Origin of the sequence: Leucobacter sp. wl10, assembly GCF_003569785.1 — a bacterium.
Lineage (GTDB): Bacteria > Actinomycetota > Actinomycetes > Actinomycetales > Microbacteriaceae > Leucobacter.
Genome location: NZ_KZ983991.1, coordinates 1 through 112,799, shown reverse-complemented (window position 1 = coordinate 112,799; position 112,799 = coordinate 1). Strand labels below are relative to the sequence as shown.

Genomic DNA, 112,799 nt, shown 5'->3' with positions numbered 1-112,799 from the left:
GCATCAGCCCGATGGGGATGTTGAGCATCACGTCGCGAAGCACGCCGCCCCCGACCGCGGCGACGGTGCCGATGAAGATCGCCGGGACGACGGGGATGCCCATGGCGAGCGCCTTGGTCGCGCCGATCGCGCCGAACATGCCTATGCTCAGGGCGTCGAGCAGCGTGATCACGGGATCCACCTTCTGCAGCAGGCGCGGCAGCAGCATGCCGATGAAGGCCGCGCCCGTGGCGACGATGAGGTAGTGGTTCACGGTCAGGGTGGCGGGCGCGATGCCGAGCAGGATGTCCCGGAGGAATCCACCGCCGATGCCCGACGCGATGCCGATGATCGCGACGCCCAGCAGGTCGATGCGCTTGAACCCCGCCGCGAAGAGCGCGCCCTGCAGGCTCCCCACGCCGACCGCGACGAGGTCGACCGCGAGCGGGATGTGAAAGGTCTCTGCGGGCACGCGACCATTCTCCCGCATGCGGGATAATCGTGGTGTGCCCCTGTACCGCGAACAAGGCGTCGTGCTCCGCACGCGCAAGCTGGGCGAGGCGGACCGCATCGTCACCCTGCTGACCCGCGGCCGGGGGCTGCTGCGCGCCGTGGCGAAGGGGGTCAGGCGCACCTCGTCGAAGTTCGGGGCCCGGCTCGAGCCGTTCATGGTCGCCGACCTCCAGTGCTTCGAGGGCCGCACCCTCGACACGATCACCCAGGCCGAGACGCTCGGCGCGTACGGCCCGAGCATCAGCGCCGACTACGACCGGTACCGCGCGGGCAGCGTCATCGTGGAGACCGCCGAGCGCCTGGCCGAGGGCGAGGCCTCGCGGGAGCTCTACGCGCTGCTCGTGGGCGCGCTGCGCACCCTCGCGGCGGGCAGGATTCCTCCGGATCTCGTGCGCGACGGCTATCTGCTGCGCGCCATGTCGCTCGCGGGCTGGACCCCCGGCTTCGATGCGTGCGTGCGCTGCGGCGCCCCAGGGCCGCACTCGGCCGTGGTCGTGCAACTCGGGGGCGTCGTCTGCGAGGCGTGCCGTGCGCCGGGCTCACCGCGACTCGACGCGGGCAGCGTCGCACTGCTCGCCGCACTGCTGGCGGGGGACTGGGACGCGGCGCTCGGCGCCTCCGAGCGCGAGCGCGGCCAGGCCGCCGGCATCGCGGCGGCGTATACGCAGTGGCACCTCGAGCGCGGCCTGCGCTCCTTCAGCGCTCCGCGGGCATAAACTTTCACGCATGCCCAAAGCTCCCGACGCTCTCGTCCCGGTCGACTGGACCGGTGAGCGGCCGCCCCGGTTCGCGGGTCCCGCTCCGAAGCACGTCGCCATCGTCATGGACGGCAACGGGCGCTGGGCCAATCGGCGCGGGCTGCCCCGGGTCGAGGGGCATCGCATGGGGGAGCAGGCGCTGCTCGACGTGGTGGCCGGAGCCATCCAAGCTGGAGTGAGGCACCTGAGCGTCTACGCCTTCTCCACCGAGAACTGGCGGAGGTCGCCCGACGAGGTGCGCTTCCTCATGGGCTTCAACCGCGACGTGCTGCGCCGCCGCCGCACGCAGCTCGACGCCTGGAACGTGCGCATGCGCTGGGCGGGGAGACGGCCGCGCCTGTGGGGGTCGGTGATCACCGAGCTGCAGGCCGCCGAGCGGGTCACCGCCCGCAACACGGGCCTCACGCTGACGATGTGCGTCAACTACGGCGGGCGCAACGAGCTGACGGATGCCGTGCGGGAGATCGCCGTCGAGGTCAGGGCGGGGAGGCTGTCGCCGAGCGGGATCACCGAGCGGACGATCGAGCGGCACCTCTACGTGCCCGAGCTGCCCGACGTCGACCTCTTCCTGCGCAGCTCGGGGGAGCAGCGCACGAGCAACTTCATGCTGTGGCAGTCGGCCTACGCCGAGATGGTGTTCCTCGACACGCTGTGGCCCGACTTCGGGCGCGCGCAGCTGTGGCGCGCGATCCAGATCTACCACTCGCGCGACCGGCGCTTCGGCGGAGCGGTGGACCAGCCCTCCGGGTGATGGTTCTGCTCGTCGTCGGCGAGGAGTGCTTCGAGGCTTTTGAGCGCTCTGGCATAGCGCGACCGCACCGTGGTCTGCGGCAAAGACTCGAACCGGGCGATTTCCGCAATGGTGAATCCGTCCCAGTTCACCAGACGTACCAGCTCAGCATCCATCGGGTCGAGTGTCGCGAGGGCGAGGGCGACGGTGTGGCGCAGTTCGCTCTGCTCGAGATCGGCCTCTCGGCCGCCGTTGGTCTCATCGACGATCATGCTGCGGAGCCGGTCCACGGCATCCCGTCGTCGACCGATCGAGCGGCGGTGATTGCGGAGCGTGTTCCGGGCGACGACGAACAGCCACATTCTGGCCTCGGTCGGATCAGCAGGCATAGCGGCGGCCTTCTTCCAGGCCGTCACCATCGTGTCGCCGAGCACATCGGCCGCCTCCGCCCGAGGGTCGATCCGCCGTTCGAGATAGGCGAGCAGATCGGCCGCATTCGCTTCGAACACCGCGTGCAGACGTTCTCCTGCGACGGCCCTGCGACTCACTGATCCACCTCGAATACGCCGGCCGTGAAATCAACGACGATCAGTGCCGGATCGACGCCTTGCCCGGCGAGATACTCCCGCAGCCGTGACTCGACTTCATCGCCACGAGCCTTGACGTCGGCCACGATGACCTCGCTGGTCGCCCGAGTCGCCTTCATCCTGAGCAGTTCGGAGTTCGGCATCACCGCTGCTGTCCATTGCTCGCGGTCGGCCTCCGTAATGGTCTGCGACTCTGCCGGCACCGGCGCGGTGAAGGGGCGTTCCAGCAACCACTGCTGCGCGAGCCGGAAGGCCCGCTGCGCTTCCTCCGAGTCGTCGTCGACCCCATTCGCGTAGCTCGCCGAGGGGATGAACCTGACGGTGGAGAACGGTTCGGTGCTGTCGGTCGCCGGGTTGCCTTCGGAGTTCACCTCATACGGGGCAGTCCACCACAGCGACTGCGTCGCCGCGACGGCGACGGCGCCGCCCGAGAGCACGAGCACACCGGTGAGCACCGCACCGACCGCCAAGCCCTTCCGGCGGCGCACGGGGCGGGCGACCTTCGCGGCTTCGTCACTCACGTTCAATGCGGCCAAGAACACATCGGGCGTCCGGCTTACCTGCGGAGCCGCGTCTCTGATGAGCGCCTCTGTTCTGTTCGACATGGTTCATGTTTCCTTCGTTCGGGTTTTCTACTCTCTACATGTCCGCGAAGCGGAGAAACGACGGCAGCCGACCCGATCGCTGCGGTGAGGCCCCTCGAAGCCACCGGCGCTCCGGCGCCGCTGTCGACCAGCCCGCCGGGTGATGCTTCCCGCTCGCGACTCCTCCGCTAGAAGACGGCGACGGAGTCGTCCCCGCGCTCGAACCGGACGGTGCGGGCCGCGCGCACGACAGGGAGTCTCGTCCCCTCGGGAGAGCCGCCCGGCGGGGACTGGCCGGGCCTGCGCGGTCGATCCATGTGCTGCCGCCCCGCGGGACTCGTCCAGCGCAGCACGCCGTCGGACTCCTGTGCCACATGCCAGCCGGAATGGTGTTTGAGCGTGTGGTGTCCGCGGCAGAGGTGCGCGAGGTTGCCGGTCGCGGTCGGCCCGCCCCGCGCTGCAGGCACGGTGTGGTCGAGGTCGCAGCGGGAGGCGGGCACCCGGCAGCCCGGGAACCGGCAGTGCCGGTCTCTCGCCGCCAGCGTGCGGCGCATCTGCTCGCTCGGCCGGTAGCGATCCACGCTGAGCACGCTGCCCGTCGACGCGTCGGCGAGAACGCGGCTCCAGCCAGGCGCCGCTCCGGTCAGATGCCGGGCCGTGCCGCTGTCGATCGGGCCGTACCCCACCAGTTCACAGGCCGCATCTCCGGAGCCGTCGCCCTCACCGCCGGTTAGAGCGATCGCGCTCACCGGCACGACGATCTGCACGCGAGCCCGGATCGCTTCGGCGCTGTCGCCCGCGAACAGGGCGTGCTCGTCGGCGGCGAGCAGCAGGTCGGCGAGCACGTCCGCGCGCAGTTCGTCGCGGGTACGATCTCGGTCGTGTCCCGCGCCGCTTCCCGCGCTTCCCGAGTCTCCCGCGCCGTCCCCCGCGCCGCCTCCTGCGCCCGACTCGGGCACCGCTCGCTCTCCGCGCTCGCAGGCCGCGGCTATCCGCGTGATCCGGTCGTGGGCGGCATGGGCCTCGGCGGCGGGAAGATGCGCGATGAGATCGGACATGCCGTCCTCCCGGTCGATGAGCATCACCCGACGCCGGGCCCGGGCGTCGCGATGACGCTCGTCGATGCTGCGTCCGGCCCAGGCCTCCGCGAGAGCGCGCGCACAGGGACGCAAGCGGTTCGGCGTCTCCCGGACGGCGATCTCCAGCGCATCGCGCGCGTATCCCGACCGGCGCTCCGCGACCGCCGATTCGTCGCCCGAGCCGATCACGATCCCCGCGTCGGCGATCACCCGGGCGTGCGCGCAGGAGATCTCCCCGCGATCCAGAGCCTCGTACACCGCCTCGTACTCGCGCGTGAGACGGTGCGCGAGATCCATCTGCTGCTCGACGATATGCTCGCTCTGGCTGAGCGCCGTGGCGAGTTCGGCCCGCAGGGACCGGTAGGCGATCTCGCGCGAGGTGCCGGATTCCGCGCCATCCAGAACCCTGTCCAGGGCCGCCGCGATGAGCATCAGCCGCGTCGCATCGGCCCCGCGCTGCCGGCGCTCGAGCAGTTCGATCATCCCGAGCACCGCGCCGTACGGGTGCGGGTCGGGTCCTGGATCGACGAGCGGGGTGTGCATGGAACTATTCCATCGGCAACCACCGACATTCCATGCGCGCTCGGCTGCCTTGGGCGCGCCCTCGGGGAGATTCTCGGGTTCCCACAACGATCACCCGAGCGCGTAGGTGAGGGCCCCCCAACACGCCGGCCGCAGAGCGCGGTCGCGCCCGGGCTCCGACCCTCCGCCCGCGCCGCAGCGACGCGTGAGAGAATAGGCCGGATATGACTGCACAGACCCTGACCGATGCCCGCCTGCGCATCGGGCCGCTCGAGCTCGACGTGCCGGTCGTGCTCGCGCCGATGGCCGGCATCACCAACACGGCGTTCCGTCGGCTCTGCCGCGAGTACGGCGCCGGGCTGTACGTCAGCGAGATGATCACCAGTCGTGCGCTCGTGGAGCGCACCCCGGCCTCGCTGCGCCTCATCAAGCACCACGAGAGCGAGACCCCGCGCTCCATCCAGCTCTACGGGGTCGATCCCGAGACGGTTTCGGAGGCCGTGCGCTTCCTGGTCGACCAGGACCTCGCCGACCACATCGACCTCAACTTCGGCTGCCCGGTGCCCAAGGTCACGCGCAGAGGCGGGGGATCGGCACTGCCGTGGAAGAGCGATCTGTTCCGCGCGATCGTCGAGGGCGCGGTGCGCTCCGCCGGAGACATCCCGCTCACCGTCAAGATGCGCAAGGGCATCGACGCGGATCACCTCACCTATCTCGACGCGGCGCGGGCCGCCGAGGACGCCGGGGTCGCCGCCATCGCGCTGCACGGCCGCACGGCGGGCGAGTTCTACTCCGGTCAGGCCGACTGGAGTTCCATCGCCGCGCTCAAGCAGGCGGTCACGAGCGTGCCGGTGCTCGGCAACGGCGACATCTGGTCGGCGGATGACGCCGTCCGCATGGTGCGCGAGACGGGCTGCGACGGCGTGGTCGTGGGGCGCGGCTGCCTGGGCCGCCCGTGGCTGTTCGGCGACCTGGCCGCCGCGTTTCGCGCGGAGGCCGGCGAGCTGAGCCGGGACGAGGCGGAGGCGGCGATCGCCAGGCCGCCGCTCGGCTTCGTGATGGACGCGATGCGGCGGCACACGGAGCTGCTCGTCGAGTTCTTCGACGGCGACGAGGATCGCGCCTGCCGCGACATCCGCAAGCACGTGGCCTGGTACTTCAAGGGGTACGGCGTGGGCGGGGACACCCGGCGCGCGCTGGCCGCGGTGGAGTCGCTCGTGCGGATGGACGATATCTTCGCGACGATGGACGCCTCCATGCCGTACCCGGGCGAGGGGGCCGAGGGCCAGCGCGGACGCGCGGGCAGCCCCAAGCGGGTGCACCTGCCCGACGGCTGGTTGAACAGCCGCACGAGCGACGGCGCCGACCGCGCTGCGGTCGCCGAGGGAGAGCGGGTCGACGGGGGCTCAGACGGTGGCTGAAGCGCTGCTGCGGCAGGATCCCGCGCTGCCCGCGGGATACACGCCCGACGACGCCGAGCGATTCCTCCCCGAGCATCACTCCGGCCACCGGAGCGACTTCGCGCGGGACCGCGCGCGCGTGCTGCACTCGAGCGGCTGGCGCCGCCTCGCGGCGAAGACCCAGGTGCTCAGCCCGGCCTCGGGCGTCGACTTCGCGCGCAACCGCCTCACGCACTCGCTCGAGGTCGCCCAGATCGGGCGCGAGCTCGCGGTCGCCCTCGGAGTGTCGCAGGACGTGGTCGACGCCGCCTGCCTGGCGCACGACCTCGGGCACCCGCCCTTCGGGCACAACGGCGAGAGGGCGCTGAACGAGTGGATGGCGGGCTTCGGCGGGTTCGAGGGCAACGCCCAGACTCTGCGCATCCTGACGCGGCTCGAGCCGAAGCGCTTCGGCGCCGACGGGAAGAGCGTCGGGCTGAACCTCACCCGGGCCACGCTCGACGCGAGCTGCAAGTACCCCTGGTCGCTCTCGGAGGCGCAGGGCGGATCGACTCCGGCGGGCACCCCCAAGTTCGGATACTTCGAGGACGATGCGGAGGTGTTCGGCTGGCTGCGCGAGAACGCTCCGGATCGGCGCAAGTGCGTCGAGGCGCAGATCATGGACCTGTCCGACGACATCGCCTACTCGGTGCACGACTTCGAGGACGCGATCGTCAGCGAGCACATCGATCCCGAGATCCTCACCGCGCGCTCCGGGCATTCCTCGCTGATCGGCGCGGTGGCGGAGTGGGCGGGCGGGCGCTTCAGCGCCGACGAGCTGGGGGCGGGATACGACCGCATGGCGGCGAGCCAGAACTGGCTGACGCGGTGGAGCGGATCCCGGCGCCACCAGGCGCAACTGAAGAACTTCACGAGCGACATGATCGGGCGCTTCGCGCGCGCGCCGATCCAGGAGACGCTGGAGGCCGCCGGAGGCCGTCCGCTGGCCCGCTACGGGGCCGAGATCGTCGTCCCCCGGGAGATCCGCGCCGAGATCGCCGTGCTCAAGGGGATCGTGGCCGCCTTCGTCATGCAGGACGGCCGTCGCCAGCCCACCTACCGTCGCCAGCGGGCACTGCTCGTCGAGCTGCTGCACACGCTGTGGGAGTCGGGGGCGGCCGAGCTCGAGCCGGCCTACGCCGCAGACTTCCGCGCCGCTGAATCGGAGGCAGCGGCTCGGCGGGCGGTGGTGGATCAGGTGGCGTCGCTCACCGATCAGTCCGCCATCGCCTGGTACCGCAGGCTGTGCGATGCGCCGTTGGCGTAGGCGGGGGCGCGGGGGAACCGCGCGGCGCCCGCCCTCGACCGCCGGCGAGTAGACTCGGCAGTTATGGCAGGTCGGATTCGCGCGGGTGACGTCGAAGAGGTGAAACGCCGCACCAACCTGGCCGACCTGGTGGGGGACTACGTCGCGCTCAAGAACGCGGGCATCGACTCGATGAAGGGCCTCTGCCCGTTCCACGACGAGCGCAGCCCGAGCTTCCACGTGCGACCGGCGCTCGGGTACTACCACTGCTTCGGCTGCGGCGAATCGGGCGACGCCTTCACCTTTCTGCAGCGCATGGACCACCTCACCTTCGCCGAGTCGGTGGAGCGGCTCGCGGCGCGCATCCACTACGTGCTCACCTACGAGGAGGGCGGCGAGAGGCGCCAGGACGGCCCCAACCGCGCGCGCCTCCTGGCGGCCAACCAGGCCGCGGCGGCGTACTTCACCGAACAGCTCGCGAGCGAGGAGGGCGTCGCGGCCCGCGAGTTCCTCGCCGGCCGGGGCTTCGACGCGGCCGCCTGCGAGCGATTCGGGGTGGGCTACGCTCCCCGAGGATGGGATCATCTGACCAGGCATCTGCGGGAGCAGGGGTTCTCCCCGCCCGAGCTGGCGCAGGCCGGGCTCGTCTCGGAGGGGCAGCGCGGCGTCTACGACCGCTTCCGCGGTCGCGTGCTCTGGCCCATCCGCGATACGAGCGGACAGACGCTCGGCTTCGGCGCGCGCAGGCTCTACGACGACGACAACGGCCCGAAGTACCTGAACACGCCGGAGTCGCCCGTCTACCACAAATCGCAGGTGCTGTACGGCCTCGACCTCGCGAAGCGTGCGATCTCGCGGGGCAGGCGGGCCGTGGTGGTGGAGGGGTACACCGACGTCATGGCCTGCCACCTCGCGGGCGTCGACACCGCCGTCGCCACCTGCGGCACGGCGTTCGGCAAGGACCACATCGCCGTGCTGCGACGCGTCATGGGAGACGATGCCGCGGCCGAGGTCGTCTTCACCTTCGACCCGGACGAGGCCGGCCAGAAGGCCGCGCTGCGCGCCTTCAGCGAGGAGAAGCGCTTCACCGCGCAGACCTACGTCGCGGTGGCGCCCGAGGGCCTGGATCCCTGCGATCTGCGCCTGCACCGCGGCGACGACGCCGTGCGCGAGCTCTTCACCCGCAAGGTGCCGCTCTTCGAGTTCGCCCTGCGTCAGTCGGTCTCGCGCTTCGACCTCAACAGCGTCGAGGGTCGCGTCTCCGGGCTGCGCGCGGCGGCGCCCATCATCGCCGAGATCAAGGACCCCTCGCTCCGGCCCGGGTACACCCGCGAGCTCGCCCGCATGCTCGGCTTGGAGCTCCCCGAGGTGCAGCAGGCCGTACGGCCCGTCGAGCGCGGAGCGCGGGCGAGGCCCGCCGATCCCGCGCCGCCGAGCCGCTCCGGAGCGGAGCCGAGCGCTCCGGCACGGGAGGCCGCGCCGCGCCCCCGCCTGTCGACGCTGAGGAGCACGCCCACGACGTGGCTGGAGCGCGACGCGCTCATGGCGATGCTCCAGCAGGGGGCGAGCATCGGAGCGGACCTGCTGCAGCAGGCGGTGACGGCGCAGATGATGGAATCCGATCTGCGCGTGGTGCGCGACGCGATCGGCGCGGCGCTGCCGGCTCTCGCGGCGCCCGACTGGATCGACCGGGTGCTGGCCGCCGCGCCCGAGAGCCATCGCGGCCTCGTGCGCGAGCTCGCCATCGCGCCGATGCCGCAGCGGCGGCCGGAGCAGCTGGCGATCTACGCCCGCGATGTGGTGATCTCTCTGCTCGATCGGGATCTGCTCGCGCTGAAGCGCGAGCTGCTCGCCCGGCACCAGCGCATCGGCGACCCGAGCGATCCCGGCGCCCGGCGCATCCAGGAGCAACTCGCCGCTCTCGAGGCTGCACGGCGGGGTTTGCGAGAGGAGTAGACTCTCGAGGCATGGCCAAGCCCGTCGTCGAAGCCGATCCCCTCATCCGGGTCTCCGATCTCTCGCTGTCCTACCCGGCGCACGCGGGTGGGCGGGAGTTCGAGGCCGTCGAGGGAGTCGGCTTCGAGCTCGCTCGCGGCGGGGTCATGGCGCTGCTCGGGGAGAGCGGTTCGGGCAAGTCCACCCTGGCCAAATTCCTCGCCGGGCGCGCCGCCGACGCCGGAGAGAAGGCGGCGCGCATCAAGCTCACCGGCGGCGAGGCGAGCGTCATGGACGTGCCCATGCGCAGGCTCGGCCGCCGCGCCCGCTCCCGGCTCACGGCGTACGTGGGCCATCTGGGGCAGGACGCCGGAGCCACGCTCACCCCTGAGCTCAACGTCGGCGACATCCTGCTCGAGCCCATCGTCGAGCGCAGCCGGCGGTTCAACCGCGAGGAGCTGGGCGAGCGCATCGCCGAGATGATGGACATCGTCGCGCTGCCGCTCGCCAAGCTGCAGGAGTACCCCTACGAGCTGTCGAAGGGCCAGCGCCAGCGCGTCGCCGTGATGCGTTCGCTCATGCTCGATCCGGCGCTGCTCATCGCCGACGAACCCACGCTCGGCGTCGACGCGAACAATCGGCCCAAGATCGTCGAGCTTCTGCGCTGGTACCGGGAGCGAATCGGGGCGACCGTGCTGCTCATCAGCCACGACATCGGCATGCTCGAGGCGCTCGTCGAGAACGTGCTCGTGCTGCAGCACGGGCGCACCGTCGGCGAGGGCGACATCAACGAGATCTTCCGCCAGGCCGACCACGGTTACGTGCAGCTCCTGGCGCAGGCGCTGCGAGCCACGGCCTACGACGAGATCGCCGATGAGTAGGGCGGCGCCCCGAGCGCCCGCCGAGGCCGGCGGTTCGGGTCACGGCGATTTGCAGACGCTTTTCGGCTCTTGCTAACATAGAAGGGTTGCTTCGGCAATGGTCCCCTGTAGCTCAGTTGGCAGAGCGCTTGACTGTTAATCAGGATGTCGCTGGTTCGAGCCCAGCCGGGGGAGCGACGCAGGCCCTTACCGCGAGGTAGGGGCTTTTCGCTACCCGTGAGGAGTGGTGCATGACCGAAGCGCTGGTGCTCGCCGTGGAGCCCTACGGCGCCCCGAACATCCACCCGTCGGCCTGGCTCGCGCCCGGCTCGATCGTGGTCGGCGACGTCACGATCGGCGCCGACAGCAGCGTCTGGTACAACGCCGTGGTGCGCGGCGACTCCGACTCCGTGCGCATCGGCGAGCGCAGCAACCTGCAGGACGGCGTCGTCGTGCACACCCAGCGCGGCGGCGACGGCGCCGTGATCGGCGACGACGTCTCGGTCGGGCACAACGCGGTCGTGCACGGCGCGACCGTCGAGGACGGCTGCCTCATCGGCATGAACGCCACCGTGCTGAGCGGCGCCGTCGTGGGCGAGGGATCCCTCGTGGCCGCGGGGGCGCTGGTGCCGCAGGGCGCCGTGATCCCGCCGCGCTCCCTCGTCGCGGGCGTGCCCGGTCGCGTCGTGCGCGAACTGCGGGACGAGGATCGCGAGGCCGTGCGCCGCAACTCCGAGGTCTACCTCGACTACACGGAGCATCACCGCGCCGCGGTGCGCGGGACGAGTGCCGATGTGCGCAGCCGCGGTCCGCATGCACTATGATCGATGAGGTGCCTCGGCACCGCCCGTGCTGCTCGCAGCCCGGGGCTGTAGCTCAATGGTAGAGCCCCAGTCTTCCAAACTGGTTACGCGGGTTCGATTCCCGTCAGCCCCTCCGGCCCCGACTACGTGCGTCCAGCAACCGCACCACCTCGGCGTCCTCGACCTGGGTGAAGTCGACGTAGTACTGCCCGACGGCCATGAAGCGCGGCGGGGCCGCGAGGCAGACGATCTCGTCGGCCGCCTCGAAGGAGGCGAGGGTGTCCGGTGCGGCCACCGGCACCGCCAGCACGACCCGGGCCGCACCGCGAGCGCGGGCGATCCGGCACCCGACCGCCGCGGTCGCACCCGTCGCCATGCCGTCGTCGACGACGACCGCCGTTCTCCCCGCGAGCGGGACGGGCGGGCGCCCAGCCCGGAAGCGCCCGACACGCCGTTCGACCTCCGCGCGCTCGCGCGACTCGCTGCGCTGCAGGTCCTGCTGGGAGACCCCCGTGGTCTCGATGACGCCCCGGTTGAGGACGAGCGCGTCGCCCTCGCCGACGGCGCCCATCGCGACCTCCTCCTGCCCGGGGACCCCGAGCTTGCGCACGACGAGCACGTCGAGCGGGGCATCGAGTTCCGCGGCCACCTCTGCGGCCACGGGCACGCCGCCGCGGGGGAGCCCGAGCACGACGGCGTCCTCCGGCCGGCCCTCCGCGGCGATGCGCTCGCCCAGCAAGCGGCCCGCCTCGATCCTGTCCTGAAAGACCCGCATGAAGCTCCCGCCCTCACCATCCGGTCTACCCCCACCGGCTGAGCGCGTCAAGGGTCCGCGCTCACGGCCCCGGACCGACGCGCCTTTCGCGGCACTTTCGGCTAGACTTGCTCGGGTTGCGCGCTTTCGCGCGCGCCGACTGTGAATCCTGCGGGTTCCGGGGCGTAGCTCAGCTTGGCTAGAGCGCCCGCTTTGGGAGCGGGAGGTCGCAGGTTCGAATCCTGTCGCCCCGACCAGGGCCACCCGGTCCGATACGCAGCACGACACTCCGACGATGAGAGGCCAAATTGCCCAAGACGACCGCTGAGAAGCTCACCCCGACCCGCGCCAAGCTGAGCGTCGAGGTCACGCTCGACGAACTGGAGCCCTACCTCAAGCAGGCGTACAAGACGATTGCCGATCAGGTCTCCATCCCCGGCTTCCGCAAGGGCAAGGTTCCGGCTCCGATCATCGATCAGCGCGTCGGCCGCGAGGCGGTCATCCAGGAGGCCGTCAACGGTTCGCTCGACGACTTCTACCAGTCGGCCCTCGCGGAGGCCGACGAGCGTCCCATGGGCCGCCCGGCCGCCGACGTGGCACAGTGGCCTGATGCGAAGGACCCGAGGAGCGCGCTCGTTCTGGTCTTCGAGGTCGAGGTGCGGCCGAGCTTCGAGCTGCCCGAGTACGACGGGCTGAAGCTCACCGTCGACAACGCCGAGGTCGATGACGACGCCGTCGAAGCCGAGCTCACCAAGCTGCGCGAGCGCTTCGGCTCGCTCGTGACGGTTGAGCGCCCCGCCAAGCAGGGCGACTTCGTCGAGCTCGATCTCGTCGCCCGGATCGACGGCAACGAGGTCGACCAGGCCAGCGGCGTCTCGTACGAGATCGGTGCCGGCAACCTGCTCGAGGGTACAGACGAGGCGATCGAGACTCTCACCGCGGGGGAGTCGACCACCTTCACCTCCCAGCTGCTCGGCGGCGAGTACGAGGGGCAGGACGCCGAGGTGGAGATCACGCTGACCGCCGTCAAGGAGCGGGAGCTGCCCGAGGTCGACGACGAGTTCGCCCAGCTGGCGAGCGAGTTCGACACCGTCGCCGAGCTGCGCGAGAGCCTGAAGGACCAGGCCGCCCGCGCCTCCGTCTTCGCCCAGGGCCAGCAGGCCCGGGATCTCTTCACCGAGACCCTCATCGAGCAGGCCGGCATCCCGGTCTCGGAGGAGCTCGTGGAGGACGAGGTGCACCGCCACCTCGAGAGCGAGGGGCGTCTCGAGGACGACGAGCACCGCGCCGAGGTGCGCAAGTCGGCGGAGCAGCAGATCCAGCTGCAGCTGCTGCTCGACGCGATCGTCGAGGCCGAGAGCGTCACGCCGACGCAGAACGAGCTCTCGCAGTACATCTTCCAGTCAGCTCAGCAGTACGGCATGGAGCCCACCCAGTTCCTGCAGGCGATCAGCCAGGGCGACCAGATGGGCGTCATCCTGGGCGAGGTCACCCGCAACAAGGCGCTCGCGATCGCGCTGGGCAAGGCCCGGGTCGTCGACCAGGCCGGCAACACGGTCGATCTGAGCGAGTTCACCGCGGTCGACTCGGAGGACGAGGCCGAGGTCGTCGAGGAGGCCGAGGAGATCCTCGAGGAGACAGCCGAGGAGCCCGCCGCCGAGGAGAAGCCGAAGAAGGCGCCCGCCAAGAAGAAGGCGTCCGCCAAGAAGAAGGCCCCGGCCGCGAAGGACGCGGACGCCGAGTAGTCCCGCCGCCGCAGCAGGATCCCTCGTTCCCGTTCGCGGGGCGGGGGATCCGCTGTTTGCGCGCCCGTCTTTTCCGTCGGACTGATGACCACGCCCAGGGCGAACACGGCAACGCGGCGCCTCGCGAGTCGATACCCTCGAATCAAGCAACAACGAATGGAGCGCCGAATGGCAGAACAGACGCCGCCGCCGAACCAGGTGTTCGACCGACTGCTGAAGGACCGCATCATCTGGCTCGGGTCCGAGGTTCGCGACGACAACGCGAACGAGATCTGCGCGAAGATCCTGCTGCTCGCAGCGGAGGATCCCGAAGCCGACATCTACCTCTACATCAACTCTCCCGGCGGCTCGATCACCGCCGGTATGGCGATCTACGACACGATGTCGTTCGTGCCGAACGACATCGTCACGGTGGGCATCGGCATGGCCGCCTCGATGGGGCAGTTCCTGCTGACCGCCGGCACGAGGGGCAAGCGGTACATCACACCGAACGCGCGCGTGCTGCTGCACCAGCCGCACGGCGGCTTCGGCGGCACCGCGAGCGACATCCAGACCCAGGCCGAGCTCATCGTGTCGATGAAGAACCGCCTCGCCGAGATCACGGCGGCGCAGACCGGCAAGACGGTCGAGCAGATCAACGAGGACGGCGACCGCGATCGCTGGTTCACCGCGGACGAGGCGCTCGAGTACGGCTTCGTCGATTTCATCCGGGACTCGGCCTCCGACGTGGTCGGCGGCGGCGGCACGAACAGGTAGGCGCGAGAGAAAGTGAACGAAGGCCATATGAAGATCGACATGCCCGCCGCCCGCTACGTGCTGCCCTCCTTCGAGGAGCGAACGGCCTACGGGTACAAGCGTCAGGATCCGTACGCCAAGCTCTTCGAGGATCGCATCATCTTCCTCGGCGTGCAGGTGGACGACGCCTCGGCCGACGACGTGATGGCCCAGCTGCTCGTGCTCGAGAGCCAGGACCCCGAGCGCGACATCACGATGTACATCAACTCTCCCGGCGGGTCGTTCACCGCGATGACGGCGATCTACGACACGATGCAGTACATCCGTCCGCACGTGCAGACGGTGTGCCTGGGCCAGGCGGCCTCGGCCGCGGCGGTGCTGCTCGCGGGAGGCACGCCGGGCAAGCGCCTCGCGCTGCCGAACGCGCGGGTGCTGATCCACCAGCCCTCGACGGGGCAGGCGGGTCACGGGCAGGCCTCCGACATCGAGATCCAGGCGCGTGAGATCTTGCGCATGCGCGAGTGGCTCGAGGAGACGCTGTCGAAGCACTCGAAGCGCAGCATCGAGGAGGTGCACCAGGACATCGACCGCGACAAGATCCTCAGCGCGCAGGAGTCCCTCGAGTACGGCCTGGTCGACCAGGTGCTGACCAGCCGCAAGAACCCGCAGCCCGTGCTGCCGCAGTAGCTCTCCGGCACGCCGCGGGCTCCGGGGCCGACCGGGGCCCGCGGCGTGCCGCCCATGAATGTCAGTAGTGCCCGCTAGTCTCTAAAGAGTCGTATCCGTACGAGTGTGAAGGAGCCTCCGCATGGCGAAGATCGGCGAAAGCAGCGAGCTGCTCAAGTGCTCCTTCTGCGGGAAATCGCAGAAGCAGGTGCAGCAGCTCATCGCCGGCCCTCAGATCTACATCTGCGATGAGTGCGTGGCGCTCTGCAACGAGATCATCGAGGAGCGCCTGTCCGAGCACCAGACCAGCGAGTCCTCCGATTTCGCCCTGCACAAGCCGCGCGAGATCGCGGAGTTCCTCGATCAGTACGTGATCGGGCAGGATCGCGCGAAGCAGTCGCTGGCCGTCGCCGTGTACAACCACTACAAGCGGGTGCGCGCGGCCTCGACGCTCACGAGCGCAGAGGTCGCCTCGGAGCAGGTCGAGATCGCGAAGTCGAACATCCTGCTCATCGGGCCCACCGGCTGCGGCAAGACCTACCTCGCCCAGTCGCTCGCGCGCCAGCTCGGCGTTCCCTTCGCCGTGGCCGATGCGACGGCGCTCACCGAGGCGGGTTACGTCGGCGAGGACGTCGAGAACATCCTGCTCAAGCTGCTGCAGGCCGCCGACTTCGACGTGCAGCGCGCCGAGACCGGCATCATCTACATCGACGAGATCGACAAGATCTCCCGGAAGGCCGAGAACCCCTCGATCACCCGCGACGTGTCGGGCGAGGGCGTGCAGCAGGCCCTGCTCAAGATCCTCGAGGGCACGGTGGCCTCGATCCCGCCGCAGGGCGGGCGCAAGCACCCGAACCAGGAGTTCATCCAGCTCGACACCACGAACGTCCTGTTCATCGTCGCGGGCGCCTTCGCGGGCCTCGAGGAGATCATCGGGTCGCGCCTGGGCAAGGGCGGCATCGGCTTCGGCTCGCCGGTGGCGAGCAAGCGGGGCGACGAGCAGCTCTTCGCCGAGGTGCAGCCGGAGGACCTGCACAAGTTCGGCCTGATCCCCGAGTTCATCGGCCGGCTCCCGGTGGTGGCCACGGTCGACCCGCTCGACGTGCACGCCCTCACGCGCATCCTCACCGAACCGAGGAACGCGCTCGTCAAGCAGTACCAGCGCATGTTCGAGATCGACGGGGTGAGCCTCGAGTTCGAGACCGCGGCCCTCGAGACCATCGCCGAGCAGGCCGTGGCACGCAAGACGGGTGCGCGCGGCCTGCGCGCCATCCTCGAGAACCTGCTCGGCCCGGTGATGTTCGAGGTGCCCTCGGCCGGCGACGTGACCAAGGTCGTGGTCACCCGCGAGTCGGTGCTGGGGGAGTCCGAGCCGCTCGTGCTCCAGTCCCGCAGGAGCGAGCGCGAGAGCGCATGACCCCCGGCCCGAACAACTCGATCGCGTCTCGCGCCGCCTACCCCACGGCCGAGAGGTCGTAGCTCAGCAGCACGCTGCCGTCGGGCTGCGGCAGCGTCAGCGCGTCCACGGTCAGGCCCGCGCTGCTCAGCCGCGCGGACACGCCGCCCTCCGGGGTCTCCGCGGTATCGGCCACGGCGAAGCCGTTCGCGTCGATCACCGCCTGCCACTGGGCGTCGGCCGCCGCGGCGTCACCCGCGCGCAGCACCACGAACCACCGGGTCGACGAGCGTTCTCCCGCGTCGTCGATCACCGCGCCGGGCGGCATCGCGAAGGAGCCGGAGGGAAACGACGGGGGGATCTCGGTCTGCTTGGGAGTACCGCCCTCGGGGTCGCGCTCGGGCCAGCTCTCCTCGTCGCTCGCCCCCGGTTTGCCGTCGGCGGCCCCCGAACCCTTCGATCCGCCGTCCGGATCCGCCGCGGGGTCCTTCGTGGTCGACGGTGTCTTCGATCCGGAATCATTGGCGGGGCCTGGGCCGGCATCCGGTGCGCAGCCCGCCAGCCCGAGCGCGAGGGCGGTCGTCAGCGTCAGCGCGGCGCCGATGCTCGCACCTCGCGCGGTTCGCTCGCCGGTGCTGATGCGGTGTGCCATGTCGTCCCCCTCGGTATCGATCACCACACTACCCGTTCGAAAGATGTACCCGAGATTCGCGCGCTCGCCGAGGCATCACCTGTTCTGCTATCCGCTTCTTCGCTCGGGTCGGGAGACGTCCGGATCAGCAAATTCGCAAGAAAAGGCACAGGAAATCATCTGCATTGGTCGTGGCGTTTGCCCCAAGGCTTGATAGGCTCGTGATTCCGATAACAGATGCTGACGAGACGAGCTCGTGGTCACTTGAGTTCAGGGGCCCTGCTAGGAGGCTTCCGAAGACCATGGCCGCAGCGATGATGGATCTGAGCATCGAACTTCCTTTGGGAGAGAGATTGAGTTCGCCCCGACTCAATCAATGATTGATAGTTCGAGCATTGCTCACATATGTGCGTAAGATGCCTATACAAAAGAACAAAACTAAGGACTGGTCGCAAATTCTAGAGTGACACGAAGGGGAAGTTACTGGTTCTAGAACAGGACGAACGAGGTTGTTCAAGTACTTCAGGCGCACATGAAGGATTCCAATACATGAAGGATCTCAGTGCACGCTGGCTACGAGAAGTGAAGCCGCTACCGGCGCCACGAGTTGCACGAGCACTGATCGTGATCGCGGCTTTACTGCTCATCTCCGTCGATCTTCCGAGTGAGCGCTTTGATCTTACGGCCCCGCGGGGGTGGGCGGAGCTCTTGGTCCCCTATCTCCCGCTGGTTGCGCTCTTGTTCGGAACGATACCCGCATCCATCGCCTGGTTCGTCACGGAGGCGGTCTTACTGGGCCTCGGCGCCGGGATCTACCAGCTGGCGCAGTTCGTCTTTCCCACGTGCATCGTCATGGCGTTTTGCACTTTTCTCTTCCCGTGGCGACAAGCGGTCGTTCTATCGCTCTCCGCGGCAGCGACGCTTCCACTGTTCCTCTGGATCAATCCCGAGATCGGCTCCAGTATTCTCATTGTGCTCGTCCTCCTGTGTGTCTCCGCAGCGGTCGGGTTCGCGCTCAGCATCTACCAGGAGCGCAGCCGGAGAAGCATGGACGAAATGCGCGCTATGCGGGAGCGGCAGGAGAGCATCAGGCACGAGGAGCGCAGGACGCTCGCCCACGAACTGCACGACGTCGTCGCCCACGAAGTCACGATCATCGCCATGCAGGCCCGGCGAGCCGCGCTGGTGACCGATCCCGCAAAGGCCGGACAGATTCTCGAGAGCATCGGCGCCTCCGCCCAGCAGGCGCTCAACGACCTCCGGAGCCTGGTGCTGATCCTCAAGGATGAGCGGTCCTCCGAGGAGAGCAGGATCAACTCCGACGACCTTCTGAGGACACCGGAGGTATCTGGCGAGACCTCCGTCGCGGAGGGGTTCATCGATGACCTGAACCATGTCGTCGAGGCATTGCGGCAGGGCGGCTTCGCTGTGGAACTCGCGGTTGCTGGAGACGTCGCACGGGTCCCGGCGAGCTTGCGGCAGGCCCTTCGGCGCACCATCCGCGAGATGGGCACCAACGTGCTCAAGCACGCCGACCCGTCTGACCCGGTCGATGTGAAGCTGACGGTGTCCGAGGGCTGGGTGACGGTATCCATGTCCAACTCGATCGCTGCGGCCCGCTCTGTGGTCTCCTCGCGCACCGGGATCGAGGCGATGCGCGCCCGGTGCGAGGTGTTCCACGGCAGCGTCGAGTACGGGGATGCGGAGGGGTGCTGGACCACCAAAATGTCCTTTCCACTCGAAGGCCCCGTCCCTGTGCAAGGAGAGCGGGGGCGGCCCGAGTGATACGGGTGCTTCTCGTGGACGACGAGGCGGAGACGCGTGCGATCCTGCGCGATTACCTGCTCTCGGATGCGCGGCTGGAGATCGTCGGCGAGGCGGCCGACGGGCAGGTCGCCCTGCAGCAGACGATTGCGCTGCGACCCGATGTGATCCTGATGGACATGCAGATGCCGGTGATGGACGGCGTCTCCTCGACGCGCGAGATCCACAGGGCCTTCCCCGACATCGCCGTACTGGGGCTCAGCACCTTCTCCACAGACCGCTACGTGATCGATCTGCTGCGTGCGGGGGCGTCGGGGTACCTGGTCAAGGACGCGCCGCCAGACGAGCTCATCGACGCGGTGCGCAGGGTTGCGGCCGGGGACTCGGTGCTGTCGCCCGAGGTGACCCGGCACGTGGTGAGGGGGCTCGGAGCCTCGGTGCCTGCCGAGATCACTCCCGATTCTGAGCTGGCGGGTGTTCTGAGCGAGAAGGAGCTCGAGGCGGTCCGGCTGCTCGCGGAGGGGATGAGCAACCGCGAGATAGCGGAGGCGCTGTGCATCACGGAGTCGGCGGTCAAGGGCCGGTTGGTGAAGGTCATGGAGAAGCTGGGAGTGCGCGACCGCGTGCAGATCCTCGTCACGGCGATCTCCCGGGGGCTCGTCGATGTGAAGCGCGGCCCCCGCCTCATGTCGTGATTGTACTTCCGTATAGACGGCGAGACGCAGCGCGGGAATAGCGTTGTGCCTGCCGGGCACGCTACGCAGGTAGCTCATGCGGCATTTCAGTGAGGAAGGACACATCATGAGGAAGAGAACTGTTGCGATCTTCGCAGGGGCTATGGGGATCGGCCTGTTCCTGGGAGGGGCGGCGACGGCTGCGCAAGCCGACACCGGAGCCGGTTGGGGCGGGGCCTTCGGCTACTACAACACGAACTATGATCGGCTCGCCGCGATGGACCTGCAACCCGATGGGTATGGTACGAGGGTCTATTACAAGTACACGACTAACGGCCAGGTGTACAACCTGGACAACGATATGGCCGCTGGAAGCGCCGTCACCAGAACCATCGGAGGATCCGGCAGCATTAGACTGTGGACCTGCTTGAAGAATGGCGGAGCAACGGTTTCATGCTCCGATCTGTCTCAGTGGACGGCACGTTGACGGGGCGGAGCTGCATGCATCTCGCGATAACAGCGGACAAGCATTCCGCCTTCGCCGAAAAAGGTCTCGGGTGACCAAGCGCAAACTCAGCCTCTTACTGATCACCGCGACGACCCTGTCCCTTGCCGGGTGCTCTCCGGATGCCATCGGGGCCGGGGCAGGGGATGGCTGGGAGACTCCGGAGGTGGCTGAGGATCCTTCCGCGGTGACGTCTGCGACGACGCTGCCCTCCGACTCATACCGGCTGAGCTTCGAGCAGTACCAGGCAATGGGTGAGGTTCAGGTCCGGATGCTGGAGGCGTGCGCGGCGGAGTTCGGGGTCGAGATGGAGTTCTTTGGAGAGTATGTGCACAAGCCCAATTACCCATACGTCTGGGGCGGCTTGTTCGGCACGATGAGCGAGGAGCAGGCCGAGGAATTCGGGTATCTGGCGGCGCCCGGCGGCCCTTGGAAGAGAACCGGTGGGTTCACGCTGCGGCGCCCGGATGATTTCGGGCCGTACACATCTGAGCTCGGCGCTAACGATGAGGCCCGGGCAGGCCTCTACCGTGTTGTTGCGTCAGGGGCCCAGGCTCAAGATATGGTGCCGAAGTCGCAACAAGTGGAAGTACCCCGGGACGCGGACGGAGATCGGGTGCCGTCGGGCGGCTGCTTGCAGCGGGTCGAGGATGACATCGGCGTCCCCCTGGATCGCACCCTGGATGAGGACTTGTTCGATCTGCTGGTGTTGAGCCTCGAGCAACCGCGGGTTGCGCGGGCACAGGACGAGTGGAAGGCCTGCATGAAAAGCGCCACGGGCGAGACGTTCGAAACGGTGGACTCGGGTTGGGTTCAGGGAGGGCGGAAAGAGATCGCGGTGGCCGACGTGCAGTGCACGAAGGAGACCCGCTGGCCCGACTACTTCTATCCCGTGTACATCGACTACCAGAAGCAGATGATCGCGAAGGAGCCGGAGCGCTTCGACGCCGCTCTCGCGGCCGAGCGCAAGCGCTTCGACGTGCTCACGGGCGGCAGCGCGAGTGGTTAGACTAAGGGGCCCGAGACGTCCGCTCGTGAAGATCGGGCTCGCCTTGGGCGCCTGCGCGGTCCTCTCGTTCGGGGTCGGCTTCGGCGCCGGGACCATCATCAAGTCCCCTCGGCAGGTGCTCGCCGAAACGGAGCCGCCGCCGAAGACGGACCTCACGGCGCCGATCACGACGGGAACGATCTCGCAGTCGGTGCTGTTCCCCGCGACGATCACGAACGGCAACAGCATCGATGCGGGCGCGAACTCCGGGTTCGAGGGTTTCGGCGCCGGCATCATCACTCGGGCGCCTGTGCCGGTGGGCACGAAGGTCGGCCCGGGGACCGTGCTCTTCGAGGACTCGGACCGGCCCGTGATCCTGCTGCCGGGCGAAGTTCCGATGTTCCGGGACCTGAAGAACGGGGACAGCGGCGCCGACGTCGCCCGTCTGCAGGCCTCGCTCGGCGAGAGCGGCTTCATGATCTTTGACGAGCCAGGCATCTTCGGCCCGTCGACCGAGCTCGCCCTGCTCGAACTGTATCAGCAGCTCGGATACGAGGTCGCGGTCACCGGACCGGAGCCCTCGGCACCCGCGCCCAGCGGCCCGGCCACTACCGGCGAGGAGGCGCGGCCCGTCATCACCGCCCGGGCGGCGGAGCTGGCGTTCGCCCCGCACGGCGCGGTGGGCCGCATCACGGCGGTCAACGCGAAGCTGGGCGATCCGGTTCCGGGCAGCGCGGTGGTGAGCCTCACGACCGCACCGCCGAACATCACGCTGACGCTGACGCAGGCGGAGGCCGGACAGATCGGCTACGACAGCACGGTCGAGGTGACGGGGGCCTCGCTGGAGAAGCCGCTGGCTGCGACGGTGTCGCAGATCGACCTGCCGGTCGCGGGGGAGGAGGGCGAGGACCCGACGGTGAAGGTGCTGCTCACCCCCGCTGAGACGCTCCCGCCCGAAAGCGTCTCGTCACGGGTGCAGCTCGCGTTCTCGCCGCCGGGCGAGGCCGAGACCGGCCTGCTCGTACCGCTGGCGGCCATCAGCTCCACACCGAACGGCGGCTCCGCGATCACGCTGGTCGAGGGGAAGAAGAAGCGGAAGACGCAAGTGCAGATCGTGCGCAGCGGCGACGGCCTCGCACAGATCACCAGCGACGAGACCGCGGTAGCCGAGGGCGCGCAGGTGCTGGTGGGAAGCTCGTGAGCGAGCTGATCCGGCTCGAGAGCATCAGCCGCAGCTACGGGGACGCCGTTCCCATCCGGGCTCTGCGCGAGTGCTCGCTCACGGTGCACGAGGGTGAGTTCGTCGTGGTCAGCGGCCCGTCGGGATCGGGGAAGTCGACGCTGCTGAACCTGATCGGCCTGCTGGACACCCCGACCACGGGGAGCTACCTCTTCCGCGGCGAAGACGTGTCGCGGCTGCGGGAGCGCCGCCGCGCGATGCTGCGGGGCGCCGAGATCGGTTTCGTGTTCCAGTCCTTCCAGATCCTCGAGCAGCGCAGCTGTCTCGAGAACGTGATGCTCGCCGATCTCTACAGCGGGACGTCGAGCGGAGCGTCGCGAGAGCGGGCTCGGCGGGCGCTCGACGCCGTCGGACTCGGTGAACGCGGAGAGAGCTTCCCGACCGAGCTCTCCGGTGGGCAGCGTCAGCGAGTCGCGATCGCCCGCGCCCTCAGCGCGGGCCCCTCGATCCTGCTGTGCGACGAACCGACCGGCAACCTCGACAGCGGGACCGCGCTCTCCGTGTTCGAGCTGTTCCGCAGTCTGAACGCGGATGGCGCAACGGTGCTCGTCATCACGCACGATCCCTCGCTCATGCACTACGGCACCCGTGGGCTGACCATCCTCGACGGCGTGCTCAGCGAGGCCGCGGAGCCCGCATGAAACTCGCGAGGCTCCTCCACGAGGCGGCGTCGGGCGTGCTGCAGCGCTCGTCGCGCTCGATCCTGACCATCATCGGCACGGCTCTCGGCATCGGTGGATTCGTCGCGATCCTGGGAGTGACCGCGACGGCCAACGGGCAGATCAGCAAGGACTTCGATGCGCTCAGCTCCACGGTCGTCGTCGCCGACGCCACGGAGGAGGCCCTGTACGCTCCGGGAGGACCGTTCCCCGAGGGCGCCCTCGAGCGGGCGCAGGGGATCACCGGGGTGACGCGCTCCGCCGAGTGGCGCAGCATCGCACCCCCGTCGATCAGCGTTCTCCCGCCCGGCCCGCGCAGCGGCGAGAGCGAATCGAGTTCGTCGGTGCTCGCGGTCTCGCCGGAGTACTGGGCGTTCATCGGCGCCGAGGTCGCCGAGGGACGCCTGTTCGACGGTGCGCTCGGCGACTATCCGGTCGCCGTGGTGGGCAGGGAACTCGCGAAGAACCTCAAGCTGGCGGCCGTCGAGACCGCTCCGACCATCTACATCGGCCGCGTACCCGTCACGGTCGTCGGGATCGCCGCGGACACGCGCGGAGACAGCACCCTGCTCTCATCCATCGCGATCCCGCAAGCGTTCGCGCTGCGGCACTTCTCGAGCAGTGTCACCGGGGCATCCATCGGGGTCAACACGCGGATCGGCGCGAGCGCCGCGGTGAGCGAGCAGCTGGCCATGGCGGTGAACGCGCGGTACCCGGAGCGGGTGCGGGTCGTGCCGCCTCCCCAACCGTCCATCGCGCGGGATCAGGTCGCCGCTTCAGTGCAGACCCTGCTGCTCTCACTCGCGCTCATCACCCTGCTCGTCGGCGCGGTCGGCATCACGAACTCGGCGCTCATCGGGGTGCTGTCTCGAGCCCCCGAGATCGGGCTGCGGCGCGCCCTGGGTGCGATGCCGCGGCACATCGCCGGGCAGTTCCTGCTCGAGTCCGCGGTGCGCGGCCTGCTCGGCGGAGCCATCGGGACCTCGATCGGGGTGATCGCGATCGTGGGGGTCGCCGCTGCCCAGCAGTGGACACCGGTGCTCCATCCGCTCGTGCCGGTGCTCGCCCCCGTTGCGGGGCTCGTGATCGGCTGCCTCGCGGGTGCGTATCCCGCCTGGAGGGCGACGCGGATCGATCCGCTCGACGCGTTCCGGTCGCTCTAGCCCGGCGGGCTCCGGTTCGGCGCGGCTGCGAATCAACCCAGCCAGTCGTCGTCCGCGCCGTCGAGGTCTTCCGGCCCGGCCCGGCCCGGCTGCTCCACGCCCTCGAGGGTGACGATCACGAGGTCGTCCAGCGCGCAGCGAGGGCGGCCCTCGAGCCACGTGAGGGTCCAGGATCCGGCCTCCGGGTGCGCCGCCTCCTGCTCCGCGATCGCCCGGTGCAGCTCCGGGGGCACGCCCCTGTGCGGGGGCGACCCCGCGGCCCAGCGCGCCCCCAGCTGCACGGCTACGCCTCCGCCCGCTCGAGGCGGATCTCGGCGACCGCGACCGACTCGATCTCGGCCGCCTCGATGCGCAGCTCGGAGATGCGCCCGGTCGCGGCGAGGTCTTCGGCCGCCAGCGCCAGGCGATCCCGATCGGCCGCCGGGGCGCGCACGATCGCGAGCTCGACCGGGGTGCGCTGGGACGCCTTGGCCTCGGTCTTCGCGCCGCGGATGCCGATGAGCGCGCGCCCGACGAGCCCGAGCAGTTCGGGGTCGGCGTCGTCGCCGGCGAGCTCGGAGATCTCCGAGGCCTCGGGCCACGCGGCCAGGTGCACCGACCCCTCGTCGAACCACGACCACACCTCCTCGGCGGCGAACGGGAGGAACGGGGCGAACAGGCGGACGAACGTCGAGAGTGCGGTGCGCAGCGCGGTCACGGCCGACGCCCGGGAGGCGCCGCTGCCCGCGTGTGCGCGCTCCTTGACGAGCTCCAGGTAGTCGTCGCAGAAGGTCCAGAAGAACGACTCGGTGGTTTCGAGCGCCCGCGCGTGGTCGTACTGCTCGAAGGCTCGCGTCGCGCTGTCGACCACCATCGCGAGGTTCGCGATCATCGAGCGGTCGAGCGCCTCGGTGACGCCGCCGGCGCCCGAAGCGTCGAACGAGAGCGCGAACTTGGCCGCGTTCAACAGCTTGATGGCGAGGCGGCGGCCGATCTTGATCTGCGTCGGGTTCTGCGGGTCGAAGGCCGCGTCGGTGCCGAGCTTGGCCGAGGCCGCCCAGTAGCGCACCGCGTCCGAGCCGTGCTGCTCGAGCAGGCCGGCCGGCGTCACGACGTTGCCCTTCGACTTCGACATCTTCTTGCGGTCTGGGTCGAGGATCCAGCCCGAGATGCCCGCGCTCTTCCACGGCAACCGTCCCGCCTCGAGCTCCGAGCGCAGCAGCGTCGAGAACAGCCAGGTGCGGATGATGTCCTGCCCCTGGGGGCGCAGGCTGTAGGGGTACACGAGGTCGAAGAGCTCGGGATCGCGCTCCCAGCCGCCCGCGAGCTGCGGGGTGAGCGACGATGTCGCCCAGGTGTCCATCACGTCGACCTCGCCCTGGAATCCGCCCGGGACGCCCCGCTGCTCCTCGGTGTAGCCCTCGGGGAGATCGCTCGAGGGGTCGACGGGCAGCTGATTCTCGGAGGCGAGGATCGGCTGGTCGAACACCGGGTTGCCCTCGGCGTCGAGCGGGTACCAGACAGGGATCGGCACGCCGAAGAAGCGCTGGCGCGAGATGAGCCAGTCGCCGGAGAGCCCCTCGACCCAGTTCTCGTAGCGCACCCGCATGAAGTCGGGGTGCCAGTCGAGCTCGCGGCCGTGCGCGAGCAGCCGCTCGCGCAGATCCTCGTCGCGCGCGCCGTTCTTGACGTACCACTGGCGCGTCGACACGATCTCGAGCGGCCGGTCGCCCTTCTCGAAGAACTTGACCGGGTGGCTCATTTTGCGGATCTCGCCGACGAGCTCGCCCGAGGCCTGCAGCGCCTCCACGACGGCGGCCTTGGCGCTGAACACGGTCTTGCCGGCGATCCGCGCGTACGCCTCGCGCCCGCGCTCGCTCGTGATGGCCTCCGGGGCCTCGGCGATGACGCGGCCGTCGAAGCCGAGGATCGCGCGGTTGGGAAGACCGAGCTCGCGCCACCAGACCACGTCGGTGACGTCGCCGAAGGTGCAGATCATGGCGATGCCGGTGCCCTTGTCCTGCTGCGCGAGGTGGTGGGCCACGATCGGCACCTCGACGTCGAAGAGGGGCGTGCGCACGGTCGTTCCGAAGAGCGGCCGGTATCGCTCGTCGTCGGGGTGCGCGACGAGCGCCACGCAGGCCGCGAGCAGCTCGGGGCGGGTGGTGTCGATGAGGAGGTCGCCCGAGCCGTCGCTCTTGTGGAACGCGAGGGCGTGGTAGGCGCTGGGCTGCTCGCGGTCCTCGAGCTCGGCCTGCGCCACCGCGGTGCGGAAGGTGACGTCCCAGAGGGTCGGCGCCTGCGCCTGGTAGGCCTCGCCGCGCCGCACGTTGCGGATGAAGGCGAGCTGCGAGGCCCGCAGCGACTCCGCGCCGATGGTGCGGTAGGTCTGGGTCCAGTCGACCGACAGGCCGAGGGTGCGCCAAAGATCCTCGAACTGCTTCTCGTCCTCGACGGTCAGCCGCTCGCACAGCTCGATGAAGTTGCGGCGCGAGATGGGCTGCTGATCCGCCGCTTTGACGCTCTTGCCGTCGCCGCCCTCGTGCGGCGGCGCGAAGTCCTCGACGTAGGGGAGCGAGGGGTCGCAGCGCACGCCGTAGTAGTTCTGCACGCGGCGCTCGGTGGGCAGGCCGTTGTCGTCCCAGCCCATCGGGTAGAAGACGCGCCGGCCGCGCATGCGCTGGTAGCGGGCGACGGTGTCGGTGTGGGTGTAGGAGAACACGTGGCCGACGTGCAGCGATCCCGAGGCCGTCGGCGGGGGAGTGTCGATGCTGTAGACGTCGCCCGCGGTCGCCCCCTCGCGGTCGAAGCGGTACGTTCCCCGCTCCTCCCAGACCGGCCCCCACTTCGCCTCGAGGCCTTCGAGACGGGGCTTGTCGGGGACGACGTGCTTGTCGGGGATCGCGCTCATGCAGGGCTCCGTCTTCGATATGGGCGGCACCGCGTGGTCGCATCGCCCGGCGGGCGCTGCTGGTGCCTGATGGTCAACCCGGCCAGTCTATCGCGCTGCCGCGGTCGAGCCTTCGCGCGAGGCCCCGGTGTCCACGCGAACCGTGTGCGCCTTTCTGCCGCCCGCGGGCGACGATAGCGCCCGAAGGGCGCACCTCGATTCGAGCGCGAGCGGACCAGCGGACCAGCTGCCCAGTTGCGTGAAGCCGTCGGAGGTAATATCGTTTTTCGATAGGTATATATCGATAAACGATCGGAGTAGCATGCATCGCGCCACGATCCTCACGCTGCAGGGGCTCATCACGGTACTGCTGGTCCTGCTGCTCGGCCTCCAGGTACTGGTGGTCGGCGGGCTGTTCTTCGGGCTCGCGGGCGATCCGGGACTCCCGACGGGAGCCGACGTGCTCCTCGGAGTCTGCGTCGTCGGCTTCGTGCTCTGCGCGCAGGCGATCCTCGTCTGCGTCTGGAGACTCGCCACGCTCGCCGCTGCGGCGCGCATCTTCGACCCGTCGGCCTTCTCGTGGGTGCACGCGGCGCTGGCCGCCACGGTCGCCGCTGCGGCGTTCGCGCTGACCGCCACCGTCGCGGTCTCCGCTCTGCAGGGCGGCGTGCCGCCCGTCGTGGGGGTCGGCGGCGTTTTCGTCACGCTCCTCTGCCTCGGCCTCGCGCTGGTGATCGTGGTCATGCGGGCGCTGCTGCGGCAGGCCGCGCAGCTCGAGCGAGAGCTGGCGGAGGTGGTGTGATGGCGATCCGGATCGACCTCGACGTGCAGCTCGCGAAGCAGAAGATGGGCGTCGCGGAGCTCGCCGACGCCATCGGCATCACCCCGGCCAACGTCTCCGTGCTGAAGAACGGACGGGCGAAGGCGGTGCGCTTCACCACACTCGACGCGATCTGCCGCGTGCTCGAGTGCCAGCCGGGCGACATCCTCAGCTGGGCGCCGGACGACGACTGATCCGGGGCGCCGAGGATCGCGGCGCACGCCGCGCTCGCCATCGGCCACCTGGTGCTCACCGTGTGGGTGCGAGTCTGGTTCGGAACGATCGTCTGGCGGCTGCCTCTGAGCTCGCGATGCCGCACGGAGAGACGGCCCGTCTTCCCTCGGGAGGAAGACGGGCCGTCGGAGATCAGCTCGCGATGAGCCCGGGGAAGGCGTCGGGATTCTCGGCGACCCAGGCCTTCACGGCGCCGGCCGGATCGTCCTTGTACTCGTCCCCGGTCACGAGGCCCTCGAGCGAGCCGTAGGAGGGGTCGTCGAGCTTGATGCCGCCGATGAACTCCGCGGCATCGGGGAACTTCTCCGTGAAACCGCCGGTGCCGAGGAAGTGGAGCGCCTCGGGCTCGCCCATCGCTCCCTTCGGATCCTCGAGGTCCTTGACGGGGAAGGCGTCGTTGGCCCAGAACGGACGCCACAGCGTCACGACCACGTCCTGCTTCTTGTCGATCTTCTCCTGGAGCGTCGCCAGCATCGTGGCCGTCGACGAGGTGACGAGCTTGTACTCGCCGTCGAGGCCGTACTCGGGCATCATGACGGTCTCGGTCTGCTCGGTGAGGCCCGCGCTCGGCTCGATGCCGATGATCTCGCCGTCGAAGCGGTCGGCCTGACCGGCGAGATCATCGATCGAGTTCACGTCGTCCATGTACTCGGGTACCGCGATGGTCAATACGGCGTTGTCGTAGTAGGCGCCGAGGTCCTCGAGATCCTCGCCGTACTTCTTCATGTAGGTGGCGTGGGTCTTCTCGGACCAGGCCGACGGGTACACGTCGACGTCGCCGTTGGCGAGCGCCGTGTAGAGCACGGCGGCCTCGGTGAACTCCTGCATCTCGACCTCGTAGCCCATCTTCTCGAGCTGGTTCTGAAGCAGGTAGGCGGTGCTCAGCCCGTCGGTCCAGCTGGGCAGGAAGCCGAGGGTGATCGTGCCCTTGTCCCCGCCTTCGCCGCTTGCTTCTCCGCCGCCGGTCGAGCAGCCCGCGAGGACGAGGCTTGCGGCCGCTCCGAGGGCGAGCGCTCCGGCGAGCTTGCGCTTGAACTTGAACATGTCGTTTCCTAACTGTGGTGAATGGATGGGTCGGGTTCCTCGCGCCGTTCGCTCGGCTGGGTGCGGCGCGCTATAAGGCCGGGGCGGTCGGGGCAGCGGACCGTGCGCCGCGGCGTCGGCGCAGCACGCCGAGCAGCGACGACGCGCGCGATCCGGGCTTGCCCAGCGAGGCGGTGACGCGGTCGAGGAAGACGGCGAGGATCACAACGCTCAGGCCCGCCTCGACGCCCTTCGCGATGTCCAGCGTGGAGAGCGCCGCCACGACCTCCTTGCCGAGGCCGTCGGCGCCGGCCATGCCCGCGACGACCGCCATCGACAGCGCCAGCATGATGACCTGGTTGATGCCGGCCATGATCGTGGGCATCGCGAGCGGCAGCTGGATGCCCCGCAGGATTCGGCGCGGCGCGGCGCCGAAGGCCTGTCCCGCCTCAACGGTCTCGGAGTCCACTCCGCGAATGCCGAGTTCGGTGAACCGCACGCCCGGCGGCAGCGAGAACAGCAGCGTCGCGAACACGCCCGGCACGAAGCCCACGCTGAAGAACACGACCGCCGGGATCAGGTAGACCAGCGACGGCATGGTCTGCATGAAATCGAGCACCGGCCTGATGACGGCGCTGAATCGATCGCTTCGGGCGGCGAGGATGCCGATCGGCACGGCGATGGCGACCGCGATCAGCGCCGCGATGAGCACCAGCGCGAGCGTGAGCATCGCGTTCTCCCACTGGTCGATAGCCACGATCAGCAGCATGGTCAGCGCGGTGCCGACGGCCAGCTGCCAGGAGCGCACCAGCCAGCCGAGCAGGGCGAACACGGCGACCAGGGCGGCGAACGGGATCGAGACCAGCAGATCGGCGAGTCCTTCGACGAGCCAGCCCACGACCAGGGTGACGAACTCGAGCAGCCATTCGAAGGCGTTCTTGAACCAGTCCAGCCCGTCTGAGACCCAGTCGCCGAGCGGAATGCGCACACCGTTCATCAGCGCACCTCCTCGGTCGGGGCCACCGCTTCGGAGGAGTCTCCCGGGCGACTGTCGGCGAGGGTCGCCGTGATGGTCGCGGCCGGCACGGTGGGCGTCGGCTCGATGACGGGGATCTCGGTGGTCGCCGTGGGCAGGTCGGCGAGTGCCGCGAGCAGGGTGATGCGGGGCACGACGCCGATGAGGCGATCCTGCTCGTCGAGCACCGCGACCGGTAGCGGACTCTCCACGGCGAGCTCGAAGAGCTCGGAGATGTACCGATCGGGCCCGACGATCGATGGCGTCGGCCGCAGCACGAGGGTGAGGTCCGTGCCGCCCTCGCGCACCTGGCGCAGCACGTCCTTGTCGCGCACCACGCCGAGCAGCTTGCGTGCGCCGGTGGTGACGAAGCACGCCGAGGTCTGCAGGTCCCGCATCGTGCGCAGGGCGGTGCGGGGGCCCGCAGACGCAGGCACGACGGCGAGCGGGGGCTCCATGACGTCGCCGGCGGTGAGCACGCGGGCGCGGTCGACGTCCTGCACGAACTGGGCCACGTAGTCGTTGGCCGGATCGGTGAGGATGTCGTTGGGCGTGCCGACCTGCACGATGCGGCCGTCGCGCATCACGGCGATGCGATCGCCGAGGAACATGGCCTCGTTGAGGTCGTGCGTGATGAACACGATCGTCTTGTGCAGTTCCTGCTGCAGTTCGACGAGCTGCTCCTGCATCTCTCGCCGGATGAGCGGGTCGAGCGCCGAGAAGGCCTCGTCCATGAGCAGGATGTCGGTGTCGGCGGCGAACGCCCGCGCGATGCCGACGCGCTGCTGCATGCCGCCGGAGAGCTCGCCGGGCAGACGGTCCTCCCAGCCGCTCAGCCCCACGCGCTCCAGCCAGTGCCGAGCCCGCTCGCGACGCTCCCCGGGCGCGACGCCCTGGATCTCGAGCCCGTAGGCGACGTTGTCGAGCACGGTGCGGTGGGGGAGCAGCGCGAAGTGCTGGAACACCATCGACATCCGGTCGCGGCGAAGCGCGCGCAGTTCCGCCGCGCCCAGTCCGACGACCTCGGTGCCGAAGACGCGGATCGAGCCGTCCGTGGTGTCGTTCAGCCCGTTGAGCATGCGGATGAGCGTCGACTTGCCCGAGCCGCTCAGGCCCATCACGACGAAGATCTCGCCGGGATGCACGTCGAAGCTCGCGTCGATGACGGCCGCCGTTCCGACGGCGCGCAGGGACTCGCGCTCCTCTCCGGCGCGGAGGCGCCTGACGGCCTCCTTCGGGCGGCGGCCGAAGACCTTGTAGGCGCGGCTCACCGCGAGCGCGGGGGGCGCGGCGCCGACCGGTTCGGCAGGGGCGGACGGGGGTGTGCTCATCTCTCAACTCCTCGGGCGCGGCTCCGCGAGCGGGCGGACACGCCGAATAGACGGCCGGGGCGCCTCCGTTTCGGCGCACCTCTGACCGCGCGGCCTCTCACCAGGCCTGACACGTGTTGCGGGGCGGGGCCGGCCGCCTGCCCCCGACGCACCCGCTTCGGCCGCCGGCTCTCGGCGTACTCGTTCCGATACGGACGCGGGGAGCGGCACGGATCTCGCGCTCGACGCTGCCTTCGACGCTAACAACCCTCTCGATCGCACTGCAAAGCGAGATCGCCCGGTCTGCGGCGCTCGTGGCGGGGTTATCTCGCCCTGACCTGGAATTTCCTCGATCTGCCATCGTTACCCAGTCGTTACCCGACAGGTGTTTCCCGTGAGTCCGTGTAAACTGGCGACCAGCGACTGCGATCCGGCCATCACCGGGGAGTCTTCGGAAGAACAGCGTCGGTCCGTCCTCGTTCGGAGGTCCGGATCCGCCGCCCACTAGAACCGGACGGGTACGGCCCGTTACAGCCGAACGAAGAGGTCGCGCGCGGCGCCTCGAGGCGGCGTGCGCGGCAAGCGGGGTGGTACCGCGGGGAACGGGATCCCTGATCCCGGAGCTCGTCCCGGCGCGAGAGCGAAACCGTCGACGGCCGCGAATGTCGGAGGTCGTCGGCATCATGGATCGTGACACGTCAGCAGCCGGAATCGAGAAGGATCCCATGCCCTACCCCCAGCAGCACACGCCGGACGCCTCAGCCGCCCCGAGCCACCGGGTTCTGGCCGGGGGCGTCAGCCCGGCTCCGAGCTTCCCGGAGATCGAGCGGCGAGTGCTCGACTTCTGGAGGAGCGACGACACCTTCCGGGAGTCGATCCGCCGCCGCGAGGGCGCGCCGGAGTGGGTCTTCAACGACGGACCGCCGTTCGCGAACGGGCTGCCGCACTACGGCCACCTGCTCACGGGCTATGCGAAGGACGTGTTCCCCCGGTTCCAGACGATGCGCGGCCGCAAGGTCGAGCGCCGGTTCGGCTGGGACACCCACGGCCTTCCGGCGGAGCTCGAGGCGATGAAGCAGCTCGGCATCACCGAGAAGAGCGAGATCGAGCAGATGGGCGTCGCGGCCTTCAACGAGAAGGCGCGCACTTCGGTGCTGCAGTACACGCGGGAGTGGCAGGACTACGTCACCCGCCAGGCGCGCTGGGTCGACTTCGAGAACGGCTACAAGACGCTCGACCTCTCGTACATGGAGAGCGTCATCTGGGCGTTCAAGCAGCTCTACGACCGGGGTCTCGCCTACGAGGGATCCCGCATCCTGCCGTACTGCTGGCGCGACGAGACGCCGCTCTCGAACCACGAGCTGCGCATGGACGACGACGTCTACCAGATGCGCCAGGACCCATCGGTCACCGTGACCTTTCCCCTCACCGGGCCGCGCGCCGCCGAGCTCGGCATCGAGGGCGTGCGCGCCCTCGCGTGGACGACGACGCCGTGGACCCTGCCCACGAACGCGGCGCTGGCGGTCGGGCCCGGGATCGCCTACGCCGTCGTGCCGGCCGGGCCGGCGGACGCGGCCGACGGAGGAGAAGCCGGAGCGACGCGGTACCTGCTCGCGGACGACCTCGTCGCCGCGCACGCGAAGGACCTGGGCTACGACTCGGCCGAGACGGCCGCGGCCGCCGTCGAGCGCACCGTCGCGGGCGCCGAGCTCGCCGACGTGGGCTACGAGCGGCTCTTCGACTACTTCGCCGACGCCGGGGAGTGGGGCACGGAGCGCTGCTGGCGCATCCTCGTCGACGACTACGTGACCACCACGGACGGCACCGGCATCGTGCACCAGTCGCCGGCCTTCGGCGAGGACGACCACCGGCTCACCAGCGCCGCGGGCATGCCCACCATCGTCAGCCTCGACGACGGGGGGCGCTTCGTCGCGGCCGTCTCGGACGTGGCCGGCGAACTCTGGATGGACGCCAACCGGCCTCTGATCCGCCTGCTCCGGCAGCGCGGGCGCCTGCTGCGCGAGGCGAGCTACGAGCACTCGTACCCCCACTGCTGGCGCTGCCGCAACCCGCTCATCTACAAGGCGGTCTCCAGCTGGTTCGTGCGCGTCGCGGAGATCAAGCAGCGCATGCTCGAGGTCAACGAGCAGATCAGGTGGGTGCCCGAGAACGTGAAGCACGGCCAGTTCGGCAAGTGGCTCGAGGGCGCGCGCGACTGGTCGATCAGCCGCAACCGCTACTGGGGCTCGCCCATCCCCGTCTGGAAGAGCGACGATCCCGAGCACCCGCGCGTCGACGTCTACGGCTCGCTGGCCGAGCTCGAGGCCGACTTCGGCGAGCTGCCGCTGGGCGAGTCGGGCGAGGTCGACCTGCACCGCCCGTACATCGACGCCCTGACCCGCCCCAACCCCGACGACCCGACGGGCCGCTCCACCATGCGGCGCATCGAGGACGTCATGGACGTGTGGTTCGACTCGGGGTCGATGCCGTTCGCGCAGGCGCACTACCCGTTCGAGAACCGGGAGTGGTTCGACACGCACCAGCCGGCCGACTTCATCGTGGAGTACATCGGGCAGACGCGCGGATGGTTCTACGTGCAGCACGTGCTCGCGACCGCGCTCTTCGACCGCCCGGCCTTCAAAAACGTCATCAGCCACGGCATCGTGCTCGGCAGCGACGGCAACAAGATGTCGAAGTCGCTGCGCAACTACCCCGACGTGAACGAGGTGTTCGACCGCGACGGCTCCGACGCGATGCGGTGGTTCCTCATGGCGTCGCCCGTCGTGCGGGGCGGCAACCTCATCGTCACCGAGGAGGGCATCCGAGAGGGCGTGCGGCAGTTCCTCCTGCCGCTCTGGAACAGCTGGTACTTCTTCAGCCTCTACGCGAACGCCGACGGGCTGGAGGCCGAGCGTCGCACCGACTCGTCCGATCCGCTCGACCGCTACATCCTCGCCAAGACCGGACAGCTGATCCGCGACGTCGAGGCCCACCTGGAGGGCCTCGACACCACCTCCGCCGCCGAGGCGCTGCGGGCCTACGCCGAAGTGCTCACCAACTGGTACGTGCGCCGCTCGCGGGACCGCTTCTGGGAGGGGGCCTCCGGCGCGAACGGCCGGCCGGAGAACCGGCAGGCCTTCGACACGCTCTACACGGTGCTCGAGACCGTCTCGCGCGTGGCCGCGCCCTTGGCGCCGCTCGTCACGGAGGAGCTGTGGCGCGGCCTCACCGGAGGCCGCTCGGTGCACCTGAGCGACTGGCCCGATCCCTCCGAGTTTCCCGACGACCCCGAGCTCGTCTCCGCGATGGACGAGGTGCGCCAGATCACCTCCCAGGCGCTCGCGCTGCGCAAGGCCCGGCGGCTGCGCGTGCGCCTGCCGCTGCCCGAGCTGACGGTCGTCACGCAGCGGCCCGAGGCGCTCGAACCGTTCGCGGACATCCTGCGCGATGAGCTCAACGTGAAGGCGGTCCGCCTCGTGCGGCAGACCGAGACGAGCGCGCAGGAGCACGGGATCGTGCACTCGCTCGCCGTCAACGCCCGCGCTGCCGGGCCGCGTCTCGGCAAGCAGGTGCAGCAGGCGATCAAGGCGGCGAAGTCGGGCGACTGGAGCGAGGAGAACGGCGCCGTCGTGGCCGGCGGCATCGCGCTCGAGCCGCACGAGTACGAGCTGACGCTGCGGGTCGGCGACGGCTCCGAGGGCGGCCCCGCGCTCGCGCTGATCGCGGGGGATGGATTCGTGCTGCTCTCCACGGAGACCACGCACGAGCTCCAGGCCGAGGGACTCGCCCGCGACATCATCCGCGCGGTGCAGGAGGCGCGCAAGAACGCCGGCTTCGACGTGAGCGACCGGATCGAGCTGAAGCTCTGGTTCGCATCGTCCGACGACCTGCGCGACGTCATCAGCGCGTTCGAGGTCGCGCGCGTCGCGGAGGACACCCTGAGCACCGCCTACTCCCTCGGAGCCAGGGACGAGGCGCTGCTCGCCTCGGATGGTCTCGACTGGGGCATGTTCGACGGGGCGTTCGAGCACCTCGAGACGATCCCGGGCGGCAAGTACGCCAACCGGTTCGACGTCTTCATCAGCATTCGCCGGGCGAACGGAGCAGCGTCGTGACCCGCGCCGAGCGGGTCTACGCCGAGCTGCTCGAGAGGGTCGGCGAGGCCAGCCCGCGCCCCCGCATCGAGCCCGTGCGCCGACTCGCCGAGCTCGCGGGATCGCCGCAGCTGTCGTACCCCGTGATCCAGATCGCGGGCACGAACGGCAAGACCTCGACGAGCCGGGCCATCGAGTCGCTGCTGCGGGCGCACGGGCTGCGCACAGGCCTCTTCACGAGCCCGCACCTCGTCGACTTCACGGAGCGCTTCCAGATCGACGGGGTGCCCGTCGACGGCGCAGTGCTCGCCGCGGCGTGGGACGAGCTCCGCCTGCCGATCGAGGTGATCGACGCCGAGCTCGAGGCGTCGGGACAGGGCCCGATCACGTTCTTCGAGGCGCTCGCGGTGCTCGCGTACGCGGTCTTCGCCGACGCGCCCGTCGAGGTCGCGGTGATCGAGGTCGGCATGGGCGGCGAGTGGGACGCGACGAACATCGTCGACGCGCGCGTGGCCGTCTTCACGCCGATCGACCTCGACCACACCGCGATCCTCGGGCCCGACATCGAGACGATCGCGCGCACCAAGGCCGGCATCGTGAAGCCGGGCAGCACGGTCGTGACCGCCGAGCAGGATCCGGCCGCGCTCGTCGAGCTCGAGGCGGCGGCCGAGCGCGCCGGCTCCCGCATAGCCGTGCAGGGGCGGGACTTCCGGCTGGTCGAGGACCGGTTCGCCGTCGGGGGGCGGCAGATCGACGTCGTCGGCATCAGCGGCCGCTCCTACGATCCGGCCTTCGTGCCGCTCTTCGGACGGCATCAGGCCGAGAACACGGTGCTCGCGATCGCGGCGGTCGAGGCGTTCTTCGGCTCCGAGAGGCCCGTTCCGGAGCAGGTGCTCGACGAGGGCCTCGGGCAGCTCACCTCCCCGGGGCGCCTGCAGCTCATCGGCACGGATCCGGTCGTCTACGTCGACGCCGCCCACAATCCGCACGGCGTCCGGGCGCTCGTGCGCGCCGTGACCGAGTCCTTCAGCTTCGAGGAGCTGGCGCTCGTCGTCGGGGTGCTCGCGGAGAAGGACGCCGCCGGGATGCTCGAGGCGCTCGCCCCGGTCGCGCACCGCGTCACGCTGACCCCGGTCGACTCACCGCGCAGCCTCGACCCCGGCGAACTGCGCGTCGAGGCTGAGGAGGCCGTGCCGGATACTCCCATCGAGGTGGCCGAGTCGCTGCCGGAGGCGCTCGACGAGGCGCGGGCCTGGGCCGCGCGCGCCGAGGGCCGAGCGGTCCTGGTGGTCGGCTCGGTGCTGCTGGTGGGCGAGGCCATCGCCCACTCCCGCGCCGAGGGATGGGGGAGCGCGTGAGCCCCGCCCCCGAGCGCGACGGCGAGCCCGAACTGCGCCTCTCGCCGTCGGAGAGGATGGCGCACCACTCGGCGATGCGCATCTCGGGGGCCGGCCGTCACGGGCAGTCGACGCAGAAGGCCCTCGCGTCGATCGTGCTCGGCTTCGAGCTCATCATCGTCGTGCTGATCGGCCTCACCCTGTTCGGCCTGAGCGTTCTCGAACCGCGCGAGCTCGGCCTCGCCATCGGCGGCGGTCTCGCGGTCGTCATCATCGCGGGCCTCGCCGCCATGCGGGCGGGCCGGGCCGGCATCGTCATCGGTTGGATCGTGCACGCGCTCATGCTGGCCACCGCCATCCTGCTCCCCGCCGCGCTCATCGTGGGTCTGCTCTTCAGTGCGCTCTGGATCTACTGCATGGTCAGGGGCGCGCAGATCGACCGCGACCGCCGACGGTGGCTCGCCGAGCAGCACCGGTAAGCTGGTCTCCCGGCAACCCGCACCGCCCGACCCACGAAGGAGCCCGCATGTCAGCTGCCCAGCCGCAGACCGAAGAGACCCTCATCCTGGTGAAGCCCGATGGCGTGGCCCGCGGCCTCACGGGGGAGATCCTGCGCCGCGTCGAGGCGAAGGGATACCGCATCGCCGATCTGCGAATGGTGCGCGCGGACCGCGAACTGCTCGTGGCCCACTACGAGGAGCACGAGGGCAAGCCGTTCTTCGAGCCGCTCATCGAGTTCATGAGTTCCGGCCCCACCGTCGCCGTGCGCGCCGAGGGCAACCGCGTCATCGAAGGATTCCGGTCGCTGGCGGGGGCCACCGACCCCACCGCCGCTGCCCCCGGTACGATCCGCGGCGACCTCGGACGCGACTGGGGGCTCAACGTGCAGCAGAACCTCGTGCACGGCTCCGACTCGACGCTCTCCGCGGAGCGCGAGCTCGCGCTCTGGTTCGCCTGAGCGCTGAAGCCGCGACGGTGCCGATCCGCGACTCTCTGAGCGCCGCCGAGGCGCGCCGCGTCTCCCTGGCCGCGCAGGGGTTCGCGAACGCGCCTCGGCTCCGCAGGCGCCGCCCGTTCGACTCCGCGCTCGGCGCGCTGCACGTGCTGCAGATCGACTCCGTCAACGTGTTCGCGCGCAGCCACTACCTGCCCGTGTTCTCCCGCCACGGCGACTACGATCCCTCGGCGCTCGATCGGCACCTGTGGGGGAGCGGCGAGTTCACGGAGTACTGGGCGCACGAGGCGGCGTTCGTGCCCGTGCGGGATCGCGCGCTGTTCGGGTGGCGCATGGACGAGTACCGCGAGCGGCACCTCAGGGACGGGCGCGCCGCGGCGCTCGCCGAGACGGCGGGGAGGGTGCGCCGGCGGCTCGCCGACGAGGGCCCGCGATTCGTGCGCGAGCTCGAGCAGGGGCCGCGGGGCGGTCGGGGCCCGTGGTGGGACTGGAGCGACACGAAGCGCGCCGTCGAGATGCTCTTCGCCTGGGGCGAGGTCGCCACGACCGGACGCGAGGGCTTCCAGCGCCGCTACGCGCTCGCCGAGCAGGCGCTGCCCGCGGAGGCGCTCGGGCCCGTTCCGAGGGCGGACGCGCAGCGGATCCTCGTCGAACGCGCCGCGCGCGCCCTGGGCGTCGCCACGCTCGCCGACCTCGCCGACTACCACCGGCTGAGGACCGCCGACGCCCGCGTAGCGGCACGGGCGCTCGAGGAGTGCGGTGCGCTGCTCCCGGTGCGCGTCGCGGGGTGGACGAACGGCGCGGGCAGGCCCGAGCCCGCGTGGCTGCACCGGGACGCACGCGTGCCGTCCCGGCTCGCTCCCGACGCGCTGCTCACGCCGTTCGACCCCGTCGTGTGGTTCCGGCCCCGTGCCGAGCGCATGTTCGACTTCCACTACCGCATCGAGATCTACACGCCCAAGGAGCAGCGCCGCTTCGGCTACTACTGCCTGCCGCTGATGGTGGGAGGTCGGCTCGCGGGGCGCATCGACCTCAAGGCGGATCGCGCGAAGCGGTCCGACAACGGGGGAGCGCTGCTCGTGCAGGCCGCCTGGCGCGAGGACCGCGCCCCGGCGCGCACGGCCGAGGCCGCGGCGGAGCTGCTCGCGCGGGCCGCCGCCTGGCAGGGCCTCGACGAGGTGCGGGTGAGCGGGGTCGGCAATCTCCCGCTGCCCGAGCGCTTCGATGCCGGCTGAGCGCCGACCGCCGGCCGTGCGCAGGGCATCGAGCCCCGTCAGGAGCGGACGAGTCGGTTGATCGCGTCGGACGCTTCCCGGAGCTTCTCCTCGGCGGCCGCGTCGCCCTGTTTGGCGGCGTCGAGGACGCAGTGCCTGAGGTGGTCGTCGAGCAGCCCGGTCGCCACGCCCTGCAGCGCCCGGGTGAGAGCGCTGATCTGGGTGAGGATGTCGATGCAGTACTTCTCCTCGTCGATCATCTTGGCGATGCCGCGAGCCTGGCCCTCGATCCGCTTCATCCGACTGATGTAGCGGCTCTGATCGCTGATGTAGCCGTGGTGGTGCGTATCGGGACCGTTCGGGTCGGGTTCGTGCTGGGGAGCCATGAGCATGTCCTTTACTTCTCGCGTTCGGGACCGGCCGCGGCAGCCGGGATCGGGGGAGGTCGATGCGTCGCGTCGTCCGTTGCGAGCGATCGGCACCGGCAGGACGAGCCCCGCCGATGCCAGAGTACCGGCTCCGGGCGCGATCGGGAGAGGGACGCGGCGTGCGGATCAGAGGCGCCGATCACCCGATCACGCTCCTGAAGCCGCGGAGGCGGAGGCTGTTGCCGACCACGAACGCGCTGGAGAACGCCATCGCCGCGCCCGCGAGCATGGGGTTGAGCATGCCGAGGGCCGCGATCGGGATCGCCGCGGTGTTGTAGGCGAACGCCCAGAACAGATTGCTCTTGATCGTCGACAGCGTCTTGCGGGAGAGCCGGATCGCGTCGACCGCGGCCCGGAGATCGCCCCGCACCAGCGTCAGGTCCGACGCCTCGATCGCGACGTCGGTGCCCGTGCCCATCGCGAGCCCCAGGTCGGCCTGCGCGAGCGCGGGAGCGTCATTGACGCCGTCCCCGATCATCGCCACGACCTTCCCCGCGCTCTGGAGGCGGGAGACGACGGCGACCTTGTCCTGCGGCAGCACCTCGGCGATCACCTCTTCGATGCCGACCTCCGCGGCGATCTGCCTGGCGACCGCCTCGTTGTCTCCGGTCAGCAGCACGGGAGTGAGGCCGAGCCGCTTCAGCCCCGCTATCGCCTCGGAGCTCGTCGGTCTCACCGTGTCCGCCACGATCAGGATGCCGCGGGCCCGCCCGTCCCAGCCGACCGCGACGACGGTCTTGCCCTCGCTCTCGGCGCGCGCCTTGGCCGCGGAGACCTCGGGGGAGAGGCGCTGCGACCAGTCGGCCAGCAGCGACTCGCGGCCGACCACGACCGCGGTGCCGTTCACGATGCCCTGAACGCCTTTGCCCGCGACGCTCGCGAAGTCATCCAGCACCGGAAGTTCGCCAACCTCAGCCGCGGCTCCCTTGGCGATCGCCCGCGCGATCGGGTGCTCCGAGGCGTTCTCGAGCGCGCCGGCGAAGCGCAGCAGCTGCTCCCGGTCGGCACCGGGCTCGGCGATCGCGGCGACCAGGGCCATCTTCCCACTGGTCACGGTGCCGGTCTTGTCGAGCACGACGGTGTCGACCTTGCGGGTGGACTCGAGCACCTCGGGCCCCTTGATGAGGATGCCCATCTGCGCACCGCGCCCGGTGCCGACCAGCAGCGCGGTCGGGGTGGCGAGCCCCAGCGCGCACGGGCAGGCGATCACGAGCACCGCGACCGCCGCCGTGAACGCCGCCGCGACCGGGAAGCCGGCCCCCAGCCACGCCCCGAGGGCGGCGACCGCGATCGCGATCACGATCGGTACGAACACGCCCGAGATCTTGTCGGCCAGGCGCTGCACCTCGGCCTTGCCGGTCTGCGCGTCCTCGACGAGCTTCGCCATCTGCGCCAGCTGCGTATCCGCGCCCACGCGGGTGGCGCGCACCACGAGCCTGCCGCCCGCGTTCACGGTCGCGCCGGTCACCGGGTCGCCCTCCGCGACCTCCACGGGCACGGATTCGCCGGTGAGCATCGACGCGTCCACGGCGGAGGTTCCCGACACGACCGTGCCGTCGGTCGCGATCTTCTCGCCGGGGCGCACCACGAACTCGTCGCCGACCCGCAGCTCCGCGGTCGGGATCTGCACTTCGGCGCCGTCGCGCAGCACCGACACCTCCTTCGCGCCCAGCTCGAGCAGCGCGCGCAGGGCGGCGCCGGCTCTGCGCTTGGAGCGCTTCTCGAAGTAGCGGCCCATGAGGATGAACATCGTCACCCCGGCCCCGACCTCGAGGTAGATGTTCGCCGCCCCGTCCGACGGGGCGATGGCGAACTCGAACGCGTGGGTCATCCCCGGAGTGCCGGCGGTGCCCCAGAACAGCGCGTACACCGACCACAGCAGCGCCGCGGACGTGCCCATAGAGATGAGGGTGTCCATCGTCGCCGTGCCCTGCTTCAGGTTCGCCCAGGCGGCCCTGTGGAACGGCCACGCCCCCCACACGATCACCGGAGCCGCGAGCGCCAGCGACGCCCACTGCCAGTAGGTGAACTGCAGGGCGGGGATCATCGCCATCGCTATCACGGGCACCGTCAGCACGACCGACCCGATCAGCCGCTGCCTGAGCGACGCGAGCTCCGGGTCGTCCCCGCCCGCGCCGCCGTCCGACGTCGGCGACGCCGTCTTCGGGTCCTTCGGCTGCGGGAGGGCGGCCCGGTACCCGGTCTTCTCGACCTCGGCGACCAGCAGCTGAGGGTCGTACCCCTCGGGCACGGTGACCTTCGCCTTCTCGGTGACGTAGTTGACCGTCGCCCGAACGCCGTCGAGCCCGTTCAGTTTGCGCTCGATCCGGTTCGCGCAGGAGGCGCAGGTCATCCCGCCGATCTCCAACTCGATGTCCGGGCCGCCCGTCCGTGGCGCTGATGCGCTCATCCTGTTCCCTACCTTCCGCTCCTGCGATGCGACCCGACTCGCCCGATCACCGGGCGGGTCGGATCTCGCTCTCGACGACCCACTTGTGATTCGTCATGCGCATGCCGTCCACCTCGAGGTCGACCATGTACACCGTCTCGTCGGTCGAGCTCTCGATCGTCGCCGCTGCCGACTGCATGCCCGCCGCGTGCTCGGCCCGCAGCACGACCGCCGTGCCGTCGGCCAGCGGCGCCGGGCCGGGGGCCTCGAGTTCCTCGTGAACGACCCAGCGGTGGCCGGTTACCGGGTCGCCGCCCGTGGTCGGCGTGTACGTCACCGAATACGCCGTCGTGTCGAAGGCTCCGGAGATCGTCGCCTTCGCCCCGTCCATACCGGGCATGTGATCGGCGGCGAGGACCACCTCGGTGCCCACCGGGTAGGCCGGATCGGAAGCGGCCCGGATCCCCGCGGGAGGGGGGCCTCCATCGGCGGGGTGGTCCATCCCGCCGGATCGCTGCGCCGTCATCTCGTCCGCTCCCTCGCCGTGATCGCTCATCCCGCTCTGCCCGGACCATGCCTCGACCAGGCTGTCGGGAACGAGGACGCCGGCGAGCCCGAAGGCCCCGCCGAACGCCACCGCCAGCCCGGCCCCGTAGAGGGCGAGCCGTCCGGCCGCGTTCATCAGACGCGCACCGCCCGGTACCCGGCCTCCTCGACCGCCGCGAGCACCTGCGCGTCGTCGATCTCGCCGGTGCCGGAGACCACGAGCCGGCCCGTCTGGGCGCTGACCTCGATGTCCGTGACGCCCTCGACCTCGCCGACCTCCTCGCGGATCGACATCTCGCAGTGCCCGCAGGTCATGCCCGTCACCTGGTACTCGTTCTTCGCCATCACGCGTCCTTTCGCTTCGTATATACCCCGAGGGGGTACCTGTCGAACTCAACGATATACCCCGCAAGGGTATTCCGGCAAGCGATCCCCCGCGTCGAAGCCGTGCTCCTCGGGGATTGCGAGAAAACGGGGAGGCCCCCTAATATCGATATCGAACGATGTTATCGTCGTCGTCTGATTGCACGCAGAAATGGAGTTCCCTCATGGGCGCAGGACATGATCACGGCCCTGCCGTGGATGAGATCGCCGGCCACCCCGGCGATTATCGGAAGAAGTTGATGATCGCCTTCGGCATCACGGCGACGATCGTCGTCGCGCAGGCGGTGGGGTCGGTCGTCACCGGCAGCCTCGCGCTGCTGACCGATACCGCTCACGCGACCACCGACGCCTCGGGGCTGCTGGTCGCCCTGATCGCCGCGACGCTGATGCTGCGACCGGTGACGTCGAAGCGCACCTGGGGGTTCCGTCGCATCGAGGTGATCGCGGCGCTCGGGCAGGCGACGCTGCTGCTCGTGGTGGGGTTCTACACCGCGATCGAGGGCGTCCGGCGCCTGTTCGAGCCCCCGGAGGTCCCGGCCATGGAGCTGCTGATCTTCGGCATCATCGGCCTCGCCGCGAACATCGTCGCGATCGTGATCCTGTCTTCGAGCAGGGGCGCGAACTTCAACATGCGGGCGGCGTTCCTCGAGGTCCTCAACGACGCGCTCGGCTCGGTGGGCGTCATCGTGGCGGCCATCGTGATCGCCACGACCGGGTTCCAGCAGGCGGACGCGGTCGCGGGTCTGTTCATCGCCGCTCTCATCGTGCCGCGGGCCTTCAAGCTCATGCGCGAGACCACCGGCGTGCTCATGGAGTTCACGCCGAAGGGCCTGAATCTCGACCAGGTTCGCGCGCACATCCTCGAGTTGCCGCACGTGATCGACGTGCACGACCTGCACGCCTCGACCGTCGCGACCGGCCTGCCGACGATCACCGCGCACGTGGTCGTCGAGGACGAGTGCTTCACCGACGGCCACGCCCCAGACGTGCTCCACGACATCAAGTCGTGCGTCGCCGAGCACTTCGACGTCTCCGTGCGCCACTCGACCTTCCAGATCGAGACCAGGCACCTCAGCGACGACGAACCGGCCGGCATCAGGCACCCCTGACCGCGACGACGACACGGCGATGGCGACTGCATCACGGGCGGTCCGGAGCACCGGCACCGCGTGAAAGGCGAGGCATGGAACTGACAGCTTCGGACGCGCTGGTGAGGGCGCTCGAGAACGAGGGGGTCGAGCGCGTCTTCGGGCTGCCGGGGGAGGAGAACCTGCACCTGGTCGAGTCGATCCGCCGCTCGAGCATCGAGCTGGTGGTCACGCGTCACGAGCAGGCGGCGGCGTTCATGGCGGCCACCCACGGCCGCCTCACCGGCCGGCCGGGGGTGTGCCTCACCACGCTCGGGCCCGGTGCGCTCAACCTCTCCACCGGAGCCGCCTACGCGCTGCTCGGCGGGATGCCGATGGTCATGATCACCGGGCAGAAGGCGATCCTCTCGGCCGCCCAGGCCCGCTTCCAGATCGTCGACACCGTCGCGGCGATGACCCCGCTCACGAAGATGGCCAGGCAGATCGCCTCTGCGGCGATGATCCCGACGCTGACCCGCGAGGCGTTCCGCGTCGCGCAGGCCGAACGGCCCGGCCCGGTCCACCTCGAGCTCCCGGAGGACGTCTCCGCGGCGCCGATCGGCGAGATCCGCCTGATCCCGCCCCATCGCACCGAGCAGCCGGTGGGGTGTCCGGCGGCCATCTCCGATGCCGCGGACGTGATCAGGCGCGCCGAGCGGCCGCTCATCATGCTCGGCGCGGACGCCTCCCGTCCGCGATGCTGCCACGCGCTGTCCGGTTTCGTGGCCCGGATGCGGATCCCCTACTTCACCACGCAGATGGGGAAGGGCACCGTCTCCGGAACCACGGACCTGTACATGGGGACCGCGGCGCTGACGGAGAAGGACTACGTCCACGACGCGATCGAGCGGGCGGATGTCATCATCGCGATCGGCCACGACACGAGCGAGAAGCCCCCGTTCGCCATGAGCGACCCGGCGAAGACGGTCGTCCACATCGGCTTCCGCCCCGCCGTCGTCGAGCAGGTCTACTTCCCGCAGCTGGAGGTGGTCGGCGACCTCGAGCCCACCCTGCGAGCGCTCGGCGATCTCCTCGAGGGCGACGTGCCCAACGCGGAGGCGCTGCTGCCGCTGCGGAAGGGGATCCTCGCGAAGATCGCCGAGCGGGCGACGGAGGACCGGTTCACGCCGCAGCGCATCGTGCACGAGGTTCGTCGGGTCATGCCGCCCGACGGCGTCGTCGCCCTCGACAACGGCATGTACAAGATCTGGTTCGCCCGCAACTACCGCACCACCGTGGCGAACACGCTGCTGCTGGACAACGCGCTGGCGACCATGGGCGCCGGGCTGCCCTCGGCGATGGCGGCCGCGATGCTGTACCCCGGGCGGCGGGTGATGGCCGTGTGCGGTGACGGCGGGTTCATGATGAACAGCCAGGAACTCGAGACGGCGGTGCGTCTCGGGCTGGATCTCGTCGTGATGGTCCTCGAGGACGGCGCCTACGGCATGATCCGCTGGAAGCAGGCCGTGGAAGGACTCGCCGACTACGGCATGACTTTCCGGAATCCCGACTTCGCGGCCTATGCGCGCGCGTACGGCGCGACCGGGCACCGGGTGGACGATATCGCGGACCTGGGCGGCGTGCTGGAGCGGGCGTTCGCGGCCGGCGGTGTGCACGTCGTCGCGGCCCCCATCGACTACTCCGAGAACACGAGGGTGCTGGTCGACGAACTGCAGAACCGGCGGATGGCGGGCGAGCGCGATATGGACACCGGTACGGGCGATGGGATATCATCGAAAAATGGCGATGAAATCGAGTGAAATGCACACCGAAGCGGTCGTCGCGGAGGTGACGGCGGTGATCCCCGCCGCCTCGCTGTTCCACAGCTTCAGCGATCCGAACCGGCTCGTGATCCTGCAGCACCTGCAGCTCGGCGAGCACCGCGTCGTCGACCTGGTCGGCCATCTGGGTCTGTCTCAGAGCACCGTTTCCAAGCACCTGGCCTGTCTCAAGGACGCCGATATGGTCACTTCGCGGCCGGAAGGGCGAGCCTCGCTCTACTCCCTGAAGCACCCGGAGGCCCTCGTCGAGCTGCTGTCGGCCGCGGAGCAGATGCTCGCGCTCACCGGCGACGCGGTCACGCTCTGCCCGATCCACGGGACCGCGGCCGTCAGCTCCCGCACTTGAGCGGCGATGACCCCCGTCTCTAGTCGACGGCGACGCCGAAGATCACGCCGATCACGTACGTCGCGATCATCGTCGCCGAGCCCATCGTCAGGTTTCGCAGGATCGCCCGGCCCCGGGGCGCATCGCCGAGGTCGGCGCTGATCCACCCGGTGAGCACCAGACCGATCACCACGGCGAGCGCCGCGATCCAGACCCGCTGCTCGCCGAACGGCAGCAGGATCATGACGAGCGGGATGAGCGCGCCGGCGGTGAACGCGAGGAACGACGAGACCGCGGCCGCCCAGGGGCTCGTGTATTCGTCCGGGTCGATGCCGAGTTCGACCTCGGCGTGCGCTGCGAGAGCGTTCTTGGCGGTGAGTTCCGCCGCGACCCGGCGTGCGAGGTCGTCCGACAGACCGCGCTGCCGGTAGAACCCGGCGAGCTCCTCGAGCTCTTCCTCCGGCATCTCGGCGAGCTCGCGCTTCTCCTTGGCTATGATCGCCTTCTCGGTGTCGCGCTGGGTGCTCACGGAGACGTACTCGCCGCCCGCCATCGAGAACGCGCCGGCGACGAGGGCTGCGATGCCTGCCGTGGCGATCGCCAGCGGGTTGTTCGGGGTCGCGCCGGCGACGCCGATGACCACGCCAGCGGTCGACACGATCCCGTCGTTGGCTCCGAGCACCCCCGCCCGCAACCAGTTGAGCCGCTGGCCGATACCCGATACGTGCTGTTCGCCGGGGTGGGGCTGCGGCGTAGAAGCTTCGTTCATGCTCCCATCCTCGCGGATATCGGGAAGAATCGCACGAGGCGGCGCTCACGGGCCGGGCGCGGCGGTGTCCGGAGCGCTCGGAGGCGCGCGACACGGAGGGCGACACTCCCTCGCGCGATGGAGGCGCGGGGCGCCCGATGGTGATGAGATGGAGGCATGTCCCTCTCCGAACCGCCGCCGCCCGTCCTCGCGCTCCGCAACCTCCGCAAGCGATTCGGTCCCAGGGTCGCCGTCGACGATCTGACCCTCGATGTGCCCGCGGGCTCGATGCTGGGGCTGCTCGGGCCGAACGGCGCGGGCAAGACCACGGCGCTGGCGATGACCACGGGCCTGCTGCAGCCTGACGCCGGAACGGCCTGGGTGCTCGGCGCGGACGTCTGGCGGGATCCGCCCGCGGCGAAGGCGAGGATGGGGGTGCTGCCCGACGGGATCCGCATGTTCGATCGGCTGACCGGGGCGGAGCTCCTGCGATACAACGGCCTGCTGCGCGGCATGGACGAGGCGGAAGTGGCGACGCGCTCCGTCGAGCTGCTCGACGCGCTCGGGCTGGCGGAGGCGGGCAGCACGCTCGTCGTAGACTACTCGGCGGGCATGAAGAAGAAGATCGGCCTCGCCTGCGCCCTCATCCACGCCCCGCGGCTGCTGATCCTCGACGAGCCCCTCGAGGCCGTGGACCCGGTCTCGGGCGAGACCATACGCCAGATCCTGCGCGCCTTCGTCTCGGGCGGAGGCACGGTGGTGCTCTCCAGCCACGTGATGGAACTCGTCGAATCCCTCTGCGACCGCGTCGCGATCCTCGCGGAGGGAAGACTCCTGGCCCACGGAACCCTCGACGAGGTGCGCGACGGGATGAGCCTGCAGCAGCGGTTCCTCGGCCTCGTCGGATCGCACGACCTGGGGGAGGAGACGCTGACGTGGTTGCGCTCCTGATAGGCCTGCGGTGGCGGCAGCTCGGCCATCAGCTGGGCAAGAACCCGTGGCTCATCGTCGCGCTGGTGCTGAGCGGGATGCTCGCCCTGGGGATGCTCGGCTCGCTCTCGATCCTGCTCCTCGTCCTGCGCACCACCGCGCCGGAGGTCGCGATGGTGACGCTCGTGCTCGTCGGGTCCGCGATCACCGCCGCGTGGTGGGTCGGATCGATCCTCGTCAGCGCCGACGACTCCCTCGCGACCGAGCGCTTCGCCCTGCTGCCCGTGCCGGCTCGGAGGCTGCTTCCCGGTCTCGTCGTGGCGGGAGGGACCACGGTCGGCGGCATCGGCACCGCTCTCGCGCTGCTGATGATGCTCGCCGGGTGGTCGGTCAGCCCGGCGGCGGCTGTGGCGGCGATTCTGCTCGCTCCGCTGGCTCTGGCGGTGTGCGTGCTCGGAGCCAGGGTGGTCAGCGGGGCGCTCGCGGGGTGGCTCGCGCGTCGCCGCACCCGCGACCTCGTGCTGACCCTGGGCGTGCTGCTGATCGCGTCGTCGGGCGTGCTGCTCAACCTGCTGGGAGCCGCGATCAGGGGCCTGAGCAGCCCCTGGGAGGGCTTCGCGGCTCTCGCCGAAGCGCTCGGGTGGACCCCGCTCGGAGCCGCGTTCGGCGTCCCCGCCGCGATCGCGGGCGGCGACTGGGCCGCCGCGGTGCTGCGCCTCGCGATCGCGCTCGCCACGGTCACGGCGCTCTGGTTCCTCGCGGAGCGGCTGCTGGCGGCGCGACTGGTCGCCCCGGTCTCGAGCGGCGGGGGCGGGGGCCGGGTCCGTTCCGGGGGTCTCATCGACCGGGTGCTCCCGGCCTCGCCCGTCGGCGCGATCGCGGCGCGATCTCTCCGCTACCGCCGCCGGGATCCGCGCCACCTCGTCAACGCGATGATGCTCCTCGTGTTCCCGCTCATCATGTTCGGTGCGCTGGCCGTGAACACGGTGCAGTCCGAGGGCTTCTCCTTCGGCCCCGCAGTGGTGCTGCTGCCCGCCGTCAACGCGCTCATGGTCTGCACGATCGTGCAGATGGACATCGCCTACGACAACGACGCGGTCGCGCTCCACATCGTCTCCGGCGTGAGCGGCACCGCAGATCGCGCCGGCAGAATGCTCGGCATCGGCGTCCTGGCGGTTCCGCTCACGGTCGTCCTCAGCGTCGTCGCCTGCCTGCTGGCAGGCGCTCCCGAGCTGCTGCCCGCGAGCCTCGGCGCGTCGCTCGGCCTGTCGCTCGCCGCCGCCGGGGCGGGTTCCCTCGTCGGAGCGTATCTCCCCGGTAGAGCCCCCGCGCCGGGCGCGAACCCGTTCGGCCGCGGCTCCTCCGGCGGGGCGCAGGCGATGCTCGCGATGCTCGTCCTCCTCCCGGTCACGCTCGCCGTCGGCGGACCGGCTCTGGGCTTCGCGATCGCCGCGCTGTGGGTGCCCGCGCTCGGCTGGGTGAGCCTGGCGTGCGGGCTCCTGCTCGGGGGCGCAGCCGTCTGGGCCGGCGTGCTGCTCGGAGGACGAGTTCTGGATCGCCGCTGGCCGCGGGTGCTCGCCGATGTGAGCAGCGAGACGTGAGCCGGATCATCGCGGATCGTGAACCTCCTGGCGGAGCCCGGGTGCCCGCCGGGAGGCCCCGCCGAGACCGGACTTCGTGACGATCTCAGGTTTCGATGCTATTTTGTTATAAAGAGACCTGGGGAGGTGTTCGTTCCGTGAGTGTGCCCGTTTCGCCGAGGCGTCCGTTTTCGAGTCGCGCGATCCTGGTTCTCGTCTGGGCGGCATCGTTCGTTGTTCTCGGCCTCATCGGCGTGCGGCTGCACGGCTCGGAGTCAGTGAGCTACGCGGCCGCCGCCACCGCGGTGCCCCAGTCGGTCGTGGAGGCGGTGGAGCCCGATGCGTCTCCTGCCACGGCCCATGAGGCCGTGCTCGAGCAGGGCTCGGGGGCGGCCTCCGAGCCCGCGGGCGCCGGGCGTCTCGACCTGCTCATCTTCTGCGCGATCGCCCTCCTCATCGCACTGGCGCTGCTGGCGCCGCTCGCGCTCAGATCCTTGCAGAGTATCCTGGTCGTACCGCGCAGGGAGCGGGCCGGCCCCGTCGGCTCCCCGTCCGTTCGGCGGCGGCCGCTGTACCTGCTCTTCGCGGTCAGCCGGATCTGATCCCGCCGAGCAACACTCGAAGGAGAGGCCCGGAGCCTCCGCAGGGGCGCGCCCGAACGTCATGAATCCCGTCGGTGCGCGCGTTGCGCCGAGGCTCCCCATCCAGTTCCGGAGGCGCCTACTGAGCATGCTCAGACGAGCCCCTCCCATCCGATGAATACAGAAAAGACCAGTTGAATCACATGCTCGAACAGTTGAAGAAGCCGCTCTACTTCGTCACGGCAGCCGTGCTGCTGACGGTCGCCGCCGCAGGATTCGGCGCCCTCGTGATCGGAGCGATCTTTTGAAGGATCAGGGGCACGGCGGTACTCCCTCTCGCGAGCGCGGTACCGGCGGGGAGGCGCCCTCGAAGCCCTATCCCTCTCGCCGCACCATGAGGGGCGAGTCGATTCCGGTCGGCGAGGAGGCGTTCCTGACGCCGTCTCCGCGCTACCGGCCCGGACTCGGCGGGCCGACCGGACCGGCGGCGCACGGGGAAGCGCCGGGTTCCGGCCGCGGCGCGTCCGGGACGCGGCGCGCGCTGCGCCGCGTCATCGCGGGGACTTCGGCGCTCGCCTGCGCGGGGGCCCTGGTCGCGGGCACCGTCGTGCCCGCGAGCAACGCGCTCATCGCGGACGGGGCGTCCGCGTCGAGTCAGCCGCAGCTCATGAGCACCGGAGGCACCACCACCTCCGACATCGTGCTGCCAGAGTCGATTCCAGCGGTTGAGACCGCGCCCCCGATGGGAGCCGACGGCAAGCCGAACCTCTCACTCGCCGGGCTGAAGGACACCAAACTGCGGTACCCGTTCGACTCCGAGGTGCCGCTCACCGATCCGTTCGGGTACCGGACGGCACCGGTCGCCCAGTTCCACGAGGCCCAGGACATGGGCGCCGGAGCCGGGACCCCGATCCGGATCGTCGGCGACGGCGTGGTCAGCGAGGCGGGGTTCGCGACGGACGGGTGCGGATTCGCGCTGTCCGTGGAGCACAAGGTCAACGGTCAGGCCGTGACGAGCCGGTATTGTCATATGCAGGCGAACTCGCACTCCTATCAGGTCGGTGACAGGGTCAAAGGCGGCGATCAGGCCGGCCTGGTCGGTGAGACCGGTATGGCGTTCGGGGCTCACCTGCACATGATCCTCCGGCTGGAGAACCAACCGATCGACCCGCTGCCTTTCATCGCGAAGAACTCGAAGTAACGCGTCTCGACCGGTGGCTCGCCGGCCCCGTCTGTAAGGATATCTCGACACGTGAACCCCGAGAAGGGCAGCTTCGAGCTGAGCGCCCTGTTCCAGTTCGATCCGGCGAGCGCCTCGCCGCTCGCGTGGCTCGCGGTGGCGTGCCTCGTCGCCTATCTGACCGGGGCGATCTCGTTGTGGGTGTCTCGCAGGGGCTGGACCGTGGGCGGCACGTTCTCCTTCGTGCTCGGGTGCCTCGCCTGGTTCACCGCGACGGGTCTCAGCGTCAACCGGTACGCCGAAGACCTGGTCTCGGTGCTGCTCTTCCAGCAGATCACGCTGATGGTGGCCGTCCCCCCGCTCCTGCTCATGGGGTCGCCGGGCCGTCTGCTCCTGAAGGCGACGCCTCGCCGGGGGCTGGGCCGCCCGGTTCTGCGCGCCGCGCTGAGCGGGTACCGCTCGAGGACCGCAATGGTGCTGCTGCACCCGGCCATCGCAATCGTGGTGGCCGCTCTCGCGTTCCCGACGCTGTACTTCAGCGACGCGGTGAGCTGGTTCCTCTCCCTTCCGGGCGGCCACCCGCTTCTGCTCACCATGTTCCTCCTGTTCGGCGTCATCGCCGGGGCGCCGCTGTGGTCGCTGGACCCCCTGCCGCGCAACCCGTCCTACGTGGTGCGCATGGCGGACGTGGGGATCGAGATCCAGATCCACGCGGTCTTCGGCCTCATTCTGCTGATGAGTTCCGGGGCGATGTTCAGCTGGTACGCCGACGACCCCGAAGCCTGGGGGATGACCCGGGCGCTTGACCAGGCGATCGGGGGCGGACTCGTGTGGTCCTACGGCGAGCTGCCCCTGATCATCGTGCTCGTCGTGACCCTCTCGAAGTGGCGGAAGAGCGACCTGCGGAAGGCGAAGCGCCTGCAGTCGAAGGAGGACGCCGAGCTGGACGCCTACAACGAGTACCTCGCCGAGAAGTACGGGAACGAACGATGACGGCGGTGGCGGCGGTGCTGACGTCGATGCTCGCGATCCTCTCGGTGTTTCAGATCGCGTTGGCCTGCGGCGCGCCGCTCGGCAGGTTCGCCTGGGGCGGTGCGCACACGACCCTTCCCCTCGGTCTGCGGTTCGCCGCCGCATCGGCGGTGCTGAGGTATCTGTTCATCGGCTTCATCGCGTTCGACCGGGCCGGGGCCATCGCGGTGCTGCCCCGGGAGTTCTCGTTCTGGGTGATGTGGCTCATCGTCGCGCATCTCGGGTTCAGCGCGATTCTGAGCCTGCTGTCGGCGAGCAGGCACGAGAGAATGACCCTGGCCCCGTACACGCTCGTGATGGGGCTGCTGAGCCTGCTCATCGCTCTGCGATAGGACGGCGACGTGGGACACGGATCAGTACATTCACATTCTCGTCGGGGACCCCCCTGCTACAATCGGGGTGTGTTCTCAGCCATCCGCACCGACCGCTCGACGCGGCGGCGGTTCACGGTGAGGATCGCGGCGGTCACGATCGCCGCGATCCTCATGCTCCTGGGATTGTGGGGCATGGTTCACGCCGACGATTTGGGAGCCGCCGATCCCGCGCAGGTCTCGGTTTCCACATCGATCGATACCCCCGAAGAGCAGGTCGTCGCCGTGCCCATGGCCGATCTCGCCGGCACCACCTCGATGATCGGGTTGATCACCTGCATTCTCGGACTGCTGTGCGGGCTCGCACTGGCGACCGTGCTCTTCTTCGCCCGGCGCTCTCGGCCGATGCGGCTCCAGCGGCTGCGGTCGCGCCCCGCACCGATCGTCTTCTCGCCGGGGTTCGGACATCGCGGAAAGCATCGGTTCGGCCTGCTCGAGCTGAATCTTCTCCGCATCTGAGTCTTCACTGTGCTGCAAGAGCGGCAGAAACGGGTCGGTGTGTCCACACTCGGCCCGGAACCCAGCGTTGAGGAACGAGGAGTAACAAGTTTTGAGGACACCGAAGCAGACGATCCTGCTGTCCGCCGCATTGCTTGCGGCGACCGCGATCAGTCTCGGGCTGGTGGGGTGCACGTCGACGTCGTCGCTCGCGAACCAGTACCAGCAGAACAGCGGCCGGTCGGGTAGCGCCGATGGACGAGTCGTCGAGATCCCCGCGGATCAGCGCGGCACGCCCGTGAGCTTCAGCGGCACCACGGAGTACGGCAAGAAGGTCTCGAGCGAGGACTACGCCGGGCAGGTGTACGTGGTGAACTTCTGGTACGCGGCCTGCGGGCCGTGCATCGCGGAAGCCCCCTTCCTGGAGGAGACGTGGCAGAAGTATAAGAAAGATGGGGTCAAGTTCCTCGGCATCAACATCTACGACCAGCCGGCCACCGCGATCGCGTTCGCCGAGGAGAACGGGATCAGCTATCCGAGCGTGATCGACGTCAACGACGGCCGCGTCAAGCAGGCGTTCGCGGGTGTCACGCCGATCCAGGCTACGCCGACCACGCTGGTGATGGACCGGCAGGGCCGGGTAGCGGCGCGTATCATCGGCCAGCTGGAGTCGGCCTCGGTGCTCAGCACGCTCGTCGAAGACACGCTCAAGGAGACTTCATGACTCCGACCGATCTCGTCTTCGACGGCGTGCTCTGGATGGCGCTCCTCATCGCCGCCCTTGCGGGGCTCGTCTCCTTCGCGTCCCCCTGCGTGCTGCCGCTCGTACCCGGCTACTTCGGATACCTGGGCTCGTCCGTCGCCCCGGCGGGAGCCGGCGGCGCGGGCTCGGACGGGAGCCGGGCGACGAGGCGCCGGCTCCTGATCGGAGTTCTGCTGTTCATCTCCGGGTTCACCGTCGTCTTCGTCGCGGTCACCGTGCTGGGCGGCGTGTTCGGGCGGGTGTTCATCGCCTACTCCGACATCGCGACCAGGATTCTGGGGGTCGTGGTCATTCTGATGGGCCTCGCCTTCGTCGGCGTGTTCCGCCGAGTCCAGCGCACGGTCCGCCCCCGGTTCCGGGAGCGGATGGGTCTCGCGGGCGCGCCGCTGCTCGGACTCGCGCTGGGTATCGGCTGGACGCCCTGCATCGGGCCCACGCTCGCCGCCATCATGTCGGTCTCCTGGAACATGGGCGACCCCGTCCGCGCCGGGCTCCTCGGCGTCGCCTACTCCCTGGGCCTCGGCATCCCGTTCCTGCTTCTCGCCCTCGGCCTCGGGTGGGCCACGAGGTCGGTCTCGTTCCTGAGCCGCCACATCCGCGTCGTCAACATCGCCGGTGGCTGCATGCTGGTGCTGCTCGGTCTGCTGATGGTGACCGGCGTCTGGGGCAGGCTCATGTCGGTCATGCAGGGGGTGATGCTCAATGTCACGCTCCCTCTCTGAACGGGAAAGGGATCCCGCACGCCCCGTCGACCACATCGACGGCGACGGCCGAAAGGCCGCCGAGCTCACACTGGGGTGGCGCGGATGGCTGAGGTGGGGCTGGCGTCAGCTCACGAGTATGCGCGTCGCGATGTTCCTGCTCCTGCTCATGGCGGTCGCGGCCATTCCCGGATCGCTCGTGCCGCAGCGCCGCGCCGACCCGAACGGCGTCGTCCAGTACTTCCGAAATCAGCCCGAGCTCGCGCCGGTGCTGGATAATCTGCAGCTGTTCGACGTCTACGGCTCGGCCTGGTTCTCCGCGATCTACCTGCTGCTGTTCCTGTCGCTGATCGGCTGCATCATTCCCCGGATCAAGCACCACGCCAAGGCGCTCCGCGCCCGACCTCCGCGAACCCCGGTTCGGCTGCAGCGCATGGCGGGCTACTCGTCGCGCGAGCTGAGCATCGGCGGCGCACGCGTGCCCGACTCCGATGTCGCAGAGGCCGCGGCGATCGCAGAGCGTGATCTGCGCCGCCGGGGTTACCGGGTGGCGCGCTACGACACCGACGGCTCATGGTCGGTGTCGGCGGAGCGCGGCTACCTGCGCGAAAGCGGAAACCTCCTCTTCCACATCGCACTCGTGGGCATCCTCGTGACGGTGCTCGTCAGCAGCTTCTTCAGCTACACCGGCGACCGGGTGATCGTTTCGGGCACCACCTTCGTGAATGCCCAGAGCTCCTACTCGTCCTTCACGGCGGGTCAGCTGTTCGACACGAATTCGCTGCCCCCCTACACGCTCAGCCTCGATGAGTTCGGGGTCGACTACGTGCAACCCGGCAGGCCGGGCGCAGGGCAGGCCGGTAACTTCGCCGCGAACCTCACCGTCCGGGGTCCCGCGCCGGATGAGGAGCGCACGGAGACCGTGCGGGTCAATTGGCCCATCACGGTCGTGAACGACCGCATCTATCTGCTCGGAAACGGATACGCCCCGATGATCACCGTCCGCAACGCCGGCGGCGAGATCGTCTATCAGGAGCCGCTTCCGTTCCTGCCGCAGGACGCAGCTATGACCTCGCTCGGCATCGTGAAGGTTCCCGACGGGTTGCCCGAGCAGATCGGCCTCATCGGCTTCCTCTACCCGACGCAGGACGAGCTCGACACCGGAGCCTACACCTCGGTGTTCCCCGATCTCATCAACCCGCTCATCACCTTCAACGTGTTCTCCGGCAACCTCGGCATCGACGATGGAACGCCCCGCTCCGTCTACCAACTCGACACGAAGAGCATGACGCAGCTCACCGGGGGGAAGACCGGGGTCGATTCGATCGAGCTCAGGCCCGGCGAGACCGGCGACCTTCCGAACGGCATGGGAACGGTGACCTTCGAGGACCTCACCAAGACCGAGGGGGCCGACGAGCCGGTGCGGCGATTCGCGTCGCTGCAGATCCAGCGCGACCCCGGGAGCGCCTGGGTGCTCGTCTTCTCGATCATGGCCATCGGCGGGATGCTGACCGGTCTGCTGGTGCCTCGCAGGCGGGTCTGGGTCAAGGCCTCCTTCGCCGACCCCGTGACCGGTCGGCGCAGAGTCAGGCTCGAGTACGCGGGCCTCGCCCGCGGTGAGGACCCCGGCCTCGAGCGCGCCGTCGAACAACTCCGAGACACTCATCTGTCGGCCATCGCCGAACAGGCGCAACCGCCTCGCTTCACGAAGGGAACTCCATGACTTCCAACACCGGACGACCGCCGAGGAAAAAGCTCAGCACCTCGATGAAGGCCGCGCTGATCACCATCCCGTCCGTTCTGCTCGTCTTCCTGATCTTCATCCTCATCGCGGTGCTCAGCCAGTCCGGCCCGCAACCGGCGGCCGAGGGATCGGGCTCGGGATCGGGCTCGGGATCGGGACAGAAAAGCGTGCCGATGGTGCAGGAGAACTCGCACGTGCTCGACGACGCCGGAAAGGGCGCGCCCGTGCTGGTCGAGTTCCTCGACTTCGAGTGCGAGGCCTGCGGGGGCGTCTACCCGGTCATCGAGGATATCCGCAAGCAGTACGACGGCAAGATCACCTACGTCGCGCGGCACTTCATCACGAACCACGCGAACTCGGTGAACGCGGCCCTGGCTTCCGAGGCGGCCGCTCAGCAGGGCAAGTTCGAAGAGATGTACCGCAAGCTGTTCGAGTCGCAGCCCGAGTGGGCGGAGAAGCAGGACTCGCAGGCGGCCCTCATCCGGAGCTATGCTGAGCAGATCGGTCTCGACATGCAGGCCTATGATCGGGATATCGCCGATCCGAAGATGCAAGCCCGAGTCGACGAGGACCACAATGCGGGCCTCGCGCTCGGCGTCCAGGGGACGCCCACGTTCTTCCTCGACGGCGAGCTGCTCCAGCCCAAGACGGTCAGCGATCTCACGGATGCGCTCGACCAAGCGATCGCGAACCGGAAGTGACTATGAACCTCGAACTGCAGACCACGCTCGACGAATTCTCGGTGCTCTCCGTCTGGTCGGCCATCACCGTCTACGTGCTCGCGTTCCTCGCGTTCGCGTACGATCTCTCGCAACGCGCGTCGCTCGCCCCCGCCAAGCAGCGCGCGCTCGCGACCGCCAAACAGCGCGAGCCCGCACTCGTCGGCGCCGGGGGCGCGACCGTGCCGCCGCCTGTCGAAGATGCACACGAGCCGACGCTGGGGGTCCCGCCCGCGCAGCGGTCGCGGCGCCTCTGGGCCCGCCTCGGCATCGCGTTCACCGGACTGGGCTTCATCCTGCATCTGGCCGGTACGATCACTCGCGGAATCGCGGCGGAGCGGGTTCCGTGGGCGAACATGTACGAGTTCGCTCTCACCGGCACCCTGCTGATCGTCGCCGTCTACCTGGCGTCGCTGCGCTGGTACGATCTCCGATTCCTCGGCGTGTTCATCGTCGGCATGGTGGTGCTGTTCCTCGGCGGCTCGACGATCTCGTTCTTCGTGGTGGTCACGCCCCTGATGGACCCCCTGAAGAGCGTCTGGCTCATCGTCCACGTGTTCGTCGCATCGCTTGCGACGGCGCTGTTCGCCATCGCAGCGGGACTCTCCACCATGCAGCTCATGCAGGCCCGGCGCGAAAGGCGGAAGGCCGAGGGCATCGGCGAGGATGGCCTCGGCCGGGGCTACCTCCGGACCCTGCCCTCCGCCGAGTCGCTCGAAGCACTCGCCTACCGTTTCGCGATCCTCGGATTCATCTTCTGGACGTTCACTCTCATCGCCGGGGCGATCTGGGCGAACGAATCCTGGGGTCGCTACTGGGGCTTCGACACGAAGGAGGTATGGACCTTCGTGATCTGGGTGCTCTACGCCGGATACATCCACGCCCGTGCCACCCGGGGCTGGCGCGGGGCGCGATCGGGGTGGCTGTCGCTGATCGGCTTCGCGGCGGTGCTCTTCAACTTCACCATCGTGAACCTCTTCTTCAAAGGCCTCCACGCCTACTCCGGCCTGACCTGAGCGCAGACCGGCGGCGTCCTCCCCGGTCGCCGCATCATCACCGACACGAGAGGAGCCCGTAGTGGCCGCTGTCGAGACCGCGCCGCTGCACGAGGGGCCGCAGGCGATCCGAGACGGACGGAGATCCATGCGAAGGTCGCGGTTCGGACGGCGGAAGGCGCGCCCGGTCGAGCCGGAGCGCCCGCGCCGGCTGCCGTGGTACGCCGCCCTGCCGATCGCCGCCGTCTCGGGTCTGCTGCTCGATCTCGCGTTCCCGAGCACGGGATGGTGGCCGCTCGCATTCGTGAGCATCGCCGGTGCGCTGTGGACGCTGGTGGGGCGAAGCGCCGGGGGAGCGTTCCTGACCGGGCTGGCCTACGGTGCGACGTTCTACTTCACGCATCTCATCTGGGTCGTGCAGTTCCTCGGCGCGCTCCCGTGGGTCGCGCTCGCGGGTCTCGAGGCCCTGCTGTTCGCCGCGGGCGCGATCCCGATCGCGCTGGCGTACCGGTGGACGAGCCGGAGCCGTTCCCGGACGGTGCGCGCGCTCCTGATCCCGGCGCTCGTCGCGGGCCTGTGGACCACTCGCGAGCTGGCGATGGGATCCTGGCCGTACAGCGGCTTCCCGTGGGCGCGCATCGGGATGTCGCAGGCAAACGGACCGTTCGCAGAAGCCGCCTCCTGGGTGGGCGTGTCGGGGCTCACATTCTTGATCGTCTGCCTGTGCGCTGCGCTCGTGCAGTGGGCCCGGGCGGCCTCCCTTCGGTCGCCGACCGGGCTGATCACCGCCGCGGTGATCGCCGCGCTGCTGTCGGTGCCCGCCTTCCCCACCACGGATGCCGGGTCGCTCCGAGTCGGTTGGGTGCAGGGCGACGGGCCGGCGGGCTATTTCGACGACCGCGGCCCGGGCGACGTGCTCGCGGCCCAGAGCGAGGCCACCGAGCCGCTGTCGGGCAAGCGCATGGATCTGCTGGTGTGGCCGGAGGGCGGCGTCGACTCGGACCCCCTGGCGAATCAGGCGACAGCGCGGTGGCTCGACGCGCTCGTCGCGAGCGTGGGGGCCCCGCTCCTCATGAACGCCGCCACGGCGCGTGGTCAGGACGTCTTCAACACCTCGATGCTGTGGGAGGGCGGCGGCGCGACGCAGTTGCACGACAAGGTGAACCCGGTGCCCTTCGGCGAGTACGTGCCGGATCGCTGGTTCTACGAGAAGATCGTCCCCGACCTGATCAATCTGATTCAGAGGGAGTACACGCCGGGCACCAACCCGCCGTTCATGACCGTCGGCGGGATCGGAGTCGGACTCGCGATCTGCTTCGACGTCATCTACGACACGGTCATCTGGGACGGCGCGAAAGCCGGGGCGCAGTTCTACGCGTTCCAGACGAACAACGCCGACTTCCGGGGCACCGACGAGAATCTTCAGCAGCTCGAGTTCGCGCGCATGCGCGCCATCGAGACCGGCCGCGCGGTCGTCAACGTCTCGACCGTGGGCACCAGCCAGGTCATCGCCCCTGACGGGTCCGTCATCGAGGGCGCTGCGGCGGACCGGCAGGCGGCCGCGGTCACCACGGTGCCGCTCCGCACCGGCCTCACACCCGCAGTGCTGGTCGGCCCGGTGCTCGCGATACTCATTCCCGTCGCCGCGCTGGGCGGTCTGCTCGCCGCCGGCATCTTGCGGCGACGGGCACGGCGGAGCGATCCCGCTCAGCCCATCCGCTCATCGGCCCGGAAAGCTCAGGCGGATCCGGAACCACTCCAGGAAGAGTCATGATCGAGGAAACACCGCAGGAAGACCACCGGGCACCTGGCGCCCTTAGCGGAACAGCACCACGAGGCCGTCCGCCCGCGAGGAGGATGCTGCTCGTCCTCAGCTGCGCCGTCGCCGCCCTGGCGCTCGTCGTGGACCAGGTGAGCAAGCAGCTCGCACTGGCGTTTCTCGAGACCGACTCCCGGATCCCGCTCATCGGGGACCTCCTCGGCCTCCAGCTCGCCTTCAACACCGGAGCCGCGTTCTCGCTCGGCTCCCAGCTCACGCCGCTCATCACACTGCTCGGGGTCGCGGCGTCCGTGTTCCTCATCGGCGCGGCGGCGCGAGTGCGGCACCCGGTGAAGGCGGTCGCGATCGGGATGATCCTCGGCGGGGCGCTCGGCAACCTGGCCGATCGGATGATCGCGCCGCCGGGCCTCGGCCGCGGCGCGGTGACCGACATGCTCGCGTACGGTGAACTGTTCATCGGCAACCTCGCGGATGTCGCGATCGCCGGGGGAGTGGTCCTTTATCTCATCGCGGTCTGGCGCGTCTCCTCCGGAGAGGCTCGGCGCCGTTCGCCGTCCTCCGGGCCCGGCGCCGGTTCGAACGGCCCCGCTTCCGAGGACGCGGGGGTCCGGCGACGATGAGGGCGTCGTCCGATGCGTCCGCCTACCAGCGGAACGCGCTGCTGCCCGGGCTGATCGCGGCGGCGATCCTGATGCTCGCCGCCGCCCTGGTCGGGACCGCCTGGTTCACCATCGTCCAGTTCCTGGTCGCGATCCTGGCGCTGATCGTGACGTGGTTCGCGGTGCAGGCGCGCCAGTGGTGGTGGCTGCCGGTCTTCATCGCGATCGCGGTGCTGTGGAACCCGGTGCTCCCGCTTCCGTTCAGCGGGCTCATCTGGATGATCGCCCAGCCGCTGGCGGCCACCGTCTTCCTGGTCGCCGGAGCGCTCATCAGGCAGCGACGAACCCGGCCGTAGACCGACCCGGGCCGACGTTTCTCGAAAGCGGGGAGTGGCGCATATATAAGTTCGTGCTGTCGTGCATAATAGTTCGACATGACGAACTCTTCTTCCACTCATCCATCAAGCGGGGGTACCCGCTCCGCGCGCGGCGTGTCCTGGCTGATCGGGCCCGCGCTCGTGGCCGGTGTGGCCTACCTCGATCCGGGGAACGTCGCCAGCAACATGACCGCCGGCGCCCAGTACGGGTACCTGCTCGTCTGGGTCGTCGTGCTCGGGAACGTTCTGGCGTGGCTCATCCAGTACCTCTCCGCCAAGCTCGGCGTCGTCACCGGGCGCAGTCTGCCCGAGACCCTGGGTGACCGCATCCGCAGACCCTGGGCCCGCCGGGCCTACTGGGTGCAGGCCGAACTCGTCGCGATGGCGACCGATGTCGCCGAGGTCATCGGCGGCGCAGTCGCGCTGTACCTGCTCTTCGGCGTTCCCCTGCTCTGGGGCGGGCTCATCACGGGGGCGGTCTCGATCGCGCTCCTCGTCGTCCAGTCCCGGGGCGGCGCGAAGCCGTTCGAGTTCGTCATCATCGGCCTGATCGTGGTCATCGCGCTCGGGTTCACCTACGGCACGTTCCTCGGCCCGCCCGAACCGCGGGATGTCGCGGGCGGGCTCCTGCCGCGATTCGCGGACACCGGTTCCGTGCTGCTCGCCACGTCGATTCTGGGCGCCACGATCATGCCCCACGCCATATACGCGCACAGCGCACTGGCGCGGGACCGGTTCGCTGCGAGGACGAGTCCGGCGGCGGGCACCGGATCTCCGCAAGCCCCGCTCGAGCATGCCCGAGGCATCTCGACGCGGCGCCTGCTTCGCGCGACACGCTGGGACGTCACGGTCGCGATGCTGATCGCGGGCACGATCAACCTCAGCATCCTGCTGCTCGCCGCGACCAATCTCAGCGGCGTGCCCGGCACCGATACGCTCGAGGGCGCGTACACCGCGCTACGCGATGGCATCGGCCCCACGGTGGCCACGCTCTTCGCCGTGGGACTCCTCGCCAGCGGCCTCGCCAGCGCGTCCGTCGGCGCCTATGCGGGCGCGGAGATCATGCGCGGTCTGCTGCGGGTGCGGGTTCCGCTGCTCGCGCGTCGGCTCGTCACGCTCCTCCCGGCGCTCGCGATTCTGGCCTTGGGCTTCGATCCGACGCTCGCTCTGGTGCTGAGCCAGGTGGTGCTGTCGTTCGGCATCCCGTTCGCTCTGATTCCGCTGGTCGCCCTCAGCGCGAACGCCGAGGTTCTCGGTCCGTTCCGCAACCGCCTTGCGACGACGATCGCCGGGATCGTGGCGTCGGTGTTTCTCGTCGCACTCAATGCCGTGCTGCTGTGGCTCGTGTTCACCGGCGCGTGACGCCCGCGTTCGAGACGATCTCGGCGAAGGCGCGGCCGCAAAGTGCTTGCTATATGGTCAGCAGCTGATGTATGGTCATCAGGTGCTGACCATAATGGCTCGAGCGGATGCGATGAACCGGCTGGGGCGGGAGATGACCGACCCGACTCGGTCGCGGATCCTGCTCTCGCTCCCCGAGTCGCCGCGCTCCGCGCAGTGGTCGACGTGACGCTCGCCGTCGACGAGAACGAGGTCTGCCCGGATCCAGACTGCGCTACGACCGGATGCGGCGGCGGGGCACCGATAACGGAAACGATGATGGAGGATGGCGAATGAGCGAGGAGTGCTGCGGCCCCGAGGAGCCGAAGACGAGGAGGCAGGCGGATCCGCCTCAGCCCACCCGGGCGGTCGCGCCGCCGGTCGACGAGGGAGATGCGTGCTGCGGTCCGGAGCTGCCCCCGATGTTCGGCGGCAAGGCTGAATCCGCAGACGATCACGCCGTGCGTCCCCCCTGGTGGCGGGACTTCGCGCTACTCCCGTCGGCGATCTCGGGCCTCACCGTGGCGGTCGGCTACGGTCTGGACTGGGGCGGACAGGGTGTCGCGGCGCTGGTCTTCCAGTGGATCGCGCTGCTCGCGGGCGCCTACACCTTCGTTCCGAGTACGGTGCGCCGCCTGATCCGAGGACGCCTCGGCGTGGGCCTGCTGATGACGATTGCGGCCGTCGGCGCGGTGCTGCTCGGGCGCGTGGGCGAGGCCGCGATGCTGGCGTTCCTCTTCTCCCTGGCGGAGACGCTGGAGGATCGAGCGATGGACCGCGCGAAGGAGGGCCTGCGCGCCCTCCTGTCGCTGATCCCCGACACCGCCCGCGTGTCGAGGCTGCGCGGGGAGGAGACGATTCCCGTCTCCGAGATCCGCGAACTGGACATCCTGGTGATCGGTGCCGGCGAGCGGATCGCGACCGACGGGGTCGTCGTCGAGGGGCGCTCTAGCCTCGATACCTCGGCGGTGACGGGCGAGTCGATTCCGGTGGCCGTCGGCCCGGGCGAAGAGGTGCTCGCGGGCGCGGTGAACGGGTCAGGAACGCTCAGAGTCGAGGCGACGGCCGACGGGCGGGACAACTCGCTCACGCAGATCGTGGCTCTCGTGGAACAGGCCCATGCCCGCAAGGGCGAGCGAGCGCGAATGGCCGACCGCATCGCGAAGCCGCTCGTGCCGTCCGTGCTCGTGCTGGCGGGGCTCGTGGCCCTCTTCGGCTTCCTGGTGGGCGACCCGGCGACCTGGCTCGAGCGAGCCCTGGTGGTGCTCGTCGCCGCCTCGCCGTGCGCCCTGGCGATCGCGGTTCCGGTCACGGTGATCAGCGCGATCGGGTCGGCCTCGAAGTTCGGCGTCGTCATCAAGTCGGGGCAGGCATTCGAGCAGCTCGGCGCGATCCGCACGGTCGCCCTCGACAAGACCGGTACCCTGACCCGCAACGAGCCGCAGGTCGTGGAGGTGTTCGCGGCCTCAGCCTTCACCCGCGAGCAGGTGCTCGCGTATGCCGCCGCACTCGAGGCCACGAGCACCCACCCGCTGGCCGCCGCGATCCTCGCGGCCGCACCGGGCACCGCGGCCGGCAGCGACGTCGAGGAGGAGGCCGGCCACGGTATCGTGGGCCGCATCGGCGAGGCGAGGGTCCGCGTCGGCAACACCCGCTGGATCTCTCCCGCCGAGCACTCCGAGGCCGCCGAGACGATGGCCGGGCGGGGTATGACCGTCGTGGTGGTCGAGGCCGACGGAGAGCTGGCGGGCCTGATCGGCGTGCGCGACGAGCTCCGCGCCGAGTCGGCGGAGACCATCCGCATGCTGTCCGACATGGGCATCCGCACCGTGATGCTCACCGGCGACAACGACCGCACGGCGCGCGCGCTCGCGGCCGAGGCCGGCATCGGCGACGTGCGCGCCGAGCAGCTGCCGGCGGACAAGGCCGCCGCTATCGACGCCCTGAACGCTGATGCGCCGACCGCGATGGTCGGCGACGGCATCAACGATGCGCCCGCCCTCGCCACCGCGTCGGTCGGCATCGCGATGGGGGCGAAGGGCTCGGCCGCGGCGATCGAGTCGGCGGACGTGGCCTTCACCGGCCACGACCTGCGGCTCATTCCCGGCGCGCTCGCGCACGCGCGCCGGGGGCGTCGCATCATGACGTGGAACATCGGGCTCGCACTCGCGATCATCGTGGTCCTGTTGCCCCTGTCCCTGCTGGGCGTGATCGGCCTCGCCGGGGTCGTCCTCGTGCACGAGATCGCAGAGGTGCTCGTGATCCTCAACGGCGTGCGCGCCACGCGGCGGCCGGCTGCGGCTCGCGCCTTCGCCGGGCCGGTCGGCGAGCCTCGGCGCGAGCCGGTCGGCGCCAGGAGCTGACGCGTTCGGCATCGGGTAGAATCGGGTCAGGAGGTTCAAGATGCCGGGTGTGCGCAAGCGCGAGTGGGGCGGGCTCGAGGGCGAGGTCATGCGTCGCCTGCGCGAACGGGATCGGCCGGTGAGCGCGCGCGAACTGAGGGCGTCGTTCAGCGAGCCGATCCCCGCGTACACCACGCTGATGACCACGCTCACCAGGCTCGAGGCGAAGGGCCGGGTCGAGCGGGTCGGCGACTCTCCTCGGAAGGTCAGTTTCCGCCCGGTGCGCTCCAGCGAGGAAGAGGCCAGCGAGACGATGACCTCGGCGCTGGAGCGCGCCTCCGATCGGCGCGCGGCGCTCCTGGCGTTCGCCGGAAATCTGGCGGATGACGACGTCGCGGCGCTCATGGACGCCTTCGGATCCTCCGACCACTCCCGGTAGCCCGACGTGCTGATACTCGCCCTGAGCCTGGTCGGCGCGGCGCTGCTGCTCGCCCTGCTGTGTCCGCGGTTGCTGACGCTGGGAAACTGGCAGCTGCTGCATCCGAGGGTCGCGCTGACGGCCTGGTTCGGATCGTTCGCCGCTGGCGTGGCGCTCGCCATTGCGGGCCTCTCCCTGAGCGTCGCGGCCGCGGTGTCCTCGACGGTCGCGGAACCGCGTGCGGACGGCGTGCTGATCACCGCGGCGGGATGGATCGCTCTCGGCGTTCTCGGTGCCGCCATCGCGGTGATCGTCACCTTCGCTGAGTCGCTGCAGCCGCTCCGCCCCGATCCGCGCTCGCCCTTCGAGGCGATCGCCTATGCCCGTGAGGAGCGGATCGGTTTCACACTCGTCCGCTTCCGCTCAGAAGTCCCGGAGGCCTACGCCGTCCCGGGTCGCCGACCCGAGATCTTCGTCTCCTCGGCGATGGAGCGGCTGCTGACGAAGCCTCAGCTTCAGGCGGTCCTTGCGCACGAGTTCGCGCACCTCCGGCATCTTCACGGGCTGGCGCTGCGCATCGCCCAGCTCAACGCGCTCTGCCTGCCGGGAACGCGCGCGGGTGTCTCGCTCGAGCGGGTCACGAGGCTGCAGATCGAACTCGCGGCCGATGACGCGGCCGCGAGGCAGGTGGGCGCCGCGCACCTCGCGAACGCGCTCGTCGTGCTGGCCGAGGAGACGCAGGACGTGGCCATGCGGCTGCGAGCCCAGAGGCTCGCCCGGAAGCGATGGCCCGCGGCCTCTCGGCGCCGGCTGCCGCAGGGCCTGCGGCTCGCATCGCGCCTGAACTGACACTCTCGGACCAGGGTGCTGCACCCAGGTCCCCGGGGTCTACATCTTGTAGCCTTGTACGAGTATGCCGGCCGAGGATCGAGGGGCGATGGAAGCGAATACTGAGCACGGGGAGCGGTCTGCGCTGCGGTGGGGACCGGCGTCCGCCATCGCCGCGCTGACGCTGGCACTGGTGGTCGTCCCCCCGATCGTGCTCACGGTGCAATCCGGCTCGACGCCCTACGAGAAGCTCCAGACGGGCTTCCCGGGTATGGACGTCGCCGTGCTGACCGCGCTCGGGCAGGGACTCGGCGACCTCGCCTCGATGGTGGCCTTCGGCGCGCTGCTCTCCCTGCTGTTCTTCCGCGACGCGAGGGGGAGGGACGCTCTCCAGATCGGGGTGGACCTCGAACTCGCGGTACTGCGCTTCGCCTCCGGGGCGTGGGCGACGGTGTCGGCCTCGATGGTGCTGCTCGAGATGTTCGACAGCAACGGCTTCCCGTTCCTGCGCGTGGGCGAGCCCGGCGCACTGTCGTTCCTGTACGAGTCGGGCTCGTTCCCGCGCGCCTGGACTGTGTCGATGCTCGCCGCCATGGTGACCTTCTTCGCCAGCATGTTCGCGACGCGCTGGACGGGACTCTTGATCCCGCTGTGGGCGTCGCTCTTCGGGGTGCTCGCTCCGGTCGTCGTCGGGCAGATCCTCGTCGGCCCGAATCACGACTTCGGAAGCGACGCCGGCGCCTACCAGACGCTCCTCGCGAATGCCGTCTTCGGCACCGTCCTGGTCATCGCGATGCGGGCCGCGGCGGGCCGGACGCTGGCGCCGGAGATCTCGACGCGGTTCTTCCGATTCGCCGCCGTGGGGCTCGCGGTGATCGTCGCCTCAGACCTCCTGCTGGCCTGGTTCAAGCTCGCCGGATCGGCTCTGCTCGACTCGGTCACGGGATGGCAGATCGTCGCGCGCTGGGCGTGTCTGGCGATCCTCGTGCCCGCGCTCGTCATCTGGAGGCGCGCGCAGGGCGGGCCGATCCGGCGGAGCGCGGCGGCCCGGTCCCTCGCGGTCGCGACGGTCGCGATCGGCGGCTGGGTCGGTGTGACCGCAGCGATGACCCGGGTCCCGCCCCCGAACTACTTCGTGCCGACGAGCATCTCGCAGGTGTTCATGGGGTTCGACGTCGAGGCGCCGCCGTCCATGCTCGTGTGGTTCACGAACTGGCGCCCGAACATCCTCTTCATCGTGATCTCCGTCACCGCGGTGCTCGTCTATCTCTGGGCCGTGCGGACGCTGCGCTCGCGCGGAGACCGGTGGCCGGTCGGACGCACAGTGTCGTGGATCGCGGGCTGGTTCGTGGTGGTGTTCGCCACGAGCTCCGGGTTCGGCAAGTACTCGGCGCCCGATTTCGGCACGCACATGATCGTGCATATGAGCCTGAACATGCTCGCCCCGATCCTGCTCGTGATGGGCGGCGTGATAACGCTGCTGCTCCGGGCCACCCGATCGGACCCGGGCCGCCCCGCCGGCCTGCACGACTGGATCACCTGGGTGCTGCACTGGAAGGCGCTGCGGTTCGTCTACAACCCGCTGATCGTCTTCGCCCTGTTCGTGGGTTCCTACTACGGCCTGTACTTCTCGGGCCTGTTCGGGGTGGCGATGCGCTTCCACTGGGCGCATCAGCTCATGAACGTCCACTTCGTCATCGCGGGCTACCTGTTCTACAGCCTCGTGATCGGCGTGGACCGCCCGCCGCGGCCGCTGCCGCACATCGGCAAGCTCGGCTTCGTGCTGGCGGCGATGCCGTTCCACGCGTTCTTCGGCGTGATCCTGATGTCAGGAGGCCGGATCATCGCCGAGAACTTCTACCTCTACCTCGGACTGCCCTGGGCCGACCTCCAGGCCTCACAGTATCTCGGCGGCGGAGTCGCCTGGGCCGGTGGCGAGCTCCCGCTGCTGCTCGTGATCATCGTGCTCGGCATCCAGTGGTCGCGGCAGGACGCGAAGGAGGCGCGGCGCAAGGATCGGCACATGGACTCCGGCCGCGACGAGGAGTTCGCCGACTACAACCGCATGCTCGAGAAGCTCGCGAGCCGGAAGCCGGGTCCCGGGCCCGCACGAGCGCAACCGCACCCCCAGGAGGAGACCCAGAAATGACCGTCGCGCATGATCTCGTCGAGCCTCTGCAGCTCGACGTCTCGGGGATGACCTGCGCCGCCTGCGCCGGCCGCGTGGAGCGCGCGCTCAACAAGATCGACGGCGTCACCGCGAGCGTGAACTACGCGACCGAGCGCGCCATCGTCACCGGTCTCGAAGCCGACCGGGCGGCGGAGGCGCTGCAGCGGATCGAGAAGGCCGGGTACGGGGCACGGGTCCACGACGACGCCGACGACGCCTGGTCCAAGCGCGCCACCGAGGTCCGGATCACCTCTCTGCGGAGACGGCTGCTGCTCGCGGCGATCCTGACCGTTCCGATCATGGACCTCACGATCCTGCTCGCCCTCGTGCCCGCCTGGCGCTTCCCCGGCTGGGAACTGCTCTGCGTGGCGCTGGCCGTCCCGATCGTCACCTGGGCGGCCTGGCCCTTCCACCGGGCGACCCTGCGCAACCTGCGCCACGGCACCGTCAGCATGGACACGCTGGTCTCGCTCGGGATCGCGGCGTCCTTCGGGTGGGCGGTCGTGACCCTGCTGTTCGGCGTCGGCGGAGGCGGGGGCGGGTACTGGCTCGGCTTCGGGGATACCCCGGAGGGTGCGAACTCCATTTACCTCGACGTCGCGGCCGGCATGACCACGTTCCAGCTCGCCGGGCGCTACTTCGAGACCCGCTCCCGCCGCAAGGCCGGTGACGTGCTCGGGGCCCTCAACCAGCTCGCCGCGACCCACGTCCGGGTTCAGCGCGATGGCTCGGAGCACCTCGTTCCCGCGGCCCAGCTGAGCGTCGGCGAGGTGTTCGTCGTGCTCCCCGGTGAGACCGTGCCGGCCGACGGCGTCATCGTCGACGGATCCGCGGCGATCGACGCGAGCATGCTCACGGGCGAGCCGCTTCCCGCCGATCTCGGGGCCGGCGATGCGGTGGTCGGCGGCACGATCAGCACGAACGGGCGCCTCGAGGTGCGGGCGACCTCGGTCGGTGCTCACACGCAGCTCGCCCAGATGGCGGCTCTCGCCGAGCAGGCTCAGGCCCGCAAGGCCCGCGTGCAGACCCTCGTCGACCGGGTCACGAGCTACTTCGTGCCCGCCGTGATCGTGCTCGCGATCCTCGTCATCGCAGGGTGGATGCTCGCCGGCAGCTCGTTCGAGCAGGCGTTCGGCATCGGGATCTCGACGCTCATCATCGCCTGTCCCTGCGCGCTGGGCCTCGCGACCCCGACCGCGCTCATGGTCGGCATCGGCCGGGGCGCCAGCCTCGGGATCCTCGTCAAGGGGCAGGACGCCCTCGAGGCGAGCGGAACGATCACCACCGCGGTGCTCGACAAGACGGGCACCCTCACCACGGGCGAGATGACCGTCACCGGCATCGCGACCGCGCCGGGCGTGCCGGAGCACGAGCTGCTGCGGGTCGCCGCCTCCGTGGAGCAGGGATCGGAGCACATCATCGCCCGCGCCGTCCTCGCAGCGGCGGCGCAGCGGGTCGCCGACCTCGAGCGCGTGCGCGACTTCTCAGCGGTGCCCGGGCGGGGCGCCGCCGGCACGGTGTCGGGTGAGGCCGCGCTCGTCGGCAACCTCGCGTTCATGCGGGAACGGGGCATCCCGGCGGATGAGCGGACGCTCCTCGCGCTGGGGGAGACGGACAGCGCGGCCGAGACTCCGGTGTTCGTCGCTCACGCGGGACGGCTCATCGGCAGGCTTGGGCTGACGGACACGATCAAGCCGGGCGCCCGAGCCGCGGTCCGGGCGCTGCAGAAGCAGGGGCTGAAGACCGCGCTCCTCACCGGCGACTCCCGCCCCGCGGCTGAGGAGATCGCGGCCAAGCTCGGCATCGACTCCGTGTACGCCGAAGTGATGCCGACGGAGAAGGCCGATGTGATCCGATCGCTGCAGGCGCGGGGGGAGCGCGTGGCGATGGTCGGCGACGGGATCAACGACGCCGTGGCTCTTGCGGCCTCGGATCTCGGCCTCGCGGTCGTGACAGGCACGGACATCGCCCTCAAATCCGCCGACATCATCCTCGTGCGAGAGGACCTCGCCGTGATCCCGGAGGCGATCGAGCTGTCGCGGCGAACCCTCCGCACGATCCGGGCGAACCTCGGCTGGGCGTTCGGCTACAACATCGCGGCGATCCCGATCGCCGCAGCCGGGTTCTTGAACCCCCTGATCGCGGCCGGCGCGATGGCGCTCTCCTCGGTGCTCGTGGTGTTCAACAGCCTTCGGCTCCAGAACTTCCGCCGCACCGAGTAGACGCGCGAAGCTCTGGAGCCGAGGGCGGGCGGCTACGCGTTCATGAGCACCAGCATCGCCGCCATCCCGACCGCCATCAGGCTGTGGCAGAGCTCGTGCAGCCGCTGGCCGCGGATCGTGACCGCGCGGTACAGCCACCAGAGCGTCAAGGCCAGGCTGCCCGCCACGAATACCGCGTTCACGGCGTCGACCCACGCGGGCGTCGACATCGCCATCATCATCGCGTCGCCCTGCGCCTCGCCCATGCCGGCCATGCTTCCGCCCATGCCGTCGTCCATGCTTCCGCCCATGCCGGCCATGCTTCCGCCCATGCCGGCCATGAGCAGCGGCATCGCCGCGATCATCCACACCATCGCGGCGCCGAGCCAGATGTGGCCGGCGAGATCGACCCGACGGGAGACGAGCGGCGCCCTCCAGAGACCCGGCACGAGCGCCAGCGCGAGCGCGCTGAACAGGATGATCTGAGCCCAGTTGAGAGCATCGGGAAACACCATCACCCAGCACATGGCGATCATCGCGACGCTCATCACCGCGTGGGTGACGTGGATCACCGTCGAGTCGAAGCCCGCGCCCCATCCGCTCTTCCCGCGCGGACGATGGGTGAACAGGCGCACCGCGCAGTAGAGGCCGGTGAACGCGAAGAGGACGGTCAGGATGATGTTCCAGGGAGCAGTCAGCATAACGACGATCATACATCTACATCTTGTAGATGTATGCGCGGAGGGCGGACGATCCCGAGCCTCCTGATGCTGGAGCGGGATCCGAGGCGGGGGCGGTACTCTCGGCATGTGGCCCGCAAGAGCATCCGGGACAGACTCGCCCGGCTGGAACCCCCGGGACGCGTGCCCGGGCTCGACATCGCCCGCGCGCTCGCGCTGATCGGGATGTTCGCCGCGCACCTCCTCTATCAGGAAGAACTCGTTTGGTCCGATCCTGCGACCTGGAGCGGACTCGTGAACGGGCGGCCATCGATCCTGTTCGCGACCCTGGCGGGCGTCTCGCTGGCGCTGACCGAGGATCCGCGGCCGCGCGACTCGGCCTCGGCCCGGCGGCGCTCCTCCGTGAGGATCGCGGTGCGGGCTGCGCTGATCTGGTCGGTGGGGGCGCTGCTCGTCGCCTGGACCGTGCCCGTCTACGTGATTCTGCAGACCTACGGGATCCTGTTCCTCGTCGCCATACTCCTGCTGCGCCTGCGTACGCCGGCGCTCCTGCTCACCGCGGCCGTCATCGCGGTCGCCGGCCCCTATCTCGTCGCGATGATCGCGGAGATCCCCGTCGAAGACCCCCGGCTCGCCGAGTCGCTCTTCCTGAACCTCGGGTGGAATTACCCGTTCGTGGCGTGGGCGGCCTTCATCGCGGCGGGGATCGCGGTCGGACGCCTGCTCAAGCAGCCGACCGCCGCCCGCAGCGCAGCCCTGATCGGCGTGGGGGTCGTTCTGGCGGTGATCGGCTACGGCGCGATCGGACCGATCGGAGACCGCGCCTCGGCAGCCGGGGCCGACAGCGCGCGGTCGTGGTGGCTCGCGGTGCTGCAGGACGCCCCGCACTCCACCGGCGTCGGCGAGATGGTGGGCTCGGGAGGCTTCGCGATCGCGGTGATCGGCGCCTGCGTGCTGCTCGGGATGACCGGCCTGCGCCGGCCGCTCTGGCCGCTGCGGGCCGTGGGGTCCATGCCGCTGAGCGCATATACGGCGCAGCTCGTGATCTGGATCTGGTGGTTCGTCGCGGAGTCCTCTCGCCCCGGGGCGACGGTCCTCGACCCGGGATCAGGGTTCCGCGCGACCGAGCCGTTCTGGCCAGTGACCCTCGGGATCATCGCGGGCGGCTCCCTCTGGGCGCTGCTGATCGGACGAGGCCCTCTGGAGGCGCTCGTCTCCCGGGTCGCCTCGATCGTCGCCGCACTCTCGGTGCGCACGCGCCGGCGCTCGTCCCGACGCTGAGGCGGGCCGCGCCGCAAGATTCTAGTTCTCCGCGCGCCCCGTGCGCCAGTACCCCATGAACGCGACCGACCGGCGGTCGATGCCGCGGTCGCCGACGAGGTGGCGCCGGATCGTCTTGATCGCCCCCGCTTCCCCCGCCAGCCAGGCGTAGCCCGGCGACTGCCGCTCGTCCTGAGCGAGCGGGGCGCCCGTGGCCTCGTCGAGCCCCGGAACCTCCCACAGGATCTCGCGATCGACGTCGACATCGCGCAGCTCGGCGTCCGGGCCCGTGCGGCCGCCCCCGTGCCGGATGTGCGGCCCGCCCGGGAAGATCTCCCGGAGCTCCCGCACGGCACGGGCCATCGCCTGTCCCGGTGGATCGGTCTCCCGGCGCTCAAGCACCTCGACGTCGATGCGATCGCGGTGCGGCAGGGCGTCCGCCGCCAGCAGCTCGGCGTCGCGCGCGTGGGCCACCTCGGCTATCACGCGGGCTCGGTCAGCCGCGCCGAGCGAGGCGATGATCCCGGCCATCGCGGGGATCGCCGTCTCGTCGCCGACGATCAGGAAGCGCGTGGCGCCGGCGGGAGGGATCCAGCCGACGGCGCGGTTGGGCCCGGCGAACTCCGCGTCGGGGCCGAGCAGGGCGATCCGATCGCCCGGAGCGGCGGAGAGCGCCCAGGCCGACGCCGGACCCGGGGCGCGATCGTGCCGCGCGAAGTCGACGGAGATCCTCGTGCCGTCCGGCCGGCGCTCGAGATCGCGAGGTGTGTAGGTGCGCATGGGCGGCCGCACCTCGTCCGGGAGCGCCGCCCAGGACCGGTACCAGTCGTCGCCGTTCGCGATCTCGGGGATCTCGCCCCGGGAGTTCGGCAGCATGATCTTGATCCGCTGATCGAGGCCGCCGAAGCCGAACCGCTCGAGGTCTTCGCCGCCGAAGACGACGCGGATGAACCCCGGCGTCGGCCGCGTGACCTCGAGCGCGGTGACCGAGAAGAGGCGGTAGGGTGATGCGGTCATCGCGCCGTCCGAGCTCGGCGCGAGGTCGTGGAGCCGGGGGAGCCGGCCGGGGCGAGGCCGCGGGCGCGGTGGCCGGATGCGGTCGCGGTTGCGCGGCGGCGGGCGGTCGATCGAACCAGCAAGGGGGCTCCTCCAGTCGCGAATCATCAGATGAACCCCACCCTATCAGCGACACGGCAGGCCACTCGGACCCCCGCTCGCTCGACGTGCGGGATCGCCTCGAACGGCCACCTCATCGCTCCGTCCACCTCCGAGGATTCGAAGGTCGGAACCGAGGCTGCTGAGGATTCGGAATCTGCGGCTCAACATGCGCTCGGACGGGCTGCCTGGACGCGAATCTCCGGTCCTTGAGCCATGCTCAGGGACCGCCTGAAGCAGCGGAAGCTACCTCGGCGGCAAGCGCTACGGGAAGTGCGAACGACGGAATCGGCGGACGCTGCGGACGAGAATGCACGCACGCGGATCGAAACTCCGGTCGACCGGGGTCGGCGAGGAACGCGAAGCGTGGGTGGGAGCAGCGTGTCCAATTTTGGATCTCGCGGGCGAAGGGTGATGGTGTCGTTCGATGGAGATTCGTGGCGCTCTTGCGACCATGGGCATCGGAGCTCAACGGGCTTGGCGCCGTCGTGGACGACCGCAACGGAGATGCAATAAGGCCGGAACTGCTTCCTCGATCGTCCCATTCTTTACCTCCGTGATCGAGGTGTTGCGACGACCGATTGAATCCGCCCTATGTCGGCCACAGAGAGTGCTTGTCTGATCCGGCTGCTTTTCCGGGTGGCCACAGTATGGTCGGATTCCCTGCCACGATCATGATCGACGCCGAACACGACAACTTCCGTGCGTCCCTCTCGGACTGGATCGCCCAGATCCCGTAACAGGGAACGTAGGAGCGTACGCGGACGAGCGTTGCTCTCTCTATCTCTATATAGGTAGAGTTGTTGTCATGCTTCCTCTTCCCCGGCTGACCCCCGCGACGTCTGACGCTCTTGCTGCGTTGCTCGCACATCCCGAGCCTGTGTGGGGCCTCTTGATCGTCAAGGAGAGCGGGCGGCCAGCGGGCAGCATTTACCCAATTCTGGAGCGCTTGGAACGTCTGGGATGGGTGACCTCGGAATGGGAGGCCGAGAGTGAACGCAGCGGCCCGCGTCGCAGGCTCTACCGACTCACCTCAGACGGAGCGATCGCTGCACGAGAAGCGGTGCAGCGGTTCCAGGAACAAGCACGTCCTCGCCTCGTTGGTGCGCCGAGCGAGGTGATCGTATGAGCCTGATTCAGACCCTGATCGAACTGGCGGTTCGCACGCTCCCCGCACCTCTGCAAGCCAGATACCGCGAGGAGTGGGCCGCCGATCTTGAGCAAGCCTCGCAACTCGGCATCTCCCGTGTCTCTGTGCTCTCCGGTGCGTTCGCGACGTCAGCAAGGCTCGACCGAGACGATCCTCGGGTGACTGGGATTCCCAGCAAGGTGGAAACAATCCGGCGTGCACGCTGGTCAGCAGCGTTTCTGTGCAGCGCACTGATTCTTGCGGCCGGAACCTTCGCGGTCTCGTTGACGAGCGCCGACCAACATCTGAATGACGGCGTAATGGCCGTCAGCGGCACGGTTACGTTCGCGACGATCGCGGTGTTCGCCCTCATCGGAATCGTGAACGGGATCGGCGCCGTTCGTATCGGTCTCTCGACGTTCGGCCTCAAACGGATCGCACAGTTCGTGTTGTTCGGTATCGCGGCGGTGCTCTCCATGGCGGTCACTGCGGTCTTCCCGATTCTCGGAGTCCTCATGGCACCTGCCGCAGTCGCGACGGCACTGTTCCTCGCGGCAGGAGGGCCACGAGGCCAACTTCCACAGCAGCCACTCCGCACCGTGTCGCGGATTGGGCTCAGCGCGATGTTCTCGCTGCTCGCCATCTGCGCGGTGGCGTTCGCAACGTTGCATATCCTGGTGTGGAATCCGCTGGCGAAGATGCCAGGAATGTCGCTGAGCGAGATTTACGCGGCGATGTACGAGGCCGAGCAACCCACAGGCGTTGCGGTCGTCGCAGTGTGGGCGGGACTGTTCATCGCGGCGGCAATCGCGTTTCCGATCTGTTGCTCGCTGAGGCGGTTCGCCGGGCCCCGATCGACGAGAAGAATCATCGTCACCGGTGCGATGCTCATCACCGCAGTTGGTGTTACCCAGTGGTTCGCCGGGTTCACGATCGGGATGAGTCTCGCCGATACGTTTTTCGTCTCGGGAGGAGACAGTGCGGCCAGCGGAGTCGCCCTCAGCGTTATCACTACCCTCGCGGCCGTATTCGCCGTGTTCGCCTCATTCGTTCCTACTCCGTGGCGTGACGCCGAGCAGCGGTATGAACAACTGCACGCAGAACAACCGGTTTTGTAACCCCCTACCTTTCCCCCAAGGCGTTTGCCGCGTCTTCGCCCACACCGTCCCGCGATGCACCCCGAACTGACGAGCAATCGTCTTCACGTTGATACCCTGAGCGCGAGCTGTGAACCAGCACGCCCCTAGACCTGTTGCGTCGGCTCTTCCAGCGATGCCTACTCAGAGCGCAGCAAGCGCGTCGCGCGGGTTTCGACGTACGGCTGAAAGCGCGGGAACAAGGAGGACAGTGAGCAATGCCACGGTTGCGACAAGAGCGAGAACGCCCATTTGTCGCAGATCGAGCAGCGGTGCAGCGGGGAGTCCACCGGCGGTCAGCATGAACGCGGTCGTTGCGACCGATGCCGCGGCGATGCCGAGCCCGAGTACCGTCGCAGCGAGGGCGTAGGCGGTGGCTTCGGCGAACGCGATACCGATGAGCGTTCGTGGTGAAGCACCGGCGACACGCAGCGCGGCAGCGTCCCTCGTGCGTGCGCGGGTTGAAAGGAGCACGCTGGCGATGCTGCCCGCGATGGAGATGGCGGCTGCGGGCGTCAACATCACATAGGTGTCGAGCGAGTTGAGGGTCGCCGTGATCCCGCCTCGCGTGAGCGCGTCCTGCCAGGTGGTGATGATCCCGAAGAGAATGCCGTACAACGCGAGCCCGACCGCAATCGGCATCACGGCGGTCGCGGTTCGCCGGGGCTGGCCGGTCGCGAAGAATCGCGCTAGGGTCCAGGCGGGGAGACGGCGGGCAGGAAGGATCGCGGTCCATAGCCGAATGAACTGCGGGACAAGCACAGGGGCCAGAGCCACGATGATCGCGAGGACGGCAAGGCCCGTCATCATGGAGAGCGTCGCCGCGCTCGATCCGCCGATGCTGTCGGAACCGAGAGTCAGGGTCGCGCCGATAGTGACGATGACCTGCTGCAGCAGGAACAGGACTGCGAAACCAGCAACGATCCATCGAGAAACCGGCATCGTCACGGTTGCTTCGGTTTCATCCCGAACCGCGTGGACTGCGGAGATTCGCGCTGCACGTCGCGCCGGGATGAAGCTTGCGAAGTAAGACACCAGGGTGGCCCCGACGATCGCGAGAAGCGCAGCAGGGATCGCATTCGCGACGGGGAAGGAGCGATCTTCGCGGGTGACCATGCGCACGAGCAGGTCGACGGCGCTCTGGCAGAACGGGCTGGCGACGATGATCCCGGCGACGGCTCCGACGGCGTTCACGAGCAGGACTTGCACGGTGATCGCACGGCGTATCTGCGACGGCGACGCTCCAGCGAGTCGCCACCGCGCGATGCGTGTCGACAGTGCGGTGATCGTTGCGGCAGCACCCGTGCCGAGGACGGCAATGGCGGGTACGGCAGTCGAGACGTACACGACGTAGCTGCCGGCTCGGGCCTCATCGACAGTCGACCCGAGGCTCTCGATTAGTGCGGCCCCTTCGGGCGTGCCCAGGGTCCACCAGTACACCGCGGCGAGGTACACGAACGCGGCTGAGATGATGGCGACGAGGAACGGGCCGACCCAGAGGCGGGTGTCCTCGCGCAGCTCGGCGATGGCGAGGCGGATCATGCTGGGTTCCCTTCCATCGCAGCGAGCAGCTGACTGCTGCTCGGGCGATACAAGGACTGCGTCAGCATACCATCTCGCATGACGACCACGATGTCGGCGAGCGTCGCGGCGTCGAGGTCGTGGGTGACCATGACGACGGTTCGAGTTCCATCGGCGTGCGCCCGAAGTTGATCGAGCACGAGGCGGGAAGAAGCGGTGTCGAGCGCACCGGTCGGTTCGTCGGCGAAGACGAGTTCCGGTCGGTTCGCCATGACTCGGGCGAGAGCGACACGCTGCTGCTCGCCGTTGGAGAGCCGGCTCACCCGCGTGCGTGTCCGCTCGCCGAGGCCGAAACCGCTCAGGATGGCGTCGGCCCGGTCGAGGTCGGCCCGTCGTCCGCAGAGGCGTTCGGGAAGCACGACGTTCTCGCGCGCCGTGAGCGCGGTGACGAGGTTGTAGGACTGGAAGACGAACCCGATTCGCTCTCGATACAGTTGCGCGATGGCTCCCGCTTTCAGCTTTCCGAGATCCTCGCCCAAGGTCCACACGTTCCCCGAGGTCACCGGGTCCAGGCCCGCCAGGCAGAACATCAGCGTCGACTTCCCGCATCCCGAAGGGCCGACGATAGCGACCATGCCGCCCTGGGGAACCGTGAGGTCCACTCCTCGAAGTACCGGCACAACGGGCATGCCTCGCCGTCCGCCAAAGGACTTCTCTACTGCTGATGCGACGACGGCTGGCGGTACGGAGTTCGTTTTCTGCATACCTCCACCCTCTGAAGGTCGAGGGTGCGGGGCAAGGACGATTGCCCTCGGAAGATGAGGGAAAACCCTCACTCCAGTGGAGGGGGATCCCCATAAGCGCGGGCTCACCATCCGAGAGAATGGAAGTATGCCCGTTTCCCGCCACCGGCCGCACCGCGTGCATCAAGTGGGCGTGCTCGGGACTTCCCTCCCTTGGCGAGCTAGCGCCTATGTTCTCAGCGGCATCTTTCTCGCAGCACCCACGATCATCTTCCTCGCTGCTTTTCCACTACTCCCAGCCTGGTCTTGGAGCCTCAGCGCCGTCGAGCGGCAACGAGTCCGGCTTCTGCGCCTCGGGACGATACCCGGCCCACCGAGGGGTCTCCGAGTTCCGCCGTTCCGAAATGCACCTGCTCGGCTCTACTCATCGTTGGGGTGGCGAGAGATCGGGGCGACGCTGCTCCACCTGCTCTACGCCGCACTCGGGTACGCCCTCTTCGTCTTCGGCGGAACCGCGATCATCACCCTCATCACCGCCCCGGTACTCCCGTTAGCAGGCCGGAAGTACGTCATCGGCGAATGGCAGATCGACCAACCGGCACCCGCACTGCTCTTCACCCTCCTCGGCGCCCTCCTCCTCCTCGTGTTCCTCTACGCAGCCTTGCTGCTGGCCTTTTCCCAGGCCGCCACAACGAGAGTGCTCATCGGTTCCAAGATCGAATCACTCGAACGTCAGGTGGACATGCTCGCTGACAAGAGCGTCGCTCTTGTTGAAGCGTTCGAGGACGAACGCCGACGCATCGAACGCGACCTCCACGACGGCCCGCAGCAGCACCTCGCCGCCGCCGCACTTCATCTGGGAATCCTCCGCACCCGGCTCACCGCTTCCGCTCGATCGCCTCACGCCGACGAGCTGGGCGCGCTCGAAGCCGCACACCTCGAAGTCGAGCACGCCCTCGACGCGATGCGAGCCGCCATTTCCGGCCTTCGCCCGCGTCTCCTCGTGGAAGACGGTCTTGCCGCTGCACTGACGCAACTCGCCGCACGCTCTCCGATCCCGGCCACGGTCGAAGCACACACCCTTCCGAGACTCCAAGCTCTTCCGCGACTCCGAGCTTCGGTCGAAGCGACCCTGTACTCGATCGCATCGGAGTTCTTCACGAACGCCCTCAAACACAGCGGCGCTACCCGCATCACGGTCGCGCTCACCGTGAACGTGCAAGGGCTTCGCATCACCCTGTCCGACGATGGACGCGGGGGCGCGAACCCCGACAACGGAACAGGACTCGTCGGTATCGAACATCGCGTAGGAATCCTAGGAGGCACCATGCTCATGAGCAGCCCCCGAGGCGGCCCCACCGTCCTCACGATCCAAGTACCCGAATCGACTTTGAACGGGGTGGCCCGGTGAGAATCGGAGTCGCCGAGGACGTCGCGCTGCTCCGCGAGGGCATCACCGCGATCCTCGAACAGCACGGTCACGCCGTAGTCTGGACTGTCGAGGACGCGGACCGGCTCCGTGCGCAGCTCGGCACGGCTGACGACATCGACCTGCTCATCGCGGACGTGCGGATGCCACCGCACAACACGGATGATGGCCTCCGAGTCGCCGTCGAGCTACGCGCCCGACGCCCCACGGTCGGCATTTTGGTTCTCTCCCAGCACCTTGGCAACGAGTACGCCCGATCGCTGCTCGCAACGGCACCGGACGCACCGGGCGGCACCGGATACCAGCTCAAAGAACGAGTCGGACGTATCGCCGACTTCATTCACTCAGTCGAAACCGTCGGGGCCGGCGGTGTCAGCATCGACCCCAAAGTCATCGCGTACTTGATGGAGGAACGCTCCCACCAGGGCGCTCTCGGCGCGCTCGGTGACCGAGAACGCGAGGTTCTCGCTCTCATGGCCGAAGGGCAGACGAACGAACAGATCGCTCAGAACTTGCACTTCAGCCCCGCGACGGTCGAACGCCGCGTCAGCGCCATCTTCACGAAACTCGACCTCCACGCCCATCCCGGCAACAAACGAATCCTCGCCGTCCTCGAATACCTCCGCAACTGACCCCGCCTCACCGTGACTCCACACCGCCTCTTCTCTTGTGAATGTCCAGGCAGAATCCGACTGATTTCAGCTTTCACGGCGTAAACCACCCGCGTGAACGCGACCCTGGCCGCCAGTCGACCGGGCGGGCAACCGCTCGGAGCGGGTGACTTACCAGCTCGACCTTGGCGATTCGAGCACCCTCACACGGAAGAGGTCATCGCTTCGAGATCGGAGGGCGTCTGCGAATCGATGTCGGGCAGCGGGACGGAGTGCTGACTCATCCCTCCGCGCGAAAGCCCTCCGGCAGGCGTCGATTCAGCCGGCGTGCGATCCCATCGCCGAGGAGGCCGAAGAAGACGAACGAACCGGCGCCCATGAGCGCTCCCCACGGGAGCCAGTCGAGACCGGGGAAGATGACGACGCGCAGCGCGAGGAACGCGAGGATCGCGGCTCCGAAAGCGGCCCACTGGACGATTCGGCCCGGGCGGGGCGAGTGCGTCCCCTGGTAGTTCGCCGCGTACTGCTTCGCGGGGCCGAACTCCTCCTCTGGCGTGGCCGTGCCCTGAGCGGTTGCTTCCCGCACAGCTTCCAGGATCTCCCGCACCTGAGTCTCGTCGCACTTGCGATCACGTAGCGCGGCCGCCAGATCGGCATAGTAGTTCATCGGGCTTCCCCTTCTGTAATGTTACGGCCGAGCGCCGCATCGAGCCGGTCTTGGAAGGACGCCCAATGCTGTAGCAACTCGCTCAGCCGGGCTTCCCCGGCCGGGGTGATCGTCATCACCTTTCGGGCAGGACCGCTCTCAGGCGCGTGCCACTCCGAACGGATCAGCCCCTCGCCCTGAAGCTTGCTCAGCTGCGGATACACCGTCGCGCCCTTGACGTCGAATCCCTGAGCCCGCAAGAGATCCATCAGCCCGTATCCATGGTTCGGTGCCCGGGAGAGATGGTGCAGCAGCAGCAAGAGCATCGCTGCGCGAGACCAGTCGCTGCTCGAGCTATCCGATTTCATGACTAGATCGTAATCCATACTAATTGAAATTCCAACTAGTTAACGGCGTGTCGTTTGCCCGGTGAGGTCGTGCCGGAGGCCGCAACGCCCGAGCGCGGTGAGCGGCCCGTGGCAAACGGCATGACCCCTTTCAGTGGTCCCGGAGGTACTTGGGGGGCCTGAAGACTCGAAGGGACCTGCCTTTCGAGCTTTTTCGCCCGGATGACGGGTGTAATCTACTCGGAAGGTCTGTGGCGGACCGCCGGAGGCGGTCTGACGTGGCTGGATGATCCGCAGAGGGGGTGTCGGATGAGTGGAGACGCAGGGGGCGCCCTGCTTCCGCAGCCCGTCGATGCCCGGATCGCCGGCGGCTGGCGGGCGCTCTTCGACCGCGGCGAGGTGTTCACGGTGCAGACGGATCGTGCGCGGATCCGGCGCAAGTTGACGGTGAACACCGTCGTCCTTGTGGCGTTCGCGGTCCTCGTGCCGGCCGCGATCCTCGGCACCGTCGCGCTGGCCGTCTCCGCGCTCGGCCGAGGGCCTACCTACATCCTGTCGGTGCTCCTCGCGCTCGCGGCCGCGGCTGCGGCGCTGCGCATCGCGATGATCCGCCGCCGGCTCGTCGCGATGCGGGAGGCTCCGGAGGAGTACCTCGCGATTTCGAAGACCGGGGTGCGGTTCGCCGGTGCGGAGCTTCCGTGGGATGACGTCGTCGCCGGTCTCATCCTCGACGAGCGTGATGTGCGCCACTCCGGGGCCAAGCGGTTGACCGCGAAGCTGATGCTCGCGGCTGGGTATCCGCCGGTTGAGATGCAACTCGGCCTGCGTGCCGGTACCGCGGGGGAGTATCGCGACCGGGCACGGGGCGTGGTGCGCAGGCTGTACATGGTGACACTCGGCAACGGGGCCGTCCGGATCCCGCTGTCCTACGCCGTCGAGGATGGCAGCATCGACTCGGTGACGACGGCGGTGCGGGTGAGCGCGGCCGATGCCGGCGCCCCGGTCGTGTACACCCTGGATCCGGTCGTGCTGCGCGTGGCGATCAAGGCGATGTGGAGCGGCAGACGACCGGGCGAGGACGAGGCCTGATATGACGCGGGGGTCCTACCAGGTGCTCGTGAGCCGATGGGCGGTCAGCGAGCTGTGGTGGCTGGCCGAGGGCGCCTGGCTGTGGGTCTTCGACCGTCCGCTGGGGCGTCTCAGCGACGCCGAGGTGCTGGCGAAGTACGGCGACGAGGCGTTCCGCAGACGGGACGAACTCCTCGAGACGGGGGAAGCGAGCTATCGTCCGGATATCTCCGAGCTGATCGGGCGCCGGATCGTAGCGGCGGTGGCGGGCTCGGGCTGGGACGTGGTCAGCGACGATTGGCAGGTCTTCCGCGCGCGTCTCGGCGGCGAGGAGATCGAGGTGTACCCTCGTCAGGGCCGGCACCCGAGGCTGGAGGTCGTGACGCCGGCGGGCCGCCGGATCGTCGAGAGTCTCGCGCTCGCGGAGAAGATCGTCCTCGGCGCGGCGACCGATAGCCGGCTCATGCCCAGGACGGATGAGATCATGTCTTGGAACGCCGAAGACGCTGAGGAGCGATGATGACCGGAACCTTCGCCGCACCGCGTGATGTTCGCGCCGAGCGAGCGTACTTCGACGAGATGGTCGAGCACCTCACCTCGAACATCGAGTTCGACGAGAAGCGGTTGCAGCGGCCCGTTGAGCAGTGGCGGACGCCCGAGAGTCTGGCGCTGGCCGCGGAGGATGCCGTCAAGCACAGGTGGGTCCGCTTCAGCGCGCTGTATTCGGCTGGTGCTTCCGAGGCGCGGCTGCGTGACGATTTCGATGACATCCTGACCGCCGCTGAGCGAGCGACACGCCTGGAGAAGCAGCACTTCCCTCCCGGTCTGATCCAGCTGCATTTCCGCAACCCGAAGGTCAAGGACCACTATCTCGCGTGGCTGCGGCTGGTCTCCCTCGCGGTGGCGTTCGAGGTCGACGAGGCCACGTTCGACCGGGTGGTCTCGGCAGTGGAGTTCGGCTGGGGCGATCGGCTGATCGACGGACTGATCGGGACGCGCAAGCCGGATCGCGTCGTGGGCGAGGAACTGCTGTTCCCACGGAGCGTCGGCCCCTTGGCCGACGCGCTCTCGGATGAGGCCGAGGCCGTCGAGGACGTCGCCCGCTACCTCGCGAAGTGGTACACGGCGTGGAAGGGGATCTGGGGCTGGAGCGAGCACGAGCTGGTTCCGAAGAAGCGCTATCACGGGTACTGGGCGTTCGAGGCGCTCGGAGTGGTCGGCGCGTTGCGGCTGGACGACTCGAGTTTTCGGGAGAATGAGTACTATCCGCGCGACCTCGCCGCTCCTGCACTTTCGTAGCGGAACCGCTGCCCGGTTCGTCGGGCGGGCCTCAGCCCGCGGTGTCCTCGTCGACCCAGTCCATCGACTTGGCGACGGCCTTGCGCCACAGCCGCAGGCGCCGCTCCCGCTCCGCGGCGTCGAGACGCGGCTCCCAGCGGCGGTCCTCGCGCCAGTTTTCGCTCAGATCGTCGAGCCCCGACCAGAACCCGACGGCGAGGCCCGCCGCGTACGCGGCGCCGAGGGCTGTGGTCTCGGCCACCACTGGGCGCACCACGGGCACGCCCAGCACGTCGGCCTGGAACTGCATGAGGGCGTCGTTCGCCACCATCCCTCCGTCGACCCGCAGCTCGCTGAGCGGCACGCCGCCTGCCGCCGTGACGTCGGCGTTGACGGCGTCGAGCACGTCGCGCGTCTGGAACGCGACCGCCTCGAGCGCGGCCCGCGCGATGTGCCCCCTGTTCGCGTAGCGCGTCAGGCCGAGGATCGCCCCGCGCGCGTCCGGCCGCCAGTAGGGGGCGAACAGGCCGGAGAACGCGGGCACGAGGTACACGCCGCCGCTGTCGGGCACGCTCGCGGCGAGCCGCTCGACCTCGGGCGCCGAGTCGATGATGCCGAGCTGATCCCGCAGCCACTGGATCAGCGACCCGGCCACCGCGATCGACCCCTCGAGCGCGTAGTGCGCCGCACCGTCGCCGAGCTTGTAGCCGACGGTCGTGAGCAGGCCGTTCTGCGAGCGCACGATCTCCTCGCCCGTGTTGAAGATGAGGAAGCAGCCGGTGCCGTAGGTGTTCTTCGACTCGCCCGCGGCGAACGCGGCCTGACCGAAGGTCGCCGCCTGCTGGTCGCCGAGGATGCCCGCGATCGGGGTCTCGCGCAGCAGCGAGGAGCTCTCGGCGGCGCCGTACACCTCTGACGACGACCGGATCTCGGGCAGCATCGAGCGCGGTACGCCGAAGGCCTCGAGGATGTCGTCGCGCCACTCGAGCGTTCTCAGATCCATGAAGAGCGTGCGCGACGCATTGGTGACGTCGGTGACGTGCACCCCGCCGTCGATGCCGCCGGTGAGATTCCACAGCACCCACGAATCCGTCGTGCCGAAGAGCAGCTCGCCCGCATCGGCGGCCTCCCGCGCACCCTCCACGTTCTCGAGGATCCACGCGATCTTCGTGCCCGAGAAGTACGTGGTGAGCGGCAGGCCGACGGCCTCCTTGAAACGCTCGACGCCGCCCTCGGCCGCGAGCCGGTCCACGATGCCCTGCGTGCGGGTGTCCTGCCACACGATGGCGTTGTACACGGGCCGCCCCGTGCGACGGTCCCAGACGACCGCGGTCTCGCGCTGATTCGTGATGCCGATCGCCGCGACGTCGTGCCGCGTGAGGTCGGCGCGGGCGAGGGCGAGGCCGATCACCTCCTGCACGTTCCGCCAGATCTCGAGCGGGTCGTGCTCGACCCAGCCCGGACGCGGGAAGATCTGCTCGTGCTCCTTCTGCCCGCTCGCGACCGGTGCGCCCGCGCGGTCGAAGATGATGGCGCGCGTCGAGGTCGTGCCCTGGTCGATCGCGATGACGTAGTCGGCCATGCGGCTCCTCCTTCATTGGAAGCGGGTTCGCGCGGGTGCGCGGTCGGTTCGGGATCGGCGGTCAGCCGAGCGGCGCGATCCCCGGTCCTCCGAGCGTGACCCGATGCTCGCGCAGCAGGATCTCCTCGGCGCGCTCGAGCTCCTTCGCACGGCGCGCGGCGCTCCAGCCGAGCACCGGCGCGATCGCCTCGGCGGCGGCGGCGAGCCCGCCGCGGGTCAGCCCGCCGATGAACGCGAGCGAGGTGCGCCGCAGCAGCAGGTCGTCGAGGTGCACGACGTCCTCGTGCGAGGCGAGGTACGCGAGCTCCTCGACGAAGTAGCGCGGGAGTCCCGGAGCCTCGGCGGGGGTTCGCGGCAGAGCAGCCAGAACCTCGTCGGCCCTGGTGCCGTAGCGATCGAGCAGCAGCGAGACGAGCTCGGGGTCGTGCCCCCGCCCGTGCTTCGCGATCCAGATGCGCCGAGAGGCGCGATCCGTGGGGAAGCCCGCGCCCCCGCCGATCGGCGTGGTGCGCGTGCTCGCGACCCGCTTCGCGCCGAGCAGCGCGAGCGCCTCGTCGGCCATGTGCTCGCCGAGGGCGCGGAAGGTCGTCCATTTGCCCCCGACGAGGCTGAGCGTGCGTACGCGCCCGATCCAGCCGTGCTCGATGCGGTAGTCGCGCGACACGAAACCGGGCACCGTGTCGTCGTGGCGGGGGAGCGGCCGGATGCCGGAGAAGGTGTAGACGATCTGCGAGCGGTCGACGCGGATGCTCGGGAACACGTGACCGATGAGGTCGAAGAAGTACTGGACCTCGTCGTCGGTGCAGACGCTCGGTTCGCGCGGATCCGCATCGATGTCGGTGGTGCCGACGAGCACGCGCTCCTTGAGCGGGTAGATGAGCACGATGCGGCCGTCGGAGTGCTCGAAGAAGATCTCGCGACCGCCCGTCGCCTCGAGCAGCTCGGGGTGGTCGAGCACGATGTGGGATCCCTTCGTGCCGCCCATGTAGCTCGTCGGCTTGCCGAGCGCCTCGTTGGTGAGGTCGGTCCACGGGCCGCTCGCGTTGACGACCACGCGAGCGCCGAAGTCGAACTCCTCGCCCGTGGTCTCGTCGCGCAGGCGCACGCCGCCCTCGCGCGAGCCCACCGCGGCGACGTAGTTGGCAGCCCGTGCGCGCTCCCGGCCCGCCGCCGCGCCGTCGGAGAGCACATCGAGCGCGAGCCGCTCCGGGCTGTGCATGGAGGCGTCGAAGTAGGTCGCCGTGTACTTGATCCCGGGCGTGAGGCGCGGGAGCTGCCGCAGCGAGCGTTCGCGGCCGTGGAAGCGGTGGCGCGGTATGCGCCCGCCGCCGCGGGAGAAGATGTCGTAGAGCACGAGGCCGACCTTGATGAGCAGCGCGCCGCGCTCGCGCGGCTTTCCGCGCCCGTGCGTCACCAGCAGGCGGAACGGGGCCGTCAGCACGCCCGAGAAGGTCGAGAAGATCGGGATCGTGGTGCGCAGGGGCTTCACGTAGTGCGGGGCGTTGCGCGTCAGGCGGTTGCGCTCCTGCACGGCCTCCCGGACCAGGCGGAACTCGCCGTTCTCGAGATACCGGATGCCGCCGTGCACCATGTGGCTCGAAGCCGAGGATGCCCCCGAGACGAAGTCGCCGCGCTCGACGAGCGCCACGTCGACGCCCTGCAGGGAGAGTTCCCGGAACGTCGCGATGCCGTTGATGCCGCCGCCGACGATGAGCACGTCGGCGCTCGGGCGATCCCGCAGCGCCGCGACCTGAGACCTCGGAGAGCGTCGTTCCGCCATGTTGCCCCTGCCCCAATCCGTTCTCGAACCTGACTCTACGCTAGCGGCTCAAGGTGAATGCCGGGGCTCTGTGGTGCAATGGATGCATGGAAGGCGCGCAACGGGACATCGCCTCGATCCTGCACGTCGATATGGACTCCTTCTTCGTGTCGGTCGAGCTGCTCGACCGCCCGGAGCTGCACGGCCTGCCCGTCGCCGCGGCCCACGACACGCCGCGGTCGGTGGTGTCGAGCGCCAGCTACGAGGCCCGCCGCTTCGGGGTGAGTTCCGCGATGCCGGTCGTGCGGGCGAAGCAGCTCTGCCCGCAGCTGATCCTCGTACCGCCGAGCTTCGAGAAGTACCGGCGCGCCTCGAAGACGGTCATGGCGATCTTCGAGGAGTTCACCCCGCTCGTCGAGCCGCTCAGCATCGACGAGGCCTTTCTCGACGTCGCAGGGGCGGTGCGCCTGTTCGGGCCCCCGGCCGAGATCGCCCGGCAACTGCGCGAGCGCGTGCGCGAGCGCACCGGCCTCCCCGCCTCGGTGGGGCTCGCGGGCACCAAGTTCGTCGCCAAGCTCGCCTCGCAGCGGGCCAAACCGGACGGCGTGCTCGAGGTCCCGCCGCAGCGCACCCTCGACTTCCTGCAACCGTTGCCGGTCGAGGCCATGTGGGGAGTGGGGCGGGCGACCGCGCAGTCGCTCAAGGCCCGCGCCATTCACACCGTCGCCCAGCTCGCCCGCGAACCGCTCCCGTCGCTCGAACGCATCGTCGGCGCCGCGAGCGCGCGCCGACTCCACGAACTGGCCAACGGCCGAGATGCGAGACCGGTGCAGACCTCTCGTGCGGAGAAGAGCATCGGGCACGAGGAGACCTTCGCCCACGACGTCGCGGACGCCGCGGTGCTGCAGCGCGAGCTGCTGCGGCTCTCCACCCGCACCGGCGAGCGCCTGCGGGCCGCGGGCATCGAGGCGCGGACGATCTCCATCAAGGTGCGCTGGTCGAGTTTCGAGACCGTCACCCGCTCGCGCACGCTCCCGGAGGCCACCAACGCGACGCACCGCATCTACCGCACCGCGGCGGAGCTTCTGGAAGCTCTCGGCGTCAGGGGCCGCTCGGTGCGACTCATCGGGGTGCGCGCGGAGCAGCTGCTGGAAGAGGGGAGCGACCCCGCGGCGCTGTGGAGCGAGGACGACGGCTGGCGCGCCGTCGACCAGGCCGTCGACGAGGTGCGGGGACGCTTCGGGGCGGGCGGCGTGACCTCTGCGAGTCTGCTCGAGGAACGGGGCGAGGTCGTGGATCCGCGGTCGCTGCAGTCGCCGATGTAGCCGTAGCGGTCTCGACGCGTCACTCCTCCTCGGAGGACGGCGGTGCCGCCATGATGGCGAGCACGGACTCGAGGATTGCCGCCAGCCAGTCGAAGACGAGCACCGTGCCCCGGGTGCTCTCGTCGGCGACGAGGCGGGCGTGGTCCTCGGGCGAGTCGAGACCGATCCGCGCCGCGATCGCGAGTCGCAGGGCGGTGACGGTGCGCACCCAGGCCGGGAGCGTCTCGGTCGAGATGTCGACCTCCACTTGCTCGGCCTCGCCCGGCACCCCGCCTCCGAGCCCGAGCGCCGAGGAGACCCGCATCGCGTCCTGCAGCTTCCGGTTCAGCAGGCCCTGCTCCGTGACCCGGCGGAACTGCGCAGCGTCGTCGTCGCCCTCGTAGGCGTCGGGGAAGAGTCGGGCGAGAGCAGGATCCTCGGGAGCCTGCTCGGATCCGCCGACCTCGAGGCTGGCGAAGAGGGGATCCGGATCCAGGGCCGTGCCGCTGTGGCTCTGCAGCAGCTGCGAGAGCTGCGAGATCAGCTGATCGAGCATCGCCGCCTCGTCGCGATCCAGAAGCAGCCGCAGACCGCCGCCCGGCAGCGGCAGCAGCTTCATGCGTCGCCCGCCTGCCGCACCGTGGCCCAGAGGCCGTACCCGTGCATCGCCTCCACGTGCATCTCCATGGTCTCGCGTCCCCCCTCGGCGACGACCGCGCTGCCCCGATGGTGCACCCGCAGCATCAGTTCCTCCGCGTGCTCGCGGTCGAAGCCGAAGTGCGTCTGGAAGACGTACGCCACGTAGGACATGAGGTTCACGGGGTCGTCCCACACCACGGTCTGCCAGATCCGCTCCGGAGCCGTGCGCTGCTGCTCGCCGGCATCCGCCGAAGTGCTCGTCGCGCCCATGAGTCCCACCCGATCAGCCCCACCCGAGCTCGTGGATGCGCTCCTCGGTGATGCCGTAGAAGTGCGCGATCTCGTGCACGAGCGTGATGCGGATCTCCCTGGCGAGTTCGTCGTGATCGGCGCAGTGCTCCAGCAGATTCTCCCGGAAGAGGATGATGCGATCCGGCTCCTCCCCGTACCCGTAGACGTCGCGCTCGGCGAGCGAGAAGCCCTCGTAGGTGCCGAGAATGCTGCTGCCGTCGGCCGGGCGGTCTTCGACGAGGAAGATGACGTTGTCGAGTCGCTCGAGCATGTCGTCGTGCAGCGAGTCGAGGCCGTCCGCGACCATCGACTCGAACTCCTCGTGCGACATCTCGAGCATGGTTTCACCCTACACAGAAGCGGCCTTGGGCGCTCTCGGGATCGCGGAACTCCGCGAGTACGCGGTCGTTACCCGCTTCTCGCCGGCTGGTTGCCTGTGCACGCAACGCGACTGCGTCTGGGGTGGCCGCGAGGAGATCGAGTCGCTCCGGCTCCGCCCCTGAGGAGTCTGTCGATCGCCGCGCAGTCCGGGGTCGTCGCCGACGACATGTCGCGCGTCGGACGGACGGCGTCGCCGACATTCGACCTCGACGGCCCACCCGGGCTGCGGATTCGATGCGGCATGTCTATCCTGGAGCCATGGCGAAGCTCGCACCATCGCTATTGGACGCGTGTGCGGAGGCCGTTGTGGCGGAATTGCATGCGCGGAGCCGGGCGCAGCTCATGCGCAACGCCGTGCCACTGGCCGGGAGGCTGATGCGCGCCCGGCTCCGGGGCCGCGCCTGGGGCATGACCGGCACCGGCGGGGACAAGGACTGGCTCGCCGACAAGCTGGTCGCGCTCGACCCGGCGAAGGCGGCGCTGTGTCATATGCTCTGCCGCTCGATCGGCGCTCGCAGGGTCGTGGAGGCCGGGACTTCGCACGGGGTCTCGACGATCTACCTCGCCGCCGCGGTCCGGGACACCCTCGCCGCGGAGGGGGGGCGAAGGCCTCGTGATCGGCGCCGAACACGAGCCGCGGAAGGTGGCGTCGGCCCGCCGCAATCTCCGGCGCGCCGGGCTGGAGGACCACGCCGAGATCCGGGAGGGCGATCTGCGGGAGACGCTGCGCGGGCTGGAGGGGCCCGTCGACTTCATGCTGATCGACCTCTGGATCCCGATGGCGCTGCCCGCCCTCGACCTGGTCACGCCGGTGCTCCGCCCCGGTGCGCTGGTGATCTGCGACAAAGTCATCAGCGGGCGCCGCGGGTACGCCGAGTACCTCGCGCGAGTCCGAGACCCGGACGGTCCGTTCGTCTCGGTGACGATCCCCGGCCGGGGCGGACTGGAGATCTCGATGAAACGCTGAGCAGAGCGTCGGCGACGCGCCGGAACACCATGATCCTCCCGAGGCGCCACGAAAATTACGTGAAGAGCATGGCGTCTCGGGAACAGCATGGCGTCTCGGGAACAGCATGGCCCCCCGGCGGAAACGGAAGCGGGCCCTCCCCGGACCTTTTAGCTGAGCCAAGTCGCGGGTTGGCGCATCGGACCGGAGGTGAGCTATGATCGTGGGGTTGCCTTGCTCGCCCCGGCGATGCGGACAGCATGGTGGCTATAGCTCAGTTGGTAGAGCACCGGCTTGTGGTGCCGGTGGTCGCGGGTTCAAGTCCCGTTAGCCACCCCGTGTGGGCGAGGTTCAAACATTCGATCAGAGGAACCACCTCGGTCGAGTTTGAACCTCGCCCTTGTTCTTAGCCTCGGCGGGTCGGGGCGTTGTCCTGCACTCGCGGATCGCGGATTACCGGCCAGAAATAGTGGATGGTTCGGGGAGTGTTCATCTTCGCCCGGCCCAGTCGGCACGTTCCCAGAGCCCCTCACCAGCCTCACAGGCACGTCACCCATCGACCGCGGGCCGAACCTCCGCGGGTTGAACACCTCGCGTGTGACGCGTCGCGGCGGCATCTTCTGAGCGGTTGGGCGGGATCGGTGGCCAGCTACTCCACGCTCCGCTGTAGCGCGGGCCTGCGCCCGCTGATCCACTCCACCAGCGCTGCGGCCACCAGGAATATGAGACCCCACACGATGGCTACGATTGCGGAGAGAACTGGCAGGATGACCACGCCGTAGGGCATCTCCAGCATCAGGCCGAGCAGGCCCAGTAGCCCGGACAGAAGCACTCCGGCACCGGCGATCATCCGGAGGATTGCGGCGGCTCGGCTGCGGGGCTCGCGCCGTAGCGCGCGCACGGCTCGGACTATGATCAGCGCGCCGATGGCGACCAGCACCAGCGGCACGCCGAGGAAAGCCGCCACGGCGATCGCCATTCGTCCACCTCCCCGAGTACTGCCATTATCCCTCACGCCACATCTTTGTCCAGATCAAGCAGGAGCCCATCGAGACCGACCTCCACGATGGGTAGCTGCTCGTATGCCATGTGCTGCACATGTGCCCGGCGATCCGCGCCCTCGATGCCGAGCGGGCGAGAGCTGTTCTTCGACCGAACGGTAGCCGCAGGGTCGCGCGATCGCACCGAGACGATCGCACCGAGACGCGTCGAGGTGCTTCGAGTCGGGCCTCCGGGTCGGCGACGACACACGGCAAGACGCGACTCGATGAGGCCCGAGTCGGCGACCGGGATCGACACCTGCTCCGCCAAGCGCTGTCCGGAGGACTTTACGATCAACGCCCGTGCTCCGCGATCGCCCGCATCGAGACGCCGCCCGAGTGGAGTCTCGCCGCCTCATGGGTGTGACCAGGGTGTTCAGTCGGGGGGCAAAGCTGGCGAACCTGCTGCGAAGGGACTGAATCATGAAGGCTCCTCACCTCGATCGCGCGAACGCGGCCTGGCGTTGGTCGACCTCCCACCGGCGGACCGCATCGCGGAAGAGCAAGAGAGCGAGCGGGCGGTGCGGGGGACGCGCTTCTGCGCGCCCCCCGGTTCGCGTGCTAGAGGCGTTCGAGGATGGCCCGCATGGTCTCGATCTCGGCGCTCTGACCGTCGATGACCTGCTGAGCCAGCTCGATCGCTTCCGGGTTCTGGCCGCTGTCGACTTCCGTCTGGGCCATATCGATCGCACCCTGGTGGTGCACGATCATGCCCTCCAGGAAGAGCCGGGCCGCCTCTGCCCCGGTCGCAGTCTCCAGGGCGGCCATATCCTTCTCGGACATCATCCCGCCGGGATCCATGCCGGGCATGCCGCCGCCAGAGGACTCGTTGTACCGGATGCCCCAGTCCTCCAGCCAGCCTCGCATCGTCTCGATCTCGGGCCCTTGGGCATCCTTGATCTGCTGAGCAAGGGTCAGCACCTGTTCATCGACCCCGTCCTTGGACAAGATCGCGTCGGCCATGTCGATGGCCTGCTGGTGGTGAGGGATCATCATCGTCACGAACATCTCATCGGCGGAGTTGAACTGCGCCGATGCCGATGCCGAGCCCGACGGCATCGGGGTCGAGCCGTGATCCATGCCGGGCATGCCGCCCGGTTTGCCGTTCTGCGCACATCCAGCGAGCAGGAGCGAAGCGATGAGCGCGGTCGAAACCAGCGCGGTAGTACGGAAACGCATGAAGAGCGTCCTTTCGTCAGTCGAATGGGTATCGCGATGACCCCTACGCCGCGCACAGCGGGCGAGGGGCGTCCCGGCGCGTGGCCGGAACGGGCGAGAACTCAGGTTCGACTGATTGAGAGGACGATGAGCGAGGGCGGACGCGGACGCGGAAGAACCGCGCCCAAGAGGTGGAGCACACGAACCGCGAGCAGATCGGCGGCCCATACGCGGCCCAGTATGGTCGGCCCCAGCAGCATGATCAGAACGACCAGCAACGCCAGCACGCACCCCATCATCAGCATCGATTGCTGCGGTGATGACGACCCGCTATCGCCGCCGCAGTGGGATTCACCGTCCATTGCCGGAGCCTGCGCCGTTTCAGCAGGCATCGCATCGACGGCTGCTGCGTCACGCTCCTCGTGCGCGAGTATCTCGCTAGGCGCCGCGACAGCGCGGTCGGCCGGTGACGAATGGGTGGTCTGCGCCGCGCCGACCACCGGTTCGGACGCGGCAGGCGAGTTCGGCACGCTGAGGAAGTGCATCGCCAACAGCCCGAAGAACACCATCATCAGGAGTCCGAAGACCAGGAGAACACGCAGCCAACGCGGCGCGGCATGCTTCAGCGATCGCATGGCGTTCATCGCGGCTCTCCCTTCAGATCCTGTTCGGGCCGACCATGACGAGCGGTCGCATGCGTCTGCCCCGCGTACCGGAGCGCCATCACCGCTCGACGGCACCCGATTTCATGAACATAGTACCCCATGGGGGTATTCCTCTCCATGGGTCACGACGATCCGCGTCCGGGTCACCGGCCGTTGACCTCCTGTCGCAGGGCGGGTTCCGAAGCAGGTGCCGCCGTGCGAGAATGACCGCATGCGCTTCATGCTGCTGCAGACGTACGGGCCGACGGAGTCCGGTTGTCAACCCATGTCGGAGTGGGAGGCGCGTGATGTGCAGGCGCACGTCGCGTTCCAGCAGGACCTCAACGAGCGGCTGACCGAGCTCGGCGAGCTGATCGACGCAGTCGGCCTCGCGGGACCCGAGACGGCGCGTGTGGTCACGTCTGACGGCGGACCGCCCGTGATCACTGACGGGCCGTTCCCGGAGGCGAAGGAGATGCTCGCCGGCTATCGCCTGGTCGACGTCGAATCCTGGGACCGCGCTCTCGAGATCGCGGCACTCGTGTCCGCCTCGCCCGGGCCGGGCGGGGCACCGGTACAGGCGCGCATCGAGGTGCGCCGGGTCATGGGCGCGCCCGCAACCGACGACCTGTGACATCGGTACCGCGCGATCGCCGGATCGAGGGGCTGCTGCGCGAGCACGCGCGGCGCGCTCTCGCGATCGTCGCGAGCCGGTACCGGGACTTCGACGGCGCGGAGGACGCGATCCAGGAGGCACTGATCGCGGCCGCGAAGCAGTGGCCCTCGGGTATCCCGGACGATCCGCGCGCCTGGCTGGTCTCCGTCGCGTCCCGTCGTCTGGTCGATGCCTACCGGTCGGCGGATGCGCGACGCAGGCGCGAGCGGGAGGCGTGGGAGGATCGCGACGCGCCCGCCGCCGACGAGTTCGCCGCGGGCGACACCGACGACTCGCTCTCACTGGTGCTGCTGTGCTGCCACCCGGCGCTCAAGCCGGGCGCGGCGATACCGCTGACGCTCCGGGCGGTCGGTGGGCTCACGACCCGCGAGATCGCTGCGGCATTCTTCGTTCCCGAGGCGACCATGGCACAGCGGATCAGCCGGGCGAAGGCGACGCTGCGGAGAGCGGGGGGCCGCTTCGAGCCGGCCCCCGCAGACGAGCGCGGCGAACGCGCGCGGACGGCGCTGCACGTGCTGTACCTGATGTTCAACGAGGGCTACGTCGCGAGCGAGGGCGACCACCTGCTGCGCCCCGATCTGGCTGCCGAGTCGATCCGGCTGACCCGGATGCTGCACGCGGCGCTCCCAGAGGAGCCCGAGGTCGGCGGACTCCTCGCACTGATGCTGCTCACGGAGGCGCGCCGGCCCTCCCGAGTCGACGCCCTGGGGCGTCTGGTGCCTCTGCCGAAGCAGGACCGCTCGCGTTGGAGCCGCACGCTGATCGCCGAGGGCGTCGTGCTGCTCACCGACGCGATGCGTCACGGCAGGGTGGGGGAGTACCAGTTGCAGGCGGCCGTCGCGGCCGTGCACGACCAGGCGGTCGTGTACTCCGACACCGACTGGCCTCGCATCGCGGGCCTCTACCGCGCGCTCTCGGGCCTCACCAGCAACCCGATGATGGACCTCAACGCGGCCGTGGCCGTCGCGATGACCGACGGGATACCCGCCGGCTTCGCGATGACGGACACAGCGGCTGAGACGCTCGGAGATCACCACCGTGTCCACGCCGTGCGGGCGCACCTCCACGAGCTCGCCGGAGATCGAGAGCAGGCCGTCGCGGAGTTCCGCGCGGCCGCCGCCCGCACCGCGAACGAGGCCGAGCGGCGTTACCTCTCGGATGCGGCGTCCCGCCTCGAGACGCAGCCCGCAGCAGAATCCGAACGAACATCGCGCGCGCATGTCGAGAACGGCGGTTCGGCTCCGACCCCCTGATACAAGCCGTCACAGGGGCGGCTCGACGGAAGGAGCCGAGATGCCTCGCATCACTCCCAACCTCTGGTTCGACGGGCGAGCCCTCGACGCGGCGGAGTACTACGTGTCGGTCTTCCCGAACTCGCGGATCACCGACGTGAGCCGCATGGGCGACCGCGGGCCCGTCATCACGGCGTCGTTCGAGCTCGACGGCCAGCGGTTCCTCGCGCTCAACGGCGGCCCCGAGTTCCGCTTCACCGAGGCCGTGTCGTTCGTCATCGACTGCGCCGACCAGGCCGAGGTCGACCGCTACTGGGACGAGCTCACGTCTGATGGCGGCGAAGAAGGCCGCTGCGGCTGGCTCACCGACCGCTTCGGACTGTCGTGGCAGGTCGTGCCCCGCGCGCTCGTCGAGCTGCTCACCGATCCCGACCCCCGCCGCGCAACGGCCGCGGGCATCGCCCTGCAGGGTATGAGCCGTATCGACGTGTCCGCGCTGCACGCCGCCGCGCGCGCGGTCGAGGCGGGGGTGGGGCCGGAGGCGCCTCGTGCGACGTAGCTCAGCGGTGCTCGGCTCCGCCGCGTGGCTGCTCGCTGCTCCCGGCGTGGTGGCCGGTGTCGTCCCCTGGCTCATCACGAGGTGGCAGCGTCCGGTCCCGTCCTGGCCGATCCTCGACATCCTCGCGGTCCCGCTCTGCCTGGCGGGCGCGATCGTTCTGCTGCACGCGTTCATCGTGTTCGCGTGGCACGGCAGAGGCACTCCCTCCCCGGCTGCGCCCGCTGAGCGGCTCGTGGTGCGCGGCGCGTACCGATTCGTGCGGAATCCGATGTATCTCGCGGTCTTGGCCGTGGTGCTCGGGCAGGCGCTCGCCTTCCGCAGCGGCCCACTGCTCTGGTATCTGGCTGCCCTGATCGCGCTGTTCGGCGCTTTCGTCAGACTGTACGAAGAGCCGACGCTGCGCGCCGCCTACGGAGACGACTACGCGGCCTACGCTGCGGCAGTGCCCCGCTGGATACCGCGACTGGTGCCCTGGTCCCCGCCGGATCGAGACGGCCGGACGACGGCTGCATGAACGGCAGGGGCGATCCTGTTCAACCGGGTCGGCCTCGGGTTCGAGCCGGGCGGGGCAGCGCGGGAGCGACGGCGGCGCTCAGGACCGGCGGGCGATGTCGGTGACGGTGTAGCTGCCGAGGGGGTTCATCCCGAGGTTCTGCCGGCTCGCGGCCAGGAGCAGATGGCGCACGTGCGCGGCCTTGCCAGCCCTCAGCACGCGCGTGCGCAATCGGTAGGCGTCGGTGTACGCCACGCGAGGGGCCCACACCGGCGGGCGGCGACGGTTGGCGACGCCCGCGGTCAGGTGCAGGAACGCCTGGGCGCTGCCGATGCCCGAGGCGAGGTCGACGCCGATCGAGACGGACGGGAGCGGCGCAGGCGGCGCGCCCTTCTCGCCCAGCACGGCCCGCAGCGATCGCAGGTCGGTGTAGGCGGGGATGTAGGGCAGGCAGCGGGCGAGATCGACGCCGGCCGCGGCGATCTCCTCGAGCGGTGTCTCGGGGGAGAAGCCCATGAACCGCTCGAAGGTCCACCGGGAGGCGGGCGCGAACGAGGTGACCTGCGCGGCGAATCCCACGTTCATCACGAGCAGGTCGGGGATGCCCTGCGCCCTGGCCTGCCTCGCGATGAGCGTTCCGATCTCGGGTCTCGTGAGCTCCGACTCGTCGAGCACCAGCGAGGCCCGGCGCATGAAGGGTTCGATGTTGTGCTCCCCGACTCCGTCGGGGAAGGTCTCGATCTCGGCCTCCGGATTGATGTCGAGCACCCGCTCCCGGAACACCTCGACCTTGCTCCGCCCGAGCGAGGAGACGGTCGCGCCCTCGACGCGGTTGACGTTCTCCGCCTCGAATACCTCGGGGTCGGCGATGCCGAACCGCGCGACTCCCATCCGCGCGAGTTTGAGTCCCAGTTGAAATCCGTCTCCGCCGACACCGGCGATCGCGACCCTCGCGGACATCAGGGCTCGCTGCTCCTCCTCGCTCCAGAATCCGTAGTTGCGTGAGAATTCCGGCGAGGAGACGGTTCTGGCCATCAGGCGGCCCGTTCGCTGCAGGATCCCCTGGACGCCCGGCCGACGTAGGTCATCCCGGGCTCCGCGGTCCGATAGCGATCGATGAATCCGCCGTTCCGGGCGTTCACCCGTCCGGCCGAGGCCGGTATGTCGATTTCGATGGGCAGGTTGTAATCGAGGTAGTGCTCGACGTATCGCGCCTCGCCGATGCGGTCGATCGCTATCGCGCCCTTCAGGTGGCGCTCGAACCAGGGCTCGATGATCGCGAAGGTGCGCTCCAGCTCGTGGTTGGCGATGTAGGCGAGCATGAGCGCGAAGAGGTGCCACTGCACGATCTCCTGCAGCGCGGCGGACTCGTGACGGGCGATGACGCGTGAAACCTCCACGCTCCTGGCCGTGAGCCCGCCGGACGCGAAAACGTCGGGGCAGAAGTCCTCGACGGGGAGCGGGCTCTCGTCTCCGCGGAGGATGAGCCGGGACACGCCGACGACCCGCACGCCGGTCCGATGATTCTCGATCACCGCGAAGGTGACCGACCGCGCATCGTCCGCATCGCGGTCCGTGCCGTCCTCCTGGAGGTCGTTCGCGGAGAGCTGCCCGGTCTGGTCGACGTAGACCTTCTTGCGCAGGTGGAAGTGCGCGGTGTACTCCGCCTCGAGACCGGGCAGCGGCACGCCGTCGACGGCCAGTACGCCGCAGGCGAGTCGAGCCGCGGGGTCGTCGGAGAACAGGTTCGATTCGATCACGGGAATCACTTCGTGATTCGAAACCGTGCGATCAATGTGAGACAACGCCGGGGTCCTCCTGGAATCAGCAAAGTTGGAACTGCCGTGGACAAACCATAAGTCCCCCGGTTTGCGACTTCGAGCGGATCGCTCAAGGTCCCATTCTGCCCTAAAAGCGCAGGGAGCCGCATTACCCGGAGCGGCGAGGGGTGCGCGATCGTCGGCCGCATCGCCCGGACGGGTGCGATGTTCGCGGGAACCCCCGATTGCGCCGAGCATCTTGATACGATGTACCGAACCGCAAAGCAGCGATTGGGGGGCGGAGGTAGGGATGCCTGAAGACAGTTGGAACTGGGGGAGCGGCCTGCAGACCCAGTCGGGCGCCGACGACGTGCGCACCAGGGTGCTGCGCAGCGCGATCAGCCACGTGGAGTCCGTCGGCCTGTCGCTCGGCGCCAACGCTGCGCTCATCGACAAGCTCTCGACGGAGGCCGGGGTGACCGCCCGGCAGTTCGCCAAGGTGTGGCCGTCGTCAGACGCCTTCCTCGCCGACCTGTTCTGCGAGCTTGCGAATCAGGCCCGGATCGACCGCGCGGACACCAATACGCTGCTGACGACCTGGCAGTACCTCAGCGCGCGGGTCGACGACCTCCGCTCGATCGACGGACGTCGCAGCGTGCTCATCGACGTCATCCGCACCGCCGCCGAGTACAACTTCGATGTCGTGACCGCCTCGAACAAGTGGCGGACCTACGCGGCGCTCTCCACGACGATCATGTCGTGGCCCGACGACGAGGATCGCACCCGCGTGCTCGATGCGCTCCGCGCGAGCGAGCTCTCGTTCGTGGAGACCATGGAGGGTTTCTACCGCAACGTGCTGCCGACGATCGGCTACCGGCTGAAGCCGGTGTTCAACAACGACTACCAGCCGTTCGTGGTGGCCGCGGCATCGGTCATCGAGGGGCTCGGAATCGTACGGGCCACGGTCCCCGCACTCGTCGAAGCGCACTTCGACCTCCGGGCCGAGACCGGAGCGGAGGCCTGGTCGGTGGCGTCGCTCGCCTTCGTCGGCGTCGTCGACGCCTTCATCGAGCCCGATCCGGAGTTCGTCGCCGATGAGGCGATCTCCCGGCTCAGCGGCGGCGTGGACGTGACCCCGCGGTCGCAGTCCGATCAGGGTTACTGAACCGGTCGACGGAGCCGGTCCGGCTACGGCCCCGCGACGGCCCGCGCCCCCCAGCGCCGGATGCGCTCCATCGTCGGACCGAACGGGAGGGGTCTGCCGAAGTAGTACCCCTGAGCGCTGTTAACGCCGAGCTCGACCATGACGCGGGCCATGTCGGGATTCTCGATGCCCTCGACGATCACCGTGTAGCCCAGGTTGTCGCCGAAGCCCTGCAGAGCCTTGATGACCTCGCGCTGGCGCACGTCGTCGAGGTTGTCGATGAGGCTCTTGTCGATCTTGAGGATGTTCATCGGGAAGTGCACGAGGGCGCCCACCGAGGAGTCGTCGGAGCCGTAGTCGTCGAGGGCGAGGATCACGCCAGCGCCCTGCATGATCTCGGCGTCGCGCCGCAGGTCGTCGGTGACCGTGCGCAGTGAGCGCTCGTTGAGCTCGATGCAGAGCGAGAGGCCGGGGTGCGTGCGGGTCGCCTCGAGGATGAAGGGTCCGAGCTCGCTCTGGCAGATCTGGCCCAGTTCGAGGTTCACCGTCACGCAGCCGATGCCGGGATCGAGCCGGCGGAACTCCTCGGCCGCTTCGAGGGCCTTCGTGATGACCTGCCTCGTGAGGTCGTTCATGAGGCCGAGGCTCTTCGCCCTCGCCACGAGCGAGGGCGGGGAGATCGGGCCGAGCTCGGGGTCGATGTAGCGCACGAGCGCCTCGAACGCCCAGATCCTGCCCTCGTCGAGATTCACGATCGGCTGGAACGCGAGGGAGAGCCTGTTGTCGCCGATAGCCCTCGCGACGATGTCGTTCGTGCGGGTCGACCGGTGCGAGGAGATGCTCACGTTGCTCTCGACCGGCCCGCCCATCCGCCGTGAGCGCTTGACCTGCAGCATCGTGCGGTCCGCGTCCTCGACGAGGGCCTGCGCGTCGAGCTCGCGATGGCTCGAGAAGGCCAGGCCCGCGCTGACGACGGGCCGCATCTCGTTCCCCTCCAGCGCGAGCGGCCCGCTCACCGCCTTGATGATCCGGTCGGCCGACTCCTTCGCCTGCTCGAGGGAGACCAGATCCGAGAGGATGACGATGAACTCGTCGCCGCCGACGCGCGACACGAAGTCTCCGCCGCCCGCGGCGCCCCGCAGTCTCTCGGCAACGGTGCGCAGCAGCTCGTCGCCCGCGCGATGGCCGAAGCGGTCGTTGAGCTTCTTGAAGTTGTCGAGGTCGATGAAGAGCACGGCGATGCCGCCGTGGTAGGCGCGATTCTCGTTCGCCTCGACGAGCGCCTTCTGAAACGAGCCGTAGTTCGGCAGGCCGGTCAGCGCGTCGCTGTTCGCGCGGCGCTTGAGGAGGTCCACCTCGTTCCGGACACGAGCCGCCTCGTTCGCGATGTGCGCCAGCGTGGCGAGCGCGCGTTCGTCCTCCCGGTCGAACGGGATTCCGCTGATCGCGCGCGACGCGGTCAGGTGCTGGTCCACGCCGGGTTCGAGTTGCACCTCCGCGCCGATCTCGTGGTGCCGGGGAGCCTCGTCGCGCAGCTCGACATCGTCGGCCTGCACGATGGACTGCGCCCGGCGCTGCAGGGCCGCGGGAAGCCCTGTGCCGGTCTCGCGCGGCAGGTCCACCGCCGCATCCACCAGGGCGCTCAGCCGGCGCTCGATGCCCGCGTACCGCGTGCGCTGGGCGAGCACGTAGAAGAGCGAAGCGGTGATCAGCAGGACGAACGCGGTCCGGCGGGCTTCCGGATTGTGTTCGAGCCACGGGATGATCACGGAGTCCGCGTAGTTCATGAGCGTGATAGTGCCCGCGATCACGAGCACCGCGAACCCGAGCCGCGGGGCGCTGAGCGCTGAGAATCCGAAGCCGCGATCACGCGTCGAGCGGATGCGGTGCAGACCGAGCTCGCCGAGCAGGAACACGAGGAGGTAGCCGGCGGCGGCGGCGATGAAGCTCGGCAGCAGCCAACCGCCGAGGGCGAGCAGGCCGATCTGGATCCCCGCGAAGGCGAAAGCGGCTGCGGTGCCCAGTCCCGTCACGCACAGGGCGCGCAGAAAACTGCGGCGCGCGACCAGCTGCGAGATCAGGAGACCGATGGCCCAGATGCAGACGTCGAGAAAGCGGGATCCGTTCCCGGTGGGGAGCGCCAGCATCGTGACGGAGACCCCCACGAGCGGGGAAGCGGGGGCGCGTCCGACACGCATCTTGAACGGGCCGGAGATGATCACGCCCGCGACGAGCGCGAAGACGATCGTCCACGATGCCGGCGGCGACGCGACCAGGCGATAGGCGCCGTAGGCGAGAGCGCACACGGCGACGACGACGAAGGGTGCGGCGAAGAGCTTCTCCCGCTTCGCCGTATCCATGAGTCTGAGCCCTTTCCCATCTCGCGGCGAACTCACACGTACGGTCGAGAGGTGCGGCAGCTGCGCAGTGTCAATCATGGCATGCGCCGCGCGATACCCCGGGGTTTCGAGCGGGGCGGCGGAGGAAATCCGTCCCCGGATCAGGCCTCCGGCGCCGTCGGGCCGTCGATGAGGCGGTCGTAGCGGGCGCTCGCGTCGGCGGCGAGCGCGGCGGATGCCGCCTTGTCCGGGCCGGGCCGCTCGACCATCACCGCGCTTCGGAAGTAGGCGAGCTCCTGGATCGACTCCGCGATGTCGGAGAGTGCGCGATGCCCTCCGCGCTTCTCGGGTGCGCCGAAGTATGCGGCCGGGTACCAGCGGCGGCTCAGCTCCTTGAGCGTCGAGACGTCGATGCTGCGGTAGTGCAGGCGCTCCTCGAGACCGGGCAGGTACTTCGCGATGAAGCGGCGGTCCATGCCGATCGTGTTGCCCGCGACGAGCGGCCGGCGTCCCGCCGTGATGAAGCGGTCGAGGTAGGCGAGCACCCGGGCCTCGGCCTCTTCGAGGGTCGCCCCGTCCTCGATGCGGGACAGGAGTCCCGAGGACTCGTGCATGCCGCGCACGAAGTCGTTCATGCCCGCGAGCGCCTCGTCACCCGGGTTGATGACGATCTCGAATCCCGGATCGAGCGGCTCGAGCTCGAAATCGGTGATGATCACGGCGATCTCGCACAGCCCGTCGCGGTCCGCGTCGAGGCCGGTCATCTCGCAGTCGATCCAGACGATCTGATCCGCCGGCGTGTTCGACACGTTGCACTCCTTCAGCTTCTTGACCCAGTTCAGTCTAGACGCTGCCCGGTAGGCTGGTCCCCATGTCAGTTCTCCCCATCGTGATCTGCGGCGAACCGGTGCTGCACCGGCCCGCGGCGCCCGTCACCGAGTTCGACGCCGAGCTGCGCGCGCTCGTGGACGACATGTACGAGACGACGGTCGCCGCGCCCGGCGTGGGCCTGGCGGCGCCGCAGGTGGGCGTCGGCAAGCGCCTCTTCGTCTGGATGTACGAGGAGCAGGACGAGGCGCCCGTGCAGGGAGCCGCCGTCAATCCCGAGCTGTGGATCGCGCCGCTCGAGCCGGGCCTTCCCGGGGAGGACGAGGTGGAGGGGTGCCTGTCGCTGCCCGGCGAGCGCTTCGCGCTGCGGCGCTCCTCGCACGCACTGCTGCGGGCGCAGGATGTCGACGGGAAGCCCTTCGAGGTGCGGGCGAGCGGCTGGTTCGCGCGCATCCTGCAGCACGAGTTCGATCACCTGAGCGGGCTGCTCTACGTCGACCGCCTCGTGCACCCCGAGAACCGGGCCGCGCAGAAGGCGCAGCGCAAGAACGGCTGGGGCGGCCCCGGTCTCAGCTGGCTGCCGGGCGTCGACGACCTGGAGGGGTGAGCGATCCGGCTCAGGGCTGCGCAGGCCGCCGCGAATCGGGGATCGCGACCCACGCCAGCATCGCCGCCGCGAGCAGTGCGGCGGTGACGCCGAAGGCCCAGCCGAAGCCCGCGAGGTCCACGATCGCCCCCGCGACGAGCGGGCCGAGCACCCCGCCGAGGTCGCTCGTCATCGAGTACGCCGCCACGACGCCGCCGCCGCGACGGCGGTCCAGCACGTCCGCGAGCACGGCCTGCTGACCGGGGTTCGCGAGCGCCGAGCCCGCGCCGGCGACGAACATCACCGCCAGCGCGCCCCAGACGGTCGGAGACGCCGGAAGCGCGAGATAGGCGAGGGCCATCACGGCCGTGCCGATCACGAGCATCGGCTTGCGCCCCGCGGTGTCGTTCCAGCGACCCGATGGGAAGATGAGCAGCGCGTTGCCCGCCGCGTAGGCGGCGAGCACCCACGCCGCGAGGGCGGCGTCGCCGTTGAACGCTACGACGACGAGGATCGGGACGACCGACACGCGCACGCCGAACGACGACCAGCCGAAGGCGAACACGGAGAGCAGCAGCGCGCGGAAGTGCGGGATGCGGATCGCCTCGCCGAGCGTCATCGCGTCGTCGGCGCCCTGCTCGCCGCTCGGCCGCGCCGCAGCCCGTGATCTGCGCAGCGCGAAGGCGACCACCGAGGCGGCCGCGAGCAGAGTGAGGAAGTAGAACACGAACGGCGCGCGCAGGCCGAACGAAGCCACGACCCCGCCGAACACCGGTCCGAGCAGGCCTCCCAACAGGAATCCCGCCGCGGCCAGGCTGGCGACCCGCCCGCGGGCGTTCGTCGGGCTCACCTTGATGAGCAGCGCGGTTGCGGCAACGGTGAACATGGTCGAGCCGACTCCGCCCGCGCCGCGCAGCACGATGAACTGCGCATAGTCGGCGGCGAGGGCGGAGGCTCCGGTCGAGACGGCCACGATGAGGATGCCGAGGGTGTAGGTGCGCCGCTCGCCGAGACGCGTCACGACCCAGCCGGCGAGCGGGGCGGATACGAGACGCATGAGCGCGAAAGCGCTGACGATCGCGGACGCCGCGAAGTTGGAGACGCCGAACTCCAGCGCGAACTGGGGGATGACGGGGGCGACGACGCCGTACCCGAGGGCGACGGTGAAGCCGCCGGCGACGAGCGCCCAGACCTCGAACGGCAGCCGGGGACGGGAGGGATCGCGCACCACATGATCCTACCGGGGCTGCTCCGCGGCGTCCCGCGCCTTCGACGCCGGAGGGGTCGTGTTTCCAGGGAAGGCACGTAGGCTGTGGCCATGTCCGGGACGAGAGCTGCTCCGACGCCGACGGCGCCGGCCTCCGAATACGCACTCGCGCACGTGCAGGATCTCGCCGGCCGCATCGCCGACTCGCTGGGGCGCGTGCTGAGCGGGAAACCCGTCGCGATCGAGTCCGCGATCACGACGCTTCTCGCGGGCGGCCACCTGCTGCTCGAGGACGTGCCCGGTGTCGGGAAGACCACGCTCGCGACGGCGCTCGCCAGGTCGATCGACGCGAAGACGCGTCGCATCCAGTTCACGTCCGACATGCTGCCGACGGATGTGACGGGTCTCACGATCTACGATCAGGACCAGCGGGAGTTCCAGTTCCACCCCGGTCCGATCTTCACGAACGTCGCCATCGGCGACGAGGTGAACCGGGCGACGCCGAAGACGCAGTCGGCGCTGCTCGAGGCCATGGGCGAGCACTCCGTGACCGTCGACGGGCACACGCACGGGCTGCCTGAGCTCTTCATCGTCGTGGCCACGCAGAATCCGCAGGACATGGAGGGCACCTTCCCGCTGCCGGAGGCGCAGCGGGATCGCTTCATGACGCGCATCTCGCTCGGCTATCCGGACGCCGACGCCGAGATGGCCATGCTCAGGGCGCGCGCCTCCGCCGATCCCGTCGACGCGTCCGGACCCGTGACGACGATCGATGAGGTGCTGGTCGCACGCCGCGCCGTCTCCACCGTCCACATGTCGGACGAGGTCGCCCGCTACCTCGTCGCGATCGTCGCGGGCACCCGGGGGCATCCCGGCATCGCGCTCGGGGGCAGCCCGCGCGCCACCCTGCACCTCTCGCGCATGGCATCCGCGCGGGCGGCCGTGCGCGGGCGGCCGTTCGTCTCTCCGGACGATGTGGCGGCGCTCGCCGGAACGGTGCTTCCGCACCGCCTGGCCCCGAAGGGACGATTCGCCTCCGTGAGCGACTCCTACCTGGCGGCATCCGACCTCGTCGCGGAGATCGTCGCCCGCACTCCCGTGGGGTGACGATGCGCGTCGCACTCACCCGTCGCGGCAGGGGCTTCGCCCTCACCGCAGTCGGGCTCGGGGCGGGCTGGTTCGTGATCGGGCTGCGGGACCTGTGGTTTCTCGCCGCCCTGCCCGCCGCCATGGCGGTGCTCGCCGTGCTGCTGGCGTTCGTGCTCTCGCGAGCCGCGCGATTCGAGGTGCGGCTCTCGGCGAGCGACGCCACGCCGACGGTCGGCGACGAGGTGCGGTTCACGGCCTCGGCCGTTCACCGCCTGCCGCGCGCGCTCCCGGTTCGAGTGATCTGGGAGGTCGAGGGGGAGCGGCTCGAATTGCCCCTCGTCGCCGAGGGGTCGCGGGCCGCGGCGTGTCGAGCCGGCTGGACGGTGCGGCGGCGCGGGCACCTGCGCGTCCGCGTAGCCGGGCTCGTGGTCCCCGATCCGCTGGGACTCGCGACGGTGGCCGTGCGGGTCGACGCGGGCAAGGAGCTGCTCGTGCTTCCTGCGCTGATCGGCCCCCTCGCGGATCGCCTGGAGGACCCCCGGCTGGGGGTCGACTCGGACGACGGCTCGGGGTCCCCGGCCGCCGCGCGCGACTCGGGCACCCCCGGTGGCGCTGTTCGCGCCTACCGCAGCGGAGACGCGCTGCGGCAGGTCCGCTGGAAGCAGAGCGCGCGGCAGGGGGATCTGCTCGTCAACCTGTACGACACCGCCGAGAGCGCCGACGAGTCGCTGCTGCTCATCACGGCGGAGGATGCCTTCTCGGACGACGCCGAGTTCGAGCTCGCCGTGTCGGCCGCGGCGACGCTCGCGGCGCACTGGATGCGGAGCGGGCGCTCGGTTCGTCTCCATCTCGGCGACGACGCGCCGCGCCTCTGCCGGAACGAGCACGAGCTGCTGCGCGTGCTCGCCGAGGTGCGAACGACGGCGGGCTCCTCGGCGCCTTCGACCGAGATCCTCCTGGCGGGGGTGGAGGCGGTCGTCGCGGGGACCGTTTCGCGTCGTCTCGTCGAGGAGCTGCTGAGATACGGCGGCGGCCTGCTGCTGGCGGTGCAGCGGTCTCCCGAGGTCGAGATCCCCTCGGGCTGGCACCGGATCGCCATCCCCTCTCCCGGGCCGGGGACGGGGGCCTCCCGAGCTGAGGCGGGGGCGCGGGTTCGTGGCTGAGCCGGCCCGGAAGCGGCCGGGGCCCCGGCTGCGGCGGCGAACGGTCGATCGAGTGCCGCGTGCCGAGGCCAGCTCCTGGTCTCCGAGCGCTTCGCAGCTGATGCTGGCGGGGGCGATCGGCGCCGCACTCTGGGCGCTGGTGATCGCGGGCCTGGGAGCGGTGTTCGCGCCCGGCGGGTGGATGGCGCGCGCGATCCTGATCAGCGGAGCCTCGCTGATCGTGGCCTGCCTCCTGCGCGCGTCGCGCCGCAGCCTCCGCCTCGTCGCCGCTGCGGGCGGCGCCTCGACCGGACTCCTGTGCTGGCTGTGGTGGTTCGTCGACACGGGCCGGTTCGCGGCCTGGTGGAGCGATCCCCTGCGAGCGACGGCGGAGGCCCGCATGCAGGTGATCAGGGGTTCGACGCCGTTCGAACCGACCGGCGCCCTCGAGGACCTGCTGCTGCTGGCGGTGGTGCTCGGCGCCGCGCTGACGTGCCTCGTGCTCGTCGGCCTGGGCAGGCCGTTCGCCGCGGGGGCGGTCACGGCACTGCTCCTGCTCGTCCCCGCGGGCGTCAACGGGGTCTCCGTCGGCTGGGCCTTCCTGCTGGGGGCGGGCGTGCTGCTGGCGCTGCTCGCCTGGCTCGGCGCGCCCTCGCCGAGCTTGCCTGGTCTGCTGGCGGCCGCGGTCGCGGCGGCGCTGGCGGCCGCGGCCGTCGCGGTCGCACCTCCCACGCGGGATCGGGTGTGGAACGCGGCGGTCGTCGCGGGCCCCGTCTCGGGGACCGTCCCCGACGTCACGATCACGCTGGCCGAGGATCTGCGTCGCCGCAGCAACGCGCCGGCGTTCTCGTTCACGAGCGACACGCCGGGCGCGCATCGCTTCGCCCTCGCGACGCTCACGGATTTCGCCGACGGCCGCTGGCTGCCGCAGGACGAGCCGGACGCCGCCGGCCTCGACGTGACCGCGCCGCGATCCTCCGCGACGCTGCCGCCGTCGCCGGTGCCGATCGGATTCTCGCGGGTCGCGCCCGTCACGATCACCATCACTGTCGAGGGCCTCCTGAGCTCGTGGCTGCCGCTCCCGCAATCCGTGATGAGCGTCACCGCGGAAGAGTCGGATTTCGATCCGGCGCAGTGGTCCTGGACCGCGGAGTCCAGTACCGCGCGAGCGGACCGCACCATCACCAGGCGCGGCGATCGCTACACCGCGGTGTCCCGGCCGCTCATCGCCGCGGACGGCCGTCTGCCCGTCGACCCGAGTTCGCTGCCGGCTTCGGCCACCGCGCTCTTCGGCGATCCGGCGGAGGCACCGGAGAGCCTCGCCCCCTACCTGGAACTGCCGCCCGGCATGCCGGACGCCCTGCGGGGGGCGGCGCGCGAGGTCGCCGGCGGTGCGGACAACCGTCTTGCGCTCGGCTTGTCGTTGCAGCGCTGGTTCCGGAGCGGAGCGTTCGCCTACGACGAGTCCGCTCCGTACAAGCCCGACATGGATCCCGAGGATCCCTACGCCGTGATGGAGGGGCTGCTCACCGAGCGTCGCGGCTTCTGCGTGCACTACGCCTCGACCTTCGCGGTGATGGCGCGCGAGCTCGGGGCGCCCACGCGCCTCGCGGTCGGCTACGCCGCGCGCTCCACGGAGGGCGGCGAGACCATCGTGAGGGGCCGGGATCTGCACGCCTGGCCCGAGATCTTCGTCGACGGCGTGGGGTGGGTCGCCTTCGAGCCCACGCCGGGCGGCGCGGGAGTGCGCGCCGACACGGGGGAGCAGAGCCCCCCGGTCGAGCGCGAGCCCGGGGCGGGGGAGCAGCCCGCCGCGACGACGGAGCCGCCCTCCACCGACCCGACCGACCGGCGGGATCGCCCCCAGGAGGCCGTGGAGCAGCCGGCGAGCCCCGCCGCCGGAGCCGCGCCCCCGGGGAACGGTTGGCCGGCGGGAGGCGCTGCGCTCATCCTGCTGCTCGTGCTCGCGGGGATCCCGATCGTCGTGCGGCGGCTGCGGGCGGTCCGCAGAATGCGCTCGATCGCCCGGGGCCGTCATCCGGCCCAGAGCGTCTGGGCGGAGTTCCGCGACACGGCGATCGACCACGGTCTGCTGCTCCGCGCCGCCGGGGAGCCGGAACCCAGGGCTCGGACCGCGGAGGCGCTGGTCGACCACCTGGTGGCGCGCGGAAGTCTCTCGGGCGGGCCGGCGGAGGCCGCGCGCCGCCTCGCCGACGCGATGGCGGCGGAGCGATACGGAGGGATCGGCGGAGCCGGCGCCGATCCGGAACTCGCGGGACTGCTCCGCCTGGCGAAGGTCGGGATCCGCGACGGCGCCGGCCGCTCGGCCCGCGTCCGCGCGGTTCTGCTGCCGAGATCCGTGCTCCGAGCGGACCCGGAAGGGCGACGCGTCTCGGGCCCGCACGCGGCGTAGTACGCTGGACTGGCTGCCTCCGTAGCTCAGTGGATAGAGCAACGGCCTTCTAATCCGTCGGTCGCAGGTTCGAATCCTGCCGGGGGCACTCTTTCGGACGCACTAGAACCTGCGACGTCGTGAGGTGTCTCCGGCGAGGCGGATCGCGGCCTCTCCGTCTTCCCCGAGTTCGATGCCGCCCGTTTGCGCCTGGTTCGCGAGGCGCCTGCCGGGGTCGTCGGTGCGCGCGTACGTGGTGGCGCAGCCGACCTGCAGGTGCAGCGTGGCGGCGAGGTGGGCTGCGAGCAGCTTCTCGCTCTCGTTCCGAAGGCGTTTGCGGTTCTCGGTCAGCGCGGCCAGCTCTTGGGAGCGGGAGGCGAGCCGCTCATCGAACGCGGCCTCGACCTGTGCGGCCGGGGCCGTGTACCGCGCCTCGGTGATGGAGATGTCCTGGTAGCAGTCGGCGACCAGTCTCTCGACGCCCCCGATGGGTACGGCCCGCCGGGTGCAGTTCTTCCGTTTTGACGCACGCCCGGGGTGTTCTGCGCCTTTGCAGCGGACGATGCCCGTGGGCATCATATGTGATTTCTAACCTCATCAAGAAAGCTTCTGGGGTCGTCGGCCCAAAGGCGAATGACCGAAACATTGTGCTGGCCGCCCTTCGGGTGAAGGCCCGGCAGGGTCGCGCACGTTGGTCGCTCGAGCACGATCTCGATGTTTGTCTCACTCAGAATCGGCACTACAAGGATTTCTTTGTCGCCGTCTGCGATTATCCGGTCTTTTGAGTCGTACGTATGCTTCTTGATCGCTACCGAGTGCACATCATCCCAGCTGATCGGTACATCAAGATCCAGCCCATTGCGAATCTCGACGCCGAAAGGGCCGACTGTGTGTGGGCGCATGTAATACCCGCAGAGCAGCCCGAACATCCAAACGAGTCCCCAAATTCCGATCACGAGAAAGATCACTCTCGGGATCGGCCAACGATGGACAATCAAGTCCACGACGACGAGTTCGACAGCGGAGAGGATGATGAAAATCCACAAAATCGTGAGGACAGGGGTGTGGAAACGAAACCCCTTTCCGCCGATCGGAACCGCAGGGCGTCGACTGACTGCCCTAGCGATGTTCGCGTAGATGATCTTCTCCATCGAGACTGCGCGTCTGATCAGTGAGAGGATTCTGGCTCGCCGGGTGATCGGCTGGGTGGGCGTGTCAGTCGAGGTCATGTGGTCCGTCCTCTCCGGCGGCTTCGTCTGCCCCTGCTCCAGGCGCGATGCGGTCTCACTGCGCCGAGCTGGGCCCGCCTGTTTCACATTGCACTCGTAATGTAAACGATCATGAGCCTGTTGTCAATACGACTGCAATGTGAAAAGATGACTCCATGCCGAAGCGCGTTGATCATCAGGAGCGTCGCCAGCACATTGCAGCTGCGTTGCTCAGAGTGATCTCTCGTGACGGGCTGGAGGCCGTCAGCCTGCGTCATGTGGCGACCGAGGCGGGTGTCACGGCGGGGATGGTGCAGCACTACTTCCCGTCGAAAGGTTCCATGATGGATTTCGCGATGCGCACTGCAAGTGCGCGGTATGAAGCTCGGGTTACCGCTCAGCTTGCTCTGCTGGGTGAGGAGCCGGAGCCGCACCGGGTGCTTCGGACGCTGCTTGCCATGATGATCCCGACTGACGATTCAGAAGAAGACGACGGACACGTTGCGCTTGCGTTTCAAGCCTATGCCGCGACACACCCCGATGCTGCCGACTACCTAGAAGAAGGCAACGAGCTTCTGCGCAACCACTTTGCCGAGCTTGTTCGCGCTGCTGATGGCCGAAGAGATGCCGATTTGGCGGCGACGATCCTGCTCGCAGCGGCTGAGGGTCTCGGAGTGCACGTGCTCAGCAGTCGGCTTCCGACCAGCCAAGCGCGCGCATCGCTAGACCATCTGGTCGACGCGCTGCTCGACGCACCATGACCTGAGTCGCTTTACGTGCTGAACCCGCAGCGGCTAGCGTCGTGCGTCCCGTGGGCTGCTGACATCGTGGACGAGGGCTTCGATGGTCTCGGCTGGGCAGGTGGAGCGTACCCGGATCGTGTTCGCGGTCGCGGACGGGGCTGGCACGACAGAGGTATCGCGCAGAGAGCGATGTTCCCAGCCCGGATTGACCGACTCGATGCCGTGACGTCGCCTGAGGCCTCCGTGGCAGAACCCTCACCGACGAGGGGCTGAGCGCGCTCGTGGTCGATGGGCGAGACGTAGAAGCGCCCGGGTCAGGGCGCCGCGGCGAATCACACCCGATGCGGGAACTGCTGGACAGCCTCGTCGATCAATTCGCCGAGCTGGCTGGGTGGAATGACGCCGCAGTTGATGAGGCCGGCGAGGCCTTGGAGTGTGGCGAGGAAGATCAGCGAGAGTCGCTCGGGGCTCCGGTCCGCGAGCAGCCCTTCGAATCGGGCGCGCTGGAACATGTCCAGCATCGGAGCGAAGGCGACCTCGGCGCTCCTGCTCACGGCCTCGCCGTACGCCCCGTGCTTGTTGGCGAACATCAGCTCGACCAGGTTCGCCTCCGAGGTCGCGAAGTCGAGATATGCGGTTGCGACGGCCTGAACCTGTGTCGGGTAGTCGGGTGAGACGTCGACGGCATCCCGCAACCGGTTGCCGAGCCGGGCGAAGCCCTCGGCGGCCAAGGCGTCGAGAAGCTCTTGCCTGCCTGGAAAGTACCGGCGCGGCGCGGCGTGCGTGACGCCTATCGTGGCAGCCACCTCGCGCAGCGACAACTCGGCGGCCCCTCGATCCCGCACCACCGTCGCGGCTTCGTCGAGCACGGCCTGACGCAGGTTGCCGTGGTGGTAGGGGCGCGATGACGTCATGCGCACAGCCTATCAGCGATGTATCCGTTGACAAGATTGTTTTCACTGGATACATTGGTTGCCATGCTGACACTCGCCTCGCCCCATCAGATGCCGGATCAGACCGGTCGCACCATCGTCGTCACCGGCGCCAACAGCGGGATCGGCCGCGCGGCGGCGGCCTCGCTCGCCGCCAGGGGAGCGCGGGTGATTCTCGCGGTCCGGGACCGGGACCGGGGCCATGCCGCGGCGGCCACGATGGATGGCGAGGTCGAGGTGCGTCGGCTGGATCTCGCCTCGCTGACCTCGATCCGGGACTTCGCCTCCGACATCGACGGCGCCGTCGACGTGCTCATCAACAACGCCGGAACCATGACAGACGCGCTGCGGCACACGGCGGACGGGTTCGAGCTCCAGTTCGGGATCAACCACCTCGGACACTTCGCGCTGACGAACCTGCTGCTGGATCGGGTCACGAACCGGATCGTCACGGTGTCCTCGGCCGCCCACCGTTCCGCCCGGATCGACTTCGACGATCTGCAGTGGGAAAGGCGCACCTACCACCCGTTCCGCGCCTACGGACAATCCAAGCTGGCGAACCTGCTGTTCACGACCGAGCTGCAGCGCCGCCTGGCCGCCGTCGGCTCGCCGGTGATCGCAACTTCGGCCCATCCCGGGTGGGCGGCTACCGGCTTTCGAATCGCGAGCGGCAACGGCCTCCTCGACGCCCTGGCGGCGGTCAGCGCACCCCTGCTCGCTCAGGGCCCCGAGGGCGGCTCGCTGCCGACGCTGCTGGCGGCGGTCGGCGACGTGCCCGGCGGCAGCTTCATCGGCCCGAGCCGCCTCGGTGGAGTTCGCGGACCGGCCGCGGTGACCGAGCCGTCTCCCGGAGCGAGGGACGCCGACGTCGCCGGGAGGCTCTGGGAGGTCTCCGAGCGCCTCACCGACACGCGCTTCCCTCTCACCTCCCGGTCGGTCGCGTCAGATCAGGCGACCGACGACCCGGAGGCGTGAGCCCGAGGAAGCGCATCCGCTGCCGCCGATGCGGCGGAGAGCCGTGAGATCCCGGACATCACTCTCTCGAGGGGCGCGAGAGGACCTGTACCGGGGCTATGAGCGCCGAACCCGCCCAGACCGCCGGGGCTGGACGAACCGCGTCAGAAACTCCGCCGGGCACCCGACGTGCTCGCACGATCCTCGCCGGCTCAGCCGCGCTTGGCGGCCGCCTTCGCGGCGCGCTTGGTCTCGCGCACCTTGAGCAGCGTCTCCGGCGAGGTGATGTCGGCCACGCTGCGGAAGGATCCCTCCTCGCCGTAGGGCGCCGAGGCCTCGCGCCATCCCTCCCCGTCGAAACCGCACTGCTTGCCCAGCAGGGCGAGGAAGATCTTCGCCTTCTGCTCCCCGAAGCCCGGCAGCGCCTTGAGCCGCTTCAGCACGGTCTTGCCATCGGGATCGCCCTCGGTCCAGATCGCCGAGGCGTCGCCGCCCCAGTCGTCGAGCAGCGCCCGGCACAGCGTCTGCACGCGGCCGGCCATCGAGCCGGGAAAGCGGTGCACCGCGGGGGACTGCTTGAACGCCGCGACGAGGTCGTCGGGATCTGTCCCGGCGATCGTGAGGGCGTCGACGGCGCCGATGCGCTCCCGGATCTTCAGCGGACCCGCGAACGCGACCTCCATGGCGACCTGCTGGTCGAGCAGCATGCCGATGAGGAGCGCGAGGGGGTTTGCGGTGAGGAGTTCGTCGGCTGCGTCGTCGTCGGTGAGGTGGATGGCCATGAGTACAGTGTGTCACCTTGCGAGCGCCGGGAACAGACGGAACCCGAGTTCGCGGGCGCGTCGTCTCGGAGTTGCCGGAATCGCCTCACCGGCGAGATCGAACGATGGCGCGCTCGCAACGGACGCGGAGCCCGGCACCAGATCGGTGACGGGCTCCCTGCGGCGGACTCCAGGCGCTTGTGAAAGGAGGATGCCGTATCGAACCCGAGACTGTTCGGACCCGTCGCGCAGGCCGCGCAGCTCCGCGGGCGACTCGGGCCGCCGCGGGCTTCGTCCACAGGCGGCCGAAACCGGTGAACCTCG

109 protein-coding genes, 5 tRNA genes and 1 pseudogene (1 of these 115 running past the window's edge) are annotated in these 112,799 nt (G+C 69.4%); 76 read left to right on the top strand and 39 right to left on the bottom strand.

The features are described from left to right. A protein-coding gene (locus tag D1J51_RS06690) for a trimeric intracellular cation channel family protein (RefSeq protein ID WP_119074409.1) crosses the window boundary here: on the bottom strand, positions 1-469 show its 5' portion. The gene continues 320 nt to the left of window position 1, outside the view; only the first 469 of its 789 coding nucleotides appear in the window; it begins with the start codon at positions 467-469; its stop codon lies off the left edge, out of view. A 16-nt stretch (positions 470-485) separates the two neighbouring features. On the opposite strand from D1J51_RS06690, the gene recO reads away from it, so the two are divergent. Next, positions 486-1,208, top strand: a complete 723-nt coding sequence (recO, locus tag D1J51_RS06685) for a DNA repair protein RecO (protein WP_119074408.1) — start codon at positions 486-488, stop codon at positions 1,206-1,208. Positions 1,209-1,218: 10 nt separating this feature from the next. Beyond that, a complete protein-coding gene (locus D1J51_RS06680; protein ID WP_119074407.1) occupies positions 1,219-2,001 on the top strand; it encodes an isoprenyl transferase in 783 nt (260 codons plus the stop codon). Here the strand turns inward: D1J51_RS06680 and D1J51_RS06675 are convergent. The 3 genes from D1J51_RS06675 to D1J51_RS06665 all read right to left on the bottom strand — a co-directional run bounded on the left by D1J51_RS06675 (position 1,947) and on the right by D1J51_RS06665 (position 4,773). Beyond that, positions 1,947-2,489, bottom strand: a complete 543-nt coding sequence (locus D1J51_RS06675; protein WP_162903702.1) for an RNA polymerase sigma factor — start codon at positions 2,487-2,489, stop codon at positions 1,947-1,949. The two genes, D1J51_RS06680 and D1J51_RS06675, sit on opposite strands and share 55 nt — an antisense overlap. Positions 2,490-2,524: 35 nt before the next feature. After that, positions 2,525-3,037: a hypothetical protein gene (locus D1J51_RS06670; RefSeq protein WP_162903701.1), complete on the bottom strand. Its 513-nt coding sequence runs from the start codon at positions 3,035-3,037 to the stop codon at positions 2,525-2,527. A 302-nt stretch (positions 3,038-3,339) separates the two neighbouring features. Next, positions 3,340-4,773, bottom strand: coding sequence for an HNH endonuclease signature motif containing protein (locus tag D1J51_RS06665; RefSeq protein ID WP_119074404.1), 1,434 nt, complete (start codon positions 4,771-4,773; stop codon positions 3,340-3,342). A gap of 203 nt (positions 4,774-4,976) precedes the next feature. Between D1J51_RS06665 and dusB the strand changes: the two genes are divergently transcribed. The 7 genes from dusB to D1J51_RS06630 all read left to right on the top strand — a co-directional run bounded on the left by dusB (position 4,977) and on the right by D1J51_RS06630 (position 11,168). Beyond that, positions 4,977-6,173 (top strand): tRNA dihydrouridine synthase DusB, encoded by a 1,197-nt coding sequence (dusB, locus tag D1J51_RS06660; protein ID WP_119074403.1) that lies wholly within the window; start codon positions 4,977-4,979, stop codon positions 6,171-6,173. Then, entirely contained in the window at positions 6,166-7,458 is a 1,293-nt protein-coding gene (locus D1J51_RS06655; protein ID WP_119074402.1) for a deoxyguanosinetriphosphate triphosphohydrolase, read from the top strand. The genes dusB and D1J51_RS06655 overlap by 8 nt, the downstream gene beginning before the upstream one ends. 63 nt (positions 7,459-7,521) lie before the next feature. After that, positions 7,522-9,393: a DNA primase gene (gene dnaG / locus D1J51_RS06650; RefSeq protein ID WP_119074401.1), complete on the top strand. Its 1,872-nt coding sequence runs from the start codon at positions 7,522-7,524 to the stop codon at positions 9,391-9,393. Positions 9,394-9,404: 11 nt separating this feature from the next. After that, entirely contained in the window at positions 9,405-10,253 is an 849-nt protein-coding gene (locus D1J51_RS06645; RefSeq protein ID WP_119074400.1) for an ATP-binding cassette domain-containing protein, read from the top strand. 101 nt (positions 10,254-10,354) lie between these two features. Beyond that, positions 10,355-10,427, top strand: a tRNA-Asn gene (locus D1J51_RS06640). Between the two features lie 56 nt (positions 10,428-10,483). Further along, positions 10,484-11,056, top strand: coding sequence for a gamma carbonic anhydrase family protein (locus D1J51_RS06635; RefSeq protein ID WP_119074399.1), 573 nt, complete (start codon positions 10,484-10,486; stop codon positions 11,054-11,056). 41 nt (positions 11,057-11,097) lie between these two features. Next, positions 11,098-11,168: transfer RNA gene (locus D1J51_RS06630), tRNA-Gly, on the top strand. On the opposite strand, the gene D1J51_RS06625 is transcribed toward D1J51_RS06630, so the two are convergent. Continuing rightward, positions 11,160-11,810 (bottom strand): phosphoribosyltransferase, encoded by a 651-nt coding sequence (locus D1J51_RS06625; RefSeq protein ID WP_119074398.1) that lies wholly within the window; start codon positions 11,808-11,810, stop codon positions 11,160-11,162. The two genes, D1J51_RS06630 and D1J51_RS06625, sit on opposite strands and share 9 nt — an antisense overlap. A 158-nt stretch (positions 11,811-11,968) precedes the next feature. Here D1J51_RS06625 and D1J51_RS06620 point away from each other — a divergent pair. The 5 genes from D1J51_RS06620 to clpX all read left to right on the top strand — a co-directional run bounded on the left by D1J51_RS06620 (position 11,969) and on the right by clpX (position 16,352). After that, positions 11,969-12,046 (top strand) — tRNA-Pro (locus D1J51_RS06620). A gap of 51 nt (positions 12,047-12,097) precedes the next feature. Further along, on the top strand, positions 12,098-13,534 hold the full coding sequence (gene tig / locus D1J51_RS06615) for a trigger factor (protein ID WP_119074397.1): 1,437 nt from the start codon (positions 12,098-12,100) through the stop codon (positions 13,532-13,534). Positions 13,535-13,702: 168 nt separating this feature from the next. Then, positions 13,703-14,290 carry an ATP-dependent Clp protease proteolytic subunit gene (locus tag D1J51_RS06610; RefSeq protein ID WP_119074396.1) on the top strand — a complete coding sequence of 196 codons (588 nt, stop codon included), beginning with the start codon at positions 13,703-13,705 and terminating at the stop codon, positions 14,288-14,290. Between the two features lie 27 nt (positions 14,291-14,317). After that, positions 14,318-14,956 (top strand): ATP-dependent Clp protease proteolytic subunit, encoded by a 639-nt coding sequence (locus tag D1J51_RS06605; RefSeq protein ID WP_119074395.1) that lies wholly within the window; start codon positions 14,318-14,320, stop codon positions 14,954-14,956. Positions 14,957-15,077: 121 nt separating this feature from the next. Next, on the top strand, positions 15,078-16,352 hold the full coding sequence (gene clpX, locus D1J51_RS06600) for an ATP-dependent Clp protease ATP-binding subunit ClpX (RefSeq protein ID WP_119074394.1): 1,275 nt from the start codon (positions 15,078-15,080) through the stop codon (positions 16,350-16,352). A gap of 37 nt (positions 16,353-16,389) precedes the next feature. Here clpX and D1J51_RS06595 read toward each other — a convergent pair whose 3' ends face one another. Beyond that, on the bottom strand, positions 16,390-16,983 hold the full coding sequence (locus D1J51_RS06595) for a hypothetical protein (protein WP_162903700.1): 594 nt from the start codon (positions 16,981-16,983) through the stop codon (positions 16,390-16,392). 717 nt (positions 16,984-17,700) lie between these two features. On the opposite strand from D1J51_RS06595, the gene D1J51_RS06590 reads away from it, so the two are divergent. The 7 genes from D1J51_RS06590 to D1J51_RS06565 all read left to right on the top strand — a co-directional run bounded on the left by D1J51_RS06590 (position 17,701) and on the right by D1J51_RS06565 (position 23,955). After that, the gene (locus tag D1J51_RS06590) at positions 17,701-18,747 is read left to right on the top strand and encodes a sensor histidine kinase (protein ID WP_162903699.1); all 1,047 of its coding nucleotides are present in this window, start codon (positions 17,701-17,703) and stop codon (positions 18,745-18,747) included. 5 nt (positions 18,748-18,752) lie between these two features. Continuing rightward, complete coding sequence (locus D1J51_RS06585) at positions 18,753-19,421, top strand: response regulator transcription factor (RefSeq protein ID WP_240422990.1); 669 nt, start codon at positions 18,753-18,755, stop codon at positions 19,419-19,421. 106 nt (positions 19,422-19,527) lie between these two features. Then, complete coding sequence (locus tag D1J51_RS17865) at positions 19,528-19,887, top strand: hypothetical protein (protein WP_162903698.1); 360 nt, start codon at positions 19,528-19,530, stop codon at positions 19,885-19,887. A 70-nt stretch (positions 19,888-19,957) separates the two neighbouring features. Beyond that, positions 19,958-20,914, top strand: coding sequence for a hypothetical protein (locus D1J51_RS06580; RefSeq protein WP_119074390.1), 957 nt, complete (start codon positions 19,958-19,960; stop codon positions 20,912-20,914). Between the two features lie 25 nt (positions 20,915-20,939). After that, positions 20,940-22,094: an efflux RND transporter periplasmic adaptor subunit gene (locus D1J51_RS06575; RefSeq protein WP_119074389.1), complete on the top strand. Its 1,155-nt coding sequence runs from the start codon at positions 20,940-20,942 to the stop codon at positions 22,092-22,094. Beyond that, on the top strand, positions 22,091-22,774 hold the full coding sequence (locus D1J51_RS06570) for an ABC transporter ATP-binding protein (RefSeq protein WP_119074388.1): 684 nt from the start codon (positions 22,091-22,093) through the stop codon (positions 22,772-22,774). Before D1J51_RS06575 ends, D1J51_RS06570 begins: the two co-directional genes overlap by 4 nt. Beyond that, positions 22,771-23,955 (top strand): ABC transporter permease, encoded by a 1,185-nt coding sequence (locus D1J51_RS06565; RefSeq protein ID WP_119074387.1) that lies wholly within the window; start codon positions 22,771-22,773, stop codon positions 23,953-23,955. Before D1J51_RS06570 ends, D1J51_RS06565 begins: the two co-directional genes overlap by 4 nt. Before the next feature lie 32 nt (positions 23,956-23,987). Here the strand turns inward: D1J51_RS06565 and D1J51_RS06560 are convergent, their stop codons facing one another. Both D1J51_RS06560 and valS read right to left on the bottom strand, forming a co-directional pair. Then, positions 23,988-24,236: a Fe-S oxidoreductase gene (locus D1J51_RS06560; protein WP_240422988.1), complete on the bottom strand. Its 249-nt coding sequence runs from the start codon at positions 24,234-24,236 to the stop codon at positions 23,988-23,990. 2 nt (positions 24,237-24,238) lie between these two features. Continuing rightward, positions 24,239-26,845, bottom strand: coding sequence for a valine--tRNA ligase (valS, locus tag D1J51_RS06555; RefSeq protein WP_119074386.1), 2,607 nt, complete (start codon positions 26,843-26,845; stop codon positions 24,239-24,241). A 301-nt stretch (positions 26,846-27,146) separates the two neighbouring features. Between valS and D1J51_RS06550 the strand changes: the two genes are divergently transcribed. After that, on the top strand, positions 27,147-27,626 hold the full coding sequence (locus tag D1J51_RS06550; protein ID WP_119074385.1) for a DUF2975 domain-containing protein: 480 nt from the start codon (positions 27,147-27,149) through the stop codon (positions 27,624-27,626). Further along, positions 27,626-27,838: a helix-turn-helix domain-containing protein gene (locus tag D1J51_RS06545; RefSeq protein ID WP_119074384.1), complete on the top strand. Its 213-nt coding sequence runs from the start codon at positions 27,626-27,628 to the stop codon at positions 27,836-27,838. The genes D1J51_RS06550 and D1J51_RS06545 overlap by 1 nt, the downstream gene beginning before the upstream one ends. 172 nt (positions 27,839-28,010) lie before the next feature. Here the strand turns inward: D1J51_RS06545 and D1J51_RS06540 are convergent, their stop codons facing one another. The 3 genes from D1J51_RS06540 to D1J51_RS06530 all read right to left on the bottom strand — a co-directional run bounded on the left by D1J51_RS06540 (position 28,011) and on the right by D1J51_RS06530 (position 31,247). Further along, complete coding sequence (locus D1J51_RS06540; RefSeq protein WP_119074383.1) at positions 28,011-28,922, bottom strand: glycine betaine ABC transporter substrate-binding protein; 912 nt, start codon at positions 28,920-28,922, stop codon at positions 28,011-28,013. A gap of 70 nt (positions 28,923-28,992) precedes the next feature. Continuing rightward, a complete protein-coding gene (locus tag D1J51_RS06535; RefSeq protein ID WP_119074382.1) occupies positions 28,993-29,898 on the bottom strand; it encodes an ABC transporter permease in 906 nt (301 codons plus the stop codon). Next, complete coding sequence (locus D1J51_RS06530; RefSeq protein WP_119074381.1) at positions 29,898-31,247, bottom strand: quaternary amine ABC transporter ATP-binding protein; 1,350 nt, start codon at positions 31,245-31,247, stop codon at positions 29,898-29,900. The genes D1J51_RS06535 and D1J51_RS06530 overlap by 1 nt, the downstream gene beginning before the upstream one ends. Before the next feature lie 704 nt (positions 31,248-31,951). Here D1J51_RS06530 and ileS point away from each other — a divergent pair. Genes ileS through D1J51_RS06505 form a run of 5 tightly spaced genes read left to right on the top strand, consistent with a single transcriptional unit; the run spans position 31,952 to position 38,847 of the window. Next, positions 31,952-35,341 (top strand): isoleucine--tRNA ligase, encoded by a 3,390-nt coding sequence (ileS, locus tag D1J51_RS06525; protein WP_119074494.1) that lies wholly within the window; start codon positions 31,952-31,954, stop codon positions 35,339-35,341. Continuing rightward, positions 35,338-36,678 (top strand): bifunctional folylpolyglutamate synthase/dihydrofolate synthase, encoded by a 1,341-nt coding sequence (locus D1J51_RS06520; protein WP_119074380.1) that lies wholly within the window; start codon positions 35,338-35,340, stop codon positions 36,676-36,678. Before ileS ends, D1J51_RS06520 begins: the two co-directional genes overlap by 4 nt. Continuing rightward, positions 36,675-37,136: a DUF4233 domain-containing protein gene (locus tag D1J51_RS06515; RefSeq protein ID WP_240422986.1), complete on the top strand. Its 462-nt coding sequence runs from the start codon at positions 36,675-36,677 to the stop codon at positions 37,134-37,136. Before D1J51_RS06520 ends, D1J51_RS06515 begins: the two co-directional genes overlap by 4 nt. Positions 37,137-37,183: 47 nt before the next feature. Next, entirely contained in the window at positions 37,184-37,615 is a 432-nt protein-coding gene (ndk, locus tag D1J51_RS06510; RefSeq protein WP_119074378.1) for a nucleoside-diphosphate kinase, read from the top strand. A 17-nt stretch (positions 37,616-37,632) separates the two neighbouring features. Further along, complete coding sequence (locus D1J51_RS06505) at positions 37,633-38,847, top strand: winged helix-turn-helix domain-containing protein (RefSeq protein ID WP_240422984.1); 1,215 nt, start codon at positions 37,633-37,635, stop codon at positions 38,845-38,847. Positions 38,848-38,885: 38 nt separating this feature from the next. Here D1J51_RS06505 and D1J51_RS06500 read toward each other — a convergent pair whose 3' ends face one another. The 4 genes from D1J51_RS06500 to D1J51_RS06485 all read right to left on the bottom strand — a co-directional run bounded on the left by D1J51_RS06500 (position 38,886) and on the right by D1J51_RS06485 (position 42,534). Beyond that, positions 38,886-39,212 carry a metal-sensitive transcriptional regulator gene (locus D1J51_RS06500; RefSeq protein ID WP_205547777.1) on the bottom strand — a complete coding sequence of 109 codons (327 nt, stop codon included), beginning with the start codon at positions 39,210-39,212 and terminating at the stop codon, positions 38,886-38,888. A 181-nt stretch (positions 39,213-39,393) separates the two neighbouring features. Then, positions 39,394-41,664 carry a heavy metal translocating P-type ATPase gene (locus D1J51_RS06495; protein ID WP_119074376.1) on the bottom strand — a complete coding sequence of 757 codons (2,271 nt, stop codon included), beginning with the start codon at positions 41,662-41,664 and terminating at the stop codon, positions 39,394-39,396. Positions 41,665-41,710: 46 nt separating this feature from the next. Then, positions 41,711-42,325, bottom strand: coding sequence for a YdhK family protein (locus D1J51_RS06490; protein WP_119074375.1), 615 nt, complete (start codon positions 42,323-42,325; stop codon positions 41,711-41,713). After that, entirely contained in the window at positions 42,325-42,534 is a 210-nt protein-coding gene (locus tag D1J51_RS06485; RefSeq protein WP_119074374.1) for a heavy-metal-associated domain-containing protein, read from the bottom strand. The genes D1J51_RS06490 and D1J51_RS06485 overlap by 1 nt, the downstream gene beginning before the upstream one ends. Positions 42,535-42,737: 203 nt before the next feature. On the opposite strand from D1J51_RS06485, the gene D1J51_RS06480 reads away from it, so the two are divergent. The 3 genes from D1J51_RS06480 to D1J51_RS06470 all read left to right on the top strand — a co-directional run bounded on the left by D1J51_RS06480 (position 42,738) and on the right by D1J51_RS06470 (position 45,827). Beyond that, entirely contained in the window at positions 42,738-43,682 is a 945-nt protein-coding gene (locus D1J51_RS06480) for a cation diffusion facilitator family transporter (RefSeq protein ID WP_119074373.1), read from the top strand. A 74-nt stretch (positions 43,683-43,756) separates the two neighbouring features. Further along, the gene (locus tag D1J51_RS06475; RefSeq protein ID WP_119074372.1) at positions 43,757-45,460 is read left to right on the top strand and encodes an acetolactate synthase large subunit; all 1,704 of its coding nucleotides are present in this window, start codon (positions 43,757-43,759) and stop codon (positions 45,458-45,460) included. Beyond that, complete coding sequence (locus D1J51_RS06470; protein WP_240422981.1) at positions 45,447-45,827, top strand: ArsR/SmtB family transcription factor; 381 nt, start codon at positions 45,447-45,449, stop codon at positions 45,825-45,827. The genes D1J51_RS06475 and D1J51_RS06470 overlap by 14 nt, the downstream gene beginning before the upstream one ends. Positions 45,828-45,846: 19 nt before the next feature. On the opposite strand, the gene D1J51_RS06465 is transcribed toward D1J51_RS06470, so the two are convergent. Further along, complete coding sequence (locus tag D1J51_RS06465; RefSeq protein ID WP_119074370.1) at positions 45,847-46,575, bottom strand: VIT1/CCC1 transporter family protein; 729 nt, start codon at positions 46,573-46,575, stop codon at positions 45,847-45,849. A gap of 156 nt (positions 46,576-46,731) precedes the next feature. Here D1J51_RS06465 and D1J51_RS06460 point away from each other — a divergent pair, with 156 nt between their 5' ends. The 22 genes and pseudogenes from D1J51_RS06460 to D1J51_RS06355 all read left to right on the top strand — a co-directional run bounded on the left by D1J51_RS06460 (position 46,732) and on the right by D1J51_RS06355 (position 69,704). Further along, positions 46,732-47,505: an ABC transporter ATP-binding protein gene (locus D1J51_RS06460; RefSeq protein WP_119074369.1), complete on the top strand. Its 774-nt coding sequence runs from the start codon at positions 46,732-46,734 to the stop codon at positions 47,503-47,505. Further along, a complete protein-coding gene (locus tag D1J51_RS06455; RefSeq protein ID WP_119074368.1) occupies positions 47,490-49,085 on the top strand; it encodes a hypothetical protein in 1,596 nt (531 codons plus the stop codon). The genes D1J51_RS06460 and D1J51_RS06455 overlap by 16 nt, the downstream gene beginning before the upstream one ends. Positions 49,086-49,222: 137 nt before the next feature. Then, on the top strand, positions 49,223-49,666 hold the full coding sequence (locus D1J51_RS06450; protein ID WP_162903697.1) for a hypothetical protein: 444 nt from the start codon (positions 49,223-49,225) through the stop codon (positions 49,664-49,666). A 373-nt stretch (positions 49,667-50,039) separates the two neighbouring features. Then, complete coding sequence (locus D1J51_RS06445; protein WP_119074366.1) at positions 50,040-50,846, top strand: M23 family metallopeptidase; 807 nt, start codon at positions 50,040-50,042, stop codon at positions 50,844-50,846. Positions 50,847-50,897: 51 nt separating this feature from the next. Further along, positions 50,898-51,818 (top strand): cytochrome c oxidase assembly protein, encoded by a 921-nt coding sequence (locus D1J51_RS06440; RefSeq protein ID WP_119074365.1) that lies wholly within the window; start codon positions 50,898-50,900, stop codon positions 51,816-51,818. Then, positions 51,815-52,189, top strand: coding sequence for a hypothetical protein (locus D1J51_RS06435; RefSeq protein WP_119074364.1), 375 nt, complete (start codon positions 51,815-51,817; stop codon positions 52,187-52,189). The genes D1J51_RS06440 and D1J51_RS06435 overlap by 4 nt, the downstream gene beginning before the upstream one ends. Before the next feature lie 69 nt (positions 52,190-52,258). Next, positions 52,259-52,687: a hypothetical protein gene (locus D1J51_RS06430; RefSeq protein ID WP_119074363.1), complete on the top strand. Its 429-nt coding sequence runs from the start codon at positions 52,259-52,261 to the stop codon at positions 52,685-52,687. A gap of 91 nt (positions 52,688-52,778) precedes the next feature. Then, positions 52,779-53,390 carry a TlpA disulfide reductase family protein gene (locus D1J51_RS06425; protein WP_240422979.1) on the top strand — a complete coding sequence of 204 codons (612 nt, stop codon included), beginning with the start codon at positions 52,779-52,781 and terminating at the stop codon, positions 53,388-53,390. Further along, complete coding sequence (locus D1J51_RS06420; RefSeq protein WP_119074362.1) at positions 53,387-54,151, top strand: cytochrome c biogenesis CcdA family protein; 765 nt, start codon at positions 53,387-53,389, stop codon at positions 54,149-54,151. The genes D1J51_RS06425 and D1J51_RS06420 overlap by 4 nt, the downstream gene beginning before the upstream one ends. Beyond that, a complete protein-coding gene (locus D1J51_RS06415) occupies positions 54,132-55,853 on the top strand; it encodes a cytochrome c biogenesis protein ResB (RefSeq protein ID WP_119074361.1) in 1,722 nt (573 codons plus the stop codon). The genes D1J51_RS06420 and D1J51_RS06415 overlap by 20 nt, the downstream gene beginning before the upstream one ends. Further along, on the top strand, positions 55,850-56,575 hold the full coding sequence (locus D1J51_RS06410; RefSeq protein WP_205547775.1) for a DsbA family protein: 726 nt from the start codon (positions 55,850-55,852) through the stop codon (positions 56,573-56,575). Before D1J51_RS06415 ends, D1J51_RS06410 begins: the two co-directional genes overlap by 4 nt. Positions 56,576-56,577: 2 nt before the next feature. Further along, positions 56,578-57,609, top strand: a complete 1,032-nt coding sequence (ccsB, locus tag D1J51_RS06405) for a c-type cytochrome biogenesis protein CcsB (protein WP_119074359.1) — start codon at positions 56,578-56,580, stop codon at positions 57,607-57,609. 127 nt (positions 57,610-57,736) lie between these two features. Continuing rightward, positions 57,737-59,362 carry an apolipoprotein N-acyltransferase gene (lnt, locus tag D1J51_RS06400; RefSeq protein WP_119074491.1) on the top strand — a complete coding sequence of 542 codons (1,626 nt, stop codon included), beginning with the start codon at positions 57,737-57,739 and terminating at the stop codon, positions 59,360-59,362. A gap of 83 nt (positions 59,363-59,445) precedes the next feature. Beyond that, positions 59,446-59,988 (top strand): signal peptidase II, encoded by a 543-nt coding sequence (locus tag D1J51_RS06395; protein ID WP_240422977.1) that lies wholly within the window; start codon positions 59,446-59,448, stop codon positions 59,986-59,988. Then, complete coding sequence (locus tag D1J51_RS06390; RefSeq protein ID WP_119074357.1) at positions 59,985-60,323, top strand: DUF6804 family protein; 339 nt, start codon at positions 59,985-59,987, stop codon at positions 60,321-60,323. The genes D1J51_RS06395 and D1J51_RS06390 overlap by 4 nt, the downstream gene beginning before the upstream one ends. A gap of 78 nt (positions 60,324-60,401) precedes the next feature. Then, positions 60,402-61,706, top strand: coding sequence for an Nramp family divalent metal transporter (locus D1J51_RS06385; protein WP_119074356.1), 1,305 nt, complete (start codon positions 60,402-60,404; stop codon positions 61,704-61,706). Between the two features lie 82 nt (positions 61,707-61,788). Then, a pseudogene (locus D1J51_RS06380) lies at positions 61,789-62,021 on the top strand (hypothetical protein). A 125-nt stretch (positions 62,022-62,146) separates the two neighbouring features. Further along, positions 62,147-64,087, top strand: coding sequence for a heavy metal translocating P-type ATPase (locus D1J51_RS06375; protein WP_119074490.1), 1,941 nt, complete (start codon positions 62,147-62,149; stop codon positions 64,085-64,087). Between the two features lie 40 nt (positions 64,088-64,127). Then, the gene (locus D1J51_RS06370) at positions 64,128-64,505 is read left to right on the top strand and encodes a BlaI/MecI/CopY family transcriptional regulator (protein WP_119074355.1); all 378 of its coding nucleotides are present in this window, start codon (positions 64,128-64,130) and stop codon (positions 64,503-64,505) included. A gap of 6 nt (positions 64,506-64,511) precedes the next feature. Next, positions 64,512-65,333 (top strand): M56 family metallopeptidase, encoded by an 822-nt coding sequence (locus D1J51_RS06365; protein ID WP_119074354.1) that lies wholly within the window; start codon positions 64,512-64,514, stop codon positions 65,331-65,333. Between the two features lie 88 nt (positions 65,334-65,421). Then, positions 65,422-67,461, top strand: a complete 2,040-nt coding sequence (locus D1J51_RS06360) for a bifunctional copper resistance protein CopD/cytochrome c oxidase assembly protein (protein WP_119074353.1) — start codon at positions 65,422-65,424, stop codon at positions 67,459-67,461. Continuing rightward, positions 67,458-69,704 carry a heavy metal translocating P-type ATPase gene (locus tag D1J51_RS06355; RefSeq protein WP_119074352.1) on the top strand — a complete coding sequence of 749 codons (2,247 nt, stop codon included), beginning with the start codon at positions 67,458-67,460 and terminating at the stop codon, positions 69,702-69,704. The genes D1J51_RS06360 and D1J51_RS06355 overlap by 4 nt, the downstream gene beginning before the upstream one ends. A gap of 32 nt (positions 69,705-69,736) precedes the next feature. Here D1J51_RS06355 and D1J51_RS06350 read toward each other — a convergent pair whose 3' ends face one another. Next, entirely contained in the window at positions 69,737-70,384 is a 648-nt protein-coding gene (locus D1J51_RS06350; RefSeq protein WP_119074489.1) for a DUF5134 domain-containing protein, read from the bottom strand. Positions 70,385-70,492: 108 nt separating this feature from the next. Between D1J51_RS06350 and D1J51_RS06345 the strand changes: the two genes are divergently transcribed. After that, positions 70,493-71,644: a heparan-alpha-glucosaminide N-acetyltransferase domain-containing protein gene (locus D1J51_RS06345; RefSeq protein WP_162903696.1), complete on the top strand. Its 1,152-nt coding sequence runs from the start codon at positions 70,493-70,495 to the stop codon at positions 71,642-71,644. A 21-nt stretch (positions 71,645-71,665) separates the two neighbouring features. Here D1J51_RS06345 and D1J51_RS06340 read toward each other — a convergent pair whose 3' ends face one another. Then, positions 71,666-72,640, bottom strand: coding sequence for a siderophore-interacting protein (locus D1J51_RS06340; protein ID WP_119074350.1), 975 nt, complete (start codon positions 72,638-72,640; stop codon positions 71,666-71,668). Positions 72,641-73,586: 946 nt separating this feature from the next. Between D1J51_RS06340 and D1J51_RS06335 the strand changes: the two genes are divergently transcribed. Together D1J51_RS06335 and D1J51_RS06330 are read left to right on the top strand one after the other, a co-directional pair. Then, positions 73,587-73,907, top strand: a complete 321-nt coding sequence (locus D1J51_RS06335) for a PadR family transcriptional regulator (protein ID WP_119074349.1) — start codon at positions 73,587-73,589, stop codon at positions 73,905-73,907. After that, positions 73,904-75,025: a hypothetical protein gene (locus D1J51_RS06330; RefSeq protein WP_162903695.1), complete on the top strand. Its 1,122-nt coding sequence runs from the start codon at positions 73,904-73,906 to the stop codon at positions 75,023-75,025. The genes D1J51_RS06335 and D1J51_RS06330 overlap by 4 nt, the downstream gene beginning before the upstream one ends. 162 nt (positions 75,026-75,187) lie before the next feature. On the opposite strand, the gene D1J51_RS06325 is transcribed toward D1J51_RS06330, so the two are convergent. Together D1J51_RS06325 and D1J51_RS06320 are read right to left on the bottom strand one after the other, a co-directional pair. After that, a complete protein-coding gene (locus D1J51_RS06325) occupies positions 75,188-76,498 on the bottom strand; it encodes an FtsX-like permease family protein (RefSeq protein ID WP_162903694.1) in 1,311 nt (436 codons plus the stop codon). Positions 76,499-76,581: 83 nt separating this feature from the next. Then, positions 76,582-77,226 (bottom strand): ABC transporter ATP-binding protein, encoded by a 645-nt coding sequence (locus tag D1J51_RS06320; protein WP_205547773.1) that lies wholly within the window; start codon positions 77,224-77,226, stop codon positions 76,582-76,584. A 229-nt stretch (positions 77,227-77,455) separates the two neighbouring features. Here D1J51_RS06320 and D1J51_RS06315 point away from each other — a divergent pair, with 229 nt between their 5' ends. Then, a complete protein-coding gene (locus D1J51_RS06315; protein ID WP_119074345.1) occupies positions 77,456-78,718 on the top strand; it encodes a sensor histidine kinase in 1,263 nt (420 codons plus the stop codon). Continuing rightward, on the top strand, positions 78,715-79,368 hold the full coding sequence (locus D1J51_RS06310) for a response regulator transcription factor (protein ID WP_119074344.1): 654 nt from the start codon (positions 78,715-78,717) through the stop codon (positions 79,366-79,368). Before D1J51_RS06315 ends, D1J51_RS06310 begins: the two co-directional genes overlap by 4 nt. A 259-nt stretch (positions 79,369-79,627) precedes the next feature. On the opposite strand, the gene D1J51_RS06305 is transcribed toward D1J51_RS06310, so the two are convergent. Further along, on the bottom strand, positions 79,628-80,014 hold the full coding sequence (locus D1J51_RS06305) for a hypothetical protein (RefSeq protein WP_119074343.1): 387 nt from the start codon (positions 80,012-80,014) through the stop codon (positions 79,628-79,630). Next, positions 80,011-80,361, bottom strand: coding sequence for a PadR family transcriptional regulator (locus tag D1J51_RS06300; RefSeq protein ID WP_162903693.1), 351 nt, complete (start codon positions 80,359-80,361; stop codon positions 80,011-80,013). Before D1J51_RS06300 ends, D1J51_RS06305 begins: the two co-directional genes overlap by 4 nt. A gap of 288 nt (positions 80,362-80,649) precedes the next feature. On the opposite strand from D1J51_RS06300, the gene D1J51_RS06295 reads away from it, so the two are divergent. Genes D1J51_RS06295 through D1J51_RS06285 form a run of 3 tightly spaced genes read left to right on the top strand, consistent with a single transcriptional unit; the run spans position 80,650 to position 82,707 of the window. Then, positions 80,650-81,429 (top strand): hypothetical protein, encoded by a 780-nt coding sequence (locus D1J51_RS06295; RefSeq protein ID WP_119074341.1) that lies wholly within the window; start codon positions 80,650-80,652, stop codon positions 81,427-81,429. Between the two features lies 1 nt (position 81,430). After that, positions 81,431-81,928, top strand: coding sequence for a hypothetical protein (locus D1J51_RS06290; RefSeq protein ID WP_119074340.1), 498 nt, complete (start codon positions 81,431-81,433; stop codon positions 81,926-81,928). After that, positions 81,928-82,707 (top strand): PoNe immunity protein domain-containing protein, encoded by a 780-nt coding sequence (locus tag D1J51_RS06285; RefSeq protein WP_162903692.1) that lies wholly within the window; start codon positions 81,928-81,930, stop codon positions 82,705-82,707. Before D1J51_RS06290 ends, D1J51_RS06285 begins: the two co-directional genes overlap by 1 nt. Before the next feature lie 31 nt (positions 82,708-82,738). Here the strand turns inward: D1J51_RS06285 and glpK are convergent, their stop codons facing one another. Then, complete coding sequence (gene glpK, locus D1J51_RS06280) at positions 82,739-84,268, bottom strand: glycerol kinase GlpK (protein ID WP_119074338.1); 1,530 nt, start codon at positions 84,266-84,268, stop codon at positions 82,739-82,741. A 61-nt stretch (positions 84,269-84,329) separates the two neighbouring features. Beyond that, complete coding sequence (locus tag D1J51_RS06275; protein ID WP_119074337.1) at positions 84,330-86,048, bottom strand: glycerol-3-phosphate dehydrogenase/oxidase; 1,719 nt, start codon at positions 86,046-86,048, stop codon at positions 84,330-84,332. A gap of 86 nt (positions 86,049-86,134) precedes the next feature. On the opposite strand from D1J51_RS06275, the gene dinB reads away from it, so the two are divergent. Next, positions 86,135-87,352 carry a DNA polymerase IV gene (gene dinB / locus D1J51_RS06270; protein WP_119074336.1) on the top strand — a complete coding sequence of 406 codons (1,218 nt, stop codon included), beginning with the start codon at positions 86,135-86,137 and terminating at the stop codon, positions 87,350-87,352. Positions 87,353-87,371: 19 nt separating this feature from the next. On the opposite strand, the gene D1J51_RS06265 is transcribed toward dinB, so the two are convergent. The 3 genes from D1J51_RS06265 to D1J51_RS06255 are packed head-to-tail and all read right to left on the bottom strand — an operon-like array spanning position 87,372 to position 88,601. After that, positions 87,372-87,950 carry a DUF2017 family protein gene (locus D1J51_RS06265; protein WP_119074335.1) on the bottom strand — a complete coding sequence of 193 codons (579 nt, stop codon included), beginning with the start codon at positions 87,948-87,950 and terminating at the stop codon, positions 87,372-87,374. After that, positions 87,947-88,240: an ATP-dependent Clp protease adapter ClpS gene (gene clpS, locus D1J51_RS06260; RefSeq protein ID WP_119074334.1), complete on the bottom strand. Its 294-nt coding sequence runs from the start codon at positions 88,238-88,240 to the stop codon at positions 87,947-87,949. The genes D1J51_RS06265 and clpS overlap by 4 nt, the downstream gene beginning before the upstream one ends. 13 nt (positions 88,241-88,253) lie before the next feature. Then, entirely contained in the window at positions 88,254-88,601 is a 348-nt protein-coding gene (locus D1J51_RS06255; protein WP_119074333.1) for a metallopeptidase family protein, read from the bottom strand. A gap of 528 nt (positions 88,602-89,129) precedes the next feature. Here D1J51_RS06255 and D1J51_RS18180 point away from each other — a divergent pair. Then, the gene (locus tag D1J51_RS18180; protein ID WP_256386001.1) at positions 89,130-89,609 is read left to right on the top strand and encodes an O-methyltransferase; all 480 of its coding nucleotides are present in this window, start codon (positions 89,130-89,132) and stop codon (positions 89,607-89,609) included. Positions 89,610-89,851: 242 nt separating this feature from the next. Beyond that, a tRNA-His gene (locus D1J51_RS06245) sits at positions 89,852-89,924 on the top strand. Between the two features lie 313 nt (positions 89,925-90,237). Here the strand turns inward: D1J51_RS06245 and D1J51_RS06240 are convergent. The 3 genes from D1J51_RS06240 to D1J51_RS06225 form a co-directional block, all read right to left on the bottom strand. Further along, on the bottom strand, positions 90,238-90,567 hold the full coding sequence (locus D1J51_RS06240) for a hypothetical protein (RefSeq protein WP_119074332.1): 330 nt from the start codon (positions 90,565-90,567) through the stop codon (positions 90,238-90,240). 622 nt (positions 90,568-91,189) lie between these two features. Beyond that, a complete protein-coding gene (locus tag D1J51_RS06230; protein WP_371414078.1) occupies positions 91,190-91,717 on the bottom strand; it encodes a DUF305 domain-containing protein in 528 nt (175 codons plus the stop codon). Positions 91,718-91,908: 191 nt separating this feature from the next. Beyond that, complete coding sequence (locus D1J51_RS06225) at positions 91,909-92,430, bottom strand: DUF6153 family protein (RefSeq protein ID WP_119074329.1); 522 nt, start codon at positions 92,428-92,430, stop codon at positions 91,909-91,911. Between the two features lie 232 nt (positions 92,431-92,662). Here D1J51_RS06225 and D1J51_RS06220 point away from each other — a divergent pair, with 232 nt between their 5' ends. From D1J51_RS06220 to D1J51_RS06205, 4 genes are read left to right on the top strand one after another with little or no spacing between them, the layout of a single operon-like run. After that, positions 92,663-93,064, top strand: coding sequence for a YciI family protein (locus D1J51_RS06220; protein ID WP_119074328.1), 402 nt, complete (start codon positions 92,663-92,665; stop codon positions 93,062-93,064). Next, positions 93,061-94,359, top strand: coding sequence for an RNA polymerase sigma factor (locus D1J51_RS06215; protein WP_119074327.1), 1,299 nt, complete (start codon positions 93,061-93,063; stop codon positions 94,357-94,359). The genes D1J51_RS06220 and D1J51_RS06215 overlap by 4 nt, the downstream gene beginning before the upstream one ends. Positions 94,360-94,399: 40 nt before the next feature. Beyond that, entirely contained in the window at positions 94,400-94,897 is a 498-nt protein-coding gene (locus D1J51_RS06210; RefSeq protein WP_119074326.1) for a VOC family protein, read from the top strand. Next, positions 94,887-95,411, top strand: coding sequence for a methyltransferase family protein (locus D1J51_RS06205; protein WP_119074325.1), 525 nt, complete (start codon positions 94,887-94,889; stop codon positions 95,409-95,411). Before D1J51_RS06210 ends, D1J51_RS06205 begins: the two co-directional genes overlap by 11 nt. 78 nt (positions 95,412-95,489) lie before the next feature. Here the strand turns inward: D1J51_RS06205 and D1J51_RS06200 are convergent, their stop codons facing one another. Both D1J51_RS06200 and D1J51_RS06195 read right to left on the bottom strand, forming a co-directional pair. Then, positions 95,490-96,425: a ThiF family adenylyltransferase gene (locus D1J51_RS06200; protein WP_119074324.1), complete on the bottom strand. Its 936-nt coding sequence runs from the start codon at positions 96,423-96,425 to the stop codon at positions 95,490-95,492. Beyond that, positions 96,425-97,159 carry a GNAT family N-acyltransferase gene (locus D1J51_RS06195; protein WP_240422970.1) on the bottom strand — a complete coding sequence of 245 codons (735 nt, stop codon included), beginning with the start codon at positions 97,157-97,159 and terminating at the stop codon, positions 96,425-96,427. The genes D1J51_RS06200 and D1J51_RS06195 overlap by 1 nt, the downstream gene beginning before the upstream one ends. Positions 97,160-97,460: 301 nt before the next feature. On the opposite strand from D1J51_RS06195, the gene D1J51_RS06190 reads away from it, so the two are divergent. Beyond that, positions 97,461-98,315 carry a hypothetical protein gene (locus tag D1J51_RS06190; RefSeq protein ID WP_119074322.1) on the top strand — a complete coding sequence of 285 codons (855 nt, stop codon included), beginning with the start codon at positions 97,461-97,463 and terminating at the stop codon, positions 98,313-98,315. A 23-nt stretch (positions 98,316-98,338) separates the two neighbouring features. Here the strand turns inward: D1J51_RS06190 and D1J51_RS06185 are convergent, their stop codons facing one another. Further along, complete coding sequence (locus D1J51_RS06185) at positions 98,339-100,654, bottom strand: putative bifunctional diguanylate cyclase/phosphodiesterase (protein WP_162903691.1); 2,316 nt, start codon at positions 100,652-100,654, stop codon at positions 98,339-98,341. 140 nt (positions 100,655-100,794) lie between these two features. After that, complete coding sequence (orn, locus tag D1J51_RS06180; protein WP_119074320.1) at positions 100,795-101,442, bottom strand: oligoribonuclease; 648 nt, start codon at positions 101,440-101,442, stop codon at positions 100,795-100,797. A 62-nt stretch (positions 101,443-101,504) separates the two neighbouring features. Between orn and def the strand changes: the two genes are divergently transcribed. Then, entirely contained in the window at positions 101,505-102,068 is a 564-nt protein-coding gene (def, locus tag D1J51_RS06175; protein WP_119074319.1) for a peptide deformylase, read from the top strand. 10 nt (positions 102,069-102,078) lie between these two features. Here the strand turns inward: def and D1J51_RS06170 are convergent, their stop codons facing one another. Next, positions 102,079-103,275: an MFS transporter gene (locus tag D1J51_RS06170; RefSeq protein ID WP_119074488.1), complete on the bottom strand. Its 1,197-nt coding sequence runs from the start codon at positions 103,273-103,275 to the stop codon at positions 102,079-102,081. Positions 103,276-103,365: 90 nt separating this feature from the next. Here D1J51_RS06170 and D1J51_RS06165 point away from each other — a divergent pair, with 90 nt between their 5' ends. The 4 genes from D1J51_RS06165 (at position 103,366) to D1J51_RS06150 (ending at position 107,986) form a co-directional block, all read left to right on the top strand. Beyond that, entirely contained in the window at positions 103,366-104,361 is a 996-nt protein-coding gene (locus tag D1J51_RS06165) for an AAA family ATPase (RefSeq protein ID WP_119074318.1), read from the top strand. Positions 104,362-104,363: 2 nt separating this feature from the next. Then, on the top strand, positions 104,364-105,506 hold the full coding sequence (locus tag D1J51_RS06160; RefSeq protein ID WP_119074317.1) for a DUF58 domain-containing protein: 1,143 nt from the start codon (positions 104,364-104,366) through the stop codon (positions 105,504-105,506). A gap of 52 nt (positions 105,507-105,558) precedes the next feature. Further along, positions 105,559-107,898, top strand: a complete 2,340-nt coding sequence (locus D1J51_RS06155; RefSeq protein WP_119074316.1) for a transglutaminase TgpA family protein — start codon at positions 105,559-105,561, stop codon at positions 107,896-107,898. A gap of 15 nt (positions 107,899-107,913) precedes the next feature. Next, positions 107,914-107,986: transfer RNA gene (locus D1J51_RS06150), tRNA-Arg, on the top strand. Between the two features lie 14 nt (positions 107,987-108,000). Here the strand turns inward: D1J51_RS06150 and D1J51_RS06145 are convergent. Next, complete coding sequence (locus D1J51_RS06145) at positions 108,001-108,456, bottom strand: hypothetical protein (protein WP_119074315.1); 456 nt, start codon at positions 108,454-108,456, stop codon at positions 108,001-108,003. Next, positions 108,453-109,106, bottom strand: coding sequence for a hypothetical protein (locus D1J51_RS06140; protein WP_162903690.1), 654 nt, complete (start codon positions 109,104-109,106; stop codon positions 108,453-108,455). Before D1J51_RS06140 ends, D1J51_RS06145 begins: the two co-directional genes overlap by 4 nt. Positions 109,107-109,261: 155 nt before the next feature. Here D1J51_RS06140 and D1J51_RS06135 point away from each other — a divergent pair, with 155 nt between their 5' ends. Then, positions 109,262-109,846: a TetR/AcrR family transcriptional regulator gene (locus tag D1J51_RS06135; RefSeq protein WP_119074313.1), complete on the top strand. Its 585-nt coding sequence runs from the start codon at positions 109,262-109,264 to the stop codon at positions 109,844-109,846. 314 nt (positions 109,847-110,160) lie between these two features. Here the strand turns inward: D1J51_RS06135 and D1J51_RS06130 are convergent, their stop codons facing one another. Continuing rightward, complete coding sequence (locus tag D1J51_RS06130; protein ID WP_119074312.1) at positions 110,161-110,742, bottom strand: TetR/AcrR family transcriptional regulator; 582 nt, start codon at positions 110,740-110,742, stop codon at positions 110,161-110,163. 63 nt (positions 110,743-110,805) lie between these two features. On the opposite strand from D1J51_RS06130, the gene D1J51_RS06125 reads away from it, so the two are divergent. Continuing rightward, complete coding sequence (locus D1J51_RS06125) at positions 110,806-111,735, top strand: oxidoreductase (RefSeq protein ID WP_205547767.1); 930 nt, start codon at positions 110,806-110,808, stop codon at positions 111,733-111,735. Between the two features lie 191 nt (positions 111,736-111,926). On the opposite strand, the gene D1J51_RS06120 is transcribed toward D1J51_RS06125, so the two are convergent. Continuing rightward, on the bottom strand, positions 111,927-112,496 hold the full coding sequence (locus D1J51_RS06120) for an HhH-GPD-type base excision DNA repair protein (protein ID WP_119074311.1): 570 nt from the start codon (positions 112,494-112,496) through the stop codon (positions 111,927-111,929). Between the last annotated feature and the right edge of the window lie 303 nt (positions 112,497-112,799).

Coding starts and splice junctions, on each gene's coding strand:
- D1J51_RS06680 (WP_119074407.1), top strand. CDS start 1,219: ATGCCCAAAGCTCCCGACGCTCTCGTCCCGGTCGACTGGACCGGTGAG.
- D1J51_RS06665 (WP_119074404.1), bottom strand. CDS start 4,773: ATGCACACCCCGCTCGTCGATCCAGGACCCGACCCGCACCCGTACGGC.
- dusB (WP_119074403.1), top strand. CDS start 4,977: ATGACTGCACAGACCCTGACCGATGCCCGCCTGCGCATCGGGCCGCTC.
- dnaG (WP_119074401.1), top strand. CDS start 7,522: ATGGCAGGTCGGATTCGCGCGGGTGACGTCGAAGAGGTGAAACGCCGC.
- D1J51_RS06645 (WP_119074400.1), top strand. CDS start 9,405: ATGGCCAAGCCCGTCGTCGAAGCCGATCCCCTCATCCGGGTCTCCGAT.
- D1J51_RS06635 (WP_119074399.1), top strand. CDS start 10,484: ATGACCGAAGCGCTGGTGCTCGCCGTGGAGCCCTACGGCGCCCCGAAC.
- D1J51_RS06625 (WP_119074398.1), bottom strand. CDS start 11,810: ATGCGGGTCTTTCAGGACAGGATCGAGGCGGGCCGCTTGCTGGGCGAG.
- D1J51_RS06610 (WP_119074396.1), top strand. CDS start 13,703: ATGGCAGAACAGACGCCGCCGCCGAACCAGGTGTTCGACCGACTGCTG.
- D1J51_RS06605 (WP_119074395.1), top strand. CDS start 14,318: ATGAAGATCGACATGCCCGCCGCCCGCTACGTGCTGCCCTCCTTCGAG.
- clpX (WP_119074394.1), top strand. CDS start 15,078: ATGGCGAAGATCGGCGAAAGCAGCGAGCTGCTCAAGTGCTCCTTCTGC.
- D1J51_RS06595 (WP_162903700.1), bottom strand. CDS start 16,983: ATGGCACACCGCATCAGCACCGGCGAGCGAACCGCGCGAGGTGCGAGC.
- D1J51_RS17865 (WP_162903698.1), top strand. CDS start 19,528: ATGAGGAAGAGAACTGTTGCGATCTTCGCAGGGGCTATGGGGATCGGC.
- D1J51_RS06565 (WP_119074387.1), top strand. CDS start 22,771: ATGAAACTCGCGAGGCTCCTCCACGAGGCGGCGTCGGGCGTGCTGCAG.
- valS (WP_119074386.1), bottom strand. CDS start 26,845: ATGAGCGCGATCCCCGACAAGCACGTCGTCCCCGACAAGCCCCGTCTC.
- D1J51_RS06550 (WP_119074385.1), top strand. CDS start 27,147: ATGCATCGCGCCACGATCCTCACGCTGCAGGGGCTCATCACGGTACTG.
- D1J51_RS06545 (WP_119074384.1), top strand. CDS start 27,626: ATGGCGATCCGGATCGACCTCGACGTGCAGCTCGCGAAGCAGAAGATG.
- D1J51_RS06540 (WP_119074383.1), bottom strand. CDS start 28,922: ATGTTCAAGTTCAAGCGCAAGCTCGCCGGAGCGCTCGCCCTCGGAGCG.
- D1J51_RS06535 (WP_119074382.1), bottom strand. CDS start 29,898: ATGAACGGTGTGCGCATTCCGCTCGGCGACTGGGTCTCAGACGGGCTG.
- D1J51_RS06530 (WP_119074381.1), bottom strand. CDS start 31,247: ATGAGCACACCCCCGTCCGCCCCTGCCGAACCGGTCGGCGCCGCGCCC.
- ileS (WP_119074494.1), top strand. CDS start 31,952: ATGCCCTACCCCCAGCAGCACACGCCGGACGCCTCAGCCGCCCCGAGC.
- ndk (WP_119074378.1), top strand. CDS start 37,184: ATGTCAGCTGCCCAGCCGCAGACCGAAGAGACCCTCATCCTGGTGAAG.
- D1J51_RS06500 (WP_205547777.1), bottom strand. CDS start 39,212: ATGGCTCCCCAGCACGAACCCGACCCGAACGGTCCCGATACGCACCAC.
- D1J51_RS06495 (WP_119074376.1), bottom strand. CDS start 41,664: ATGAGCGCATCAGCGCCACGGACGGGCGGCCCGGACATCGAGTTGGAG.
- D1J51_RS06490 (WP_119074375.1), bottom strand. CDS start 42,325: ATGAACGCGGCCGGACGGCTCGCCCTCTACGGGGCCGGGCTGGCGGTG.
- D1J51_RS06485 (WP_119074374.1), bottom strand. CDS start 42,534: ATGGCGAAGAACGAGTACCAGGTGACGGGCATGACCTGCGGGCACTGC.
- D1J51_RS06480 (WP_119074373.1), top strand. CDS start 42,738: ATGGGCGCAGGACATGATCACGGCCCTGCCGTGGATGAGATCGCCGGC.
- D1J51_RS06475 (WP_119074372.1), top strand. CDS start 43,757: ATGGAACTGACAGCTTCGGACGCGCTGGTGAGGGCGCTCGAGAACGAG.
- D1J51_RS06470 (WP_240422981.1), top strand. CDS start 45,447: ATGAAATCGAGTGAAATGCACACCGAAGCGGTCGTCGCGGAGGTGACG.
- D1J51_RS06465 (WP_119074370.1), bottom strand. CDS start 46,575: ATGAACGAAGCTTCTACGCCGCAGCCCCACCCCGGCGAACAGCACGTA.
- D1J51_RS06460 (WP_119074369.1), top strand. CDS start 46,732: ATGTCCCTCTCCGAACCGCCGCCGCCCGTCCTCGCGCTCCGCAACCTC.
- D1J51_RS06445 (WP_119074366.1), top strand. CDS start 50,040: ATGAGGGGCGAGTCGATTCCGGTCGGCGAGGAGGCGTTCCTGACGCCG.
- D1J51_RS06435 (WP_119074364.1), top strand. CDS start 51,815: ATGACGGCGGTGGCGGCGGTGCTGACGTCGATGCTCGCGATCCTCTCG.
- D1J51_RS06420 (WP_119074362.1), top strand. CDS start 53,387: ATGACTCCGACCGATCTCGTCTTCGACGGCGTGCTCTGGATGGCGCTC.
- D1J51_RS06415 (WP_119074361.1), top strand. CDS start 54,132: ATGTCACGCTCCCTCTCTGAACGGGAAAGGGATCCCGCACGCCCCGTC.
- D1J51_RS06410 (WP_205547775.1), top strand. CDS start 55,850: ATGACTTCCAACACCGGACGACCGCCGAGGAAAAAGCTCAGCACCTCG.
- ccsB (WP_119074359.1), top strand. CDS start 56,578: ATGAACCTCGAACTGCAGACCACGCTCGACGAATTCTCGGTGCTCTCC.
- lnt (WP_119074491.1), top strand. CDS start 57,737: ATGCGAAGGTCGCGGTTCGGACGGCGGAAGGCGCGCCCGGTCGAGCCG.
- D1J51_RS06395 (WP_240422977.1), top strand. CDS start 59,446: ATGCTGCTCGTCCTCAGCTGCGCCGTCGCCGCCCTGGCGCTCGTCGTG.
- D1J51_RS06390 (WP_119074357.1), top strand. CDS start 59,985: ATGAGGGCGTCGTCCGATGCGTCCGCCTACCAGCGGAACGCGCTGCTG.
- D1J51_RS06385 (WP_119074356.1), top strand. CDS start 60,402: ATGACGAACTCTTCTTCCACTCATCCATCAAGCGGGGGTACCCGCTCC.
- D1J51_RS06375 (WP_119074490.1), top strand. CDS start 62,147: ATGTTCGGCGGCAAGGCTGAATCCGCAGACGATCACGCCGTGCGTCCC.
- D1J51_RS06370 (WP_119074355.1), top strand. CDS start 64,128: ATGCCGGGTGTGCGCAAGCGCGAGTGGGGCGGGCTCGAGGGCGAGGTC.
- D1J51_RS06360 (WP_119074353.1), top strand. CDS start 65,422: ATGGAAGCGAATACTGAGCACGGGGAGCGGTCTGCGCTGCGGTGGGGA.
- D1J51_RS06355 (WP_119074352.1), top strand. CDS start 67,458: ATGACCGTCGCGCATGATCTCGTCGAGCCTCTGCAGCTCGACGTCTCG.
- D1J51_RS06350 (WP_119074489.1), bottom strand. CDS start 70,384: ATGCTGACTGCTCCCTGGAACATCATCCTGACCGTCCTCTTCGCGTTC.
- D1J51_RS06340 (WP_119074350.1), bottom strand. CDS start 72,640: ATGACCGCATCACCCTACCGCCTCTTCTCGGTCACCGCGCTCGAGGTC.
- D1J51_RS06335 (WP_119074349.1), top strand. CDS start 73,587: ATGCTTCCTCTTCCCCGGCTGACCCCCGCGACGTCTGACGCTCTTGCT.
- D1J51_RS06330 (WP_162903695.1), top strand. CDS start 73,904: ATGAGCCTGATTCAGACCCTGATCGAACTGGCGGTTCGCACGCTCCCC.
- D1J51_RS06315 (WP_119074345.1), top strand. CDS start 77,456: ATGCCCGTTTCCCGCCACCGGCCGCACCGCGTGCATCAAGTGGGCGTG.
- D1J51_RS06305 (WP_119074343.1), bottom strand. CDS start 80,014: ATGAACTACTATGCCGATCTGGCGGCCGCGCTACGTGATCGCAAGTGC.
- D1J51_RS06300 (WP_162903693.1), bottom strand. CDS start 80,361: ATGAAATCGGATAGCTCGAGCAGCGACTGGTCTCGCGCAGCGATGCTC.
- D1J51_RS06295 (WP_119074341.1), top strand. CDS start 80,650: ATGAGTGGAGACGCAGGGGGCGCCCTGCTTCCGCAGCCCGTCGATGCC.
- D1J51_RS06290 (WP_119074340.1), top strand. CDS start 81,431: ATGACGCGGGGGTCCTACCAGGTGCTCGTGAGCCGATGGGCGGTCAGC.
- D1J51_RS06285 (WP_162903692.1), top strand. CDS start 81,928: ATGACCGGAACCTTCGCCGCACCGCGTGATGTTCGCGCCGAGCGAGCG.
- glpK (WP_119074338.1), bottom strand. CDS start 84,268: ATGGCCGACTACGTCATCGCGATCGACCAGGGCACGACCTCGACGCGC.
- D1J51_RS06275 (WP_119074337.1), bottom strand. CDS start 86,048: ATGGCGGAACGACGCTCTCCGAGGTCTCAGGTCGCGGCGCTGCGGGAT.
- dinB (WP_119074336.1), top strand. CDS start 86,135: ATGGAAGGCGCGCAACGGGACATCGCCTCGATCCTGCACGTCGATATG.
- D1J51_RS06265 (WP_119074335.1), bottom strand. CDS start 87,950: ATGAAGCTGCTGCCGCTGCCGGGCGGCGGTCTGCGGCTGCTTCTGGAT.
- clpS (WP_119074334.1), bottom strand. CDS start 88,240: ATGGGCGCGACGAGCACTTCGGCGGATGCCGGCGAGCAGCAGCGCACG.
- D1J51_RS06255 (WP_119074333.1), bottom strand. CDS start 88,601: ATGCTCGAGATGTCGCACGAGGAGTTCGAGTCGATGGTCGCGGACGGC.
- D1J51_RS06240 (WP_119074332.1), bottom strand. CDS start 90,567: ATGGCGATCGCCGTGGCGGCTTTCCTCGGCGTGCCGCTGGTGCTGGTC.
- D1J51_RS06230 (WP_371414078.1), bottom strand. CDS start 91,717: ATGCCCGGCATGGATCACGGCTCGACCCCGATGCCGTCGGGCTCGGCA.
- D1J51_RS06225 (WP_119074329.1), bottom strand. CDS start 92,430: ATGAACGCCATGCGATCGCTGAAGCATGCCGCGCCGCGTTGGCTGCGT.
- D1J51_RS06220 (WP_119074328.1), top strand. CDS start 92,663: ATGCGCTTCATGCTGCTGCAGACGTACGGGCCGACGGAGTCCGGTTGT.
- D1J51_RS06210 (WP_119074326.1), top strand. CDS start 94,400: ATGCCTCGCATCACTCCCAACCTCTGGTTCGACGGGCGAGCCCTCGAC.
- D1J51_RS06200 (WP_119074324.1), bottom strand. CDS start 96,425: ATGGCCAGAACCGTCTCCTCGCCGGAATTCTCACGCAACTACGGATTC.
- D1J51_RS06190 (WP_119074322.1), top strand. CDS start 97,461: ATGCCTGAAGACAGTTGGAACTGGGGGAGCGGCCTGCAGACCCAGTCG.
- D1J51_RS06185 (WP_162903691.1), bottom strand. CDS start 100,654: ATGGATACGGCGAAGCGGGAGAAGCTCTTCGCCGCACCCTTCGTCGTC.
- def (WP_119074319.1), top strand. CDS start 101,505: ATGTCAGTTCTCCCCATCGTGATCTGCGGCGAACCGGTGCTGCACCGG.
- D1J51_RS06165 (WP_119074318.1), top strand. CDS start 103,366: ATGTCCGGGACGAGAGCTGCTCCGACGCCGACGGCGCCGGCCTCCGAA.
- D1J51_RS06160 (WP_119074317.1), top strand. CDS start 104,364: ATGCGCGTCGCACTCACCCGTCGCGGCAGGGGCTTCGCCCTCACCGCA.
- D1J51_RS06145 (WP_119074315.1), bottom strand. CDS start 108,456: ATGATGCCCACGGGCATCGTCCGCTGCAAAGGCGCAGAACACCCCGGG.
- D1J51_RS06140 (WP_162903690.1), bottom strand. CDS start 109,106: ATGACCTCGACTGACACGCCCACCCAGCCGATCACCCGGCGAGCCAGA.
- D1J51_RS06135 (WP_119074313.1), top strand. CDS start 109,262: ATGCCGAAGCGCGTTGATCATCAGGAGCGTCGCCAGCACATTGCAGCT.
- D1J51_RS06130 (WP_119074312.1), bottom strand. CDS start 110,742: ATGACGTCATCGCGCCCCTACCACCACGGCAACCTGCGTCAGGCCGTG.
- D1J51_RS06125 (WP_205547767.1), top strand. CDS start 110,806: ATGCTGACACTCGCCTCGCCCCATCAGATGCCGGATCAGACCGGTCGC.
- D1J51_RS06120 (WP_119074311.1), bottom strand. CDS start 112,496: ATGGCCATCCACCTCACCGACGACGACGCAGCCGACGAACTCCTCACC.